Source organism: Polaribacter sp. WD7, assembly GCF_003335085.1.
GTDB lineage: Bacteria > Bacteroidota > Bacteroidia > Flavobacteriales > Flavobacteriaceae > Polaribacter.
Genome location: NZ_QPEJ01000013.1, coordinates 1 through 115,343 on the forward strand (window position 1 = coordinate 1; position 115,343 = coordinate 115,343).

Sequence of the window (115,343 nt, forward strand, 5' to 3'; positions counted from 1 at the left end):
ATTTTAGTTTCTAAGGTTACTTTTTGATAGGTTCTTTTTCGCCAGGGTTCTTTTTTTGTTTTCATAAGTGACTATAATTAATTGATTAATTTTTAGTCAACCTATTTCAGGAAAGTTCATTTTTCATAATTACAGGTAACGTTATTGTATAAGATTAGTTGCGTGTTTCAAGCAACTAATTTAGTAAATAATTACGGACAAAGAAAGTCCGCGAGGACTTTCGCAAGTAGGCAAGAAGCCAGCAATAAATTATATACGGTGTTAGCCACTGGCTTTTTTCAGTTCGGTGTTTATTATTTTTCCTTCTTTCCAAGTTTCGATTTTCGTTATTTCTCCTTTTTGGTTATAATATTGTTTGTCAATCGGTTTGTCGTCTTTAAAAATTCCTTCGTATTTTATGTTTCCATTTTCGTAAAATTCTCGATAAATTCCGTTTTTATCAAGGTCAATAATTTCAGATTCTATTTTTAAAAATCCGTTCGGATAATATTCTTTAAAACTCTCTTTTTCAATGTCATCTTTTAATTCTTGAATTATACGTTGAATATTCATTGAACCATCTTCGTAGTATTCAGATTCGACAGTTTTCATTAAATTGTGTCCATCGTGTTCATTATATTCATAAGAGAAAGTAGATATTTTTTCCAGAAGTCCGTTTTCATAAAATTCTTGAGTTCCCATTAATTTGTCGGCTGTGTAAAAGTCAATCCAATACAATTTTCCATTTTGTCTATAATTAAAGAAGTTGCCTTGTCTTAAATCACAGAAGTAGTTGTCTTTAGATTTAAGAATTCCATTTTCGTAAAAATATTTCCATTCTCCGTGTTTTTTTCCATTCCTTATACTTGAATTATTGCCAACTCCACAACCTGCAACATAAATCTTTGTATGATTAGTTTCGTACTCACAGTTTTTGAATTCTCCTTTTATTTTTACTTGTCCGTTTTCGTAATATTCTAAATATTTTCCAATAAAAACACTATCGATTATAAATCCTTTAATTTTGATTTGTCCACTATCATATTTTTCAACATATTCAGTTTGCGAGTAAATTAAACTCGAAACTAAGAATGTAAGAAGTAATGTTATTCGATATTTCACTATGTTGGTTTTAGCTTGTGGCTAACGTTGTTGTATATGGTTTGTTGCGTGTTTAAAGCAACTAATTTAGTAAATAATTACCGACCAAGAAAGTCCGCGAGGACTTTCGTAAGTAGCTAGGAACCAAGCAATAAATTATATACGGTGTTGTAATGCGTTTTATATTTTTCTCTTATTCGGATTTTGTCGGTTAAAAAAAAATGAAAGAATTTCAATATATTTACCTTTCTCTCTGTAATATAATGTGTTGAATTTCTTAACGACAACTCTTCTCACTCCTTTTAATTCAGAAATCGGAAATAAATATGGGTTTTGTAAAATTAAATTTAATGTTCTTTCAAGTTCAGTCGAAAGCTTTTTAAGTTCTCGTTCAGTAAAATGTAATTCTAAATATTCATAAGTATCAGACAATTCATTCAGAGCGTGATCAGTCCAAAGAATTTTATAACCACTTTTCATATATTTTTTTTGCTTCAGAGTGTGGTTTTAGATTTCCGTTATCAGCATCAGAAATTCCTAATTCTATTGATTTTTTTTCAATATCAGATATTTCATTCCACCAGTCTTTATTTTCAGTATTTCTTAATTCCATAATTTTTTGAATTACAGAGCTATCTTCTATGGTTGTCAACCACTGAATTAAGTCAATTTTAGCTTTTTGAATATTTACTTCCATATTTCAAATTTAGCTTATTTTTATTTCGTACGCAAATGCATTACAACGTGTTTGTATATGGTTTGTTGCGTGGTTAAGCAACTAAGTTAACAAATAAAAACCGAATAGAAAATCCGCGAGGATTTTCGTAAGTAGGCTAGAACCTAGCAATAAATTATATACGGTGTTGTAAACTGGCTTTATTTTAATGGTTTAATATTTTTCTCAAATCTTTTTATTGCTGTTTCTCTATTAAGATGACTAGGAAATTCATTTAATATTTTTTCATAATTATCTATTCCAATTGCTTTTGCAATGTAAGCTTCGTGAACAAAATTTAGATAGTAAATTAATTTTCCTAAACTTTTATGAAAACTTTTAAAATCTATATCTGCATTTATAAAACTCTCAATGTCACGATAATTGGCTTTAATTCTTAATCTATACAATAAGTTGAAAACTGATGTGGTTGGAATAGATTTATAAATTATATCCCAATGTTCTTTTTTAAAAGTTTTTCTAAACTGTCCTTTATCAGTTCTAAAATCTTTATGGTTTTGCTTTTCTAGTCGTTTTCTTTTGTCCTCTGCATTTTTCTTTCTTGTAGTTTTTAAGAATGTAGCTAATTGTAATTCAGCATCTTCTAAACACTCAATTTTGCTTAAAACACTATTTTCTTTAGGAAAGCCTTTAAATTTTGGAAGTCCAAAATATTCAAATTCATCTTTAAGTCCAGAAACATAAAAACTTATGGCTAAAGGATAATGTTTGTCTTTTACTGAATTTCCAAAAAGTTTAATTGATTTTTCGTGTTGTTCGTTTGCAACTCCTTGAGTTTCGTGAAATGCTGTCATAGATAAGTAAACAGAATAATAAGCTTGAGGAAAGTTCCAATGAAGTGAAAATTTGTAATAATCGTTATTGTTTATTTTTTCACCAATTCGATAAGCGTATTCTGTACTCCAAGAGTTCCAAAGCAATTTTTTTACTTCCTTAATATCAAATTGTTTGTTTTTAATTTTTATACTATTGTAATAAGGATTTTTTTTGAGTTCAAATTTTTCTTCGTTACATACTATACAATAAATAATTGAAAAGAAATGATTGAAAAAAACTTTTGAAGGTATTGATTTCGTTTGGTCACTTGTCCAATTTAAAGTTCTTCTCGATTCTCTCATTTTGTTGGTTTGGTAGCTTGTTTACAACGGTTTTGTGTATGTTTCAGTTGCGTGTTTTAAGCACTAAATTTAGTAAATAATTACTGAATGGAAAATCCGCGAGGATTTTCCTAAGTAGGCAGGAAGCAAGCAATTGAATATACACGTTGTTGTGTTTAGTTGTTTTTATTCAATTTCATTTATTAATACAGCTGTTCCAGAAGCAACCATAAAAAGCATAGATTTTCCTCCTCCAGTAAATTCACTATAATCCAAGTCTATTCCAATAACTGCATTTGCTCCAATTTCATAAGCTTCTTTTTTTAGTTCAGCTAAAACTGTTTCTTTCGATTCTTTCAATGTTTTTTGTAGTGTTTCACTCCTTCCTCCAACAATATCTCTAACACCAGTAAATAAGTCCTTGAATATATTCATTCCAAATGCACATTCAGCTGAAACAATATTAATTCGTTTTTCGATTTTCAAATTCAGATGTGTTTCTGTAGTTAGCATTATGTTTTGTATATCCAACTTCTTTTTTTCTTCGGCTTTTTTCAAAGCTATTTTCTCCTGTTTCTTTTTTTCTATAAGTTCTAATTCCTGTCTCTCAAGTTCTTTTTTTTTCTCTATTGTCTCTCTTCTTTCTTCGTAACAATCTGCACAATAACCTTCAGTAAATTGGCCTGGTTTGAAACTATTTTTACAACCTGGACAAGTTGGATTTTCTTTTTCAATACAGCTTTTACATATTCCATTTTTTAATTCAAATATTCCAAAGCTATTTTCACATTTTTTACATTTTGCCATAAGTATTTCTTTTCTCTGAATTTATTTTTATTTGCGAGGTTTCTCACCAATTAAACACAACGGTCTCGGCTATGAGTAGTTGCGTGGTTTAGCACGTAACTTTGCACGTACACACCAAACTGAAAATCTGCAAGGATTTTCAGAAGTAGGCGAGAACAAGCAATTACTTATAGCCATTGTTGTGTGGCGTTATTTTTTTAATCCAAATTTTTCAAATATCTTATAAATTTCAGCTACACTCCTTGCTGAATTATTAAAATCAAAATCACCAATTTTCTCAGCATTTTCAATTGCTGTATCTCTCTTATCAGCCAAAAGTTTATAAATATCGTTGTCTCTTTTTTTATAGAACTTTTCGCTTTTTTCGTAATTCTTGATATGTTTTGTTCGTAATATTTTTTCTGCCCCACCACAATCGGGAAAAATTTTGCCAATAGGCTCAAAATGCAACAGTAACCATATTTCAAGGCAAGGTGTGTTTACTAAAATTTGTACATTAGGATGATTTTTATCAATTTCCTTTTTGTATTCTTTAAACTCTTGTAAAGCTGTTTTCGTTCCTGGTTTATTTTCTCTTGTCTCTTTAATTATTGTGTCAAAATCAATAATCCAAATAACTTCATCATAAATGTTAGAGTTGTCAATTACACTTTTAAATTGTTCAGAAAGCTTTTTTTTCTTTGGTAGCTCAGGTTTAATATCAATCCTTGGAAGGGTTTCATTTTTTTTGAGCATTTGTAAATACCACACTTCTGTTTTGCCATCGACAATTACAGAGTAGGTTTTTTTACCTTTTCTACTAAAATTTCGTTTACTTCTAGTTCGAGCCATTTTCCAATTCAATATAATAATCACTTAAACTTGGAACTGCCCCTAGTTTTCCTGTTTTATATGCATTAAAGATAGACCCAGTATCTTTTCTTATAACTGATGAATCAAAGTCATCAAGAGAAAATAATTCAGTACATCCATTATCATTTTTTTCAGTAAACCAAATAGCATCACTACGTAGTATGTCTTTTTCAATTAAAAGTTCTCTATGATGGGTTGTTGCTATCAATTGAGATGTTTTAGAATTTGCCAAGAATGACAGAATAAAATGTTTTAATAAATCTGGATGTAATGATGATTCAATTTCATCAATTGGTACTATAAGTTCATTATTAATCATTAAACTTAACAATCCACTAAATTGATAATATCTTTGAGTTCCTTGCGATTCATCATTATAAGACAATAAGAAATTGTCATTATTAAGGGAATGTTTAAAAAATATTTCCTTTTTTTCAATCTTACCAGTTTCTCTAATTTTCTCTAACTTATCGTTAGAGACCAAAGTCTTTTTGTTTATAAATTCTAAAATTTCATCGTCAATTTCAGTTTCTTCACTTTTAATTAAAACATCTGAGATATTAAAATCTGCTTTTTTTAGAAATTCAACAATATCATTTTTACTGATTTTGTCATTTTCTATTCTACTTGAAATAAAACCTAATAAGCTTGTCTTTGAAGAAATCATTGGTTTTAACTTATTGTCAAACCAATCAATAGAGTCTTGAAGTTCTTTAGATTCAAAGTTTGTTTTGATGTATCCACCAAAGACTGTATTGTTCCATAATGTATTGGCTTCTAAAATTGATTTATGAGATTTGTTGATTTTAATTTTACTACCAAATTCAATTTTTGTCAATTGTTTAGAAGACTCAGTATTTCTTCTAAAAACAAGAGCTTTATTTGGGTTGTGAAAATAAAGTTCTTCAAATATAATTGAGTTTTGATTTAACTCGAGATTGTAAATGTATTTTACATTGTTCTGAAAAAACTCAATTGAGAAGTTTGAATTTTTATTCTTTGATTCTTGGTCAAATAGAAATGGACTGAATTCAATTGCTTCAGTTTTTTTCTCAACAGGTTCAAGAATTAATTCTTGCAAAAAATCTAAACTATCTAATAAAGTAGTTTTTCCTGAAGCATTTGCTCCGTAAATTAGTCCTAACTTTAATAATCTTAAATCTTTGCCTGCATTTATAATGAAATAATCTTCCAATTCATTTGAGTTAGAAGCTTCAAATGTCAAAGAAACTTTATTCTTAATCGAACGATAATTTTCTACTGAAAAATTGATTAACATTGTTTTTTTTATCTTAAATATGTAATTGTTTTACAAATATAAGGTAAAAAACATCAAAAATGTTAATAACTTGTTTAAATGTTTCTTAAAAAATGCTTTTCTCTAATGACACACAACGTGCTTGTACAAGGTTAGTTGCGTTGGTTTAGTGTAAATTTACTAAATAATTACTGACAAAGAAAATCCGCGGGGACTTTCGTAAGTAGGCTCTTAGCAAGCAATTAATTTTGTACGGTGTTGCCTAACGTTTTATAAATTTCACTGTTTTTATAACTTCAATTAATTTCATAGTTTTCTCATTATTCAAGTTTCTGCCATAAATAGTCAGTTTATTATTGTTTTCAATATTTTCAAAATGAATTCCTCCTATTCCTATTTCTCCTTTTTTCGGTAATACAATTTTTGCTTTTTTCCCATTTATAGTTTCAAACAATTCAACTCTGTTTTTATAAAATTCTCGGTCTTTTTCAGTTATTGAATCTTTGTCTAAAAATATAACTTCAGATTCTTTTAAACCAAAATTAAGAATCATTTCTTTCTTTTTTAGTGGAGCAATAGTTGGTGGATAATATTTTAAACTATTCGAATACATTCCATAATCAAGATGTATGGAGTCGTTTTTTTCAGTTGTTATTAATCTTACATAAGAATCAGTTCCTTTTAATTTGTAAACATTCCAATTTTTAGGAATTTCTAAACTAAAATTTAAAAAGTTCTCTGTTTTTGATTCAGAACACGAAAAGAAAGAATATGTCAGTAATAATATTATTAGTTTTCTATTCATTTGTATTATACTGAAATNAATTTTTAGTTCAGGTAAATTTAGTTTATTTTTCCGATATGATTTGTATTTGATATTCGGATTTAGATGCACTTCGGCTGGTTTTCTTAAATCTAAGCTAAAATGTGTTCTTAGATTGTTATAAATATAGACTGCCTGTTGTGTTAATTGTTGCGCTGTTTTGGTATTTTTTATTGTTTTTTTGAGTCCATATTCATATTTTAAAGTTCTATTAATACGTTCTGCAACAGCATTTTCGTAAGGGTCGTATTGCTCAGTCATACTCATGGTCATGTTATTGCTTTCAGCGAATTCGGTGTATTTAGGGTTGCAGTACTGGAATCCTCTGTCAGAATGATGGATAAGTTTTTGATTCGGGTATTTTCTGTTTTTAATGGCCATAGCAAGTGCCTCTGAGCAAAGTGATGTTCTCATATGGTTATCAAGTTTATAGCCCATGATTTGCTTAGAATAGGCATCAGTTACTAAAGCTAAGTAATTGTGTCCATTTTCAGTTTTAATGTATGTGATGTCGCTTACCCAGAGCTGTTCAGGTCTGTTAGGAACTTGGTCTTTTACAAGGTTTTTGTATTTTCTATACATGTGGTTAGAGTTGGTAGTTGTGATGTAGTTTTTATACTTAGGAATCAAAAGATTATTGAGTCTTAGGAATCGGTAGAACTTATCTCGACCTATCTTAATATCCGCCTTTAAAAACTCATTTTTAAGCTCGTTATGTAGTTTAATTCCTCCAGTTTTAGAGCCTACTTTTTTACGATAGTCCTTTACCATTACAATTAGTTTTTGATGATCTACTTGTTGTTTTTGTTGTTTTTTGAGTCTTTTGTAGAAGGCTTGTTTACTAATCCCAAAACAACCATAGAGCCATTTTCTTTGATACGGTCTTTCTTTTTTCGCTCTATCTCTTTTGCTAATGTTTTGGGTAACGACTTTTTTGACATATCCACTCCTGTGATTAGTTCCATGTCAGCAATAATGTCTTGTTGGAAGTCTTTGACAAACTCAAGTTCCTCAATTTTTTCCTTTAGTTTTTTAATTTCATCGTTTTTACTCATACCCATATTTTGTTGGGCTAAGGTACTATAAATTCTAATCCAGTATGAGATTGTTGTTCTGGGAACCTCGTATTTTTTAGAAGCATTACTTCTGGATATTTGCCCATTTAAGATTTGGTCAACGACTAAAATTTTAGTTTCGAGTGTTACTTTTTGATAGGTTCTTTTTCGCCAGGGTTCTTTTTTGGTTTTCATAAGTGACTATAATTAAATGATTAATTTTTAGTCAACCTATTTCAGGAAAGTTCACTTCAACAGTTTTTACCAACGTGTTTGTGTATGCTTTGTTGCGTTGGTTTAGCGTAAATTTAGCAAATAAAAACTGAATAGAAAATCCGCGAGGATTTTCGTAAGTTGGCTAAAAGAAAGCAATAAAATATACACGGTGTTGTAACACGTTTATTATTTTTTTCATAATTCATTTCCTTTTTTACAGTTCATTTCTACAAATAAGCAATTAAAAATGATATTAAAAGAAATAAAAAAATAGCTCCAATTATCTTATTATTTAATGTGTGTCCAATTTCGTCATAAGAGCCATTTGACTTTATTGGTCCAAATAGATATTCATTATATGTGAATTTTTCTTTATCAAATATTTTTCTCCATATTGTTCCAAATATCCAGCGAATATTTCCGCCAATAAAATTCAAAAATATTCTCCCTAAAACTATTCCTATAAAGTCCAATTTTTTATAAATTTTAGTCTCCTTCGATTATTATTCCACATTTTTTTTCAATTGCTCTTTTAAAAATAATATTCCATTCATTTTGCCCAGAAATTAATGTATTCAATAATTTTATATGCTCAAAATATAGGTTAGTTTTTCCATATTCGTCTATAGTAATTCCTGTTCTATTTTTAAATTCAATTAATGGTTTTTCAATAGAGCTCAAATTCTCAATAGTAGTTATTAAAACACTTTTCTCATTTGAATAATAAATATCCATTCCCATATTGATTCTGTTTTATTTTCAACGCTAATGTGTTACAACGTGTTTGTATAAGCTTTGTTGCGTTGTTTAAGCACTGAATTTAGTAAATAAAACACGAACGGCGAAATTCCGGAGGAATTTCCCAAGTGAGCTAAAACCAGCAATAAAGTTTATACGGTGTTGGCAACTGTAATTTATTCAAAAACTTCAAATATCTCATTTTTAAGATAAAGTATTTTTTCAGGAGTATTGTATAGTTTTGATATTTCAATAATTGAATTCAAGTAGCTTTCATCTGAACAACAGACAAACTTTTCAGCTTGTAAATACAATAAAATATCAATTGAAATATTATTCATTGGAGGGATTTCTTTCAATCTATTTCCTTTCGTATGATATACTGTTTTACTTTTTGATAAATTAAAAATTAATTCAGATTCTAAAACATTTTCACTTTCATTTCTCGTTATTATTGGATTGTCGCATAAAATTTTTAATTGTGGAGCTTCTTTCGGTCTGTAATAAATTAACCAATTCTCCACTTTAATATTTTTTGAGTTTTTAATATAATCTTGTATTGATTGTATATGTTTCAAACTTTCAATAAAAGCAGGTTCTTCTGTCAACTCTTTTAATTGACTAAATGGTGTTTTCTTTCCTGTTTTTTTATCTATAACTTTAAAAGGAGCATTTTCAAAATCATAGTTTTTTATGTTTTCATTAAATATTTTGTCACGAATTGGTATTCTCCAATGTATTTCACTTATAAATAGAGTTAGATGAAGAATATCGTAAGTAGTTATTTCTATGGGTTCAAATTTTTCAGTTAACTTTTTATAAATGTCGGCAAATTTAGTTTCACCAAATTGATATACATTTTCTAAAAAGTCAGTTTCATAACCATTAATATTAAAACTATTTCGATTCCATTCAAAAAAGATTTGTTTCGGGCTTTTTCTTATTTTGTCAATAGTTCCTTTGGTTTTGTCAAGTACTGAAAGTTTTCCATCTTCACCTGTAAATCCATTTATAAAAAATTTTGGTATATAATGGTGTCTTTTAGATTTATTCAATTTTGGATTGCTTCAGGTTTATTGTTGCCAACGTATTTGTATATGGTTTGTTGCGTGTTTTAAGCACCTAATTTAGCAAATACAAACCAAATAGAAAATCCGCGAGGATTTTCGTAAGTAGGCTAGAACTAGCAATAAATTATATACGTTGTTGTAGTATGTTTTACTTTTTAAATTTAGAATTAAACCAAGCGTCTAACATTTCTTTTTTATCAGATTCATTATTGTAATTTATACTTACACCAAAGTCTAGTCCATTTATAAGTCTACTGTATAATATTTGGTTTAAAATAACTTCTCCTTTGGAGTTATAAACTATAAATTTATATGATTGAAACACTAGCCCATCTATTTCAATATTTTTGGTTTCGGTTGAATCTGCCTTTATTCCGTTCTGTTGAAAAGTTTTATAAATCAACTTCTTCAGTCCTGCATTATTTTCTTCCCATTGTTTACTATATCCGAGTGCAAAAGGTTCAGAAGTTGATTGGAATATATTAAAATTATCTTTTTGAAAATTTAAAAGTTGTTTCAATTCATTAGCTGTATATTCAACACCAGCAGTTTCATTAATAGCATCCATTCCTTTTTTGTTTCTCTCTTCCATAATATCCTTACTAGTAAAGTTCCAACCTTTTGGAATTTCCATAGTCCAACCAATTTCTTTACTATGGTATTTATTTCCAGTTATTTTCCCTTCATCTATTTGTTTATTTGGATCTGTTTTACAAGAAAATAAAACGATAAGTAATAATAAAGTTAATTTAATTTTCATAAAGTTCCTCAAAAAATATACTACAACGTATGGGTGCATGGTTTGATGCGAAAATTAAGAAAAAAATGAATAGAATAAAAACAAAATTAAAAGTGAACGAGGTTTTTCCAATATTGAAAAAAGTAAGCATTAAATTATGCACGGTGTTGGCACAAGTATTTATTTTTTCACCTTCGAAAGTTTCAGAATTTTTTGATTCAATTGTGCGTTTTCTTGTTCCAAAGTCCGCACTTGGTTTTGAAGGTCGAATAAATTCAATGACATATGTGATATTGTTTCAGATTGTTTTGATTGCGTGTCAATTATTTTTATTAGGTTATTCTGTTTTGAGTTCGATTCAAAATTAGTCCAAACAGCATAACCAATTTGTAAAATCATTATAACTATGGTTGCGATAATTAAATTTCTTGAAGTTTTAAATTGCCTTTCAGCTGTTTCGCTTTGTGAGGTCAAAAATTTTAATATCCTCTTTGTAAATTTATCAGGGTTTCTAAATTCTAAATTTCCTATATTAGAACCTTTAAATTCAGGAATACTTCCTACGTTTGTACTTATATTCATGATTCAGTTTTTCAGAGGGTGATTGGTTATTTGTGCCAACGGTTTTGTGTATAATTTCGTTGCGTGTTTAAGCACTAAAGTTAGCAAATAAATCACAGATAGAAAGTCCGCTAGGACTTTCGTAAGTAGGCTCTAGCTAGCAATGAATTATACACGTTGTTGTGTGTAGTTTTAATTCCTTCTCCTTTTTGTTTTATTCGAAAATATTGTTTTTTCAAAAATCTCATAAATAATCTCTGTTGTTCCATACCCACTATAATCAAATTCTAAATTCTCGTGTTCATTAAAATATTTCATATAAAGTGTTGGAGTTCCTTTATAAAAATCTATAAATAAATAGGATGTAAAATCATAAATTCCTAAATCTGAAAATTCATTTACAATACTTAAATTATGAAGTGTGCAATCGCCTATATTACTTTCATATCCAGACATTTCAAATCTTCTATGCTCTTTATTCATTTTTTCATTATCAATATGTCTCAATTGGCTAACTAGTTTTTCATTAAATGACAGTCTGTTTCTTATGTAATTGTAAACATCTTTTTTAGATTTTTTCTTTAGCATTTCAGCCGTTTCTGATTCACTTTTTGTTGTTTCATAAATCACTATTGCTAATTTCAACCATCTAGGTAATTCTTTATTAGGTTGAGTTGATGACTTTATACTATCAGAAGTGTTTCCAGTAATACGTGAAATGTCAGAATTAGTGTATCCCAATCCTTCTTTCATTTCTTTAAATCTTTGATGCCAATTCATATTGTGTATTTTAATTCACAACAAAAGTAACAATATATTCACTATTTTAAAAATAAAAGTAACAATATATTTACCTAATTCGGTTTCAGAAATTACACACAACGTTGTTGTATATGGTTTGTTGCGTGGTTAAGCAACTAATTTAGTAAATAATAACTGAATAGAAAATCCGCGAGGATTTTCGTAAGTAGGCGAGAACAAGCAATAAATTATATACGGTGTTGTACACAGTTTTTTTTTATTCTTTTAATGGAATTCCATATGCTCCACTTTTCGAAATTCCTTTAGCATAGGACATTTTGGTATCCAAATCCATTTTTAAATATTCAATTCCTTTTATTAAAATTCGGACAATGTTGTCTTTCCAGTCAATTTTTATATCGTTTTCAATAAGGTCATTTATAATCGAATACTCATTTTTATATTCACTTAATAATGGTGGTGCATAACCTTGGTCGTGATTTATGTAAGCCTCAATTTCGTTACTATTATCAATTAAAGTTCCACGAGAACATATAAATCCGTCAAATTCTATTTCGTCTCTATTGTCAGTTATGTCTATAACATAAGCCCAAACTGAATGAATGTCTCCTTGGACGAGAACACATTTATTCATTTCGTAATTATATTCCGATTGCAATAATGCTTCATCCATAACTATATGATTTGAAAGATTATAATAGCAATTAAGATTAAGAAAAAGTAGAACAAAACTCCAGCAATTTGTGCAGTTTCAGCTTGTTCCATTTTCTTTTTAAATCCAAACTTTTTGAATCGGTCGTATTCAATTTGATTCGCACTTTTTGAATTCAACCGTGAATTTGGATTTACAGGAAAAATGAAAAAATTAAACCATTCCTCTTTCGTAAGTGGTATGGTTTTTCTCTTTTCTTTATTTAATTCTTCTGTGTTCAGACGTTTTCTTAAATTGTGTACAACGTTGTTGTGTATGGTTAGTTGCGTGGTTTAATCACTAAAGTTAGCAAATAAAACACAGATAGAAAGTCCGCGAGGACTTTCGTAAATTGTCTAGAACCAAGCAATTAATTATACACGGTGTTGGCATTAGTTATTTTTCAATTCAATTGTTAATTCAGTTAAATCTTTTGTCTGAATTATTTCTGCATAATCTTTCAAACTACCAATTCGTATTTTAATCGGCTCAAGTTTATTATTGTGAACATAGAATCTAAATTCTTTTTGATATTCAAATTCCATTGGTTTGTCAAATAAAGTCAGTTCTTTGTTGGTGACATTATCTTTGTCATAATAGTTTACAAATCCGTGTCGAAAGTCAAATCCTTTGTTTTTTAATTCAGATTGTATTTTATCGAAAAAATATTGACTGTTTTTAATTAATAAACAATGCGTACCAAATCTTAAATTCTTTTCGTCTATCCGAAAATCTAATGGATTTGGAAAACCCTTTGAAGATATGCAGTAAAGTGAATAAATATTTCCTAAAACTTGGTCAAATGATTTTTTTAAATGAACTTTTTCATATTTAAAATCACGGTCAATTCCAGGTATTCTAAAAGTTCCAGGAAGAGAATTTATAATTTCAGATGCTCCTTCGTAATTGTCTCCACGTAAATCATTATCCTCAATTTTTTTAAAATACTCTATAGTATTTATATAAATCGTTCCATTTTCATAAAGGTCAGTTATGTTTTCTAAACTTCCTAACTTTAAAAACATCTTAATTGTATGAGTCATTTTCAGATTTTCTAATTATTCTTTAGCGCAATAGCGCCTGCAATGGATGTCCCAATAGCCCAAACTGTCTCAATCGTAGATTTTATTCCATTCTTAATATTTGTTCTGACTTTATTGTTTCTGATTATTTGCTCCATATTCGTATTTTTTTTAAAGGTTATTTGGTTCAATATGAACCTTAAGGTTACTAAAAAAGCTACTGGAACAAAACCATTGCAGAGCATATTGTCTACCCCTGTTTCCAAGGATTTCTTAATGTCTTCTATTTTCGTTTTTAATTAATGCCAACGTTTTTGTATATGGTTTGTTGCGTGTTTCAAGCAACTAATTTAGTAAATAATTACCGACAAAGAAAGTCCGCGAGGACTTTCGAAAGTAGGCAAGAAGCCAGCAATAAATTATATACGGTGTTAGGCACTTTGTTTTTTCAGTTTTTTCTTATAATATCATCTTCATTCAAATATATTCCGTCTTTTCCAGCAGAAATTAATTTATAATTTAAAGAATCAATTAATTCGTATTTATATGGATTGTTCCAACTATCAGTTTTCCAACTTCCCCAAATAGGTTTTCGACTAATAAATGATTCATAATTTTTCGGATAAGTTCCATAATGATTTTTATAAATATTTAATTCAGTCGAAATTTTATTTATTTCAGTTTTCGTTCTGTCTTCGTTAAAATATTCATTCGTAACAAATTCTGCTCCTTTAAAAATTCCAGTTGTTAAAAGTGTAAGAGTTATTGGAAATAAAACAATTACAATAAGTAAACTAAATGCAAGATATCTTGTTGCAGATTTTTTTCCATCTCGTTCCTCAATAATGTCATAAACACCAAAAATTGCCCAAATCATAATTATTATATGTGGAAACCAAAAAGGAATTAAATTCAAGAAATCTAAATTTAAGATTAGATAAGTAGAAATTATATATGAGAATAAAATAATTCCTCCTTTTCTAAAATCTTTCAGAATAAACTGTCCAATTCCAGGTAAAAAGAAAGAAATTATAAATGGAAGAAGGTTTTTCATTTTTCGTGATTTCGTTTACATTGTGCCTAACGTTGATGTGTATGATTAGTGGCGTGTTTAAACAACTAATTTAGCAAATAAAAACCGAATAGAAAATCCGCGAGGATTTTCGTAAGTAGGCGAGAACTAGCCATTAATTATACACGGTGTTGTACACAGTATTTTATTTATTTATCACTTCTTTCCATTTGTCAGATTCCGCAAACTCTTTTACAATGCGGTTTCTTTCAGTTAGTAATTCAGTCATATATTTTTTTAGAAAGAGCTTGTCCGCTAATTTTCCTAAAATTCCAAAAGGCGATTTATAATCAAAAAAGTCGGTCATCAAAGTTCCACCATTCGATTCCGCAAAGTGATGTTCGTGTTTAAATTCCGCAAACGCTCCTTTGACCATTTCGTCCGCAAAGTAATTCGGTCTATCGTATTCCGTTATTTTGGAAGTCAGTTTTTGATAGATTCCAAAGTGTTTTGCTCGCCAAGTAACGCTTTCATTCATTCCGATTAAACCGCTTGTTTTTCCCGCAATTGCTTCTTCATTAGTTTGCTCGGTTGATATTTTGTGCAAATCGATACTTCGCGACAAGTCAAACACGATGTTTCTGTCGGCTTTTATTTCAGTCTTAAGTTCGATTCTCGGCATTTTTGGGGTATTGTGTACAACGGTTTTGTGTATAGCTCGTTGCGGAAAATCAGCTATGATTTTCCGCCGTAACCGAAAGATAGTAAATTGCAATGAATTCCGATTAGGAATTCAGCCGCAATGAGCTATACACGTTGTTGTGCTTTCGTTATTTTTATTTTTCCAGTTCCGAATTAATTAAGCTTTTTATTGTTTCGAGTTCTTTTAGTACTTCTTTTAAGAATTCACGTGTTTTATATTCTGTAAAAAATTTAACTCCAAAAGCACTTTCTGCTGCCAGAATTGCTTCAATTGGCTTAATTTCATTTCTTATTGCCTTTTTTATTTCAGGTTGTTCCCGCAAACTTGCTGTTAATCCACCAATTCCCTTTTCGCTGTATTTCATCAGACCGTTTAGATAAATCTCTAAATTTCCATTATTTACAATAGTCCAACTGTCAAGATTACTTTTATGTGTTATAAGTTTATTTCTTAAATCTTCTGGAATAATCTTTATATCTCCTGTTGATTGTAACGTTTCCATGGTGTTAAAACGAAAAGAGAGATATGGTGAAATCAATTCTAACTTATTGAGTTCATCGATAATAATATCAATTGTTAAGTTCTTTGTCTCAAAGATATTTTTGTAATTTTCATAAGATGTAATATTTGAATCTAATGCCGTAATAATTCGTCTTGAATATTCTTTTTGTTCATCAAAATCTGCAATTATTTGTTTGTAGTAAGTTTGTAATTGGTTTTGCTCTTTTCTGCTCTCATTCCAATTATTTAGCTGTAGTGCAATCAATATTCCAATGACTACAAGAATAATTTCTCCCATAGCATATTTCAGATATTTTCCAGTTTTATTTTTTTCCATAAGGTCGTAGCGAATTTTACGAAAGAATTTTATCATATTCAATTTCCCGAGAAAGCGGGAATCTTATTGGTTTGTCATAATGAAGCACAACGGCTCCGTATATGAAAAGTAGCGCTGAAAATAAGCTATAACTTTTCGGATTAAACACAAGCCGAATTTTTAAATTTTACTATTTATCTTTTTTATTGGAAATCGTCAAATTTAAAAATTTGGCGACTTTCCAAAAATGCCCAAACCTTAGTGTTAGCAATGACTTGCGCTATTTTTTATATACAATGTTACCTGCTGGCTTTATTCCTTTAGTTGTTTCAATCTGTCAATTGCATTTTGATTTTTTGGATTTAATTCCAATGACTTTTTGTAATTCAAAATAGCGTTTGAGTAATCCTTATTATAAAAATATGCCTCGGCTAAACTATCATATAAATTTGCCGATTTTGGATATAAGTGCAAAGCTAAAAGAAGGACGTTATATCCTTGCTCTCTCTTTTCAGGGTTAAAGGACAATCGTAATCCAAAAATATTCAACATTCCTTCTTGAAGTTCAAGATTTGGATATTCAGCAATAGTGCTTTTATATAACGGGATTAAATCTTTATAATCCTGTTTATATGCTAAATCATTGAAATCTTTATATGTAAAGTCTTTTTTGATAGCGTTTTTCGTTTGTTTAGAAATCAAACTATCGGGAAATCCGTTTGCAATAGGCTTATTTTCAATGAAATAAATCGCCTCTTCCTCATTTTTTAGTGTCGCATTCAAAAACTGTAAGGTATGTTGGCATAGCAAATTATAGGAAGCCATAATTTTCTCATCACTTTTATCTTGCCTTTTGTCTCTGTTTGCGAATAGGACACCAAAAGAACTAAAATAAGAATGCGTAAGGTCGTGAAATCTATATCTGTGAATATTGCTATATTTTAAAGAATCATACAGTTGAAATTTGTAATTCAACTCTTCAGGGATTTTGTCCGTGGTAAGAACTTCCTTTGGAATCTCTTTTTGAGCAAAATGGATATAAGGAATTGAAAACTTATCTAAATTGAAATAAGGTGATTTTTCCAAAACAGGATAATTGTATCTTTCTGCTCCATCTAGACTTACAATTGCATTTATATTCTTGTTTTTCATAACAGTTATGGCGTTTGACAATCCACCAAAACTAAATCCCATTAATGCTACTTTTTCCGAATTGATATTTTCGTAGCTATGAATTTCTTTGAGAAGAAACTCCACATCTCTTGACTGCGTTTCCATATCTTTCGTGGTTGCTCCTTCTAACCAACGTGTTTTTGTTCCTCTTGAAGGACTTGATATCACTACGAAACCATTACTTGCTAAATATTCGAAAAGCGCAAAGTTCTCAATTGACGAGGCTTGATAGCTTGATGCATAAACTATAACTGGAAATTTTCCATCTAAAAATGTTGGATTGCGAAATGCATTTACTTTTTCAGAAAGATGAGCTTCGTTTTCTGGTGTATTCGGTAAATGTTGAAACCAATCCATTAAAAAATAGTCTGGTAAGTCCTTCCATTCTTCTTCTTCCTTAAAAATCTCTACATAATCCAAGACTGTTAATTGTTCAGAATTACTATTTTCTATTTTCGCAGGATACCAAATACTTATTGGAATTGGTCTCTTGATGAGTTGGTTGTTAAACTCATTATGAATTCGATAAGTTCTTGTACTATCACTAATTGTATAGTGTTTAAATCCGACTTTATGTTTTTCTGCTTTAAGTCCGATTTCTTTTAAGGATGTCTGTCCGTATGATACTGTTGATATTAATAAGCCTGTAATGAATATTATTAATCGCATTGTTTTTGAATTAGTGTCCATACTAAAGATGCCTTATTTTGATAATTGTTACAGGTCTTTTTTCAGCTTGCAGGTAACGTGTTTGTATAAGAGTAGTGGCGGTTTTAAGACAATAGCCTTTTTAGCCAAGACTTGTTTTTCTTGTTAGAAATAGGTTCCGATTTATTAAATCCACCGCCATTACTTTTATACGGTGTTGTACCCTGTGTTTGTTCGTTACTAATTAATTTTTCACATAACTCACCTATTGAATTTGTTAGAGATGTTTCAAATTCTCTTGTAACATCATCATAACCAGTTTTAGCGTGAATTAATTCGTGAATTAAAGTTCCAGAATAACTTTTTAGTGATTTCAATGTTTTTCTAGAAATAATTATTGATTTTAGTTCTCCATTCCATAGTCCTAGAGTTTCATTTTCGCTAAAAAAGTCTTTTCTCATAGTTGATGAAATTTTTATTGATTTTACTTTATTTGGTAATCCACCAAATAAATCAATTATTTTATGGGTAGATTCATAAATGTTTTTTTCAAATGAATTTAATTCATTCGGCTCTATAAAGTTAAATTCAAAGCTATCATTATAATCATCAACGAATTGTCCTAAATCATTAATGGGGTTTCCTGATAAATCTATAGAATCATTAATTTTATATTTTAAGTTTTCAGGAATAATTATAATGTTATTCCCGTTGTTTTTAGCTTGGTCAATCATATCTGGATATTGCATTGCTTCTAAGGAAGTTACAAATAGATATTTTCCTAATTGATTTAGAATCTTTACAGAATGCTCTTGGACATCTATCCACAATAATTCATCGTGAGCAGTTCCTAAGTTTATATTTGTTAAATCATCTGCTAGAATTTCAGCGACACCTTTTGATTTTGCATTTAATAAAATTTTCTTGACAGAATTAGTATATGCAGTTCGACCAACATTTGTTCGTTCTCTGTTTAATGATTTTTTTAGAGAAGAGCTTAATTTCGTGATATTATAACTGAATAAAAAATTCTCCTCTTCGGCTACTTTGACACCATTTACATAAATACTCCCTTTGTCGCTACTTTTAGAAACTATTTGTCCTTGTTCTGTAGTTTCTATTATATTATCTCCAGAGAATTTTAAAAATAATTTTTTTGCTTTTTCTATATCTAAATCATTAACGCCAAATAATTTAAATTCTGTACCGATAAAATTTGGTTTAGGCGAATCTTCTATAATTGCATGTAGAGTGAATAAGTCTTCAAAATCTTGTTTTTTTGATTTTGAGATAGTAATTCGATTATATTTTGATATTATTTCTACCTTAACTTTATTTCTTTCAAATGTAGCTAAAGCATCTTTTAATCCAATTCCAAACCTACCTATTACATTGTCATTTGATAGCTTTTCTTCATTTTCATTTTGTGTCAAATGATTATATTGAATTCCTCTACCGAAATCTCGTACAATCCACACATCTTTTTCTTTATTTATCTGAACTTCATTAGTGTCAGTTAATAATTTTTCATCTAGTGCATTGGATATTATTTCACGAATTGCGTGATATGTTTCCCAATTTTCTAGGATTTGTTCAATGTTTAAATCAAATTTCTTCATTTCTTTAGCATTGGGTACAACGTTGATGTATATGGTTTGTTGCGTGTTTCAAGCAACTAATTTAGTAAATAATTACCGACCAAGAAAGTCCGCGAGGACTTTCGCAAGTAGGTAAGAAGCCAGCAATAAATTATATACGGTGTTGGCAAATCGTTATTTTTTATATCAATGCTTTTCTTGTCAGTTCGGATTTATTTAAAATTAATTCAATTGAAAATAGGTCAATTATTATTTCTTCGATTTCATTTATATTCACAGTTCTTGAGTTTCTTCTAGACTTCAAATAATTTTCACGTTTCATTTTTTTTGCTAATTCTCCGACATTTTCCAAATTTAATTCTTTCCCCAACTTATTAGTTGCCCAAAGTCCAAAGAAAGCAATACTTATTCCAAATATTGCAATTCTATAATCATAGAAAAAACTCAAAATCGACATTCCAAGAACTAACAAAAGTAAATTAGTATAAATTCGTTTTGGTTCTGTTATATTTAATTTGAAGTTCAGTTTGTTTTCAACTTTTCTGATTAGTTTCAGTCTATTTCTTTTTGGGAATATTAATGAAAGTTCCGTTTTTGGGGTTATTTCATTAAATTCAAATTCAGATATTAGTATTTTTCTTAATTTATTAAACGCTTGTTGAGTTGTGCAATTTTCTTTATGTTCAAGTGTGATTTTATTTTTTATAGCATCACTTAATTCTCCGAAATTTTTAATGTTCATTAATTCGTTATTTTCAAAACGAAATTCAAAAGTATTTTCAACTTTCTGAAGAACTTGTTCAATATCTTCAATGTCAATATTTTCTAATTTGTAGTTCGTCATTTTTTAATGTTTGCCAACGGTCTTGTATATGAAAAGTAGCGGGTTGTAAGCACTAATTTTTCGGTTTATAGCTGACCTTTATTTTATTATTTATCTTTCTTTTAAGCACTTAAACCGCTATTTTTTATATACGTTGTTGTGCGTAGTTATTTTAGTACTTTTTCAATTTCTTTATGTAAAGAATTAATGGTTAAATCTATTCGTTCTACACATCTAACGAAATTTAGTTTATTATTGTTTTCAAGTTCAATATCCATAGCTATTCTAAAAGCTAAGTTATCATCTATATCTGGGTTACACATTTTAACAACATATTTCATAACGTACCATCTGTTGTGGTATCTACCTAGTTCCGAAGCAGAAATAGCACACCTCGATTTAACTTCAATATCATTTGAAAGATTAAATATCAAATAAATGTTATCAATAACAACGTCACAGTAACTAAAATCGAAAGATCTATTATATACCCATTGTAAATATTGTAATGAAAGGTCATAGAAAGAATCAACATCTAAAGAATATAAATAGTTTAAAATATCTTGATTTATATTGAAAAATACACTTTGTTGAATTGTGTCACTTTGTTTTAGATAAAAAATAAAGCTTTCAAAAGTATCATTATCCCATTCTAAAACATTTTTAAATTTTTCAATCCATTCTTCATCATATTGATTAGAATCTATTTTAGGTTTAGATATAAAACTTAATAATTTTGACCTAAGAAGTTTAATATCCTTAAATCTTTTATTTTTATCTTTTTTGGTACATCGTTCAATTATATATCCGATTTCCCCTTCAGCAGTTAGTTGTGAGTAAGGAATTCTATTTTCTTTTGAAAATATATCATGTAGAATTGCTCCAAATGAATAAATGTCTGCCTGAGGTGTAATTCTTTTAAACTCAACTGTTTGCTCTGGTGCACAATACATTACTGTTCCGTATGCATTATTGCTAGTCGTAATTGTTTGAGATAAAATATCTTTATCTTGAGAAATCAATCCAAAATCAGCTAATTTCCAAATTCCATTATGCTTGAGTATGTTCTGTGGTTTTAAATCTCTGTGAACCAATCCACTATTGTGCAGAAACTCCAAAGCATTTAATATGTCTCCTAAACCTTCTGGGTATTTATTTTCTTTTTTTGCGTTATCAATTTCATTAGAAAACACATCTTCCGCTATTGGCATTAAAAAATATGGCTCAGGACAATTTAAATCAGAAAACAGTATTGGTATAAAGTACTCAGAAGGAAGTAAAGTTTGTGTTTTTACTTCCCTAATAAACCTAGATTTTAATTTATTACATAATTCTTGGTTATCTTTAAACTGGTCAGATGGAGCAAAAGTCTTTCTAGCATATTGATGTCCATCTTCACATTCAACTTTATCGATAATACCAAACCCACCTCTGTTAATATTATTAATTACATTTTTAATTTTCATCTATAAATTGTATTTCTAATGAATTGAGTTCTAGAATCGATAATGAACCGTATCCATTTTTTTTGTTTAAATAATTTCCATTATCTATACCAATAATATTTTCATTTAATTGACTAATAATATCAGCTTTTTTTTGAGGAGTATGACCATGAATTATAATTCTACTACCTAGCCATTCTTCATTTAAGAGTTCTTTAGGTTTTCTTTCCCATAAAATTGTTTGAATATCTGAAAAAGGGTCTTGAATTTTCATATTAAGACCAGCATGTACTAAAATGAAATCATCTTTTAATAAATAATATTTGGAACTATTTATTAATTCAATATATCTTTTAGGAATGTTTTTTATTTTACTCGTCAGAAAGCTCATTAAAGTTCTATCTCCACCATTAATCATCCATTTGGTATGTTCTTCATCATTATTAAATGAGTCTAAAAACATTTTTTCATGATTACCTAAAACCAACTCAACTTTGAATCCATTATCTTTTAATAAAAAGATAGTATCTAGAACTCCTTTACTATCCTCTCCACGATCAATTAAATCACCTAATATTACAAGTGTATCTGTCTTTTTCAGTTTTACGCTTTTTAAAGCTTTTCTGAAAAGAGCATTTTTACCGTGTATGTCAGAGATTACAAATGTTCGCATATAATTTCCTTAGTATTTTTAATTTTAATTAAGCAAATTTACTGTTAATTTAATTAAATAATGATTAAGTCTATTGATTATGGTTAATTACGCACAACGTTTCTGTATAAGCTTTGTTGCGGGTTTGTCAAGCTAAAAGTAAGTAAATAATTACTGATTAGAAAGTCCGCGAGGACTTTCCCAAGTAGGCAACTAGCTAGCAATAAAGCTTATACCTTGTTGGGCTTTCGTACTTTTTATTTGATCTCTCTTTTTAACTCTTCAGGGTTCTGTCTAGTGTCAAAGACTGTAATTATTTCAATTTCTTCTTTCTCAAAATTTATTCTATAATAAAATGTCGTTTGTTTTGTTACAACACATTTATACAAATTTTCAAATTCAAAAGATTTCGGACAACTTTCAGGCTGAGCTGATATTTGCTCAATCTTGTCAGTCAATTTTGAAATAAATTTATCTTTTGTCTTTAAATTCCAATTTTCTAGTAGATATTCAGAAAGGTTTAAAAGCTTTTCTTCCGCAAGTTCCGATAAGAATACTTTCATTCACTACGAAATTTTCTTAAGAAAAGATTCATACGAAACTCTTTTACCTCTATCAAGTTCTTCAATTCCGTTTTTAATTTCCTTTTGTTCTGATACAGTTAATTCATTCCAAAAGTCTTTTTTCTCTTTATTTACAAAATCAGATACACGTTGAATAAATTCAGAATTTTCATTTTCTAATATAATTTTCAATAATTCTAACTTTGTTGCTTGTATATCCATTCTAAAAATTTTCAACAAATTTACGAAAAATATTCTTTCACTTTCGATTGTCCTTGGGTATGAAGCCCAACGGTTTTGTACATGAAAAAGTTGCGATTAAAGAGTACGGCAATTTTCCGCAGGAAAATTCCGTATTTAAAATGGCAACAATTTTGATGTAACCAAAAATAGCAATTTTTTATGTACGTTGTTAGCAAAAGCGGTTTTTCTTATAATTCCATATTTTTTTGAGTTTCCGAACTTCTTTATTTTTTAATTTTTTCCATTTTCAAACGTTTCAAATCCGCAAGAGGCTCAATTCCATTTACTTTAAGATAAAGATTTTTCAGGTTTTTACGATTTAATCAATACTATAACTTTAGTATTTCAAACGTTATAATTCCGCAAGAAACTCAATTTCAATTTCTTTAAACTAAGAATTTTTCAGATTTTGACGAATTTTCCAGAAACATAACTTTTGTTTTCAGCGTTGTAAAATTCCGCGTTTTAAAATAAGAGGAGAGTATTCAAGAGCTTTTTATGAAAAAATATTCCGCCACAACTAGAAAAATGAATTGATTGTAAAAACGATTTAATTTTTCAAAATTCACAATGTATTTTCAAATACAAAATTCAAGAGTTTCAGATTTAAAGAGAGAGATTTGAGCAATGTTTTTAGATATAAACCTATGCGTTTCTGGCTTCACTCAGCAGTTTTTGCTAACGTGTTTGTGTATGCTTTGTTGCGTTGGTTTAGCGTAAAATTAGCAAAAAAATACTGAATAGAAAATCCGCGAGGATTTTCGTAAGTTGGCTAAAAGAAAGCAATAAAATATACACGTTGTTGTGTGCAGGCTTTTTTTTATCCGCCTTTTGTCCATTCCTTTTTTGATGAATTATAAGTTTTAGATTCTCCAATACTTAATCCAAACCAAACTATATAAGTCGAGTCAGTTTTTTTCTCGTAGAAAGCTTTACTATTTTCAAGTTCAACTAATCCAATTTCAGAGACATTTTTCGGCAATCTATTTTTTTCCGTTTTAAATTGTTCTACTTTTTCAATTATTAATTCAGCGTATTTTTCTCGTTCATTTTCCACGCTACAACTAAAAACTGAAGATAATAATACACAAATAAATATTTTAAATTTCATTCTCACTTTTTTGTTTTAAAATCCGTTTTCTGTAAATCATAAGACCGATAATTGTCAGTCCACAAAGAATTGCTAAAATGTGAAAAGTTCTAATTGCGTTACATAAATCAATTCCAGAAACGATTGAAATACAATCCGTTAATTCACGTGTTTCATATTTTAAACTAACCATTGAATTTAAAGCCATAAATTCAAATAATAGAATTCCAATTATTAGTAAAATCAAGGTAATTATGTAAATTGCTTTTCTCAATTATTCTCGGTTTTTAGCTTGCACACAACGGTCTTGTATATGGCTCGTAGCGTGTAAATTAGCGATTAATTTTCGGTTGAACACGAGCCAGATTTTTTAATTTTCTTATTATCTTTTTTATCAATAAGCCAAATTAAAAAATTTGGCGGACTTGCAAATATGCCTTAACTTCTATTAATCAACTAATTAGCTATGAGCTATATACGTTGTTAGCAACTGGCTTTATTCCTAATCTTGGCTAACTATTTCTAATACGTTTCCATCAAAATCAACTCTGGCAGAAACTGAACCGATTGTCATTCCGCCAAATCCATTTTCCGCTCTATATTTTGTTATTACAAAAATGGAATTTCCGTCATCTCTAAACCTTGTTTCGATATGTTCGTAACTATCTGGGTTTCGACAATTTTCTTTTATCATTCTGGAAAGTTTTGGATGCGAACCATCCCAAGCACTAAATTGCTTTTCGATGTTTTCCTTGCGATTTTTATTTATTTCTTCTTGTTTTCTTCTTTCAGCTTCTAATTCTCTTGCAATTTTTTCTTGTTCTTTCTTCTGAGCTATCTCTTTAATTATTTTTTCTCTCTCTGGTGCTTGAGTTTTCATTAAAGCAATAAATTCTGTGTTTAATGAATTTTGAGTTAAATATTTTTTTGTTAGCTGGTCATTCGTTAATTGTTCAAATTCTTGTTCAGTCATTGCGACTAAAGTTTCTTTGGCAAAATCCTCTGATTTATACTTGTTTAGTTCATTTTCCAATTCGACTGCTTTGTTTTTTGTGGTCGAATATTGACTTTTCGCTTTTTCAATATAGACTTTGGCAGAGTCAATTTGCCCATTATTTATAAATTCAGATGCTTTTTCTACAACCAAATCCATTTCTGCATCTTTTTCGGCATTAGAATTGTCAATGGTAAAACTCGCAATTACAAAACCTACTATTACTGTTGTCCATTTTGCCCAAGAAGGTAAATTCAGCTTGGTTTTTTTTGCAAACAATTCGTAAGTTGGTGGAAGAATAAATAACCCTAACAGTAAAAAGATTATTCCTGTCAAGAATGATGTGAATAAACCGCCTAAACCTCCGATTAAGAATGTGATTCCAAAGAACCATTTTAAAATTGTAAGAAATGTTTTCATTTGTAATTCAATGTTTGTTTTTTGTTCTGTTGTTTGTTTAGCTTGTTGCTAACGGCTCTGTATAAAGTTTGTTGCGTGTTTTCAAGTTAAAAGTAAGTAAATAATCACTGATTAGAAAATTCGCTAGAATTTTCGCAAGTGAGCAAATAGCTAGCAATAAAATTTATACGTTGTTAGCACCAGTTTTTATTTTTTAAATTCAGCTATTTGTTGTTTAGCATATTGCTTTGCTCTTTCATCTCCAAATTCAAGTGTTTTTTCATAATATTCGATAGCTTTTTTCTTATTTCCTTTCAGTTTGAATCCTTGAGCAATATTTCCAAGAACGATGTAATCTTTTGGGTTTATTTTCTCTGCTCGTAACAAAGGTTCAATACCTTTATCGTATTCTCCTGTTAGAATATATGTAATTGATAAATTGGATAAACTTTCAATATGATTTGGGTAAAATTCTAAAACTTTATTTGCTATTTCTCTCATATTTTTTAAAAGTTCGTCATTACCTGTATTGTATAATTGTAACTGATAATTTTGAATATCTAGTAAAAACTCTTTTTCTCCACCATCATATTTTTCGTGATTTGTCCATGTCCATTCATTATTGTTTTTGGCTGAAAATTCAATTGTTTTTTTAATTTCCGTTGTAAACTCTGACCAATTTTCAAGTTCCCCAAAAACATAGATTTTACCAAATCTCATATCAAGTCGATTAGGATAAAGTTTAATTCCTTCATCAATTTTATCAAGTCCCTTTTTTACTTCAGTTGGGTTATAATAAATCTGACTACCTAAAAATCCAGAATTTTGATTTAAACTATCTTTTAAAACAAGACTTTCGCTATTTGGTTGGTCTGTAGTTAAAGCAAGAATTTCTTGACGAGACCTCATAAAATGATAATTGAAATAGCTTGTAAAAAGTTCAGCATCTTTAGGATTTTCAGATTTCCATCTTTTCAAAGTTTTCAATTGATTTATTGTGTCATTTGTCTCACAGTATTTTTTAAATTCTGATTGATAATCTTGACTAAATCCTATATGTGATATTAAAATCACAATTAAAGTTCCAAATATTCTTTTCATACGTTTTTTAGGGAAATTGGTGCTAACGTGTTATATAAAAATAAAATACACTTTTTATCTTCTCAGTTTTTAGGATAAACAAATGTTTTATTTACAAACACTAAAATAAGATTCTTTTTAGAATTACACATATTTCTAAGATTAATAATTGTTAGAAAAGGCTTTAGTCAACTTTTTTTCAGTGTTATTTTCTATAATTGATTTTACAGAAATATCTAACGGACTTTTAATTTGTAGTAAGTCCTTCTTACTTACATGAGTATAAATCATTGTAGTTTCTGGTTTAGAGTGGCCTAACAATTCTTGAATATAACGTAAATCAATTCCGTTTTCCAATAAATGAGTAGCATAACTATGACGCAGCGTATGGGGCGTTACTCGTTTTTTTATATTAGCAGCCTTAACAGATCGTTTTAAAAAACCTCTAATACTTTCGCTACTGTACTTCATATTTGGTTTTTGACCTTCAGCAAAATAAATTTTAGGATTGTATGTGCTCAGGTAATTTTGTAATAGAGGAATAATAGTTTCTGCTAAAACTACATTTCTATCTTTGCGTCCTTTTCCATTTTTTACAGCAATTTGTCGCCTGTCAAAGTCAATATTTTTGAGTTCTAATGCAAGCAATTCTCCTATGCGAAGTCCCGCTGAATAGATGATCGCTAAAATAGCTCTATGCTTTAGGTTTTTTGTGTAACGTAACAAATCAATTATCTCTTCTTTAGACAATACTGTTGGTAAAATTTTACTCTTTCGAGGACGTTGTAACGTTAATGCTTCAATTTTACAGTTAGGATAAAAAGCTTTAAATAATTTTAAAGCACTAATAAGTTGTCTTTGACTACTAATACTCATGTTTTTGGGTACAAAGACGTCTTCTATAAAAAGTTCAATATCTCTATTCGAAAATTCGCAAGCAGGTTTATCATTTAAATATTCAAAAAAATCTGCTATAAAAGTAAAATAAGTTTTAACAGTGCTTTCACTATAACGTTTGCCTTTTAAATATTTTATATAAGAGCGAATGATTTTCTTATGTTCTTCTGAAATAGTACGGTTTTTTTTGATGGATTTTTGAGCAATTGATGTTTCTAGACTTTTATCTAAAATAAAATTTACACTTGTACCTAAATGTTTTTTTAATACTTCAATAGCGTCTTCAGAAAATAAAACATACCAACCCCTATGGTTAACACTCCAAAGGTAACCTAGATCATGTTTTAATTTATTTTTGATAGTGTAATCGTAAGGAAAAGTAACTAAAAGTTGTGTTTTCTTTCGGTGTAAAACTTTATATAAAGTTAATGTGGAGGTTTGTAATTTGTTGTTATTCATAGCAATACAAAAATATAAAAAAACGTAACAATACTAGCAATTAATTTAAATAATTATGATAGTTTTTAGATAAATTATAATTGTACCTACTTTAAAACATAATACTATAAAATTAGTTTCCAAAAAACAAATAGACATCGTATTTAAAAACAATGTAAGGTGTTGTTTAATAGTGTTATAACAGTTATTTTAACAGTTAGGTATCATTAGAAAAAAGTTTGTAAAACGTACAAAACCTAAAATAAAGATTACTTTTGATAGCTGATACTTAATCATATCAATTAAAAATAAGAAAATGGCAAAAACATTATTTGACAAAGTATGGGATTCACACGTTGTTCGTCAGGTTAAAGACGGACCAGATGTGTTTTTTATAGATCGTCATTTTATCCATGAAGTTACAAGTCCTGTAGCTTTTTTAGGATTAGAAAGCAGAGGAAACAGTGTTGTATATCCAGAACGTACGTTTGCTACAGCAGATCATAATACACCAACAATAAACCAACATTTACCGGTAGAAGATCCGTTATCTGCTAACCAATTAAAAGCGTTAGAAGAAAATGCTGCAAAGCATGGTATTTCTCACTGGGGATTAGGAGATTTAAATAACGGTATTGTACACGTTGTGGGTCCAGAAAATGGAATTACTTTACCTGGTGCTACTATTGTTTGTGGAGATTCTCATACATCTACTCATGGAGCTTTTGGTGCTATTGCTTTTGGTATTGGTACTTCTGAAGTAGAAATGGTATTATCTACACAATGTATTATGCAACCAAAACCTAAAAAAATGCGTATTAACGTAAATGGGAAATTAGGTCTTGGTGTAACACCAAAAGATGTAGCTTTATACATTATTTCTAAACAAACAACATCAGGTGCAACAGGATTTTTTGTTGAGTATGCAGGTGATGTTTTTGAAGATATGACTATGGAAGGTCGTATGACTGTTTGTAACCTTTCTATAGAAATGGGTGCACGTGGTGGTATGATTGCTCCAGATGCTAAAACATTTGAATATATTAAAGGTCGTTCTCAAACTCCTAAAGGAGCAGATTGGGATAAGGCTATGGAATACTGGAAAACTTTAAGTACTGATGAAGGAGCAGAGTTTGATGTAGAGTTTAATTATAATGCAACAGATATTGAGCCAATGATTACTTACGGTACAAATCCGGGTATGGGTATTGGTGTAACACAAGATATTCCTAATGCAGAAAATGTAGAAGGTGGTGTAGAAACATACAAGAAATCTTTAGGTTATATGAATTTCAATGAAGGAGATTCTATGATTGGTAAAGAAATAGATTTTGTATTTTTAGGTTCTTGTACTAATGGACGTATTGAAGATTTTAGAGCTTTTTGTTCTATTGTTAAAGGAAGAAAAAAAGCAGACAATGTTACTGCTTGGTTAGTACCAGGTTCTCATAAAGTAGTAGATCAAATTAAAGCAGAAGGATTAGATAAAATTATAGATGAAGCAGGTTTTGTGTTAAGAGAACCAGGATGTTCTGCTTGTTTAGCTATGAATGATGATAAAATTCCTGCAGGAAAATTATCAGTATCTACATCTAACAGAAACTTTGAAGGAAGACAGGGTCCAGGTTCTAGAACTTTATTAGCAAGCCCATTAGTAGCAGCTGCTTCAGCTGTTAACGGTGTAGTTACAGATCCAAGAACTTTATTAACAGCATAAAAAAAACAAAATGGCTTACGATAAATTTGACGTACTAACAAGTACAGCATATCCATTACCTACAGAAAATGTAGATACAGATCAAATCATTCCTGCTCGTTTTTTAAAAGCAACAGAGCGTAAAGATTTTGACATTAACTTTTTCCGTGATTGGAGATATAATTCTGACGGAACACCAAAAGCAGATTTTCCTTTAAATAAAGAAATTTATGCAGGATCTAAAATTTTAGTTGGAGGTAGAAACTTTGGTTCTGGTTCTTCTAGAGAGCATGCAGCATGGTCTGTATACGATTTTGGATTAAGATGTGTAATATCATCAGCTTTTGCAGATATCTTTAAAAATAACTGTTTAAATGTAGGTGTTTTACCAGTACAGGTTTCTGCAGAATTTGCAGATACTTTGTTTGCTGCTATTATGGCAGACCCAAAAGCTGAAATTAAAGTAGATTTACCTAATCAAACAGTAACTTTAGTTGCTACAGGAGAGTCTGAATCTTTTGATATTAATTCTTATAAAAAAGATAATATGTTAAATGGTTTTGATGATATTGATTATTTAAAAAACATCGAAAACGAAATTTCTGCTTTTGCTGAAACAAGACCATTTTAAAAATACTTTTTAAAGTTGCATATGGCAAGTAGAAAGATAGAAATAATGGATACGACACTACGTGATGGAGAACAAACATCAGGAGTGTCGTTTTCAGTTTCTGAAAAATTAACTATTGCAAAATTATTATTACTAGAGCTAAATGTAGATCGTTTAGAAATAGCTTCTGCAAGAGTTTCTGATGGAGAATTAAAAGCTGTTAAACAGATTACAGCTTGGGCTACAGAAAATAATTTTTTAGAAAACATAGAGGTGTTAACTTTTGTTGATGGAGGGAAATCTATAGATTGGATGCTTACAGCTGGTGCTAGAGTTCAAAATTTATTAACTAAAGGTTCTTTAAATCATTTAACACATCAACTTAAAAAAACTCCAGCACAACATTTTAAAGATATTAAAGCCAATATAGAATTGGCTGCAAAGCATAACATTAAAACCAATGTATATTTAGAAGATTGGTCTAATGGTATGCGAAATTCTAAAGAATACGTTTTTGAGTATTTAGATTTTTTATCAACTCAAAAAATAGAACGTATTTTATTACCAGACACTTTAGGTATTTTAACTCATGATGAAACGTTTGCATTTGTTACAGAAGTTCGTCAAAAATATCCTAAAATGCATATAGATTTCCATGGTCATAATGATTATGATTTGGGAGTTGCAAATGTTATGGAAGCTGTAAAAGCAGGGGCAAATGGGCTACATTTAACTATTAACGGAATGGGAGAGCGTGCAGGAAATGCACCAATGGCAAGTGTTATTGCTGTAATAAACGACTTTTTAAAAGACGTTACCGTTGCTGTAAATGAAACTGCTTTAAACAAAGTTAGTAAACTTGTAGAAACATTTTCTGGCTTTAGAATTCCTGTAAATAAACCCGTTGTAGGTGCTAATGTATTTACACAAACAGCTGGTATACATGCAGATGGAGATAATAAAAACAATCTTTATTTTAATGATTTAATGCCAGAACGTTTTGGTAGAAAACGTAAATATGCGCTTGGTAAAACATCAGGAAAAGCAAACATCCAAAAAAATTTACAAGATTTAGGATTAAGTTTAAATGATGAAGATTTAAAGAAAGTTACACAACGAATCATAGAATTAGGAGATAAAAAAGAGGTGGTATCTCAAGAAGATTTACCGTATATTATTTCTGATGTTTTAGACAGTGACACTATAGAAAAACGTGTTATTGTAGAAAATTATGTTTTAGGACATGCTAAAGGAATGAAACCATCTACTACTTTAAAATTAAGAGTAGAAGGTGTTATGTATGAAGCACATTCGCAAGGGGATGGTCAGTTTGATGCTTTTATGAATGCATTAAGAAAATTATACAAAACACATAGTAAAAAAGAGTTACCAGATTTAATAGATTATGGAGTAAGAATTCCTCCAGGTAGTCATTCTGATGCTTTGTGTGAAACCATTATTACTTGGAAAAGAGAAGACAATGAATTTATTACGCGTGGTTTAGATTCAGATCAAACAGTATCTGCAATAAAAGCTACCGAAAAAATGCTAAATATAATATAAATAAATTATCGGTTATTAAATGATAGTTAATCATTAGAGGTAACCAAAAGCTTAAAAATATGAAACTAAATATCGCATTATTAGCAGGAGACGGAATTGGCCCAGAAGTAATAGATCAGGCCGTAAAAGTATCTGATGCAATTGCAAAAAAATTTAATCACGAAATTACTTGGAAACCAGCATTAACTGGTGCAGCAGCAATAGATGCTGTTGGAGAACCTTATCCAGATGAAACTCACGAAATTTGTGTAGCTTCTGATGCTGTTTTATTTGGTGCTATTGGTCACCCAAGATTTGATAATGATCCTTCAGCAAAGGTTCGTCCAGAGCAAGGTTTATTAAAAATGCGTAAAAAATTAGGTTTATTTGCAAACGTTAGGCCTACATTTACTTTTCCTTCTTTATTAGATAAATCTCCTTTAAAAAGAGAAAGAATAGAAGGAACAGATTTAGTTTTTTTACGTGAGTTAACTGGTGGTATTTACTTTGGAGAAAAGGGTAGAAGAGACGAAGGTGAGACTGCTTTTGATAACTGTGTTTATACAAGAGAAGAAGTACAACGTATTGCTAAAAAAGGTTTTGAATTAGCAATGACACGTAGTAAAAAATTATGTTGTGTAGATAAAGCAAATGTTTTAGAAACTTCTAGATTGTGGAGAGAGACTGTACAGGCTATGGAAAAAGATTATCCAGAAGTAGAAGTAGCTTATGAATTTGTAGATGCAGTTGCAATGCGTTTAGTACAATGGCCAAATAGTTATGATGTTTTAATTACTGAAAACTTATTTGGAGATATTTTAACTGATGAAGCGTCTGTAATATCTGGTTCTATGGGATTAATGCCAAGTGCTTCTTTAGGTGCTGAGATTGGTTTGTTTGAGCCAATTCACGGTTCTTACCCACAAGCAACAGGTTTAAATATTGCAAACCCTATGGCTACAGTGCTTTCTGCAGCAATGATGTTTGAAAACTTTGGTTTACAAGAAGAAGGAAAAGCAATTAGAGATGCTGTAAATAGTGCTTTAGACAAAGGTATTGTTACAGAAGATTTAGCTGATGGAGGTAAAGCTTATGGAACAAAAGAGGTAGGAGATTGGTTAGCAAATAACATCTAATTTTAGATAAATAATTAAAAAAAAGCTCTCGAATTTCGAGAGCTTTTTGGCATTTATGAATTTATCTAATTTTTAATAAAGGCTGAATAGAACCTCCAATATCTTTTTTAATCACTTCAAATTTGTCAATATTTTGAAAGAGTTTGGTTAGGTTTTTAAAGCCATAACTTCTAGGGTCAAAACTCGGATCTATTTTTCTGATATTTAATCCTAATGTAGAAATATATGCAACGTCATCTTCATTAGTAGAAATGTCAAAAGCTTTATGAATCGTTTTCCAATCATCTTTAGAAATCCATACTTTTTCTGGAGCTACTTTTTTACTAGGAGTCGTTTTTTGTTTTTTAGAAATGGTTTGTTCTTCTTCCTCCTCATCATTTTTTAAATTTTCAGTAAACGTGAATATTTCACACGACTTTACAAAAGCCTCTGGTGTTTTTTTTTCTCCAATACCCATAACATATAAGCCTTCTTCTCGAATCCGTTTTGCCAAACCTGTATAGTCACTATCGCTAGAAACGATACAAAAACCTTCTATATTTTTTCCGTGTAAAATATCCATAGCATCAATAATCATTGAGCTATCTGTAGAGTTTTTTCCAGTGGTATAAGCAAATTTTTGAATAGGACTGATGGAATGTTGATTGATGATAGTTTTCCAGCTATTCATTTGCTGCGAAGTCCAATCTCCATAAATTCTTCTAATGGTTGCTTTACCATATTTAGAAACTTCTTCGATAATTTCTTTTATTAGCTTGGGTTGAGCATTGTCTCCATCTATTAGCACTGCAATATTAAATTTACTTTCCATATTATTATATCTCCAACGAAGTTATTACTTTCCTTATAAAAAAACCTCTCTAATCAGAGAGGTTTTTATTTATTTTTATGCTTTATAGATTTTATCATATAAATCTTTATAAATTTCTTTAATTACAGCACGTTTCATTTTCATGGTGGGTGTTAAATGTCCGTCATCTATAGACCAAACATCAGGAGTCAATTCAAAACGTTTGATTTGCTCCCATTTTCCAAAGTTTTTATTACATTTGTCAACTTCTTTTTGAATTCTCTTGATAATTCTTTCTGAAGTAATAATCTCTTTATTAGAACTTCCAATTTGCAACTCTTTGTGTTTTATCCAATCTTTAATAAAATCGAAATTTGGTTGAATGATAGCTGCAGGCATTTTTTCGCCTTCACCTATCACCATAACTTGTTCTATAAATAAAGATTGTTTTAATTCTCCTTCTAAAAGAGGGGGTACAACGTATTTGCCTCCAGATGTTTTAAACATCTCTTTGGTTCTACCTGTAATTTTTAAAAAGCCTTCATCATCAATTTGACCTTTGTCTCCTGTATAGAAATATCCGTCTTTTATAACTTCATTAGTCCTTTCTTCGTCTTTAAAATACCCTAGCATCACATTAGGCCCTTTTACCAATATTTCTCCATTTTCAGCAATTTTTACTTCAACGTTGTTAATGACTTTTCCTACAGTTCCTACTTTAAATCCTTTGTTTCTTCTGTCGTTTACTGTAACAACTGGTGATGTTTCTGTTAAGCCATAACCTTCCATAATTGGCATTCCTGCCGCAGTAAAAACTCTTGTTAAACGTTGTTGTAAGGCAGCACTTCCAGAAACCATTAATTTTAATTCTCCACCTAATGCTTCTTGCCATTTCGAAAAAATAAGTTTTCTAGCTAAACCTAATTTTTTTTCATACCACCAACCGTTGGCACCATTTGGTTCATATTTTAAGCCTAAGTTAACTGCCCAAAAGAATAATGCTTTTTTAATACCCGATAACGTTTCTCCTTTTAAAATAATTTTATCATATATTTTTTCATATAAACGTGGGACAGCCGTCATTACATGAGGCTTAATCTCTTTTGCGTTGTCAGAAAGTTGTTCTATAGATTCTGCAAAGTAAATTGAAACACCACAAGATTGGTATAAATATAGAATCATCCTTTCAAAAATATGACAAACGGGTAAAAAGCTTAAGCCTCTAGAATTACCATAGTCTAAAGGAACTCTTTCCATAGAGCTCATTACATTAGAAACAATATTTCTATGAGATAACATGACCCCTTTTGGTTTTCCTGTGGTTCCAGAAGTATAAATTAATGTGGCCAAATCATCTGCCTGCACATTTTCTTTTCTTTTGTCAACTTCATGTTGATTACTATCGTCTTTTCCAAGTTCTAAAAGTTCTTTCCAATTTTTCTCACCTTCAATATCATCAAACGTAAAAATCTCTTTTAGCTTAGTGTTTTTTTTGATTTTATTAATTTTTTTTAAGACTTCTACATCTGATACAAAACAATAAATAGATTCTGAATGATTTAGAATATATTCATAATCTTCTTTAGAAATTGTAGGATAAATAGGAACATTTTGAGCGCCTGTTTGTAAAACTCCAATATCGCAAACATTCCATTCGGTTCTATTGGTAGATGAAATTACTGCAATTTTATCATTGGGTTGAATTCCTAATTTTATCAAGGCTCTACTAATTTGATTGGCTTGATCTATATATTCTTGTGTGGAAATAGATTCCCATTTACCACTTGTTTTAGAGATAAATGCTTTGTCTAAACTGTATGTATTTAATTGATAGTAAGGGAAATCGAATAACCTTGTAACTTCTACTGCCATAAACTTGTTTTGAAATACCAAATTAGGAATTTCCACTTGATTTAACAAATATCTATTATAATAGTTTTGTATTGAGAATACTATAAAATTTATAAGGAAATTTATTTAATATAATAAAGAGGGTTGCTATATCAAGCTACTATATGTTGTAGTAATTAGTTGAGATTATACTATAAAAAAGGCTAATTACTTAAAAAGTAATTAGCCAGTTCTGTTTCAGTTAGCCCCTAATCTAACCTATTCCATTAGTGATGCAAGTTATTACAAAAATAGTATGTATAAAATAGGTGTTTACACCTATTTTTTTTCAATGACATACTTGCTAAAACTTTTACCATTAATTTTTGTGTACTTAGAATCTATGTCATACTCTACGTTCATATTAGAAATGTCAAAATCTCCTGATACATTCATATATTTAATATTTAAATCTTCTTCAAAATTGGTGTTTTTAAAAGAAACTCCATCTGAAAATTGAGTGTATTTAAAAATTGCTGAATCTTTGAAAACAGCATTTGAAAAACTTACATATCTACTAAATTTTGCATATTTGAAAGTTGAGGTTTTGTCAAATGTAGTATTAGAAAAACTAATTTTTTTATCAAATTTTGCATATTTGAAAGTACTATCATCATCAAAAAAACTTCCAGAAAAATCTGCATCTCTTTCAAAACGAGAATATTTAAACATAGCTTTTCCTTTAAAATTACAACCTTTAAATATGGCCGTATCTTCAAAACTCGCTATAAAAGTATAACCAGAATCTTCATGAGGAATGTAGGCTAAAACATCATCTCTAAAAGTACAATTGATAAAAGATATCTTTACATCTATAAGTTTTTTTATAGTATTATCAGAATTTCCTCCATTCCACCAACTACTTTTCTTTTTAGTTGGTAATTTTTCTAAAGCATTATTCATATAGGTGAAATCTAAAACACCTAATATAGTTGCATCTTTTATAGAGATAGATTTACCTGCTTTTATGTCTTGCATTATTTTAGAAGCTTCTACTTTTTTTTGAGAAAAAGCTACTAAAGAAATTAGCAGAAAGCTAAGAGATATTAACGTAATTTTATTTTTCATGTGTCTAAAGTTTAAATGATTTCATCTAAAAGACAACATTTTTTTTAAGTTGTGACACTTTTTACCTTAGTTCTGTTCAATCCATTTTCTAGCGTTTACAAAAGCTTCTAACCAAGGAGAAACTTCGTCTTTTCTACCTTGTGGATAATTTGCCCAGTTCCATTGGAAAATAGAGCGTTCTATATGAGGCATTGTAGCTAAATGTCTACCAGTTGCATCACACAACATTGCTGTGTTAAAAGAAGATCCATTTGGGTTAGCAGGGTAACTTTCGTAACCGTATTTAGCCACAATATGATAAGCTTCTTCTTTAAGTGGTAAATTGAATTTTCCTTCTCCGTGAGAAATCCAAACACCTAATTTGCTTCCCGCTAAAGAAGAAAGCATTACAGAATTGTTTTCTTCAATAATAACAGAAGTAAAGGCACTTTCGTGCTTTTTGGAATCGTTGTAAGTCATTTTTCCATATTCTTCTGAGGTGCTTTCAGGTTTTAGTAAATCCAATTCCATCCAAAGTTGACAACCATTACAGATACCTACTGATAAAGTATCTTCTCTTTTAAAGAAATTCTTTAAAGCTGTGTTTGCTTTCTCATTGTATTTAAATGCACCAGCCCAACCTTTTGCAGAGCCTAATACATCAGAGTTAGAAAAACCACCAACTGCTCCAATAAACTGAATATCTTCTAAAGTTTCACGACCAGAAATTAAATCTGTCATATGAACATCTTTCACATCAAAACCCGCTAAATACATTGCATTTGCCATTTCACGTTCTGAGTTAGATCCTTTTTCACGAATTATTGCAGCTTTAGGTCTTTTTTTACCAGTTTCAGGCAATTTACCCGTAAAATTCTCTGGAAATGTATAATTTAAAGGTTGACTTTTATAATTATCAAATCTATCTTGAGCTAAATTATTAGCAGTTTGTTTTTGGTCTAATAAAAATGATGTTTTGTACCAAACATCTCTTAATTGAGCAACATCAAAAGAAAAGTTGTCTTCATTGTTTTTAATGTTTACTATTCCTGAATTATTTGCAGTTCCAATATTGAAAAATTCGATATTGTTTTCTGATAAAACAGTTTCTACAGAAGCGTCTGCTTGGAAAACTATTCCTGAATTTTCTGCAAATAACACTTTTATAGAATCTTCTTCATGTAAAGATAAAATGTTAAAATCTGCTCCTAAATTTACATCAGCAAAAGACATTTCTAGTAAAGTGGTAATTAATCCACCAGAGGCAACATCATGACCAGCAGTAATTTTATCTGCTTTAATTAAGTTTTGAACGGTATTAAAAACGGTTTTTACATAAGCCGTATTTTTTACATCCGGAGCCTCATTTCCAATAGTATTTAAAACCTGATTGAAAGAACTTCCTCCTAATTTAAAATCGTCTTGAGAGATATTTATATAATAAATATTTCCTCCATCAACTTGTAAAACAGGCTCTACAACTTTAGCAATATCATTACAGTTTGCGGCTGCAGAAATAATTACAGTCCCTGGAGAAATTACATCTCCATCAGGATATTTTTGCTTCATCGAAAGCGAGTCTTTACCTGTAGGAACGTTAATGCCTAAGTCAATTGCAAATTCAGAAACTGCTTTTACAGCTTTGTATAAACGTGCATCTTCACCTTCGTTTTTACAAGGCCACATCCAGTTTGCAGAAAGTGATACAGAAGCTAAATTGTCTTTTAAAGGAGCCCAAATAATATTGGTTAAAGACTCTGTAATAGAGTTTCTACTACCAGCTTCTGGGTGAATTAATCCAGAAATAGGAGAATGCCCTATTGAGGTAGCAATTCCTTCTTTTCCTTTATAATCTAACGCCATAACACCAACATTGTTTAATGGAATTTGTAACGAACCAACACACTGTTGTTTCGCAACTTTACCACCAACACATCTGTCTACTTTATTTGTTAACCAATCTTTACAAGCTACAGCTTCTAATTGTAAAACTTGCTCTAAATAGATTTGTAAATTCTTGGTTTTATAACGTGGGTTTTTGTAATTTCTTTTAACAGAGTTGTCTGTTAAGATGGTTTTAGGAGAAGAACCAAACATGTCTTCCATTGCCAAATCCATAGGTTTGTCACCTTTGGTTTCCGATTCGAAAGTAAAACGATCATCACCAGTAACATCACCAACCGTATACATTGGAGAACGCTCTCGTTCTGCAATTTTTTGTAACGTTGCTGTATGTTTTTCGGCAATTACCAATCCCATTCTTTCCTGAGATTCGTTTCCAATAATTTCTTTAGCAGATAATGTTGGATCACCAACAGGTAACTTGTCTAAATCTATTTTTCCACCTGTATCTTCTACCAATTCAGACAAACAATTTAAATGCCCACCTGCACCATGGTCGTGTATAGAAACAATAAAATTCTCATCACTTTCTACCATTCCACGAACCGCATTTGCTGCACGTTTTTGCATTTCTGGATTAGAACGTTGTACTGCGTTTAATTCGATTCCTGAAGCAAACTCTCCAGTATCTGCAGAAGAAACAGCAGCACCTCCCATACCAATTCTATAGTTTTCTCCACCAAGAATTACAATTTTATCACCAGCTGTAGGCGTATCTTTTAAAGCTTGCTCTGCTTTTCCATACCCAATTCCACCAGCTTGCATAATTACTTTATCAAAACCTAATTTTCTAGGAGCTGCATCACTTGAAGCTGCATTTTCTTCGTGTTCAAAAGTTAATACAGAACCTGTAATCAAAGGTTGCCCAAATTTGTTTCCAAAGTCAGAAGCTCCATTAGAAGCTTTTATTAAAATATCAATAGGTGTTTGGTATAACCACTTTCTAGCTTCAAACTTTTGTTCCCAAGGTCTGTTTTCTTCTAAACGAGAATATGAAGTCATGTATACCGCAGTTCCTGCCAAAGGTAAAGAACCTTTACCACCTGCAAGTCTATCTCTAATTTCTCCACCAGAACCAGTTGCAGCACCGTTAAACGGCTCTACAGTTGTAGGAAAATTATGCGTTTCTGCTTTTAAAGAAATTACAGAATTAAAATCTTTGGCTTCGTAAAAATCTGGTTTATCTGCTGTTTTAGGAGCAAATTGCTCCACTTTTGGTCCTTTTATAAAAGCAACATTGTCTTTATAAGCAGAAACAATATCATTAGGATTTTGTTGAGACGTTTCTTTTATCATCTTAAATAAAGAAGTTGGTTGTTCTTCTCCATCAATAACAAAAGTTCCGTTAAATATTTTATGACGACAGTGTTCTGAGTTTACTTGACTGAATCCAAAAACTTCAGAATCTGTTAATTTTCTTCCTATTTTATTAGCTACACCTTCTAAATAATCAACTTCTTCATCACTTAAAGACAAACCTTCTTGTTGGTTGTATGCTGCAATATCATCAATTTCTAAAATAGCTTCTGGTGTAATGTTTATGGTAAACATTTCTTGATGCAAGCTCGAAAATTTTTCAGAAATCATCGGATCAAAATCAGAAAAATCATTAGCTACTGCCTTAAATTCTTCAATTCTTATAATACCAGAAATACCCATATTCTGAGTAATTTCAACAGCATTTGTACTCCAAGGAGTAATCATTGCTGCTCTTGGTCCAATAAAAAAAGCGTCTAAAGACGCTGTATTTATTTTAGATAAATCTCCAAATAACCATGTTAATTTGCTCACGGTTTCTTGAGATAATTCTTTTGTTGTTTGTACGGCAAATACTTTGCTGTTTTCGTTTCCAAAGAAATGAATCATTATAAAATTGATTAAAATTTAAACGACAAATTTACTTTTTTTCTTTAGAACTTAAGGTATTTATAAGGATGAAAAAACAGAGTTATTCACCTTTTTTTAACAGATAAGTTTTTAAAGAAGAGGCGTATCAATTTAAACTACAGCAGATATACATCTTTATTATTTATAAGTTATTTATTTTAAGTACAACTTTTTATGTTCAAAGGCATCTAAAGATATAATCAACTCAAAAAAACTTAAAATGCATAGAAATTTATCCAAATTTGTTACTATTCTAGGATTGTCATTTGTAATTATTAATGGTATTTGAGATTTAGATAATTTATTTGATTATACGAATCAAAAAAACATATACATCACCAAAGACAGTAACACAGATAAAAATTACAAACACATTTGTTAAAAACTAAAACTATAGTTTTAAGAATTTTTGAGTAATAGAACCCGTAAGCTGAGATATTTTTAAGATATAGATTCCGTTTTTAAGAGAAGATATATCTATATTTTTCTTGTTTTTAACTTCTTTAGAAATAATTTTTTTGCCAATTACATTAAAAACTTCTAGTGTAAAATCTGCTTTTCTATTTAGAAATAAAAAATCTCTTTGCTTAGGGTTGGAGTAAATTTTTAACTTAAAAAAAGTAGTATTGTCAAGAGTTAGATTGCCCCACCTGTCTTCAGGTTTAGGAGTTCCAGAAGGAGGGTTTCCCCATATTTTTGTTGCTAAAAAAGGGTTGTCTATAAACGGATTTCTGTTTCCTTGTGCATAAGTATTATTGGTGTTTTCGTGATATGTATTTCTGTTATCTTCTAGTATAGAAACAGGATCTTCTGCATTCCATTTTAAAAATAAATCAATCATATCATCAGGGGTACTTGTAGCGCTACCAATGCCAACAACAGAAGGTAAACATTGGTTGTTGTATCTTAGATACATGTACATAATCATTCTAGCAACATCACCTTTCCACTCATCACCAGGAAACCAACCTTGGGCAACAGTACCAGAATTTCCTGTTCCGTCTGCAAATGGTTTATTGCCTCTTTGGCCATTATATCTAACGTCTGAAGGTCTAAGATGATGCGCATCTGCACCCGCACCAGAAGTGCCTAAATTGGGGTTTCCTAAAGATCTTGGGTAAGTGTGTTCTCTATTCCAATCTCCAACATTACCACCATTATCATTAACTCCTCTTGTTCTTGCAGTAGTACCAGCGTTACTAAAACCATAAATAAGCATGACTTGAGTTGCGTTTTTAGGGTTTACATCAGTTTGTTTTGAAGCATTCCAAACGCCAGGAGTATACGATAAAAAATTAGTATGCGTATTTATGATCAACGTAGCTAAGTCATTTTTTAAAGCCAGACCACTTTTAGAAAAATCGATTTTATTGTAGTATGATTGCTGAGATAAAACAGAAAAAGAGATTAGAAACAGGAGGAAAAATGTATATTTTTTACACATTAGTTTTTAATGAATTTTGTTGAAATTACTTGATTTCCAATTTGTATTTTAAGAATATACATTCCCTTAGGTAGTTTTTTAAGATTTATTTTTTTTATAGAATTTTGATGTTGATAGATTTTTTTACCTAAGGTAGTAAAGATTATTATACTTTTAATTTTATGAGGAGATTTATTTTTTATCTCTAAAATATCTTTTACAGGGTTAGGAGAAAAAGAAATAGCATCTAATTTAACGTTTTTGGTTGAAAGAGAACTAGTTTTATGTATTCCAAAATTATCAACACTATCTTTATCTAAAATATCCCATTCATTTGTTATATTAAAATTTGTATTCGGTTCAATTACATCTATTTTTCGTCGTAGGGTTTTGTCTTTGGCAAAATTATTATCACCTCCGTTAAATGTTCCAATAATGTCTATTAAAATGTCATTTTTAAATAAACCTACAGGGTCATTACCATTAAAATTAATAGGGGCACCAAAATTATTTTTATTATCATTTGGATGAATCATATCTGCTTCATCAATTAATTTTTGAATAGAAGATTTTCCATTAATAATAACAAAAACTTCATTTTTAGGTAAAATTCCAAAAAGTTTTAAAACGTTATTTTTATCCCAACCATTGCCATTTTTACCACCATTTTGTTGACGTTTTATACTATAAATACCTAAATCTAAATCATGAGCGGTGAAGTTGGCAATTTCTAAAGCTTTATTGTTAGAAGAACCTTCTAAATATTCAGAAAAAAACAATTCACTAGCAACGGTATTATTTCCGTTAGTAGTAGCAACTATAATAGTACTTAAGGCTGAGGTATTACCTACTTTATCTTTGGCAGAAACTTGTATGTTATAATTTGTTTTTGGCGTTAAATTAATAACCGTATATGTTGTTTCTGAAACAGTTGTTATACGATTGCTATTTACAAAAAGTTCATATGCAGTTACAGTTGTATTATCTGTAGCTGCAGACCAAGAAACTACAAAAGAAGTAGTAGTTTGGTTACTTATACTAATATTTTCGGGTATTGTAGGAGGATCAGAATCTAATAATGTAGTTGCTTTTATTGGTATACTTAGGAGGGATTTATTATCAACAATATCCTTTGCTAAAACTGTAAACGTATATACTGTATTAGAATTTAGTTCTTTAATTTTTATACTAGTATCTGTGGTGTTAGCATACAAGTTTCCGTTTACATACATATCATAACTGGTAACTTTTACATTATCAGTAGCTGCTGACCAAGTTACATCTATACTAAATGTTGTAATATTTGAAATTTTTAGGTTTGTTGGGGTAGAAGGAGCTTCTGTGTCATTACCAGAGTAAATTCCCCATAAATCTTCAGCTTTAGGACCTCCCCAAATTCTAGTTGCTAAAATAGGATTGTCTATAAAAGGATTTCTATTTCCTTGTGCATTTTCGTTCATTATGTTTTCATGATAGTTATTTCTTTGTTTTTCAACTTCAGAAACAGGATCTTGAGCGTTCCACTCTAAAAATAGATCAATCATTTCATCAGGCGTTTTAGCACTATTTCCAAAGCCAATATTAGTAGGTAAACACCTGTTTCCGTATCTAACATACATGTACATCATCATTCTTGCAACATCTCCTTTCCATTCATCCCCAGGATACCAACCACCATTATTTTGAATTCCTGAAGAACCAATACCAGCAGTAAATTTTCTATTGCTTCTTGTTGAATTCCAATCTTTATCTGCAGGCCTTAAATGATGTGCATCAGCACCAGGACCAGACTCATCTAAAGTTGGTGTACCCAAAGATTGAGAATAAACATGTTCTCTATTCCAATTTCCTGCAGTACCACCATTGTCATCTTTAGCGCGAGTTCTGTCATTTTTAAGGTTGTTGTCAGCTCCTTTTTCCCAACCATAAATTAATAAAACTCTAGTATTATCTTGAGGATCTGTATCTGTAACTTTACTGGCATTCCAAATTTGATCGTAAAATAGAAAATTGGTGTGAGTACTAATTATTTTAGAGGCTAGTTCTTCTTTTAAAGTTAACCCAGTTCTATTTAAATTAATATCGTGATAATAATTCTGTTGAGAAAAAACAAAGAAGTTTGCGCAACAGAAAAAGACAATAAAAGAGAACCTTTTCATGATAGCAATTTTGATTAAAAATAGTTTCTTTTTCTAATGACTTAAAACTTATAGAGCTTTAAGCCTTTTTTTCTAATAAAGCCATGTAAAATCCATCGAATCCAGATGTATGAGCCAAGACTTTTTTATCTGATATAAAGGTAAACTCTTTCCCTGATTCTGAGGTTAAGAATTTATCAACTTGTTGTTGGTTTTCTGATGGAAGTACAGAACAAGTTGCGTATACAAGTTTTCCTCCTGGTTTTACAATTTTAGCATATTGTTGCAATACATCTTGCTGTACTTTTTTTATATTTTCTATAAATTCAGGTTGTAGTTTCCATTTAGAATCTGGATTTCTACGAATTACGCCCAAACCAGAACACGGAGCATCAATTAAAACACGATCTGCTTTTCCGTGCAGTTTTTTGATTTGTTTGGTAGAGTCTATAACTCTAGTTTCAATATTATGTGCTTTGTTTCTTTTAGCTCTTGTTTTTAACTTTTTTAATTTACTTTCATAAATATCCATAGCAATAATTTGTCCTTTATTTTGCATTAAAGAAGCTAAATGTAACGTTTTACCGCCTGCACCTGCGCAAGTGTCTACCACTTTCATACCTGGGGCAACGTCTAAATAAGCAGCTACTAATTGAGAAGAGGCATCTTGAACTTCAAAAAAACCATTATGAAAAGCTTCTGTTTTAAAAACATTGGCTCTTTCCTCTAAGACTAAAGCATCAGGATGATGCGGTATTGTTTTTGTGATGATATTCTCTGAACGTAATTTTTTTTGAAGAAGTTCTTTAGAAATAGTTAGCGTATTGGTTCTTAAAATAACCTTAGCCTGTTCATTCTGAGCAGCAATTTCTTTGGTCCATTGTTCTTCACCCAATTCAGAAGCTCCTAGTTCATCTATCCAATCAGGAATAGATTCTCTAAACTTTCTAATTCTAGAAAGTTCGTCAAATTTTCCTTTTATTCTACGTACAGGAACATCTCCAATTTGATTCCAGTCTGGTAAAGAAATTCCGCGTAAGACACACCATACAGAAAATAATCTCCAAATATTATCTCTATCGTAAGGTAATTTTACCTCAGCTATTTCTGCATACAATCTATTCCAACGAACTATGTCATAAATAGTTTCTGCTACAAATTTTCTATCTCTAGCGCCCCAGCGTTTGTCTCTTTTTAACGCTTTTTCTACAGCTTTGTCTGCGTAGACTCCTTCGTTAAAAATATCTCTAATACTATCTATTACTGCAAATGTTAAATTTCTATGTAGTCTCATTCTATATTTATGAATAGGCTGCAAATTTACAATAAAAAAGTTACCTTAAAGTTGCTTAAGGCTTAAAAAATAGTGTGTTTGCAATACGCTTTTTTTAGAAGTACTTATTGATATTCTGAGGTAAGTTCGTCTACAATTAAACCATCTTCAAGGGTTTTAATAACTCCCATTGCTGCGCGTTCACCGCTAATCATTGCGGCATTTAAAGAACTATTTAACAGTTGGTCTCCTGCTAAAAAAATAGAAGTAGTTAACTGTGTTTCTGTACTTGAAATTTCATATTGTAAATTAGACAATTTTGGAAGTGCTTTTTTGATTTGATATCTTTTTATGAATTTTGCTTTAGAAATATTACAATACTGTTCTAGTTCTTCTTGTACTTTTTTAATGAGTTCATTTGCTGTTAATTGATGCTCTTTTACTACAGTTACAGACAATACATCTTTGTTTTGGTTTGGTGATTTTTGGATACTAGTAGTATAAAAAATATTATTTATCAAAGCAGATTTGTCTGCTATGAGCCCAATAATTGCAGATGTAAATGTTTTTTGAGAGATTTCAAAATATAGAGAATCACAACTTTTCCAGGTTGTTTCTTGATTTTTTAAGTTGCTAATTAGAGGACTAGCTTCTGTGGCTACTATTGTAAAATGACTTTTAATTTCTTTTTCGTTTTCAAGAATAATAGCGTTGTTTTTTACCCGTTTTACAGGAGAATTGAAATTGAAAATTGTTTGGTTTAATTTGTTTTTTAATTGATTTGAAATAGCTTGAATACCATTTTTAGGAATTACAGCATACCCTTTACCAAACATTTTATAAACAAACTCAAACATTCTAGAAGAAGTTTCTAGGTTGGGTTCTAAGAAAATTCCACTAAAAAAAGGTTTGAAAAAGTTGGCTATAATGTTGTCTGAAAAACCATAATTTTTTAGATATTGTAGAGTGGTTATTTCTTGAGCATCAAAAATATCTTGTAGTTTTTTATTTTTAAGTGTTGTATTTAATTTTAAGATTTTAAGTTTATCACCAATTGAACCAATGTTAGCAAAAATAGTAGGAAATAAAAGAGATAAATCTCTTAACGGATCTCCAATTTTTTGCTTTTTACCATCTTTAAAAATTAAAGCACCAGGAACCAATTTTTGTAAATCTAACGCTTTGAAATCTAAGTATTTTTGAGCAGCAGGATATTCTGAGAGAAGTACTTGAAAACCATGGTCTAATACATATCCATCAACAATATCAGATTTTACTCTACCACCAACAGTATTAGAAGCTTCTATAATTGTTGGGTGATATCCAAAATTTTCTAAAACCTGTGCAGCAACTAAACCGCTAACACCAGAACCAATAATATGAATTTTATAATCTGATTTTTGCATAAAAAAGATATTTTTACAAAGATACCACTACAATTTTTTAAGTAAGATTTAGCATACAATCTTTTAACACTATTTTATAAGAATACGTTATTCCTTTTTTTGTGTTTTAGCAGCTAAATTATTGTTTAAAATATTTTGTTTTTTCTTTAAGTAAGTAGCCAATATTTTTTGTACATCTCTGTTGTCTTTTTGAGGTTGTATGTAAAACTGATATTCGTCTGGTTTTTTTAATGATGCAGCTAAATCTTTATCAAGATATCCAAAACCTTGATAAAATCCATCTAAAATAAGTGCAAAACCAATTTCATTCTCAAATCTACCTTTTTCTTTTAAGACTAAATTTTTACCTGTCAAACTTATAGATTGTATGGCTTCTTTAACGCGAATATTATAATTAGTTACAGTTTCTTTACCACAACAAACGCCCTTACATTCTTTTAATTGATGATGAAAGCACTGTTTTACATTCGTTTGCAAATGACAATATTTAGGGCATAATGTGTATGTAGCACATAGCTTTTCTAGGAAATTTCTACATTCTGTTAAAGAATAAAATGTAGCTATGGGATTTGGAGTTAGCTTTATTTTATTAAAAGCCAAATGCACTACTCCTTTTTGATCTTCATAAGAAAACAAACCAATAGCACTGTTGTTATTTTTTTGAGAACGATTGTATTTTGGATATTTGTTTTTTATTTCTGATGATTCTAATAGCAACGCCAGTAACTCACTACCAGTTTCTGAATACGAAATATGGGCAGTTTCCATACATAGTTCTCTTTCTTTTTTCTTTTTGTCATAAAAATGACTGATAACCCTTTGTTTGATATTGTTAGCTTTACCAACGTAAATAATTTCTTTTGCTGTGTTTTTAAAATAGTACACACCAAAAGTTTCTGGCAAACTATCTACTTCTTTTTTGTCTAAAAGAGGAGGTAAGGTAGCTTGTCTAGAACGTGGATTTAAAAAGGAGTTGATAATAAAAGAATTGTCTCTTGCTAATAGTCTTCTAAATAATTCTGTAGTGGCTTCTGCATCACCTTTTGCTCTGTGTCTACCGTTAATAGTAATACCTTCATTTGTACAAATGTTACCTAAGCTATATGATTGTAGACCAGGAATTATTTTTCTTGATAACCGAACAGTACATAATTTTTTACGGTTAAAGTTAAAACCTAAACTTGCAAATTCGTCTTTTATAATATTGTAATCAAAATTTACATTATGAGCAACAAAAATGGTGTCTTTGGTAATTTCTTGCACTTTTTTTGCAATCTCAAAAAAACGAGGTGCGTTTCTAACCATAGCATTTGTAATGCCAGTAAGGTTGGTGATAAAAGGTGGAATATTTTGCTCTGGATTTACGAGAGAGGTAAATTCATTGACCACAATTGTTCCATCAAAAACAAAAATAGATATTTCTGTTATTTTTTGTCCCTTATGTCCATTTCCTGTGGTTTCTATGTCTACAATACTGTACAATTAAGCTACTATTGCCTTTAAATCAGAAATAGTTGCAGTTGGATTGTCGCTTTTAAAGACATAACTACCAGCTACCAAAACGTTAGCACCAGCCTCTATTAAAGCATTTGCATTTTTATCTGTTACACCACCATCAATTTCTATTTGGCAATTTGCTTTAGAAAATTCTATTAAATGGCGTAATTGACTCACTTTTTTATAGGTGTTTTCTATAAAAGATTGGCCTCCAAAACCAGGGTTTACACTCATAATACAAACTACATCTAAATCTACAATACAGTCTTCTAATACTGCTATGGGAGTGTGCGGATTTAGTGCAACCCCAGCTTTCATACCAGCTGCTTTAATGGCTTGAATAGTTCTATGCAAATGCGTGCAAGCTTCGTAATGTACTGTTAGAATATCTGCCCCCAAATCTGCAAAAATTTGAATATACCTGTCTGGATCTACAATCATTAAATGTACGTCTAGCGTTTTTTTTGCATGAGTTGCTATTGCTTTTACTACAGGCATTCCAAAAGAAATGTTGGGTACAAAAACACCGTCCATTATGTCTATATGAAACCAATCAGCTTCACTGTTATTTATCATTTCTACATCTCTTTGCAAATTTGCAAAGTCTGCTGCTAAAACTGAAGGTGCAATTAAATTACTCATTAAATAGTTCGTGTTTTTTTGCAAAGATAATTATTTTGTGGCTGCTAAAAGAGTGAAGTAATTTTTTAATATGAGAGGTTTACGTTTAGTATGGTAATAGGTTAGCAAACAGGTTTAGCCGTGATTGAAATGGCATCCTTTTTTTGCTGACATTTATGGAAAAAAAAGATAGAATGGAAAGCACGAATTGCTTCAAAAAAAAACTCTCAAAAAATAAATTTGAGAGTTTTTGGTATATTATACGGTTTGGAATTACCCAAGGTAAGTCATTAAAATTTTACTTCTAGACGTATGTTTTAGTCTACGAATTGCTTTTTCTTTAATTTGACGTACACGTTCACGAGTTAAATCAAACGTTTCTCCTATTTCTTCTAGTGTCATTGGTTGGTGTTCTCCTAAACCAAAGTATAGTTTTACAACGTCTGCTTCTCTTGGTGTTAAGGTTTCTAAAGCTCTGTTAATTTCTATTCTTAACGACTCGTGTAGTAAGGTTCTGTCTGGGTTTGGAGATTCTCCCGAATTTAAGACATCGTATAGGTTAGAGTCTTCACCTTCTATTAAAGGAGCATCCATAGATACATGGCGTCCAGAATTTTTCATAGACTCTTTAACGTCATTAACCGTCATGTCTAACTTCTTTGCAATCTCTTCTGCACTTGGAGGACGCTCATTTTCTTGTTCTAAGAACGCGTACATTTTGTTAATTTTATTGATAGAACCAATTTTATTTAACGGTAAACGTACAATACGAGATTGTTCTGCTAAAGCTTGTAAGATAGATTGACGAATCCACCATACGGCGTACGATATAAATTTAAACCCTCTAGTTTCATCAAAACGTTTTGCGGCTTTGATTAACCCTAAGTTTCCTTCATTAATTAAGTCTGGTAATGTTAATCCTTGGTTTTGGTATTGCTTCGCAACAGATACTACAAAACGTAAATTGGCTTTTGTTAATTTTTCTAATGCTCTTTGATCGCCTGCTTTTATAAGCTGTGCTAATTCTACTTCTTCATCAGCTGTAATTAAGTCTACTTTTCCAATTTCCTGTAAATACTTGTCTAACGATGCAGTTTCTCTGTTGGTAACCTGCTTTGTAATTTTAAGTTGTCTCATCTAATTCTTTATGACTTTTAAAAGGATTAATGTATTTGCTACATCTTATTATACGTTGGTATTTGAAATAATGTTACAAAAAGGTTGATTTTTTTTAAAAGAACTTTTTTTACCATTGGACGACATAAATTTACGCTTAAACTTTTTTTTCTGAGACATTGTGACTTATTAAGTTTTTTTGTGTCAAAATAATACTGAATTGAAAACTATTGACGTTAAAACTTTAAGTAATGAAGACTTGGTCTTTAAAATAGTAGAAACTAACAATACACAATTGTTTGCTGTTTTATATGATCGTTTTTCTAAAGTTGTTTATAATAAGTGTTACGGTTTCTCCAAAAGTAAGGAAGAAGCAGAAGACTTAACTCATGATGTTTTTATCAGATTATTTGTAAAGTTAAAAACCTTTAAAGGTAACTCTAAGTTTTCTACTTGGTTGTATTCTTTTACCTATAATTTTTGTGTAAATTATGTACAAAGAAATAGCCATAAAAAGAAAGAAAAAGTTACGGTTGTTACAGATAATATAAAAGATGATGATTTTTCTTTAGAAATTGATGATGCAACTCTATTTGAGTTGAAATCTGAAAAACTAGAGAAAGCATTAAGTTTAATTGAACCAGCAGACAAAATGATTTTACTAATGAAATATCAAGATGATATGAGCATTAAAGAAATTACAGAAGTTTTAAATGTTGGAGAAAGCGCTGTTAAAATGAGAATTAAGAGAGCGAAATTAAAAGTTGTAAGAACCTATGAAGAGTTATAGAAATGGACAACCCTTTTAAAAGAATTATACACCACCAGAGTGTGCCAGAAGTTCTAAAGAAAAAAGTATTAAGCGATATAGGGATGATTAAACTCACCTTAGATATTGCTGATTTATTTTTAGTCAAATACCCAAATACTGTTGGAGATTTATTAAGCAGCAACAATAATAATTTTAATAAAAAAGACTAAATATGAGCAGAACACTACAATTTATTGAACTTAAAACCGATTTTAGTTTTCTTCAAAATTTATGGACTAATTTTGCAACCTTTTTACCTCAGTTGTTAAAAGGAATAGCCTTTTTAGTTGTAGGTTGGCTATTGATAAAATTCATTTTATTTTTGGTAAAAAAAGCACTTGGATTTACCAATATAGATACGTTACCAGAGAAGCTAAAGGTTGATGAGATTTTGGGCGAATCTTCTGTGAAAATTCAACCTACAAAAATTATTATTACTACGCTAAAATGGATTTTAATTTTAGTATTTGTAATAATAGGAGCTGAGCTTTTGGGGCTAAGAATGGTTTCTGAACAACTTAGCAATTTAATAGCATATTTACCTAAATTAATTGCGGCGTTAATACTATTTGCAGTAGGAGTATATGTAGCCAATCTTGTTAAAAAGGCTCTAATAGGTACGTTTAAATCTTTAGAGTTAACTGGCGGTAATTTGGTTGGTAATATTGCTTTTTACATTATTTCTATTATTGTTACAGTTACAGCTTTAAATCAAGCAGGAGTAAATACAGATTTAATAACCAATAATTTATCTATTATTTTAGGAGCAATTTTAGCTTCTTTTACAATAGCTTTTGGTTTAGGTTCTAGAGATGTTATTAAGCGTTTATTATTTGGTTATTACTCAAGAAAAAACATACAACAAGGAGATAAAATTAAAATTAACAATTTTGAAGGCGTAGTAGAAAATATAGATAATATTTGTGTAACTTTGCAAAATGAAAAAGGCAAAATTATACTTCCGATTAAAGAAATTGTAAACAACAAAATTGAAATTATAAATTAATTAATAGCATTGATAAAGAGTTGGGGGACAATTTATCAATATAGCGTGATGTATATCACTAAAAGAAAGAGACCACAATTTGTGGTCTCTTTTGTTTTAATAGATGATGAGGTTTTTTAAAATAAACCGTTTATTTGAGAATCAATTCTATCTATAATATAGCCCAAATCTTCTTGATTGTCTACAAAATCAATATTATCAACATTAATAACGAGTAACTTACCTTTAGTGTACTTAGAAATCCAAGCTTCATAACGCTCATTTAACCTGCTTAAATAGTCAATACTAATAGAGTTTTCATATTCTCTACCACGTTTATGAATTTGCCCTACTAAAGTAGAGATATCTGCTCTTAAGTAGATTAACAAATCTGGGGGTGATATTAGATTTTCCATCAACTCAAACAAAGAACTATAATTGCTATAGTCTCTATTGGTCATTAGACCCATTGCATGTAGGTTAGGCGCAAAAATATGAGCATCTTCATATATTGTTCTATCTTGTATGATATTTTTGCCAGTTTCTCTTAATTCTAAAATTTGACGAAAACGACTATTTAAAAAATACACTTGTAAATTAAAAGACCAACGTTCCATCTCTGCATAAAAATCATCTAAATAAGGGTTTTCATCTACAGATTCAAAGTGAGGTTTCCATTTGTAATGTTTCGCTAAGAGTTTGGTTAGTGTAGTTTTACCAGCACCAATATTACCAGCAATTGCAATATGCATAATTTAGTTTTAAAAGGATATAATGGGATGATAAAGGTAATAAAAAATATAAAAGAAAGGTATGCTTAACAAATCAATTTATAACCATAACCTCTTATATTTATAATTTGTATAGAGGTGTCTTTTTTTAATTTTTTTCTAAGTTTGGTTATAAAAACGTCCATGCTTCTTGCATTAAAAAAATCATCATTTCCCCATAGTTTGTTCAAAATAAAACTGCGGTCTAATACTTGATTTTTTTTCTGATATAAGTAAAACAGTAGTTCAGATTCTCTGTGTGTTAGTTGAGTAATTTCTGATTGAAATTCTAATATTTGCTTGGTTTTATTAAAGGTAAAGTGTCCTATTTGTAAGTGTTGTAAATTGGCTTGTAAGGTAATTCTAGAAAGTAAGGCTTTTATTCTAATAATTAATTCTTCCATAGAAAATGGTTTTTTAAGATAATCGTTTCCTCCATGATTGAACCCCTCTACAACATCACTTGCTTGAGATTTAGCTGTTAAAAAAATAATAGGAATTAACGAGTTTTCTTCTCTAATCTCTTTGGCTAAAGTAAAACCATCTTTTAGAGGCATCATAACATCTAAGACAAGAATATCAATTTTTTCTGATTGATAAATTTCTAAAGCTTCTATTCCGTTTTTTGCATGAAAGACATTAAAATCTCTAGATTCTAGGCTTTCTTTTACAATTATACCCAAACTCTCTTCATCTTCTGCTAATAGTACCTTTATTTTACTCATTGGGTAAATTTATTTTAAATGTATTTGTGTTTTTAGTAGTTATTAGGGTAATAATTCCTTTATGTTTTTCAATAATTTTTTTACAATAGTAAAGTCCAATACCAAAACCCTTTACATCATGAGTATTCCCTTTTGGCACTCTATAAAATTTGTCAAAAATCTTTTCTTGCTCTTTCTTATCTATACCTTTTCCATTATCAGCTATGGCAATTTCTACAGAGTTTAAAACAGAATTTACATGTATTTGTATTTTGTTACCTCCGTACTTTATGGCATTGTCAATTAAGTTTGAGATGCAGTTTTCAAAATGAAAAACATCAACATTTATATGTATAGGTTGTAAATTAGTAGAAAAAATAAGCTCTTTTTTAGATAATAATTTATGTTTTATAACTAAACGTTCTATAATTTTTACTGTATCAATATTTTCTTTTTTTAAGATTAATTTTTCGCTATCTAATGTGGCTGTTTCCAGTAGTTTTTCTACCATTTGGTGCAATTTCTTTAGCTGTACAGAAGATAGAGCTAAATATTTTTTTGTTTTAGTCTCATCTTCCAAAACATTAAAATTTTCTATAGCCTCTATAGCTGTAGAAACTGTAGCTATGGGTGTTTTAAATTCGTGAGTAATGTTGCTAATTAAATCATTTTTTATGTTGGCTAAATCTTTTTGTTGCTTTATAATTCTTAATAAATAAAATAAAGAAGCTATAGTTGCTGTAGACAGTAATAAAGATAATAAAATACCAAAAAAACTCCTTTTTAAAGTTTCTACGTGTGGAGAATTGAAGTACAATTTAAAGGTTTCTCCATTTTTCACAAAGGTAGATTTAGCATTTATAAATAAGTCTTTAGAATCTAGAGAATTAGTTTGAGGCGCATAAAATAGGGTGTCTTGTTTTAGATGATGTAAGCTAGTTTCTAATATGAGGTCTTTAGTATTTAATTGATTTTTAATCAATGAATCCATCTTTTTATAATCTACATTATTGTTTAAAAAAGAAATAAATATGGGTTTAATATTTTTAATAAATCTAAGACTATCTGCTGCTTTTTTACCTTTAAAATAGGTTACAGCAGTCTTCTTTCCATTAGAATTTAGGGTAATACCTTCTTTATTATTTAGAAACTGAGTAAACAACTTTCGATTTAGTATTGGTAATACATTTGAGTCGTTACGATTAAATTTTGTAACAAAGTTTTTTGTAGAGTTCATGATAGAATCTATCTCTTTTTGAGACATATGCTCATCACTCGTAATTTTAATATTATTTAAGGTTACCTTCTTTTTATTTTTTGTTTGCGTTTTAAATGTATTCCATCTAGATAAAGAAGTTATATTTTTTAGAGAATCTTTATTTTTTTTAGAATTTACGATGGTTATGAAATCATTTTTAGCCAAAAAAGCGTAATATTCTTCAATAGCATTGTCTAGACTTAATTGTATTTCATTGGTTATAATTTGTTGGTTTGTTTTGTAATTTTTATAGTTCCAATAAAACTGAATACCAATAGTAATTAGAATAGTAATGGTTATTAAATAAAGAATCCATTGTTGTTTTTTAACATTCATACTTCAAAAGTACAGTCTTTTTCTAAGAATTTTAAGCTCTTAACACTCGTTAACGTTAGTTAACTTTCTACTATAGAATACTATTGCAATTTTGTAAGGTAATTTAAAACTAAAAATCATGACAAAAAAAATAGCACTCATTTTATTATGTGTTGTAGGTATTAGTAATGCTCAAAACTTTCAAGGAAAAGCAATTTATAAAACCAACAAAAAATCGAATATTACATTAGGAGAGGATCAAAGTTCTAAAATGACGGATGATATGAAAGCACAAATTCAGACACGTTTACAAAAAATGAATCAAAAAACATTTACTTTAGAATTTGATAAATCTACATCATTATATAAAGAGGATGTAACATTAAAAACTCCTAGTATTGCTAGTAGAGGAGGAGTAAGTGCATTTTCATTAGGTGTCAATGGTATAACAGATACCTACTACAAAAACATTAAAGAAAATAGGTTTGTCAACCAAACAGAAATACAAGGAAAACGTTTTTTAGTAAAGGACAAACTTAGAGATTTTGATTGGAAATTAACTTCACAAACAAAAAACATCGGAAACTATACCTGTTATAAAGCTACTTTTTCAGAAGAAGTTGTCAAAATAACTCAAGTTGTAGAAGCTGAAAAATTAATTAAGAAAGAAGAAAAAGAAACAAAAACCACGGTTGCATGGTATACTCTTCAAATACCTGTTAGTAATGGACCAGATAAATATCAAGGTTTACCAGGGTTAATACTAGAGTTAAATGATGGCACTACAACAATGGTGTGTACCGAGATTATTTTAGATAAAAGTAAAACAATTACAATTAATGAACCCAAAAAAGGCAAAGAAGTGTCTCTATCTGAATATATAAACATTAGAAAACAAAAACAAAAAGAAATGCTAGAACAATTTAGAAGTAAAAGAGGTGTAGATTTAGGTAACGGAACAATTATAAAAATAAAGAATTAAACCGTAAAAAGGCCTCTTCATAATTAAACTTTTAGGTTTTTTTTAAGTCTATAACAATATCAATACTAGTACTTTTGAGAAACCAAACTAATATTATGAAAAAAATAGCGACTACAATTTTATTCTTATTAATCGCTTTTACAGCATACTCGCAAGTAAAATTTCAAGGGCAAGCAACTTATATGTCTAAAAGAACTATAGATATGAGAAGGTTTGATAAAATGAGCGAACAGCAAAAAAAGCAAATGATGGCTCGCTTTAAAAGCTTTTTAGAAAAGACATATACTTTAAATTTTAACAGACAAGAATCAACATTTAAAGAAAACGTAAAGCTAGATGCACCAGGAACATCAACCTCTGGTTGGAGAGCAAGTGTTAGTAACGGCCAAAGTTCTGTTTACAAAAACACTAAAGAAAGAAAAATGATTGAAGCCACAGAGCAATTTAGCAAACGCTTTTTGATCAAAGAAAATATGGAACAACCCAAATGGCAACTGAGTGCAGAAACCAAAAAAATAGGTCAGTTTACATGTTATAAGGCTACTTACGAAAAAGAAGATACTAATATAGATTGGAGTAGTATTTTTAGACGAAGAGGTAATGATAAAAAGAAAGACTCTATAAAACCAAAAAAAGAAGACATACCTGTTAAAAAACTATTAGTTACAGCTTGGTATTCGCCAGAAATACCTGTTAGTGCAGGACCATCTGAATATTGGGGTTTACCTGGGTTAATACTAGAAGTAAATGCAGGAAGAACAACAATGTTATGTACAGAGGTTGTTTTAAATCCAGAAGATGATGTTGAAATTAAAATACCAACAAAAGGAAAAGAGGTTACTAGAGAAGAGTACAATGCTATTGTAAAAGAAAAAACAATAGAACTGAGAGAACAATTTAGAAATAGAAGAAGGGCTAGTGGAGGAAGAGGATTCTAATCAACAAAACCAAAATACAAATGAAAAAAATACTACTTATTGCTATCGTATTGATGGCGTATATAACCAATGCCCAAATACAATTTACTGGAGTTGTTAAAGATAGCCTTGGTAATAATTTAGAAATGGCAAATGTAATAGCTCTAGATACTGTTACAAAAACTATATCATCATTCGGATTTACAGATGTCAACGGAAGATTTAAATTAGATTTAAATAAAAATAAAGTATTTAACATAAAGATTAGTTATGTAGGTTTTAAAACCATTAGCGAAATTGTAAGGGTCATAGATAATGATATTATCAAAAATTATGTAATGGAAGAAGACATGCTTAATGAAATTAAAATTGTCTCTAAAATGCCAGTAACTGTAAAAGGTGATACCATTATTTACAATGCAGATTCTTTTACCAACGGTACAGAGCGTAAGTTAGAAGATGTGGTTAAGAAAATACCAGGAATGGAAATTAACGATGCAGGTGAAATTGAAGTTGATGGTAAAAAAGTTGAAAAAGTAATGATTGATGGAAAAGATTTTTTTGATGGAGATACCAAATTGGCCACAAAAAATATACCATCTAATGCTGTAGATAAGATTCAAGTACTTAGAAATTATGGAGATGTTAACCAATTAAAAGGAGTGCAGAATAATGAAGATAGGGTAGCATTAAACATAAAGCTCAAAGAAGGAAAGAAAAACTTTTGGTTTGGAGATGTTACTGCAGGAGCAGGAGCATCACCAAATGAAGGACTATATCTTTTTCAACCAAAACTCTTTTATTACACACCAAAATATACCTTAAATGTTCTTGGTGATTTAAATAATATTGGTGAGGTAGTCTTAAACAGAAGAGACGTTAGAAATTTTAGTGGAGGTTTTCAAAGTCAGAGTCCCTCAAACGGAACTAACTTAAGCATTGCAGATGCTGGTATTGGTTTTTTAAATGCAACCTCAAGAAATGCAAATAGAATAGAAACAAAACTATCTGCACTTAATTTTAGTTATTCACCTAATAAAAAATTAGATTTAAGCGGATTTCTAATTTGGTCTAGCAATCAAAACGGGCAGCGTAACATAAATATTTTAGATTATATAAATCCTGATATTCCAGATGATATTACAGACAATACTACAGATCAAACTAGCAATACAGGATTATTTAAGTTTAGTTCTATATACAAGAAAGACATCAATAATCAAATGAATTATGATGTCATAGGTCGTTTTTCTAATGAATTTAGAACAGATAACTCAAGTTCTCAGGTAATTGGTAACAACATTACAGAAAACGAAAATGCAACACCTTATCGCATCAATCAAAATTTAAGTTATTTCTACACGGTAAATGAAAACAATATTTTTGCACTAGAGGTGCAGCATTTATTGCAAGATGAAGATCCTTTTTATGTAGCTTCTTTAGAAAATGATCCTAATAGTGACGCAGATGGCTTTGATGATGCCGCAAGTATTTTGGGATTAGATACCACGGTAAATCAATATATTTTAGAGCAAGATAGACGCGTAAAATCTAACCAATTAGATGCTAAATTAGATTACTACTATATCATTAATCAAAAAAGTAATTTAAACTTTGTTGGTGGTACTATTTTGAGTAGACAAAATTTTGATTCTCGTTTTTTTCAGATTTTAGATCCTGATACAGGGAGTACATTAGACCCAGATTTAAACATTCCAAACCTTCCTGATGCAAGAACTACCAATGATACAGAATATAGTTTTACAGATCTTTATACAGGCTTGCGATATAGAGCAAAATCAGGGATTTTTACGTTTACTCCTGGGTTTACTATACACAACTATACCATAAATAACACACAAATAGGAATAACACCTTTTGAAGATACGTTTCAGAAATTTTTACCAGAACTTAATATTGTAGCGCAATTTAAAAGAAGCGAAAGCCTAACGCTTTCATATAGACAACAAGTTAATTTTACAGATGTAAACCAAATAGCAGAAGGAATAGTAGCTAGTAGTTTCAATTCTTTTTTCTTTGGGAATAATGATATTTTAAACGCTTATACGCATAATGTAAACTTAAATTATAGAAGTTTTAATTTATTTAATTATACCAATGTTTTTGGACGATTAAGTTATGTAAAAACCATAGATCAGGTAGCTTCTGTACCAAATTTTATACCAGGATCTGTAGTTTCTACAAGAACAAATTTAAATTTACCCTTTGATACAGAAAGATTTTCTGCATTTGGTGCGGTTAGTAAAACGTTTAAAAAAATTAGAACAAGATTATCTGGTAATTATACGTTTAATAAAAACTTTCAAATTTTTGGAGCAAATACTAACGAAATTAGAAGTAATGTATATTCTTTAAGACCAGGTATAAACACAAATTTTAATAAAGCGCCTAATGTAAGTGTACGATATAGTGTTTCTTTTGTAGACCAAAATAACCTTAATTTAACCACTAATAGTAACACGCAATTTTCTACTGTAACTCATGCGCCTTCAGTAAGTTTTGATGCTTACATATGGAACTCTTTAACCTTTAAAACAGATTTTACATACAATGAGGTTAGACAGGATGGCAAAAGTCAAAATATTTTTAAAATATGGGATGCAACTTTTGCCTATAGAAAAGATAGAGACGCTAAGTGGGAATATGAACTTGAAGCGAGTAACTTGTTAGGTACAGGTTCTAGGGCTAATGTATTTGCAGGGAATATTGTAAACTCAATCAACGAAATTTTTATATTACCAAGGTTAATCAGTTTTAGAGTGCGTTATCAATTGTAATTTAAAAAAGGGTGTAGGCTAAAATTCAAGACCTTTTTTAATTTTAAAAAAATACTTTTTAAGTAATATATTTGTAAAAAATAACTTAATGAAAGTATTTGAAGTAGCAATAATTGGAAGTGGTCCTGCAGGAGCATCTGCAGCAATTAAATTAGCGGAAAAAGGTATAGCTACAGTAATAATAGAAAAAGAAACATTACCAAGATATAAAACTTGTGGAGGTGGTTTTGCTTACAGAGGAAGAAGAGAAATGCCTTTTAGTGTAGAAGAAGCTGTAGAAACTGAATTTTTTAGGGTAGATGCTTTTTTTAAAAAAGCAGGAATACATGTTTTTTCTGAAAGGAAACAGCCTATTATTAGTATGGTTATGCGAGATGATTTTGATAATTTTTTGGTAAACAAAGCCAAGGAAAAAGGAATAACTCTTTTAGAAAATCATAAATTACAAAACATTACTTTTGATAATGATATTACTTTACATACCTCTAAAGGAGATATAAAAACCAAATTTGTAATTGCTGCAGATGGTGCTTTAAGCACTACAGCAAAATTAGCGGGTTGGAAAGAAACACGTTTATTAATTCCTGCTTTAGAGTATGAAGTTAAGGTGAGTTCAGAAGATTTTGAAAGGCTATCCAAAAGTGTTCGTTTAGATTTTGATGCCATTCCTATGGGATATGGTTGGAGTTTTCCCAAAAAAAATCATTTATCAATTGGGTTGGCTTCTTTTAGAAAAGTTAAAGTAGATTTTAAGCAACTTTACAGAGAATACCTCACAGAAACATTGGGTATCAAAAATGTATTATCAGAACAAATGCATGGATTTCAAATACCTGTTTCTCCTAGAACAAATGGTTTTGTTAAGAAAAATATTTTTTTGGTTGGAGACGCAGCTGGTTTTGCAGATCCATTAACGGCAGAGGGCATATCAAATGCCATTTTTTCTGGAATTATGGCCGCAGAATCCATTATAGAGGGTAATTTAGATGAAAAAGAATCAGCAAAAATTTACAATAACAAACTAGAAACTAGTTTGATTCCTGAATTAAAAACAGGACTAAAATTATCTAAGCTGTTTTATGAAAATGAAAAAATTAGAAACTTTTTAATTAAAAAATACGGAGATCGAATTTGTGAAGGAATGACACAGATTTTAATGGGAGAAAGAACATATCCTAAAGATGTTACCAAGCACATAAAAAGAAAATTAAGAAACATTATTTTTTCTTAAAATGAGTATAGTTACATCTAATACATTTTTATCCTCATTTTCAAAAACGTTAGGTATTTTATTTCTCTATATATTTTTAGGGTTATTAATAGATAGCGTTTATGTTACAGAAAACTACCAAGATTTGCAATGGTTGGCAAATATAATTATGTTAGTTATGTTTGGTATTACAATGTTTACGGTAACTCCTAGAATTAGAGAACAACTTTGGTATGCTGTCATTATTGGCTTTGTAGGCGAGTATTTATTTTCTGTAATTATGGGTATGTATACCTATAGGTTAGAAAATGTACCACATTATATACCAATGGGTCATGCGTTGGTATATGCAGGCGTATTGTATTTTACCAAAACATCATACGCTAAAAATAACGTAAAAAAAATAGAAAAAATAGCAACATTGCTAATTGTAATCTATGCTTCACTTTTTTTAATTTTTAAATTTGATGTTTTTGGTTTTTTGATGACTATAGTTACGTTGTTACTATTAAAAAACAAACCAAGAGAAAGGTTATTTTACCTAACAATGTACCTAGCAGTTGCTTATTTAGAAATTATTGGTACAACTTATAAATGTTGGTGGTGGCCATCAACAGCATGGGGCGTTTTTGATTTTTTGCCCAGTCATAATCCTCCAAGTGGTATAAGTTTATTCTATTTTTTACTAGATTTAGGTAGTTTATGGTTGTACAAGCAGCGTCATAAATTAGCATGGTCACGAATGAAAAATATTAGAAAAATAAGAATACAAAAACAGTTTGTATCAAACTAAAAATAGAAATTTTCCGTTTTTATATAATATTATTTAAAATTAATCAATGTCAATAAAAGTTTCATCAGTAATAAAAACCTATGCTTCGCAAAAAGCACTTCAAGATATTTCTTTTGAAGCAAGTAAAGGAGAGATTATTGGTTTTTTAGGACCAAATGGAGCAGGGAAATCTACGATGATGAAAATTTTAACTGGATTTATAAAGCCGAATTCGGGTAGTGTTTTTGTAAATGAGGTTAATGTGATACAAACTCCGCAAGAGGCTCAGAAAAATATCGGTTATTTACCAGAGCATAACCCGTTGTACGGAGATATGTATGTGCGCGAATATTTACAATTTAGAGCTTCAATTTTTAAAATTGATAAAAGTCAAATAGAAACATGTATTAAAAAAGTTGGTTTGCAAACAGAAGCGCATAAAAAAATAAACCAACTTTCTAAAGGGTATCAACAAAGAGTTGGTTTAGCTGCAGCAATTTTGCACAACCCATCCGTATTAATTTTAGATGAACCTACTACAGGACTAGACCCAAATCAATTAGTAGAAATTAGAGCACTTATTAAAGAATTAGGCAAAAACAAAACGGTGTTGTTTTCTACCCATATCATGCAAGAAGTAGAAGCTGTATGTGATAAGGTAATCATTATTAAAAAAGGAACGATTTTGATAGATGAAAACCTAGACACACTTCATGAAAATAATAAACAAACGATAGCCGTATCTTTTGATAGTGCAGTTTCTAAAGAAGTTTTATTCACATTGCCAAATCTTCGTGATATTGAAGTGAAAAATTCAGGATGGTTACTTCATTTTGAAACTGAAGATGATATGCGCACAGTGGTCTTTGATTTTGCCCGAGAGCATCACCTTAAAATAGTAAGTTTAAATGCTCAGACAAAAAACTTAGAAACTTTATTTAGGGAACTCACAACGGGTTAATTTACCAAATATTGATAAGCTTCCAGCACGGTTGGAAAAACCAATTGACTACCAGCATTTTTTAGTTCTTTCTCAGAATATTGCGTTAAAATACCTATAGGAATCATACCTGCGGCTTTAGCAGCAGTAGTACCTGTTAAACTATCTTCAAACACCCAAATGTCATTAAAATCCTTTTTTTCAAAACCTAAAGCTTTAGCAAGGGTAATGTAGGCCTCTGGCGCTGGTTTTGGTTTTTTGTAATCTTGCACCCCAAAATAGGTGGTAAAATTCAAGTTTAAGTGATGAATGCTATTTTTTAAAAACTGTCTTGTCGCGTTACTGGCAATTCCGAAAGGAATAGCTTCTTGGTCCAAAAATTGAGTGATTTCTTGAATACCAGGAAGCAATGTAGGTGTTTTAAAAAAAACATCTAAATGTGTATCTTTGAGTAGATATAAATCTTTGGTTTGATCTTCTTTCCCAATGGTACCGCAATAATATTGCGCAATCAACATTGGGGATTTACCTGCAAGCTCTTTAGGAAATACAGGTAAATCTTGACCAAATAAACTGTTAAAAGCGGAGTTCCATGCAGCATGATGGCTTGCAACGCTTTCTACAACAACACCATCAAAATCAAATAAGAATCCTTTAGGCAATAACTTTTTTGACATTTGCAGTTTCTTTTTCGTTAACCAATTGAGATAAATACGGATTCAAAAATTTATTTGTAGGATCTAATTCTCTTCTTAACTCTTTAAAGTATTTCCATTTAGGATAAATTTGTGTTAATTCTGCATCTTTTGCAGTAAAACGTTTACCCCAATGAGGTCTTCCTCCGTGTTTGATAAATATTTTTTCTACACTCTTAAAGGCCTCGTAAGTGTCTGCAGTGGCTGCATTTCTAGAAACGCATCCCATGGTTACCGTATCATGTCCGTAGGCATAACTTAACCAAGATTTGTCTTGATAAACAAAACGAACATCCATAGGAATATGTACAAAAGATTTATTACTCCAATTATTCAATTCTTCTTTTAATTCTGCAAAAACTTGCGGAAACTTATCTAATGCAATTGTCCATTCTGCCAGTTCTAAAGTAGAACCTCTAGATTTGGTAACAGTTGCTTGGTACAATGTTCCTTTATGCTCTTTTTTGGAGCTGAAAAAACCTTTATAAAGCAATTTATTTGCAATAGCCGTAAGCCAAGGGAATATATGAGTGTATTTGTATAATATTTTTGATGCTGTTCTACGATGCTTTAAATATTTAGGACCCAAATTTTCAACAACCTCAGTATCTGAGTTAATTTTATCACCAGTAATTACATACCCTTTATCTGTATGTGGTAACCATAAAATTCTTAAAAAGTCGTGCTTTTTTAAACGAGATTTTATTTTAGGAAGCCATACATCATCGCTTTCAGGCCCTTCTTTTATGTGAAGTGTGTAAGCGGGTTCACATTGAAATGTTGTGGTAGACATAACTCCTAACATACCCAATGATACTCTAACGGCATCTATTAAATCATCTTCTGCTGTAACTGTTTGTATAGTTCCATCAGCTAAAACTAAATTACAACCAATCATATATTCTGCTAATAATTTACCACTGGTACCATGCGTTCCTGTAGCTAAAGCACCTCCAATGGTAATGGTATTTATGTCTGGTAAGCACGGTATACACCAACCAACAGCTTCTATAGCTTCTAATAACTCACCTAATATAAGACCAGATTGCACAGTTATTGTTTTTTTATTGTAATCGTAAGAAACAATTTTATTGTAAGCGGTCATGTCTATTAACGCATCTGTACCTGCCGCAATATCTGCAGATGATTGTTTGCTACCAAAAAAACGTATTTTGTCATTTTTAGCAATTACCTCTTGCAATTCTTCTTCGGTTGTTATGGTATATTTTGTCTTGTAATTGTATTTAAGGTTTTCATTCCAGCTAACCCAAGTACTGTTGTTTTTTTGTTTCATGCTAATAGGTTTTTGTTAAACAAAATTAACGAATGATATTTACTGCAGAACCATTAAAAGTGTTAATAAAAACCAAATTTGACTTATGTTAAAAAAATGCACTTAATTTCAGTAATAATGTAAAATTAAAGCCATTAAAAACACTTTTTGATATTTTGGTTGATTAAATTATAGATTGCAATGGTTTTTAATTCAGTTTAAATTTTATTTGCTGATACGATAAGGTAGCAAGTAACTCATTAGAAACATTAATTTTCGTATTTCTACTTGGTAAGTCAACCTCAATTTTTTCTTGGGCATCCCAAATTGTAAATCGTAAAGACTGTTTACCTATGTTATTTTTTAAGATACCTTCTAGGTTAAGAATATTTTCTTCATTTACTTCTTCTACAGGAATTTTAATGGTCAATTTTTTACATAGCTCGTCCATAATGTCATGTAAAAGTTTAAAATCTGTAAACTTAATTCTCGGTTCTCCTGTAACTCCGTCTTTGTTTGTCCAACCGGGTTGAATAGTAGCTCTTATATATAAAAATGAATTAGGCACTAAAAAGTGTTTGTATTTTAAATACTCTTCACCAAAAACTCTAAATTCATGGCTGTCTCCATAATCTTCAATAGTAAAAGCCGCCCAACCTTTTCCAGCTTTAGAAACCCTGTGTTGAACATCTGTGATAATGCCAGCAAAAGCCAAGTTATTGCCTACAATTTTTTGTAAATCGCCTTTAAAATCTTTTAAAATAGCATTGCAGAAAATAAGTTCGTTTTTAAAATCATCTAATGGATGTGCAGATATATACATACCAATAACTTCTTTCTCTTGAGATAAGAGTTCCATAGTTCCCCAAGTTTCACAATCAGGAATATCTGGTTCAGGAAATTGTACAGTAGATGTTTCTCCAAACATAGATACTTGAGCAGAATTTTCATTTTCTTGAAATTTACTTCCAAATTTCATTGCACGTTCTAAAAACGTTAACCCTTTTTCATCCGTAGCAAAATATTGAGCTCTGTGAGTATCTGTAAAAGAATCAAAAGCACCTGCTTTTATTAAACTATCAAAAGATTTTTTATTAGCAGCTCGTAAATCTACGCGTTTAGACAAATCAAAAATAGAAGAATAATTTCCGTTTTCTGTTCTTTCTTTTATAATAGCTCTAACAGCTGCGGCACCAACACCTTTAACGGCAGCCATTCCAAAACGTACAGCACCGTCTTTGTTTACCGAGAATTTTAAAAAAGATTCGTTGATATCAGGTCCTAAAACAGCTAAACCCATTCGTTTACATTCTTCCATAAAAAATGAAACCGATTTGATATCGTTCATATTGTTAGAAAGTACTGATGCCATATATTCCGCAGGATAATGGGCTTTTAAGTAGGCAGTTTGGTAGGCTATCCAAGCATAACAAGTAGAGTGGCTTTTATTAAAAGCATAACTAGCAAATGCTTCCCAATCTTTCCATATTTTTTCTAGTTTGTCTGCATCATGACCGTTTGCTGCAGCTTGTTCTACAAATTTAGGTTTCATTTTATCTAAAACCGCAATTTGCTTTTTACCCATGGCTTTACGTAATACATCGGCTTCACCTTTAGTAAAATCTGCTAGTTTTTGAGAGAGTAACATTACTTGCTCTTGGTATACTGTAATACCGTAAGTTTCTGCCAAATACTCTTCCATTGCTGGCAAATCGTATTCAATATCTTCTGTACCATGTTTTCTGTTGATAAAACTAGGAATGTATTCCATTGGTCCAGGTCTGTATAAAGCATTCATTGCAATTAAATCTGCAAAAACCGTTGGTTTTAAAGATCGCATGTGTTTTTGCATTCCAGGAGATTCATATTGAAAAATACCCACTGTTTCTCCTCTTTGGAACAACTCATATGTCTTTACATCATCCAAAGGAAAACTTTCAGGGTCCAGTTCCACACCGTGTCTCGCTTTTACAATCTTAACCGTATCTTTAATTAAAGTTAAGGTCTTTAAACCTAAAAAGTCCATTTTTAACAAACCAGCAGACTCTACCACAGAGTTATCAAATTGGGTAACATACATGTCAGAATCTTTGGCCAAAGCTACGGGAACATAATTAGTAATGTCTCCAGGGGTAATGATGACTCCACAAGCATGAATACCTGTATTTCTAACAGAACCTTCTAAAATAGTTGCTTTGTTAATGGTTTCTGAAGTTAAATCTGAGCCTGTAGCCATGGTTTGCAGTTCTTCTACCATTACTTTTTCTTCTGCACGCAAACCAGCAATTTTACCTTTGCTTTTGGGGTCATCTCCAAAGATGTTTTTCAGTTTAACGCCCGGAATTAATTTTGCAATTCTATCTGCTTCAAATAAGGGTAAATCTAAAACTCTGGCGGTATCTCTGATTGACGATTTTGCAGCCATTGTTCCGTAAGTGATAATTTGTGCTACTTGGTTAGCACCATACTTATCAATTACATAATCCATTACACGTCCACGGCCTTCATCATCAAAATCAATATCAATATCTGGCATAGAAACCCTTTCAGGATTTAAAAAACGCTCAAAAAGTAAATCGTATTTAATTGGGTCTATATTGGTAATCCACAAGCAATAGGCAACTACAGATCCTGCTGCAGAACCACGTCCTGGACCAACAGCAACATCCATATTTCTGGCTTCTCTAATAAAATCTTCTACAATTAGGAAGTAACCAGGATACCCAGTTTTTTCAATAACTTCCAATTCAAAGTCTAGACGTTCTTTGATAGCTTCGGTAATTTCCCCGTAACGTTTTTTAGCACCTTCATAGGTTAAATGACGTAAAAAATTGTTTTCTCCTCTTTTGCCTCCATCTTCTTCATCTTTTGCATCTTTAAATTCATCAGGAATGTCGAAAGCAGGTAATAAAACGTCTCTTGCTAAAGTGAAAATTTCAATTTTATCTACAATTTCTTGAATATTGATAATGGCTTCAGGTAAATCTGCAAATAAGGTTTTCATTTCATCTGAAGATTTAAAATAATATTCCTCATTAGGCAAACCATATCTATAACCACGACCTTTTCCTTTTGGTGTGGCTTGTTTTTCACCATCTTTTACACAAAGTAAAATATCGTGTGCATTGGCATCTTTTTTCTCTAGATAAAACGTGTTATTGGTAGCCACAATTTTAATATCGTGTTTTTTAGAAAATTTTAATAAAGTTTCATTTACAATAGTTTCATCTTGTTGATTATGACGCATTAACTCGATGTAAAAGTCATCTTGAAATTCATTTTTCCACCATAACAAAGCTTCTTCGGCTTGTTTTTTACCAAGATTTAAAATTTTACTAGGTACCTCACCATACAAATTACCCGTTAAAACAATAATATCATCCTTGTATTTTTTGATAATTTCTCTATCTATTCTTGGTACATAATAAAAACCATCTACAAAAGCAATGGAAGACATTTTTGCTAAATTATGATACCCTCTCTTATTTTTTGCAAGTAAAACAACTTGATAACCATTGTCTTTTTGTGATTTATTGGTATGATCTTCGCAAACATTAAATTCGCAACCAATAATTGGTTTTATTGGCGTATCTGCATTTTTATTATGGTTTAAAACAGCACTCACAAAATGGAAAGCAGCCATCATATTTGCAGTATCTGTCATGGCTACTGCAGGCATATTGTTTTTTGCAGCTGCGTTAACAATATTACCAATTTGCATTGTGGATTGTAAGACAGAAAATTGCGTGTGGTTATGTAAATGAGCAAACCTAACATCTTTTAATTCAGCTAAACCTTCTGATGTAGATTTGGTTTCTTCAACATCTTTTAATTTTTCTAGACGTTTGCGAATTTGATCACTCTCTTTTTTAAGGTTGATGTGTTTTAGACCAATTACTTGAATTGGTTTTGGGTTTGCCTCAGAAAAGTTTTTAAAATAATCTGCATCAACATCTAATTCTTCTTTGGTAAATTCTCTTAAACGAATTAGTTCTAAAAAACAACGTGTTGTTGCTTCAACATCTGCGGTAGCATTGTGTGCTTCACCAAACCCCACTTCAAATAAATGATTGTGCAATTCTGTTAATGTTGGTAGTTTAAATTTTCCACCACGCCCCCCAGGTATTTGACACATTAGTGCTGTCTTTTCTGTACAAGTATCTAAAAGTGGAAGAGTAGCTAGGTTATTTTCTACACCTAATCTATGAAACTCGCAACCCATAATGTTAATATCAAAACCTACATTTTGACCTACAATAAATTTTGTTTTTTGTAAAGCTTTGTGAAATAACTGTAAACCTTCATCTAGATCAATACCTTGTTCGCTTGCTAATTCTGTAGAAATACCATGAATTCTTTCTGCATCATAAGGAATGTTAAATCCTTCTGGTTTGATTAAGAAATCATTATGTTCTATTAAATTTCCCATAGCATCGTGCAATTGCCATGCAATTTGAATACACCTTGGCCAATTGTCTGTGTCTGTTATTGGGGCATTCCAACTTTTGGGTAATCCAGTGGTTTCGGTATCAAAAATTAAATACATAAATGATTCTTGTTGAATAAATTCTAGAGAGTTAAAAGTACAAAATCATTCAATATTTATTAAGTATAACTTATATTGATTTATTAACAAAAAAAGAGTGTCAGTCTGTTTAGACTGACACTCTTTAAAGTGCGTTATACTAAAAAATTGGTATAGTTATTATGCCAATTCTTCTTCTAATTTTAAATTATTAATTGCAGATTGTATCTGTTGCTTTTGGCTTTCTAATAATTTTCTAGTTGACGGAACAAAATCATCTTCTTTCAATATGTCTCTATACTCATCATAACTAGCTTGCTCTCCTCTAATAGCTTCTTCTAAAATAGCTTCTTCATCATTAGAACTGAATAAAGATTTTAAAGACATCCAGTTTCTGTGCATTGTTCCTTTAAATGATCCGCTATCTTCAGGAATTTGCCCGTAAGCTAAAATTTCTGTTCTTAAGTTTTTGGCAAATTCACTTCTTTCTGAAGCTCTTGCCTTAAAAAAACGTTTTAATTTTGTGCTTTCTACATTATCTGCAGCATTTAAATATCCTTTTTCTGCGTCGTAATTTTTTTCTAACAATTCATTTAACTTGTTCGAAATTTTTTCTGTGTACTTCATAATATCATTTTCATTTTAAATTTCAATAATTTTTTTTAAGATGCCTATTGTTTCACATCTAGCTTTTGTTACCACAAAGTAACTAATTATAAGAGTTTATGTTTAATGCAAAAGATAAGATTCTTGACTCATATAGGTAATTTGATATGTATATGTTGCTCTTTTTTAAGACTGTATGAAATTATATTTTAATTAAGGAAGATTAAAAAGTATTTTGTATTTTTGTGCCCACTTGTCACGAGATGATAAGATTTTTAATAACCAAGGTCGAGAACCTTAAAAAATTAATAAATTATGTCTGTAAAAATTAGATTACAAAGACACGGTAAAAAAGGGAAACCATTCTATTGGATAGTTGCTGCTGATGCACGTGCAAAAAGAGATGGTCGTTACTTAGAAAAAATAGGTACGTATAATCCAAATGTAAATCCTGCAGAAATTAACTTAGATGTTGATGTTGCTGTAACTTGGTTACAAAACGGAGCACAGCCAACTGACACTGCAAAAGCAATTTTATCTTACAAAGGAGCTTTGTTAAAAAACCATTTAGCAGGTGGTGTTCGTAAAGGAGCTTTAACAGAAGAGCAAGCAGAAGAGAAATTTAAAGCTTGGTTAGAGGCTAAAGAAGGTAAAGTAGCTACAAAAGAAGAAAAATTAGCTAAAGCAGAAGCAGAAGCTAAAGCGAAAGCTTTAGAAGCTGAAAAAGCGGTTAATGAAGCAAGAATTGCCGCTGCTCAACCAGAAGAAGTTGTAGAAGAAGCTACAGAAGAAGTTGCCGCGGAAGCAACTGACGCTGCAGAAGGAGCTACAGAAGAAAAAGCAGCTGAGTAAAACGTTTATATACGATATATGCGTAAAGAAGATTGTTTTTACTTAGGCAAAATCGTTAGAAAACATAGTTTTAAGGGTGAAGTTGTTATCAAGTTAGATACAGATGAACCTGAGTTGTACAGAGAAATGGAATCAGTTTATGTCGAGTTTGGCAGTAATCTGGTTCCATTTTTTATTGAAAAAAGTTCACTCCATAAAGGAAACCAACTGCGTGTGCAATTTGAAGATGTTTACTCTGAAGAAGAGGCAGATGCAATTTTAAAATCTGAAATTTACTTACCTCTAGATTTATTGCCGAAATTAGAAGGAAACAAATTTTATTATCATGAAGTTATTGGTTTTAAAGTTCTAGATAAAATTTTTGGTGAAGTAGGTAAAATTAAAGCTATAAACGATAAGGCAGCACAACCCTTGTTTGAAATTGATAGAGATGGAAAGGAAATTTTTATTCCTTTAATTGATGATTTTATTAAGAAAGTAGACAGAAACAACAAGACTGTTGAGGTAGATACACCAGAAGGTTTAATAGAATTGTATTTATAATTTTTTTTAAAAAAGAGAGGTGGCCGAGTGGTCGAAGGCGCACGCCTGGAAAGTGTGTATACTCCAAAAGGGTATCGAGGGTTCGAATCCCTTCCTCTCTGCAAAAGAAAACTCCGTAAAAATTAATTTTTACGGAGTTTTCTTTTGATAATTAAATATTTTATTTAGTGCTCTTCAGTTTTTTTTACCTTTTCAACATATTCTTGAAATTGTTTTCCATAAGTAGATTTTTTAACACGCTCAGACAATGAATTGTTAATGGTATCTAACATTTTTATACTTGCATTATACATTTCTGTCAAACCTATATATGGTGCTATTTCGCTATCTGTATTAGAAACCGCAAAATTAGTAGTGTACAAAACTCTTCTTTTAGTTAGTTTTTGGTATTGCTTGTCTATTTCACTTGTTAGAGCATCATTATTTTCTTTTTTTGCATCAAAACTTTTCTTTATAAGTTCTAGTTTTTGATTTTGAAATCTGGTTTTAACCTTAAGAAATTGTTCTAGAAGTTCTTGATTTTTAGATCCAGATATCTCTGGCGATACTCCAAATTTATCAACCTTGTCATTTATAGTAATGGTACCTTGTTCTCCAAAAAAAGAAATACTTTTTTGAGTGTTGTTATCGCTCAACGTTAAGTAATAAATTATTGGTGAATCAACATCATCAAATAAAAGAAAGTTTTCTTTTCCTTTTAATTCTAAAGAATCTACAGTTAGCAAAAGAGTATCTTTTATTTTTTGAAGGTATAATTTTCCTTTTTTAAGTCCTTTAATTTGACCTTGTACAACCATATTACCTTCTTTTTCTGACGAACATGCATATAACGCTATAGCAAGTACGGAAAGTATTAAAAGTTTCTTCATTTTATGTAAATTTTGAGGTTGCAAATATGCTGATTTTATTTAGAGTGATGAAGCCAATTCCATTAAAATTGTACACGCAATAGCGCCAACTGTTCCTATAGCATACCCAAAAACAGCTAGTAAAACCCCTACAGTAGCTAATGAAGGATGAAAAGCCTGTGCAACAATAGGAGCAGAAGCTGCACCACCAACATTGGCTTGACTACCAACAGCTAAAAAGAAGTACGGAGCTTTTATAATTTTAGCAACCAAAATTAAGAGACCTGCATGTATAGACATCCAAACAACACCTATAGCAATTAGACCTAAGTTTTCAAAAATTAAAGCCAAATCCATTTTCATACCAATAGTTGCTACTAAAATGTAAATAAAAATACTTCCAATTTTACTAGCTCCTGCACCTTCGTAATTTTTTGCTTTTGTAAATGATAAAATAACGGCAATTATAGTAGAAGTACTAATAAGCCAAAAGAAGCCAGAACCTAAAAAAGTAAAAATGTTTTTCCAAGTAGGAGAGTTGATTGCAGATACAATATTACCAAAAAAAGTACTTAAATATTTAGAAACCAAATGTCCAAAACCTACAGTACCAAATGCAATGGCTAACATAATCATAAAGTCTGTTAGTGAAGGATTCTTTTTAACACTTTGGGTAAACTGTGATACTTTGGTTTTTAGTTTTTCTATGGCAGAATTATCTGCTTTTAGCCAATTGTCAATTTTTTCTTTTTTACCTATACCTATCAGTAAAATAGCCATCCAAATGTTTGCTATAACAATATCTACAAAGACCATTCCCCCGTATTTAGCAGGGTTAAATTTGTAAATTTCTAGCATTGCTGTTTGGTTTGCTCCACCACCAATCCAACTTCCGGCAAGTGTAGAAAGCCCTCTCCAAACTGCATCAAAATCTGCCCCTCCCACGGTTTCAGGAGAAAAAATAGAAATCAAGAGAATGGCTAAAGGTCCGCCTATAATAATACCTATAGTTCCTGTGAAAAACATAATTAAAGCTTTATTACCAAGGTTAAATATAGCTCTTAAATCTATGCTCAATGTCATTAAAACTAATGCTGCTGGGAGTAAAAAACGACTTGAAACATAATACAATTGAGATTTACCCTTTACAATCTCTCCAGCAGTATTTTCTATTTCCCACTCAGGAGCAATTACTCCAAAGGTGGTAAATAAAGCAGGTATAAAATAAGCCATAAATAAACCAGGAACTATTTTGTAAAATTTTACCCAAAAACCTGTTTTTAGATTTTCTGTAAAAAAAACAAAACCTAAAGAGAGCATTAAAATGCCAAAAACAATAGCGTCATTAGTAAAAATAGGAGCATTCATGTGTATTATGTTTTTGTGTGATTGGTAGTTACTATTAATCCAAGTTGCAATCTGTTTGATTGTGTTGAATTGAACTGGGTATACATATATCCAAATTTTAAGGTAATAAAGTCACTTGTTTTTTGCAATAAGCCAATACCTGTTCTATTTTGCCCAAGTGCTTTTGTGGCAAACTTTATAAATACTTCGTTAAAAGCGTATGTTGTTAATTTTTTAGAAATAGGATGTTTTAAAAACAATCCGTAACGAATTCTATGTGTGGTTTTGTTCTTAAAATTTTGTCTTCTAAAGCGTTGAGCTAACCTTACTCTATGGGTTACTTTAAAATTATACCATTTATCTTTTACATTTAGATCTTGATAAAAACGATACTCATACAAATTGGGTAAATTTTCTTTGTATGAGGTGTCAGTAATAGAATATACAGAGCCAAAAGTGGCATTTACAGTATTGTTAATTTTGTAATTTAACCCCAATCTGTAAATTTCTTGTTGATATTCTGATATAAGCTCAAAGTACCTAAAATGAATAGCAGATTTTAAGGTATATTTATCAGAAATTTTATGAGTGCCATTGTACATATACCATGCGCCTAATTTATTTTCTGAAGAATTTTGAGCTTGTGTTTTTTGTAAAAACAAAATCAAGCTCAACATTAGTAAAAATTCTTTCATATCATTAATTGGCGGGGTAAATTTGGGTCTCTTTAAAAGGAGAAATTTTAATACTATCTATCATAGCTTTATAAGCAAGCCAATCTTTATTAAAAAAAGTATTGGTTTTTGTAATTGCTTTGTTTAATGATTCTATGAACTGATTTGTCAACTGCTTTTCTGTTGTGGTTTGTTTTCCAAATCGAGAATTAACGTACCTACTAGCCAAACTTAATCTTTGCGATACCGTAACTTCTGGGTTTCTGGTAATACCTTGTCTTTTATCTATTTTACCAATGTATAACGCTATTAAATTATCTAGTTTTGTATCAATTTCTGACGAAGATTTTATAGCTTCTTTGTATTTGTTTTTGTCTTCTTTGGTAAGTTTTTCTTTTATTGTACCAACTGTATTTTTACTTTCTACCAATTGTTTTACAATTGCAGCCATTTTTTCTTGATGAGTTTCTAATGCCTTAGCTGCAATATATTTTTCATGTATTGCTACTTCAGAAATTTTTAACCTAGGATCAAATGCTACTTGTATAGCACTTTCACTAACTAAATCTCCAAGTGCCATTTTTAAAGTATACGTTCCTGGTTTTACGTAAACACCACTAGGTTCATTTTTAGGTTTTAGAATAATTCTTGATGCTCTTTGAGGTCCTTTTTCTCTAAGAAACCAAGTTGTTTTGTGAACACCATTTTCTTTAGGTGTTTTAAATTTTAAAGTTCTAATTTTTCGGTTGGCATCAAAAATCTCTAAGGTAATAGAGTCGTATTTACTTTTTTTAGATTCTTTAGCTTTAGCTACAACAGAACCTTCTACCTCTGTACTTGTTTCTTTTTGTTTCTTTTTGGGTAGGTTTATATAGTATGAAATATGAGCGCCTCTTTTTCTGTTTTCTCCTTGGTAAACAGCATCTGCACCAAACCTACTTCCTGTTGGTTGTTGGTATGTAGATTGATATGCAGTAGGGGGTGTAAATACTTTTAGTTTTTGAGAAATTGCATTCTTGTTTGCTAGATCTCGCAAAGGTCTAATATCATCTAATACCCATGCAGCTCTCCCAAAAGTTCCAATAATTAAATCGTGTTCTCTTGGATGAATAATCAAATCTTTTACAGAAACCGTAGGGAAACCGCTTGTCCATTTTGTCCATTTTTTTCCTGCGTTTATAGAAACATATAATCCGTCATCAGTTCCTAAAAATAGTAGGTTTTTATTAATTGGGTCTTCAATAATTGAAAGGGTATAACTCTCTACATCATTTTCATCTACAATACGGTTCCACGTTTTGCCATAATTTGTAGTTCTGTATGCATAAGGAGTGTAATTAAATCTTCTATAATCATTGGCAACTAATAAAGCTTCACCTTTATTTTTATTTGATGCTTTTATTTGTGTTATCCAAGAATTAGCTGGCAAGTCTTTAATGTTTTTTGCTACATTAGTCCAATTTTGCCCACCATTTCTTGTTATATGTACCTGCCCATCATCTGTAGCAGCCCATAAAACGTTTTTTTCTAGAGGTGTTGGCTCTACCACTAAAATTGTACAATGATTTTCTGCGCCAGTAGCATCCATCGTTAAACCACCACTTTCAGATTGCTTTAGTTTTTTAGGATCATTGGTGGTTAAATCTGGAGAAATTACAGACCAGGTAAGCCCTTTGTCTGTAGATTTGTGCACAAACTGGCTTCCAAAATACAATGTATTACTATCAAAAGGATCTATGTTAATAGCGGCATTCCAATTAAAACGAAGTTTAGTATTGGGGTCTTTATGTGTGGGTTTTACAGAGTAATTGTTACCAGTAAGGTAATCGTATCTTACAACAAAACCTTGTTGGCTCATAGACCATCCGTAGCGTGAATTATCTTTATCTGGTACCACGTCAAAACCATCTCCAAAACTGATTTCTTGCCAATAGCTATTTCTAATACCTTGATCTTTCCAAACATAAGCAGGACCCCTCCAAGAACCATTATCTTGCATTCCTCCATACACATTATAAGGAAACTCATTGTCTATATTTATATGATAAAACTGAGCAACAGGTATATTGCCTATAAAACGCCATGATCTCCCTCCGTCTTTGGTAATGTTTAACCCGCCATCATTTCCATCAATCATAAATTTACCATTATTTGGGTGAATCCACCATGCATGATGGTCTGGATGAACTCCATTGTTTGCTCTGTATGCAGGCATAAGTTGTGTAAAACTTTTTCCTCCGTCTTGAGAAACATTTACGTAAGTAAAAATAGTATATAGTCTATTTTCGTTTTGAGGATCTACATAGATTTCTGAATAATAGAAGGGTCTATTACCAATACCTGGTTTATCATTAATTTTTTTCCATTTAAATCCTCCATCTTCACTTTTGTACAAGGCATTTTTTTTGGCTTCTACCAAAGCATAAATAACTTCTGGATTGTTAGGTGCTATGGCAACTCCAATTCTTCCTAAATTTCCTTTAGGAAAACCCTCTTTTTTTGTAATTTTTTTCCAATGATCGCCTCCATCATGAGTAATATACAAACCACTTCCTTCTCCACCAGATTTAAAAAACCAAGGGTCGCGTTTGTGTTGCCACATAGCAGCGATTAACTTATTAGGGTTTTTAGGGTCTATAATTAAATCTGCAACCCCAGATTTTGTATTGGTAAATAAAATTTGTTTCCATGTTTTACCTCCATCACTCGTTTTGTAAACGCCTCTTTCTTGATGCTCTCCCCAAGGAGAACCAATAGCACCAACATAAACAACGTTTGGGTTTGTAGGGTGTATAATAATTCTATGAATATGACGTGTTTTTTCTAAGCCCATAGATTGCCATGTTTTACCGGCATCTAAAGATTTGTATACTCCATAACCGCCATTTAAACTATTTCTAGGATTTCCTTCTCCTGTTCCAACCCAAATTACGCTTGGGTTAGATTGCTGAATAGCAACGGCACCAATGGAAGCTGTAAGTTCTTTTTCAAAAATAGGTTGCCACTTAATGCCTCCAGAAGCAGATTTCCAAATTCCGCCAGAAGCAGTTCCTACATATATAATATCTGGGTTAGACTCTACAACATCTATGCTTGTTACACGCCCAGACATACCACCAGGACCAATGTTTCTAGGTTTCATGTTTTTTACTAAGTCCATAGAAAATTCTTGCGAAAAGATAAATGAAGCACAAGCTAGAAAAAGAATAGTAATGAGTTTTTTCATGATGAAAAGGTTAGATAGATTAAACGGATGGAAATATACAAAATAGAAAACGCTCAATAAAATTGAGCGTTGCATTTTAACAATAATCATATTGTGTTATTCTTCGTTTTTTTTTGGATTTCTGTTAGCATTTTTTAAAGCCTGCATTAACATCCACTCAATTTGTCCGTTTGTAGAACGAAATTCATCTGCAGCCCATTTTTCTATAGACTTTAACATTTCTTCATTAATTCTAAGAGCAAACGCTTTCTTTTTAGGCATCTTATTGGTTTACAAATTTTACAATATGTTGTATTAAGTTTGAAGACAAAGGAAAATCTGGTTTAGTATAAGAATTTTGATTCTCAGTAACAGAGTTTACTACTTTTAAAACATGATTCATTTTTGGAATGATAAGAAGTTCTGAGTTCTTATTGCTAGCGTGTAGTTTTTGAGCATCAGAAACTTTAACTTGAAGATCATTATCTCCATTTACAATAAGTACCGGAATGGCAATTTTTTGTATTTCTTTACTAGGATTGTACTTTATCCAAGAAGATAAAAAAGACTGATTCTCTTTTCTGAAAATTGATTGTAACATGAGATTTACATTTTGGATGCTTCCTGTATTCGCTAATTCTTTAAAATGCGCTTTTGTAATAGAATCTAAGTAAGGGGCTTTTTCTTGTATTTGAGTAATAATAGTTTTGTCTGCAGACATACTTGGGCCTGCAAGTGATACTATTTTACCAGCATTGGTATGATTTAACATGGCTATTAAAGAGCCTTGACTGTGCCCAATGAGCACTATTTTAGCAAACCTTGTGTCTTTCTTAAAATGTAGAATGGTTTCTTGCACATCAGCAATATAATCTTTAAAAAGAACCCCTTTTTTTAGGCTCTTTATGTTCTTTTTATTGGCGGTTCTTTTATCAAAACTATAAAATGAAACACCATATTTATTTACGCTATCTCTAAATTGTTTAATGTAGTTTGCTTTGATAAAAGGTTGCTGGTTTCCATTTCTATCTACATTTCCAGATCCATGAATCCAAATAATTAAAGGAGTGTTCTCTTTTGTAAAACTTAATGTTCCTGGAAGCTCTATGTTATTATTATAGATAACAATCTCTTCTGTTTTAATTTGAGCTATAGCTGTAGCAACTCCAATTACATGTATGATAATATAAAGAATTAACCTATTCATTTTTTAGATATTTTTGTAATATTTGTTGAGCTTGATTTTCTTTTTGAGTACCAATGAGTAATTTTTTTCCATTTTTTAAAAGTAATTGAATACCAATATCTCCTTTTACATTTATGGCTTTTCCTTTACCAGAATTCCAAAGTGCACCACCTTTTAATCCCCAACCACCAAATTCTCCTATTGGGTCATATGTTCTAACATATGCTTTTGTAATATCTTGCCAAAGAATAGTTTTGAGTGAAAAATGAAAGGGAAAAAATTGATAATGAATTCCTTTTTCATCGATTCTGGTTTTAAGTTTGAATATAAAAATAAATAAACCAGAAGCAGCTATAGCAATACTACTACTTAGTAGTTGTTGTAAAGACATGGTAGAATTAGGCTTAGTATATTGCTGTATAATAAGTGTAATAGGTACAATAAAACTAACACACATTAATACAATTAACCAAGATTGTGTAAAACGTTGTTCTTCTTTAAAAATTCTCATAAATTAAACTTTACCTATTTAATGATTTAAGGTCCCAGCGTTTACAACAGGAGAAGCCTCTTTGTCTCCACATAATATAACCATTAAATTACTAACCATAGCAGCTTTTCGTTCTTCATCAAGTACTACAATATCTTTTTTACTCAACTCTTCTAAAGCCATTTCTACCATACTTACTGCCCCTTCTACAATTTTATGTCTTGCAGCAACAATAGCTGTTGCTTGTTGCCTTTTTAACATTGCAGATGCAATTTCTTGGGCGTATGCTAAATATCCAATTCTAGCCTCTAAAACTTCTATACCAGCAATAGCCAAACGTTCTTCCAATTCTTTCTCTAAAGTTTCAGATACCTCGTTAACACTTGAACGAAGTGTAATATCTTCATCATGACCTTCATCAGCAAAATTATCATAAGGATACATACTTGCCAGTTTTCTTACAGCTGCATCAGTTTGAACTCTCACAAAATTCTCATAATTATCTACATCAAAAGCAGCCTTGTAAGTGTTGGTAACTCTCCAAACTAAAATAGTAGAAATCATTACAGGATTACCCAATTTGTCATTTACCTTTAAACGCTCACTATCAAAATTACTAGCTCTTAAAGAAATGGTTTTCTTTTTAAACAAAGGGTTAGCCCAATACAAGCCGTTTTCTTTAATGGTACCTACATATTTACCAAAAAGTAAGACCACTTTAGAAGTATTTGGATTAACCAATATAAAGCCAAAAAAACCAATAAAGCCTATAAATATGGGAAGTAAATATAATGAGTTTTTTTGTGCGAAGATTAAAAATAATCCTCCAAAAAATAAAAGAGATACTACTCCTAACATTAAATAACCGTTAGCGGGTTTTATAATTTTTTCTGATTTCATAAGTTGTGATTTATATTGATATTAAAATGATATTACAAATATATCAAAAAATTAATAACATATCCAAGTACTATCCTGTTATAATTTTTATCTTAGCAGAGTATAAATAATTAGGATAAAAATGAAAATAAAAATATTCTTAGTAGTTTCTGTGCTTTTCTTGTCAAGCTTTGCTGGAAAGAAAACTTTATTTTGGGGTAAAAATGGTCATAGAGCAACAGGTAAAATTGCAGAAGGGCATTTAACTAAAAAAGCTAGAAAAAAAATAGACAAAATCTTAAAGGGGCAAAGTTTAGCATTTGTATCTACGTTTGCAGATGAAATTAAATCTAATCGCAAATATGACGAATATTATTCTTGGCATTACATTAATATGGGGTTAGATGAAACTTATGCTTCGGCTACTAAAAACCCTAAAGGAGATTTAGTAACTGGTATTACAAAATGTATATCTGTCTTAAAAAACAAAAATAGCTCTGAAAAGGATAAGGCTTTTTTTCTAAAAATGTTGGTACACTTTGTGGGCGATTTACACCAACCTATGCACATAGGTAGAAGAGAAGATAAAGGAGGTAATACCATACAATTACAGTGGTTTGGAAAAGGAACAAACTTACATAGAGTATGGGACGAAAATATGATTGATGATTTTAAAATGAGTTATACAGATTTAGCTGCTAATACCAAAAAACTGAGTAAAGCGCAAATTGAGGCAATACAAAAGGGATCTATAATAGATTGGGTGGATGAAGTGCATCAGATTACAAAGAAGGTATATAACTCTGCAAAAATTGGTGAAAATTTACGATACAAATATTCTTATGATTACTTTGACTTGGTAAGAGATCAATTGCAGATAGGAGGAATTCGTCTAGCCAAAATATTAAATAATATTTTTGAGTAAACTAAAATAATGATAAGTAAAAAGCCTTGTAGACTTCTGTTTATGAGGTTTTTTTGTTAAGGATTAGTTAATTGTTTTTAAGATGTCATTGATATTTGTAGCTTTATTGGATGAAAAAACTACCTCTTTATTTTTTGTTAATTTTTTTGTGCTTACAGTCTTGTAAAAAAGAGAGTAAAAAAAGTGAAAATTTAGATATTACTAGTGTTAAGACTTATACTTATGCTGAGTTAAAACCCTTTTTAGAAAAAGAAAATGATAAAGTTTATGTTGTGAATTTTTGGGCAACTTGGTGCGCACCATGTGTAAAAGAATTGCCTGCCTTTGAAAAGTTAGGAAAACAATATGCTAATCAAAATGTAGAGGTATTGCTGGTAAGTTTAGATTTTCCTAAACAGTTAGATAAGAGATTGATACCTTTTTTAGAAAAAAACAAATTACAATCTAAAGTAGTTTTACTTGATGATGTTAATGAGGATTTTTGGATAAAAGCTATAGATAGTACATGGACAGGTGCTATACCAGCAACATTAATTTACAATGAAAACAAAAGAAAGTTTTACGAGCAATCTTTTGATTATGATTTATTAGAGAACGAACTCAAAACCTTTTTATAATTATGAAAACATTAAAATCAATACTATTATTTGCTGCCGTAGCCATTACATTTGCATTTGGTATAAAAACAGAAGGAGGATACAAAATAGGAGATACTATTGAAGATTTTTCATTAAAAAACATAGATGACAAAATGGTTTCTTTATCAGATTATAAAGAAGCAAAAGGGTTTATTATTGTTTTTACTTGTAACATGTGCCCGTATTCTATAGCTAATGAAGATAGAATCATCGCATTAGATAAAAAATATAAAAAACTTGGTTATCCTGTAATAGCTATCAATCCAAATGATCCAAAAGCGATGCCTGGTGATGGTTTTAAAGAGATGAAAAAGAGAGCAGAAGAAAAGGAATTTACATTTCCGTATTTATTTGATGATGGACAAAAAGTCTATCCTAAGTTTGGTGCTACCAAAACACCACATGTTTTTATTGTAAGCAAACCAAAAATGACAGTAGAGTATATTGGAGCTATAGATAATAGTTCTAGAAATTCTGATAATGTTACCGAAAAATATGTTGAGAATGCGGTAGATGCTTTGCTAAACGGTAATAAGCCTGCTAAAACAGAAACAAGAGCAATTGGATGTTCTATAAAGATATTATAAAGAAAACCATTTAGTGATTAATTGAACCTTATCTCTAATTGTAAAATCTCAAGTTTTAACTTGAGATTTTTTTATTTAAAAAGTTAGTCTGTTACTTTTAATCTTGCTTGAGCTGTTACAGAAATATCAGAATACCTATTTTCTAAATATTTTAAATAGCCTGTTATGGCTATCATAGCCGCATTGTCTGTGGTGTATTCAAATTTAGGAATATAAGTAGACCAACCAAAGTGTTTTTGAGCTAACTGTAATCTGTTTCGTATTTCAGAATTTGCAGAAACTCCACCAGCAATTGCAATATCTTTAATACCTGTTTTTTTTATAGCTTTTTTAAGTTTATCCATCAAAATTTCTACAATTGTGTATTGTATAGATGCACAAATATCATTCAAATTCTCCTCAATAAAATTAGGGTTTATTCTTTGTTGTTTTTGAATAAAATATAAGATTCCTGTTTTAAGACCACTAAAACTAAAATTTAAATCACTTACCTTAGGTTTAGTAAAAGCATACGCTTTTGGGTTGCCTAATTTTGCATATTTATCTATTAAAGGGCCTCCTGGATAAGGTAATCCTAAAATTTTTGCAGATTTATCAAAAGCTTCTCCAACAGCATCGTCTATAGTTTCACCCAAAATCTCCATTTCAAAATACTTAGAGACTTTTACAATTTGAGTATGTCCACCACTAATGGTTAAACATAAAAAAGGAAAAGGTGGTGTTTTATAGTTTGTATCTTTTATAAAATGAGCTAAAATATGTGCTTGCATATGATTAACATCAATTAAAGGAATTTGAAGTCCAAGTGCTAAAGACTTTGCAAAAGATGTACCCACTAGTAAAGACCCCATAAGACCAGGGCCTTTTGTAAATGCAATTGCACATAAGTCTTCTTTGGTTATATTTGCTTGTTCTATAGCCTGTTGTACAACAGGTACAATGTTTTGTTGATGTGCCCTAGATGCTAATTCTGGTACAACACCTCCATATTTAGAGTGTACTTCTTGATTAGCTATTACATTGCTTAACACTTTACCATTGCAAAGAATTGCAGCACTCGTATCATCACAAGAAGATTCAATCCCAAGAATATAAATAGGTGTATCCATTTTGTTTAATTTAAGGCAAAATTAAGGATAATTTTAAGTTGCATTCCTTTTTCTGATACAGAAATTTAATAGTTTGTTAAATTTGAGCGTTATTTGTAATAAATGGCAATATTATTGCTTATTGTTGATATAGAACCTTACTTTAAAAGAAATAGTCATCAAACAAATTGGAAAAAAAATACTAAAATGCTTAAAGTACATCGTGCTTTTTTTATTACTAGTTAGTATTTTGTTTTCTGTACCTATAGTTCAGACTTGGTTGGGTAATTACGCTACAAACAAGTTAAATAACCAATACAATACCAATATTTCTATTAAAAAAGTAGACTTGTCCTTTCTTGGAAATGTTCAGTTAAAAGGTGTAGAGATTAGAGATCATCATCAAGACACTCTAATTTTTGTAAACAAACTAAGCACTTCTCTAGTAAGTGCCAAAAGTATGTTAGAAAACAAAGTAAAATTGGGCAGCGTAAAATTAGACGAAGTTTTTTTTTATATGACTACCCATAAAGATGAAAATAAAGATAATTTGGGTGTTTTTATTTCTAGTTTTAGTAACAATAAACCAAAAGATTCTCTGGCTAAATCTTTTGTGCTGCAATCATCTAACGTTTATGTACATAATTTACATTATAGATTAAAAAACAATAATAGAAAGACTTCTGTATTGTTTTCTGCAGAAAAAGGAGGTGGAAACTTACAAGATTTACTAATAAACGGAGCAGATTTTTCTTCAAAAATTAGAGGTTTGTATTTCAAAGACAATAGAGGTTTAGAGGTTACTAATTTAACAACAGATTTTGCGTATACTAAAACTGCAATGCATTTTAAAAATACAACATTAGAAACCAAAAATTCTAAGATTAAAGCAAATATAGATTTTCTGTACAAAAGAAAAGATTTAGCAGATTTTAATACTAAAGTTAAGATAAGAGCAAAATTTGATAATAGTGAATTATTTATACCTGATTTAAAAAAGTATTACGGAGAATTAAATGGTAAAGATTTAGTTTCTTTTTCAGGAAATCTAAAAGGTCCTTTAAATAATTTTTCTTTAAGAAATCTTAAACTAGACTCTAAATATGGTATTAAAATATATGGAGACTTAGATTTTGTAAATGCAGTAAATACAGAGAGGGGGTTTACATTTAAGGGAGATTTAGACAACCTTACGGCAACTTACAATGAGTTGCGAAGAATTTTACCTAATGTTTTAGGTAAAACACTACCTACAGAATTTAGAAAATTCGGCAAATTTAGTTTAAAAGGAAAAGTAAAAGTTAATCCAGAAAATATTTCTGCTTCTATAAATTTAAAATCGCAAATTGGTAATTTGATTTCAGATTTAAAAATGGCTAATATTGACAATATAGATTATGCTTCTTACAACGGAAAAATAGAGTTAAATAACTTTAATGTAGGCGTTTTGTTTAATGACCCATTATTTGGTAACGTTTCTCTTAAAGGAGATGTTAATGGAAGCGGTTTTAAACTAGAAAATATTAGTACCTCCTTTATTGGAGAGGTTTTTAAGTTAAATTTTAAAGGTTACACCTATCAAAATATTAAAGCGAATGGTCAGTATCAAAATAATAAATTTGATGGAGACTTAGAAATAGATGACACAAATTTTAAGATGAAATTTAATGGACTTGCAGATTTATCATCTACTGTTCATAAATTTGATTTTAAATCTGATATAGACTATTTAAACCTAAAAGAAACCAACCTATTTGTAAGAGATAGCGTTTCGGTTTTAAAAGGAAATATAGAATTAGATATAGAAGGAAATACTTTTGACGATATTACAGGAAAAGCAACGTTTACCAATATTTTATATACCAATTTAAAAGAAGAGTACGATTTTAAAAAGTTTATTGTTACTTCTTCTATAAAAGACAGTGTTAAGACCATAGAGGTAAATTCTAAAGATATCGTAAATGGTTTTGTTACTGGTAAATTTACCTTTTCAGAAGTATTACCAGTAGCACAAAATGCACTCGGTAGTATTTATACAAATTATAACCCTTATAAGGTAGCTCCTCATCAATTTATAGATTTTAATTTTACTATATACAACCAAATCATATCTATTTTCTTTCCTCAAGTTTCTATTGACGATAAAACACGTATTCGTGGAAAAATAAAAGCAGATAAAAATCAACTAAAGCTAACAATTTCGTCTCCAAAAATGAATTTCTATGGAAATGAAATTAAAGATTTGTTGTTAAGAACAGATAATCAAAATCCTTTGTACAATTCTCATTTAACTGCAGCAGAAATAAATACAAACTATTATAATGTTTCTAAACTTAATTTATTGAGTTTAACGCAAAATGACACCTTGTATTTTAAATCTGTTTTTAACGGAGGTAAAAAAAACAATGAAGATTTTAATTTAGACTTTTTCTATACATTTAATAAAGAAGGGAAGTCTGTAGTTGGTTTCGAAAAATCTACTTTTAAGTTTAAAGATAATGTTTGGAATATTAATCCTGACGAAAAAAATACAGATAAAATTACTTTTGATTTAAAGACAAAAGAATACAACTTTAGTCAATTTAAATTGATATCAGATGAACAAAAGATAGCATTTACAGGGAGTTTAAAAGGAGACTCAGAAAAAATATTACTTGCCGATTTTACTAAAGTAAAATTACAAAGTTTTTTACCAGAAATAGATAGTTTAGCTTTAAAAGGTCAAGTTTCTGGTCATGTAGATTTTGTTCAGAAAAATGGTAATTATAGTCCAGAAGCACAATTAACTATAGAAGAATTTGAGGTAAATAGCTTTAAACAGGGAGATGTATCTTTAAATGTAAAAGGGAACAATTCTTACAAAAAATTTGACGTAGATTTATCAATCAAAAATGAAAAAGTAAAAAGTATAGCAGCTACAGGAATATTAGATTTTTCAGACAAAAGGCCTTTAATAGATTTAGAGGTGTTTTTAGAAGAGTTTGGACTAGATGCTTTTAGCCCTTTAGGGCAAGACGTTTTGTCTTCTATAAGAGGTACTGCTTCAGGAGATTTCGTATTGCGAGGTTTTTTAGGGAATCCCGAAATGGAAGGTTTATTAACATTAAAAAATGCAGGTCTACGCTTTCCGTATTTAAATGTAGATTATGATTTTGTTGGAGAATCTATTATTTCTATGCAAGAACAATCGTTTATTCTAGAAGAGGTTTCTTTATTAGACACTAAATATAAAACAGTAGGTAAATTAACAGGAGCCATTACGCATTTAAATTTTGAAAAATGGTTTTTAAACATTGATATAGAAAGTGACAATTTATTGGTTTTAGATACAGAAAATACTGATGAATCATTATATTATGGTTCTGCTTTTATAGATGCTAAAGCTAGTATTACAGGACTAACAGATCAATTAACCATAGATGTTAATGCTAAGACACAACCAGGTACCATATTTGTGGTTCCGTTAAAAGACGTAGAAACTGTAGATAGTTATCGTTTAATTTACTTTAAAACAGATGAAACTAGGGTAGACGATCAACAAAAAGAATTGGCTCTAGAAGAAATCAAAGGCTTGTCTTTAAACATAGATTTAGAGGTTACCAAAGATGCTGTTGCTCAGGTAGTAATAGATGAGGTTAACGGAAGCCAGCTAACAGGAAGTGGTTCTGGAAACTTAAGAATAGAAATAAATACAAGAGGTAAATTTAATATGTATGGAGATTATACCATAGATAATGGGGTGTATGATTTTAAATACGGAGGAATCATAAACAAGCCTTTTATCATTCAAAAAGGAGGTACAGTTTCTTGGAACGAAAGCCCTTATGATGCAAATTTAGATATTACCGCAGTTTACAAAGCCAAAGCAAATCCTGGTGTTCTGTTAGAAAATTTTAATTCTAATAGAAAAGAAGAAATAGATTTGGTTACCAGAATTACAGGAGGTCTTTTTAGTTCTAAACAAGAGTTAGACATACAGTTAACCAATGTAGACCCCACAATTGCAAATGAATTAGAATTTATTTTAAACGATAATAACGTTAATGAAAAAACAACTCAGTTTATATCACTCCTAGCATTTGGTACGTTTCGAAATCCAGATAGAGTTAATTTTGATTTAAATAATACCATTGCTGGTACAGCATCTAGTGCATTGGCGACTGCATTTTCTAGTTTGCTAAATAGCCCAGACAGTAAATTTCAGTTAGATTTTGATTATCAACAAGCAGATTTATCTAATGTAGATCGTTTAAATATAGACGATCAAGTAGATGTTTCTGTTAGTACGCAAGTAAGTGATAGAGTTGTTATAAACGGAAAAGTAGGGGTTCCTGTAGGGGCACAAACTCAAGCAAGTGTAGTTGGAGAAGTAAAGGTTGAAGTATTATTAAATAAAGAAGGTAATTTTAGAGGAGTTATTTTTAATCGACAAAATGAAATTCAATATTCACAACAGGAAGAAGGTTATACGCAAGGAGCAGGTTTATCATATCAAGTTAACTTTAACACGTTAAGTGATTTACTTCGAAAAATTGGCATAAAAAAAAGGAAAATAGAAAAAAAACGTAATATAAAGAAAGATACTTTCAGCAAAAAAAGAAGAGAACTTATTAATTTTGAAGGCAATTAGATTTTTCTCTTAATTATGATATAGGAGACGTTTATTTATATTTTACAATCAGAAATTAATTAACAAAAAAGTAACGTTTTAAGTCTTTTTTTTCAACTGAATTACTGTAGTTTAGACCGTAAAATAGTACGAAATAGCCTAAAACGATTTCGTAGTTTTATTATTTTTAATGAGTATAAAATAGTAATTTTACGATTACAAAATATGAAGAAAATTAAAACAATAGCAGTAATGACATCTGGAGGAGATGCTCCAGGAATGAATGCCGCAATAAGAGCAGTGGTTAGGGCTTGTGCATATTATAGTTTAAAATGCATGGGTATATATAGAGGTTATCAAGGACTTATAGAAGATGATTTAGTTGAGTTAACAGCAAGAAGCGTTCATAATATAATTAATAAAGGAGGAACTATTTTAAAATCTGCTAGATCTACAGATTTTAGAACAAAAGAAGGTAGAGAAAAGGCTTTTGAAAACTTGCAAGAAAGAGGAATAGATGCAATGGTAGTTATTGGTGGTGATGGTTCTTTTACAGGAGCAGTTGCTTTTAATGAAGAGTTTGATTTTCCGGTAATAGGGATTCCAGGAACTATAGATAACGATATTTTTGGAACTTCTCATACATTAGGATATGATACTGCCTTAAATACAGCTGTAGAAGCTATAGATAAAATTAGAGATACCGCCTCTTCACACAACAGATTATTTTTTGTAGAGGTTATGGGTCGTGACGCAGGTTTCATAGCTTTGAATGCTGGTGTTGGAGCTGGTGCAGAAGAAATTTTAGTTCCAGAAGAAGATTTAGGTTTAGAAAGAATGCTAGAATCTTTAGAAAGAAGTAGAAGATCAGGTAAATCATCAAGTATTGTAGTAGTTGCAGAAGGAGATAAGTCTGGTAAAAATGTGTATGAGCTTGCAGCATATGTAGAAGAAAACCTACCAATGTATGATGTAAGAGTTAGTATTTTAGGTCATATGCAAAGAGGAGGATCTCCTTCTTGTTTTGACAGAGTATTGGCAAGTAGACTTGGGGTAAAAGCAGTAGAGCTTTTACTAGACGGAAAAACAAACCTTATGGTAGGTTTAAAAAACAATAAAGTAATTAGTACAGATATTAAAGAAGCAATTTCTGGAGGTCATTCCATAAATACAGAATTGTTAAGAATATCAGACATTATAACAACATAAATTTAATAAATAAAGATTAGTAAAATGATTAAAATAGGAATTAACGGATTTGGAAGAATTGGAAGATTAGCTTTTAGATCTACAGTAAAAAGAGCAAACGTTCAAGTAGTTGCTATTAACGACTTGTTAGATGTAGACTATTTAGCTTATATGTTAAAATACGATTCTGTTCATGGTGCATTTGATGGTGAAGTTGAAGTTAAAGACGGTAAATTAGTTGTTAACGGAAATGAAATTAGAATTACTGCAGAAAGAGACCCATCAAATTTAAAATGGGACGAAGTTGGTGCAGAATATGTAATAGAATCTACAGGGTTTTTCTTAACTGAAGAATTAGCAAGTAAGCACTTAGAAGCTGGGGCTAAAAAAGTAGTTTTATCTGCACCATCTAAAGATCATACACCAATGTTTGTAATGGGTGTAAACAATACAGAATTAAAAGCAGACCAAAAGATTTTTTCTAACGCATCTTGTACTACAAACTGTTTAGCGCCTATTACTAAAGTTTTAAACGATAACTTTGGTATTGTAGAAGGTTTAATGACAACCGTACATGCTGCAACTGCAACTCAAAAAACTGTTGACGGTCCTTCTATGAAAGATTGGAGAGGTGGACGTTCTGCTATCGGTAACGTAATTCCTTCTTCCACTGGAGCTGCTAAAGCTGTAGGGAAAGTAATTCCTGCAATGGATGGTAAATTAACAGGTATGGCTTTTAGAATTCCTACAATGGATGTTTCTGTGGTAGACTTAACTGTAAAATTAGATAAAGCTGCATCTTATGATGAAATTTGTGCTGCAATGAAATCTGCTTCTGAAAGTGGACCAATGAAAGGTATTTTAGGCTATACAGAAGACTTAGTAGTTTCTCAAGATTTCGTAGGAGACACAAGAACTTCTATCTTTGATGCTAAAGCAGGTATTGCTTTAAATGATAACTTTGTAAAAGTTGTTTCTTGGTACGATAATGAAATAGGATATTCTACTAAGATTGTAGACTTGATTGAATATGCTGACTCTATTCAATAAGAAATAGAAACTCAAAATAAAAAACCTGATAACTTTTAAGTTATCAGGTTTTTTTATGTGTTTTAAAATCAAATTACTTTACTGCAATTGCACTAATTTCAACATTTACAAATTTAGGTAAGTTTGCAACTTCAACCGTTTCTCTTGCAGGGGCTGTATCTTCATTAAAATACTCACCATATACAGTGTTTATTTCAGAAAAATTATGCATATCTGAAATAAAAATTGATGTTTTTACAATGTTTTCAAAAGTCATATCTGCAGCAGCCAATACCTCTTTTAAATTTTCCATTACTTGAGTTGTTTCTTCTTTAATTGAGTCCAATACAAGTTCGCCATTTTTAGGGTTGATAGCTATTTGTCCGGATGTATATAATGTATTTCCGCTTAAAACAGCCTGATTGTAAGGGCCAATAGGGGCAGGTGCTTTTATTGTAGTAATTATTTTTTTCATTCGAATACGTTTTTAAAAAAAGCTATTATAATATCAATTTGTCCATTGTAATTATATGAAATAAAACCTAGAAAAAAAAGTCCAATTATTAATAAAAAAAGACCATCTAAAATGATTTTTCTACTATTTTCAAATGTAATATCTATATTTTTATTTTCATCAATGTAATATAAAATACCAATTAAAAAAGGTGGATTTCTTTTGTTTTTTTATTGAGTCCAAATTTTATTTCTTTTTCAATTTCACGACCATTTTTATCTTTAAAATTTACCGTATAATAGTAGGTAACAGAACTCCCATAGCCATCATCGTCTATTTGCGAACTTCTTTCTTCTCTTATTTTGATAACTTTAGCTTGTTTTTTTACACCATTTTTTTTTATTCTGATAATTTCATCAAGAACTTTAATAGCTTTATAAATTAGGTAAAAACCAAAAAAAACAGGAAAAATAAATTGGATGATAAGCATTTTAAAACAACCTTCTATCTGGAGGTCTTACTTTGTCCCACTTTAAATCAGATAAAACAGAAGATTTTATTCCAATAAAAAAAGTGTAAGAAGACTGTGCCCCGAAAGGAACCCAATTAAAATTGAACTGCCAACTGTCTAAATCTCTAGAAAAATTAAATCTAGAAAAAGTAAACCCACCATTTTTAATATCATAACCAGATGAATAGCCTAATTTCCATTTAGGAGACAATTCTAAATTTCCACTAAACATTAAGCTGTGTACACCAATTTCTCCGGGATCTACACCGTTGTTGGTATAATTTGCAGAATAGGCTAGGTTTATAGTCCAAGGTACTTTTGCTCTATAAAGTTGCGCTTCTTTATTTTGATCTTCTGGTGCTGTATTGATGTTCTTACGTTGACCAAATTGATCTGTTGGGTTAATATCTGCACCAATAATATCACCAACATCTTGATTTCCATTACTGTTCTTATCTTCTTTTTTGTCTTTTTTATTCTTTTCTAAATCTTTACTAGTAATAGAATAATTAGCTGTTAAATTTGCTCTAGTTAATCTTAAGATATTTGGGTTGAATTTGTTAATTCTAATTCCTCTTTCATTTACCTGATAAGGATCTAATGAACCGTTAAAATTTATGGCAAGTTTATCTTTTAAGAGTCGTGTACCTGCAGACATAGTTACTGGAGACCACCGTAAACTATCTGCAGCAAAATTATAAGAACTGTTAAAATTAAGATTGTTTAAAAGTGTAATTTTTTCATCTTCTTCATCACTATCAGGGTCTTTAGGAGCTAACTTGGCTTCTAAGACATTGTTTAAAGTAATACCAACAGAGTTGCTTAATCCTGCAGATGGACCTCCAAAAATACCCTGATCAAAAATAGTATATTCTCTAAGATCACTAGCATCTGCACTTTGCTGTACTTGTCTTACATAACGCTCTCTAAAATCTGGTCTGTAATTATAGGATACTGTTGGTCTAAAAGTATGGCGTATTGCCTTTAAACGACCTTTTTTAAATTCAAATCTACCATATACTGTTGTAGATAAACTTACACTTGCGTTATACTCTCTATAGGTTTTAAAGCCTCTTAAAGTATCTGTGACAACTACATTTTCTGCAGGATCATAGTTTTGATCTATAAAGTCAAAATGCCAAATTTCTTCGTAATTGGCACTTGGAGATAATGTAAAGTATTTAAAGGCTTTTATATTAGTACTTGTACTTGTACTGTGTTGTATTCCTGATCTAGCGGTCTCAAACATTCTACTAGTAAAAAAATCATCATCAGTAGTATTAATCAAATATTGCCCTTGCATGTTATAATTAAATCCCATTTTTTGGATGGGTGTTTTTTGAATTCCACCTTTTCCAGCAAAAGGGAAAAGTCTATCCATTGTTAGGTTTAAGGAAGGTAAAGTCATTGTAATTACACCAGTATTGGTATTTTGTTGATGCGTTGCTGCAACGTTCATGTTAAACGGTGTGCCTACAAATTTTTTGCTATAATTTACAGAAGAATTGAATGTGTTGGTTTGTGATTGAGAAATATTAAATTGGTTTAAAGATTCCCTAAAAAAACGACTACTTCCAAGGTTAACTGATGCAGAAAATCGTGAATTCGGACTCGCTTTTGAGTCTTGACTGTGAGACCATCTGATGTTAAAGTTATTAGCTCTACTAAAATCGTCAAACCCTCTTATACCATTAATAATGTTTTCAAAATTTAAACTAAAACTACCACTAAAACGATATCTTTTTTTATAATTAGAATTCATTCTAGCTCCCCAACTACCATTAGACCAAGCATCACCTTGAATGGCTAAATCAACATAATCATTAATAGCAAAATAATACCCTCCGTTTTGTAAACCAATACCTCTTGGGCTGCTCCCAGTATCAAAAGTAGGAAACAAAAAGCCAGAAACACTTGTTTCTGTAATAGGAAAATAAGCAAAAGGTATAACTAGAGGTGTAGGTACATCTGCCAAAACCAAATTACTAAATCCAACTATTATTTTTTTTCCAGGGACCAATTTGGCTTTATCTGTTCCTATGTAATAATCGGGTATTTTTTTTTCGGACGTGGTAAATCGTATTTTTCGAACGTAAACAGTAGAATCGTTAACGCGTTTGGTTTTAGTACCGTAAGTAAACATTTCTCCTTGTTTGGTTTTTAAACCATATATTATGGCACGTTTACTTTTAAAATTGTAAATCATAGAATCTTGTTCAGATTCTTGATTTCCTTGTTTAAAAACCGGACGCTGAACATAACCTGTACTATCTATGATTCCTTTAGCAAATAAGGTGTTTTTTTTATAATCTACTATGATTATTCCTGCTTTTAAATCGATGTCTGTGTAGGTAATATTAGCCTCATTATATAAAGTAACAGTCCTTTCTTTTGCGTTTTGTATAGTATAATCTTTAGCAATGTGCGTAATAATATCTTCAACGGTTTCTTTGGGTTTTATAGAATCTGTAGTAGTCGTATCTTTTTCCTTTAGAAATAAAGAGTTGTTTTTAGCATTTAAGATGGTATCCTTTTTAGAAAAAACACTATCTATTTCTTTTTCTGAAGAGATAACATCTTTACTGGTTTTTTTTTCTTGCGAAAAACCAGTTCTAGCAAAAAAAATGCAACAAAATAAAAGTATGTAAGATAGGTTTGTTTGCAATGCTATAAATACTATTTTTGTAAGGAAGTAAAAGTATGGTTCAATATTTGAAGCACCAAATTTACCAAGCCAAAATTAATTAAATTTTATTGATGGAGTTTAAAGAAAATATCAAAATTAATATGCGTTCCAGAATTCTCTTATTCTTAGTATGTTCATTTTTTTTATTTTTAAATTCTATATCAATTTCTGCACAAAAAAAATATGTTGTGGTCTTAGATGCAGGTCATGGAGGAAAAGATCCTGGTAATTTAGGAAACGGATACAAAGAGAAACATATTGCATTAAAAGTAGCTTTAGTTGTAGGCAAAAAGCTATCTAACTTTAAAGATGTAAAAGTTGTTTACACACGAAAGAATGACACATATCCTCCATTATGGAAAAGAGGTGAAATTGCAAACAACGCTAAAGCAGATTTGTTTGTATCCATACATTGCGACTCTCATACATCTAATGCTTATGGTGCAGGTACTTTTGTTTTAGGGCTAAGAGGAAATAAAAAAAACTTAGAAATTGCAAAAAGAGAGAACGCTTCTATTCTTTTAGAAGAAAACTATACAGAAAGATATAAAGGATTTGACTCTAACTCTGTAGAATCTGTTATTGGTCTATCTTTATTACAAGAAGAGAATCTAGATAAGAGTTTGGCAATAGCTAGTTTAATTCAAAATAATTTTGCGCAAAAACTAAAAAGAAATGACAGAAAGGTAAAACAAGATAACTTTCAGGTCTTAAGAGAAACCATTATGCCTAGTGTTTTGGTAGAACTAGGTTTTTTAACCAATAAAAATGAAGGGAGATATTTAAACTCTCTAAAAGGGCAATCTCAAATGGGAACCGCAATTGCAGACGCTATTTTAAAATATATCAATAATTTAAAATTAAATACAGTTGTAGACACAGGTATAGATACAACTATTAAAAAAGCGAATACTATAGCGTATAAAGTACAAATAGCATCTAGTAAAAATAAAATACCAACAAAGTCATATAACTTTAAAGGATTACAAAACATACAAAGAGTTCAAGTAGGTAAATATTATAAATATTATTATGGTATTTCGTCTGATTTTAAAGAAATTAAAAAATCACTTAAATTAGCTAAGAAGAAAGGGTATGTTTCTGCTTTTATTGTTGCATTTAAAAATGGAGAGAAAATATCTGTAAATGAAGCTCTCAAAATGTAATAATTTAAACAGCTTCTACGAAAAATTATTAGTAATATTGTTATCAAATAGTAATCTATGTCTAAAGAGTTAAAAACAGGAATTGTTGTTCTTGTAATTGTTGTTGGTTTTATATGGGGATTCAATTTCTTAAAAGGTCAAAATTTATTTGATGGAAATAAAAGATATTTTCAAGTAGAATATAGTAAGATTGGAGATTTAACAAGAGCTAGTTTTGTAACCATAAATGGACTAAAAGTTGGTAAGGTAGAGGATATTAAATTTAATACAAGTCAAGATCAAAGAGGGCATTTAATAGTTCGTTTTTCTGTAGATAACGACTTTGAATTTTCTAAAAATAGTATTGTTAGAATTTACTCACCAAACCCTATAGCATCATCAAATTTGGCAATTATACCAAGTTATGAAGGAGAAACAGCTGTTACTGGAGATACTTTACAAGGAGAAATGGAAGAGAGTTTATTTACCTCTATAGGAGAACGCTTAGACCCATTACAAACTAAAGTAGAAAGTGTTATTATAAAAGCAGACACTTTGTTTAGTGGTATAAACAAAGTATTAAATGAACAAGCGGTAGAAAACATAAACGTTTCTATTTCTAATATGGCTGCCATAGTTAAAGATTTAAGATTAACGGTTCAAAATGTTAATAGTTTAGTTGCTGACAATCAAGAAAATTTAAAAATAACAATAGCAAAAACAAAAGAGATTACAACTAACCTTAGCAGTATTTCAGATAGTTTAACCACTGTAAATATTAATAACATCGTTAAAAAAGCAGAAAATGCAGTTGATAATTTTAATACATTATCAAAACAAATTACATCTACAGAGGGTACAATAGGTAAGTTTATAAATGATAAACAAGTCTACGATAACTTAGAAGCAGCCACAAAAGAACTAGAAGAATTACTAAGAGATTTAAAACTGCACCCAAAAAGATATGTACATTTCTCTTTATTTGGCAAAAAGGCTAAACCATACAAACCAGCAGAAGAAGAAGGTAAAAAAGAAAAAGATTAACACATGTTACACTAATTTAATTTACTAGAAATGCAATACATACCAAATATATTATTTGCCATAGCTCTAGCTGCAGGTATCGGTTTTTTTGCGATGAACATTCGTAAACTTTCAAGAAATATCAATTTAGGTAAAGATGTAGATAGAAAAGATAGAAAATCTGAACGTTTCAAAAATATGATGATGATTGCCCTTGGGCAGTCTAAAATGGTAAAAAGGCCTCTTTCAGGTTTTCTTCATGTTGTTGTATATGTAGGTTTTATAATTATCAACTTAGAAGTCTTAGAAATTATTATAGATGGATTATTTGGAACTCATAGAATTTTTCAAGGTGTTTTAGGTGATACTTTTTATGGCTTTTTAATTGCAACTTTTGAAATACTAGCTGTTCTAGTATTAGTTGCCGTAATTTTATTTTGGACAAGAAGAAACGTTGCTGATATTAAGCGTTTTTTGAGTAATGAAATGAAAGGTTGGCCAAAAAAAGATGGAAATTTAATACTGTATTTTGAGATTGTTTTAATGAGTTTGTTTCTTACTATGAATGCAACAGACGTTCCTTTTCAACAAGCAGGAATAGGAAATCCAATTAGTCAGTTTATAGCACCTCTTTTTGATAGTTTTTCACCAGAAGCATTACACACTATAGAAAGAACAGCTTGGTGGATTCATATTTTAGGAATCCTTGTTTTCTTAAACTATCTATATTATTCTAAACATTTGCATATTTTATTAGCATTTCCTAACACTTATTTTGCCAATTTAAACCCTAAAGGACAATTCAATAACCTAGACTCAGTTACTCAAGAGGTAAAATTGATGATGGATCCAAGTGCAGACCCTTACGCTGCACCAGTTGAAGGTGCAGAAAATGAAGTGCCAGAAAAATTTGGGGCGAGTGATGTAACCGATTTAAATTGGGTGCAATTACTCAATGCATATACATGTACAGAATGCGGACGTTGTACATCTTCTTGTCCTGCAAATTTGACAGGAAAAAAACTATCACCTCGAAAAATTATGATGGACACACGTGATCGTTTAGAGGAAGTTGGTAGAAATATAGATACTAATAAAGGTGAATTTAAAGACGATGGCAAACAATTGTTAAACGATTATATCACGCCAGAGGAATTATGGGCGTGTACAAGTTGTAATGCTTGTGTAGAAGAGTGTCCTGTTAACATAGATCCATTGTCTATCATTATGGATATGAGAAGATATTTAGTTATGGAGCAAAGTGCTGCACCTCAAGAATTAAATATGATGATGACTAACATAGAAAATAACGGTGCTCCATGGCAATATAATCAACAAGATAGATTGAATTGGGTAAATGAAGACTAGTTGATTTTATGATAAATAAAGAGCAATAAAAGATTTTTGAATAGGCATAAACGAACACTTAAAACAAAATATAATGAACGTACCAGTAATGGCAGACATGATGGCTCAAGGGAAGCAGCCAGAAATATTATTTTGGGTAGGAGCAGCAGGAAGTTATGATGATAAAGCAAAGAAAATATCCAGAGCTTTTGTAAAAATTTTACATCAAGCCAAAGTTGATTTTGCTGTTTTAGGTACAGAAGAATCTTCTACAGGAGATGCTGCAAAACGAGCAGGAAACGAATTTTTGTTTCAAATGCAGGCAATGATGAACATAGAAGTTTTAAATGCTTATGAGGTAAAAAAGATTGTAACTTGTGACCCTCATTCATTCAATACTCTAAAAAATGAATATCCTTCTTTAGGGGGAAAATACGAAGTTTACCATCATACACAATTTATTCAAAATTTAATAGCAGAAGGACGTTTAGAAATTAATAATACCACCTTTAAAGGAAAAAGATTAACTTTTCATGACCCATGTTATTTAGGAAGAGCCAATGATGTATACGAATCTCCAAGAGATTTAATCAAAAGGTTAGGTGTTAATTTAACCGAAATGAAACGTCATAAATCAACAGCATTGTGTTGTGGTGCAGGAGGAGCTCAAATGTTTAAAGATGCAGAAGCAGGAGATAAAGAAGTAAATGTATTAAGAACAGAAGATGCAATAGAGACTAAACCACAAATTATTGCAACAGGTTGTCCTTATTGTAAAACAATGATGACAGATGGTGTTACTTTTAAAGAAAAAAACGATCAAATAGTGGTAAAAGATATAGTAGAATTAATAGCAGAAGCTAATCAACTATAATATGAAAACACACTATTCTTTACTTTTATTATTATGTATGGCTTTGTCTTGTACAAAAAAGAAACCAGCAATAGAAAATATCTCAGAAATAGAGAAAGACTCTATCATTAAAGAAGATAAAGAAAAAGTTGTAGTCGTAGAAGATAAACTTATTTTTACAGTACAAATAGCTGCTCTAAGAAATGAAAATAGCGAATTAGAAAATTTTGAAGATGTAAAGATTTACCAAGAAGATGGTTTTATAAAATATCGTATTGGATCTTTTCTAACATATGAAGATGCTGTAAAACATAAAGAAATGTCAAAAACATTCTTTGCAGATGCATTTGTACAAGCATTACAAAATAATAACCCTATTCACATAAAAGAAGCTTTATCTATAAAGTAATTCTACGATGATAAAAAGTTATATAAAAGCAGCTCGTTTGCGAACATTACCTTTATCTGTTTCAGGAATTATTGTGGGTAGTCTATTAGGTTTTAAAGAGGTAATGCATACAGAAGACAACCTAATCTCTATATTTTTAACACCTATTTTTTGGTTAGCTATTTTAACAACTATTGGCTTTCAAGTATTGTCAAATTTTGCCAATGATTATGGAGATGGAATAAAAGGTTCAGATAAAGATAGAGAAGGAGAAGAGAGAATGGTGGCTTCAGGGGCTATAACTCCCAATCAAATGAAAACAGCAATGATTATCACTACAATAATTACGCTTACCATTGCGTTTTTATTGATCTTTGTTGCTTTTGGTAAAGAAAATTTTACTTATTCTATACTTTTCCTTGGTTTAGGTATAGCTTCTATAGTAGCAGCTATAAAATATACAGTAGGCAATACTGCTTACGGATATAGTGGTTTTGGAGATATTTTTGTTTTTCTGTTTTTTGGATTGTTAAGTGTTGTTGGTAGTTATTTTTTGCACACTAAATCTATAAGCGTAACAATATTTTTACCTGCAATATCAATAGGTTTATTAAGTACTGCAGTTTTAAATTTAAACAATTTAAGAGATAGAAATCATGACAAAAAGAATAATAAAAACACCTTGGTGGTAAAACTAGGAGTTACAAAAGCGAAAAAATATCATTTTTTTTTAATTTTAGGAGCTTTATGTTCTGCTCTAATGCATGTATTTGTAGATTTTACTAGTTTTTTACAACTTTTATTTTTGATAGCATTTATACCTCTATTTCTAAATTTAGTAACCGTAGCTAAAAACTCAATTCCTTCAGAATTAGATAGTGAACTTAAAAAAGTAGCATTAAGTACATTTTTATTTGCTATTCTTTTTGGAATAGGAAATATTATATTTTAGTCAATTTCATGAAAAAAATAAAAATCATTTTAACCATCATTACTTCTTTAGTAATTGTATTTTTTTTAACAGGATTGGTCGTAAAAGAAACCAATTATTCTGTTAAAGTTTCTATAGCAAAACCGATTAATCAAGTGTTTGATGTATTTAACGCTTCAGGAAATCTAAAAAAATGGATTCCAGAAATTAAATCTATAGATACGATTACCTTAAATCACGGTAAAATAGGAAGTCAATTTAAAATGGTAGTAGAAAATAATGGTGAAGAAATTACAATGACAGAAAAAATTTTAGCTTATGTTCCAAATCAAAAAGTAACTTTATTTTTTGATGCAGAGAACATGTTAAAAACAGACGATTATATTTTTACAGAACACAATGGTATGACTACAGTTACCTTAAATGCTTCATGTAGAAGTGATTCTTATATAATGGGCTGTGTGTTTCCCTATTTTAAAAACGTTTTTAAAGATCAAGACCAAATGTATTTGAATAACTTTAAAGCATATACAATCAAACAATAAGTAGAAATTGATAACAGCAACGTATAAAAAATACATACTCAATTTTAAAAACCCTAGTGGAACATCTCGCGGTGTTTTAAAAACCAAAGAAACTTGGTTTATCATTTTAAAAGAAAATGAAAAAATAGGTGTTGGAGAAACAGGTTTATTTAGAGGATTGAGTATTGATGATGTTACAGGTTATGAAGAAAAACTTAAATGGGTTTGCTTAAACATACATTTAGGTCTCAAAAAACTATTAGAAGAATTACTTCAGTTTCCTTCTATTCAATTTGGTTTAGAGCAAGCATTTTTATCTGTAAAGGGTAAAACTCCTTTTGATTTGTTTCCTTCAAAATTTACAGAAGGTAAGTCACCAATTCCCATCAATGGTTTGGTTTGGATGGGAAATACATCTTTTATGAAAAAACAGATAAAAGAGAAGTTAGCAACTGGTTTTTCATGTATAAAAATGAAAATTGGAGCTATTGATTTTGAAGCAGAAATTAATTTATTGCAAGCTATTAGAAAAGAATTTTCGTCTAAAGAAATAGAATTAAGAGTAGATGCAAATGGTGCTTTTCATCCAGATGAAGCGCTAGAAAAATTAAAAAGGCTATCAGCTTTAGAAATTCATTCTATAGAGCAGCCTATTCAACAAGGTCAAATTCATAAAATGGCAGCGTTATGTTCACAAACTCCTATACCAATTGCATTGGATGAAGAGTTGATAGGAGTATTTACATCCATAGAAAAGAAAAACGCTATAGATACGATTAATCCACAGTATATTATTTTAAAACCTAGTTTAGTTGGGGGTTTTGCAGGTAGTAAAGAATGGATTACATTAGCAGAAGAAAATAACGTTGGTTGGTGGATGACGTCTGCATTAGAAAGTAATGTAGGTTTAAATGCAATTGCTCAATTTACATATACTTTACAAAGTAATTTACCACAAGGTTTAGGAACAGGAAGCTTATTTACCAATAATTTTACAAGTCCGTTAGAAGTAAAAAACGGTACGCTAAGATACAACCCAAAAGTAGATTGGAATTTTAATATACTATAATGAATTTTATACAGCAAGCATATAAAGGAAATAGAGATTGGTATTTGTGGTTATTAACGCTGTTTTTGGTATTTATAGGTTGGCAATTTATAGGTGTAATTCCTTTAGCTTTAGTTGCTTTTAAACATTCTAGTGGTTTTGCAGAATTTATAAAAGCAGGGGAGGATAATTTTATGTCTTTAGGTATTAACAGTAGTTTATTTCTTTTATTAATCATTATATCTTTTGCTTGCGGTTTATTAATGCTATTAATTGGTGTTAAGTATATTCATAAAAGAAGTTTAACATCATTAATAACAAGTAGAGATAAAATTGATTGGAACAGGTTTGTGTCTGGTTTTATTTCTTGGGGTGTTGTAGCTATTATTAGTATTATTGTAGGTATATTTTTAGTTCCAGAAAATTACGTATGGAATTTTAGATTGGTTCCTTTTGCTACATTGATTGTAGTATCATTCTTATTTTTACCCTTGCAAACTAGCTTTGAAGAGGTTTTATTTAGAGGATATTTAATGCAAGGTATTGGTGCTTTGGTTAAAAATAGATGGTTTCCGTTAATTGTTACTTCTGCGGTATTTGGGCTTTTACATGGAGCTAATCCAGAAGTAGAAAAGTTAGGTTATATTTCTATGGTATTTTACATTGGTACAGGCTTATTTTACGGAATTACAACGTTAATGGATGAAGGAACAGAGTTGGCATTGGGCTTGCATGCAGTTAACAATATTATAGCTGCTTTTTTTGTAACTACAGATTGGACTGTTTTTCAAACAGATGCTTTATATATAGATACTTCTGAACCTTCTGTAGGTTGGGAAATGTTTTTTCCTGTTTTAGTGTTATACCCTCTCATGTTAGCGTACTTTTCTAAAAAATATGGTTGGAAAAATTGGATAGAAAAGTTAACAGGACGTGTACAAAAACCTATTAAGGAGTATAGTGAAATAGGCAAAAAATAGATAAAGTATTGACTAACACATCTTTTCATAAAGATTTTAAACTTCAAGGGAAATCGTTTTCTACGGTTTATGAATTGTTGAGTTTTACTAAAAAATCTTTTGATGATGATGTTTACGAATTTCTAAGCGTTTGGTTTTCTCCTGAAGATAGTATAGTTGTGCAGACATCAGGCTCTACAGGATTGCCAAAACCTATTCTGTTAAAAAAAGAGTACGTTAGAAATTCTGCCATAGCAACAGGCAAGTTTTTCAAAATATATGCAAAAACAAAAGCGTTATTATGTTTGTCTCCAGTTTATATTGCAGGAAAATTGATGTTGGTCAGAGCCCTAACTTTAGGTTGGCATTTAGATATAATTCAACCAATATCAAATCCGTTAGAGAAGCTTAAAAAGAACTATGACTTTTGTGCAATGGTGCCTTTACAGTTGGAAAATTCACTTCCTTTTTTGTCTCAAATAAAACAACTTATTGTTGGTGGAGGAGTAGTAACTGAAGTTTTAAAACAAAAACTTCAATCAAGTAGCTGTTCTATTTTTGCCACATATGGTATGACAGAAACCATTACACATATTGCTGTAAAAAAGTTGAATAATTACGCATTACAACCACAGTTTTTTAAGGTGTTAGCTAATGTTAAAATTTATAAAGATACTAGAAATTGCCTAGTCATAGATGCTGTTAAAGTTTCTAATAATATTTTTGCAACAAATGATGTTGTAGAGCTAATCTCAGACAAAGAATTTAGATGGTTAGGTAGGTATGATAATGTAATTAATTCTGGTGCCATTAAATTGTATCCAGAGAAAATTGAAGAAAAATTAGCACAGGTAATTAATGAACGTTTTTTTGTTGCAGGAAAACCTGATGCATACTTAGGAGAAAAACTAATATTAATAATAGAAGGAAAACAAAGAAAAATAGATTTTAATGATATTCTTTTGACAAAATATGAGGTGCCCAAAACTATTTTTTTTATTGATAAATTTGTAGAGACCCCTACTCAAAAAATACAAAGAAAGAAAACTTTAAATTTGATATTTAAAGCGGTATAGTTTTTGGATTATGTTCTAGATTTGTATTGATTTAATTTTATTATTTTAGAAAAAAAATTTTTGATGAAAAATACGATTGTAAGTTTATGTGTTTTTTTGTTTGCTTTTGGAAGTTATTCGGCCCAAGAGGCTATGCCCCCGCATAATGAAGAAGGCGCTTCTGTCTGGGTAGATTCCTTTAAAAAAGCTCTAGAAAAATCTAAGAGGGAAAAGAAACCAGTATTAATTTATTTTACGGGTTCAGATTGGTGTGGTCCTTGCAAAGTTTTAGATAAAAAACTATTTCATTCAGCAAAATTTATAAAAATAGCCAACAAAGACTTAATATTGTACAAAGCTAACAATCCTAGAAATAGAGATTTAGTTGAAGCAGAAAGATTAAAAGAAAATTACAAACTAATAGATAAATACAAGGTAAATTCTTACCCGACTTTAGTGTTTGTAAATCATAGAGGCAAAATGATTGGTTATAAAAAAGGATTAGTTTTGACAGAATATTACTATCCTTTTATTAGTTCTGTAATTGAAAATTATTAACTAAAAAAACCGAAGCAATTTGCTTCGGTTTTTTTAGTTCTACAATAGTAAGTACTTTTTACTTTTGATTGATTACTCTAAAAGTAGTTCTTCTATTTGCTCTGTGTTCTGCCTCAGTACAAGAAACACCATCTGCACATCTGTTAGTCAATTTTGTTTCACCGTAACCGTTTCCAGTCAATTGGCTAGGGTTAACACCTTTAGAAATTAAATAATTTGTAACAGCTTGAGCTCTTCTTTCAGACAAATCTTGGTTGCTAGCTTTAGTTCCTCTAGAATCTGTATGAGATTCAATTGCAACAGCTACACCGTCTTTTAATATCGGTAATAATCTAGCATCAATAATTCTTTTAGCACCAGAAGTTAAGGTTGCACTACCTAAGTTCCAGTTAATAGGTAATGGAGTATTATTTACCAATTCACATTCAACTTCTTTCCAAGTAGTTAAACCACCTTTGTTTACCAATACTTCCTTAGTAACAGTTTTGTATTTAGCAGCTACAGTAACTTCTTCTTTCCAAGCGTCTTTAACCAAAACAGTTTTTTTAATTGTTCCGTAAACAGCAGGAATTTCTACTTCTTTTGTTGTAGGAGGTGTTACCATTACTCTTTTAGTATATGTTTTTTTGTAACCAGGAACTTCATTAGAAACGGTTGAAGCGTCTTTGTCTAACTTAGTTAAAGGTACTGTTACAAATTGAGCAGGAATTGGTTTATAACACCAGTATCTACAGTCATTAGGGTCACTAGATTCACAATCAGGAGCTTTTTCACTCATTTCCCATTTTGCTGATGCAGCTTTTGTTTCGATAACTTGGGCGTCACTCATAAATGTAGCATTTACAACACTAAGTTTATTAGCATCTTCTTTTGCTATATAAGATATCTCTCTATTTTCCCAAACACCAGGAACAACAACTAAACGTTTACCAGCTTCTTTTACCAATACTTCTTCTGTAACTGTTTTGTATTGAGCAGGATAGGTTACTATTTTTTTGTAAGCAGGAGCAACTTCTATAGTTACATCTTCATTTTTCCACACTTCTGGAGTCTTACATCTTACGTAACATTTACCTGGTTCTGGATTTTCAGGCAAATCTTGTCCAAAAGAAATTGATGCTACCATTACAAATGCAGCACTGAGTAATAATTTTTTCATAATTAAATCTGTTTTTGATTTTAGTTCATTAATTGAGACACTCAAATATTAAGAAAGTCACGAACAAATATAAAAAAAACTTAAAAAAATGTTAACAAAAAGCGAATCAAGTTACAGTTTGTCGTAAAATAAACTTTTTATAATTCCGTCTGATAACCCTATCTTAGGAACATAAATTTTTCTAGCTCCGCTCCATTTCATGGCAGAAAGGTAGATTTTAGTTGCAGGAATAATTACGTCGGCTCTATCTGGATTCAAGCTTAATTCAGAAATACGTTGCTCATAGGTCATTTGTTTTAAAAATTGATATTGAGCACTCAAATAGATATAAGAAATAGGTTTTCCTTCTGTTCTTCCAGACATTTTAAATAACTTGTTGATGTTTCCACCAGAACCAATTAAAGAAATTTTCTTGAAGCTTTTGGTATTCTTTTTAATCCACTTTTCTACTTCTGCAAAAACTTCTTTATTTATTGATTTTTTATTCTTTAACAAACGAACAGTACCCATTTTAAAGGATTTTGAAGCTACAATTTTACCTTTTGAAAAAATTGTAAATTCTGTGCTACCACCACCAACATCTACGTATAAATACGTTTTATGACCGCTAATTAACTCGTTTAAATCAGTAGAAGAAATTATAGCAGCTTCTTCTTTTCCACCTATAATATCAACAATAATGCCTGTTTCAGTACTAATCATCTCAACTACATCCTTTCCATTTTTAGCTTCTCTCATTGCAGATGTAGCACAAGCTTTATAGCGTTCTACTCCATGTACATCCATTAATAGTTTAAATGCTTTCATAGCATTAACCATACGTAGCATGTTATGCTCACTAATATCTCCGCCAACAAATGCGTCTGCTCCTAGACGAATAGGTACACGAACTAAAGCAGATTTTTTAAACTTAGGTTCTTGATCATCAGAAACGATAACGTTAGCAACTAATAATCTAATAGCATTAGAACCTATATCTATGGCTCCGTATTTTTTAATTTCTAACAAAGTAATTATTTATGATTCTTTGGAAACTCTACCATAAAGGTTTTTCCTTTTTTGATGTTTTTCCAGTGTTTTTCTTCAAATTGAATTCCAACAATACCACAAGTAGTAACATGCGGAATTGGTTTGTTTCCAAATTTATTAACAAAAGTGTTAATACCGTGGTCGTGGCTAAAAATGATGGCAGAGTTGAATGCATCATCTAAGGCACAAACCGTCTTTACCAAATAGCCATCACTAAAACTATACAACTGTCTATTTATTTGCAAATTGGCTAGTGGATATCCTAAATTTTCACAGAAAATTACTCCAGTATGTAAAGCTCTATTGGCACTACTTGAGATAAAAACATCTGGTCTTTTAATTTTTTTGTTTAAAAATTTAGACATTAAGTGTGCGTCTTTTATTCCTCTTTTTTTTAGAGGTCTGTCAATATCCTCAATACCAGAATATTCCCAAGACGATTTTGCATGCCTAACTATATATAAGGTTTTCATTTAGGGTTGATTGTTAAAATGTAAATATAGAAATTTATGGAGCTAATCGTTCTAATTTCCAAGAAAAATCTTCTTGTAAACGATACCGAATTCTATCATGCATTCTATTGGGTCTCCCTTGCCAAAACTCTATAGATTTAGGTTTTACCAAATAACCACCCCAGTGCGGAGGTCTTTGTATTTCTTTACCATCAAAGCTTCGCTCAAACATTTTTAGATTTTTATCTAGCTCCTCACGAGAAGAAACTACTGTACTTTGGTTAGATGCCCAAGCACCTAGTTTACTTCCATCAGGTCTAGAATCAAAATAACCATCAGAAAGATTTTCTGCTAATTTCTCAGCTTTACCTTTAATAATGATTTGTTGTTCTAATGCAGGCCAAAAAAAAGACAGGCAGATGTTGTTGTTATTTTCTATAGCTTTTCCTTTTTCTGAAGTATAGTTGGTATAAAAAATAAATCCTTCCCAAGTAAATTTCTTTAATAAAACGACTCTGCTTTTAGGAAAACCGTCTATACCTATTGTAGAGATAGTCATTGCATTAGTTTCTTCTACAGTATCAGAATCGTCTGCATTTCTAAACCATGTTTGGAACAATTCCATAGGATTTCCTGGACAATTACTTTCTAAAAGTTCTTGTTTTTCGTATGATTTACGATAATTAGAGAGGTCTTTAGCCATTTACTTTTTTTTATACAAAGATAATCCAATAAAGGTTAAAAATCCATTTAAAATTAAGACGAAAAAGCCAAAATCAAAACCAAACGAGTTCAAACTATAATAACTGATTACAAAAGTTAATATTGGTGCAAGTAAGCAAATGATGGGTACCATTTTATCTTTTACGTTATACTTTGTAAATAAACCAAAAGCATACAAACCTAACAAAGGCCCATAGGTATATCCTGCAGCTTTAAAAATATTAGCAATTACACTTTCATTAGCAATAAAATATTTAAAAATTAAGATAATAAGGATTAAAAGAATAGAAAAGCCAACATGAATACGTTTTCTAGTTTTTTCTTGCACATTTTTATCTTTCTTTTTATCAATTTCTAAGATATCTATACTAAAAGATGTGGTTAAAGAGGTTAATGCAGAGTCTGCACTAGAGTATGCTGCAGCAATTAATCCTAATAAGAAAAACAGTGCTGTAGCTATACCCAAATTACCCTGCGTAGCTATAATAGGAAAAAGTTGATCTTTTTGAGCCTCTAATCCATTTTTTAAAGCATAATCTGTAAGTAAAACGCCCAAGGCTAAAAAGAAAAAGTTTACTATTACTAGTACTATAGTAAACCAAAACATATTTTTTTGAGCATCTTTTAAGTTCCTACAAGTAAGATTTTTTTGCATCATGTCTTGGTCTAATCCTGTCATTACAACTGCTATAAAAGCTCCTGATAAAAATTGTTTCCAAAAGTAATTTCCAGCACTAATATCTTCAAAAAAGAAAATTTTAGCGTGTTTATTATTAGAAATATAGGTTACTAAATTTTCAATATTCATTTCATTAGAAATCGTATAAATACAAACACCAACGGCTATTAACATAAATAAAGTTTGCAAAGTATCTGTCCAAACTATAGTTTTTATGCCGCCTTTAAAGGTATACAACCAAATCAGTAAAATTGTTATAGAAACAGTTACCCAAAACGGAATACCATAGTTATCAAATAAAATGACTTGCAAAACATTAGCAACTAAAAACAATCTAAAAGCGGCTCCAATAGTTCTAGAAAGTAAGAAAAAACTAGCTCCAGTTTTATAAGAATAGTATCCAAACCTCTCTTCTAAATAGGTATAAATTGATGTTAAGTGCAAACGATAATAAAGCGGTAGTAAAAGTAAACCAATAATAGCATAGCCTACTACATAGCCTAAAACCATCTGAAAATAGCTCATGCTTTGTGCTTCTACCCAACCAGGAACAGAAATAAATGTAACGCCAGATAAAGAAGCTCCAATCATTCCAAAAGCTACTAAATACCAAGGAGATGAATTATTGGCCTTAAAAAAAGTAGTGTTATTTGCAGATTTTCCTGTGAGGTAAGAAATGAAAATTAATACAGAAAAGTATGTAACAATTAATAGGATAATATGAAGTGGTTGCATTGTAAATTACAAATGTTTAATTGTGAATTACGAATATATGTTTTTCTAGCATCTTTTTAGGATTTGACAATTCATAATTCGTAATTTTGTGGTCTATGGATTTTTCATCAAAACTTTTAGAAAATGCAGTTAATGAGGTGTCTCGTTTACCCGGAATAGGAAAACGAACTGCGCTACGTTTGGTGTTACATTTGTTAAAACAACCTTCAGAACATACTCAATATTTATCACAGGCATTGTTACATTTACGAAATGACGTAAAAACTTGCGAAAAGTGTCATAATATTTCAGACACTGTTTTGTGTGATATTTGTAAAAACCCCAAAAGGAAACCAGAAGTTGTTTGTGTTGTGGAAGATATTAGAGATGTTATGGCAATAGAAAGTACTTCTCAGTTTAATGGGTTATACCATGTTTTAGGAGGAAAAATATCTCCCATAGAAGGTATTGGTCCTCAAGATTTAAAAATAGAACCTTTGATTCAAAAGGTAGAAAACGGAGAGATAAAAGAACTTATTTTTGCTTTAAGTTCTACCATGGAAGGCGATACAACCAATTTTTATATTTATAAACAAATTGAAAAATTTAGAATTATGACATCTACCATTGCTAGAGGAATTTCTGTAGGCGATGAGTTGGAATATGCAGATGAAGTTACCTTAGGAAGATCTATTGTTAATAGAATTCCTTTTGAGCAGAGTATAAGGGGTTAGATTTTAGAGTAAGTAATAATCGTCGTTACTTCCTCATTAGTTATAATATCGATAATTTCAGTAGTTATTTTGTGAGTTTGATTATTGTTTGAAAATTCGATTTTAAATTCTTCATTTCCAAATTGATAAATAGACTTTCCTAAATTTATCCAGTTATACTTTTTTTCAAAATTAACACATTCTCCTTTTATGTCTTTATGGAAATTACTTTCAAAAATAGAATTGTCATTTAAAAATGTTATTGAACTTTTGATGTTACATTCGTCAGTTAAATAAATTTCTTTATTACCATATAAAATCGATTTTATCTTCCAAGAGCCAACAATTGGATCTAAATCGATATCATTTTCAGAATTACATGAAATTAAACCCGAAATTATAATTAATAATAAGATAAACTTTTTCATAAATATTTAAAATATAATGAGGAATAAATAGAATCTAATCCTTCTCTATAACTATAGTTTTACTCATTTTAACTTTATGCTTTTTTAAAGAGTAAAAAGCCATAAAAGCACTAATTACCATTAAAATTGCTGCCAATAAAAAAGGAGCGCCTGCAAATTTAAAAGGGGTATCATCTTTTGTAAAATAGTAGAACATACCTGTCATTAAAGGAGGGCCAACAATAGCAGAAGCACTCATTAAACTGGTAAGCGTTCCTTGAATTTCTCCTTGTTCTGTTTCTGGTACTTGAATTGATATGACAGCTTGTAAAGCAGGACCAGCTATACCCCCTAAACAATAGGGAATTAAAAAGACAAACATCATCCAACTGTCTGTAGCAAAAGCAAATAAAAGCATTCCTAAACTGTATAAAAAGAAGCCTACGTAAATACTTTTTTCGTTTCCAAGCTTTGGATTTATCCATCGTATTAGGACACCCTGAACTATGGCAACGCAAAGGCCAATCATTCCTAGTGAAAGACCCACCATTCTTTCGTCCCAATTAAATTTGTACATAGAAAAGTAGCTCCAATTGCTTTGTATTGCATGAGAGGCCACATATAAGATAAACATAGACAAAACCAAACCAAGAAGCTTGGGATATTTTTTTAAACTCAAAAAACTACCAACAGGGTTTGCTCTTTTAATATCAAAACTCCTTCTTTTTTCTTCGGATAAGGATTCAGGAAGGATAAAATAACCGTACAAGAAATTTACAAAACATAAAATTGCAGTTGCATAAAACGGAACTCTAGCTCCGTATTGTCCTAATAAACCTCCAATAACAGGACCAATGATAAAACCTAAACCAAATGCGGCACCTATCATTCCAAAGTTTTTAGCTCTGTTTTCAGGGGTGCTAATGTCTGCAATATAGGCAGATGCAGTAGTTATGCTTGCACCTGTGATTCCTGCAATTACTCTTCCAATAAACAACCAAGTAATGGTTGGTGCTAATGCTAGTAAAATGTAATCTAAAGTAAAACCTAATAGAGAGATTAAAATTACAGGTCTTCGTCCAAATTGGTCACTTAGATTCCCTATAAGAGGTGCGAAAATAAATTGAGTAATAGCGTAAGCAAATGTTAACCAACCACCAACTTTAGCCGCTTCACTTATATCACCTTGAATTAGTTCTTCAATTAATCCTGGAATTACAGGAATAATAATTCCCCATCCAATCACATCAATAAGCATTGTGATAAAGATGAATCCTAAAGCAGCTTGCTTTCTATTTTTTTTCATAGGTTAGTTTGCAAAGCCAAAGAAAAGAATAATTATGCAATTATTGGTTTTCTGTAATAGATTTGTCAGAATTTTCTAGAACTTCTTTTTCAGCTTTTTCCCAAGACTTTTTTTCTCTAATCTTTTTGTATAAACGAATTCCTAACATTAATAAAATACCAAAAAGAATGATGCCTACAACTCCCCAAATCCAATTGATAGCACTTTTTAGCGTTACTAAAAATACGGCTGCAAATAAAATAATAGTAGAAATTTCATTCCAAATTCTTAGTTGTAAAGGAGAATATTTAATAATATCATTTTGCAATTGTTTGTAAATTCTTTGACAAGAGTAGTGATAAAAATAGAGTGCCAAAACAAATGCTAGTTTAACATGCATCCAAGGTTCAGAGAGGTAATAGGGGTTTTTATAAAGCATCCAAAAAGCAAAAAAACTAGCCAATATAGCAGAAGGCCATGTAATGATATACCACAATCGTTTACTCATTAATTTAAACTGCGTTTGTAATATTTTTTTATCTGGTTGAGGTTTTTTTTCTGCCTCTATGTGATAAATAAACAAACGAACAATATAAAATAAACCTGCAAACCAAGTAACAACAAAAATAATGTGTAGTGCTTTTACGTATAAAAAATCCATAGCTTAAAGTTACAAAAACAATATTAAATTATGTGATTTTGCCAATTTTTAATCCAAGTAGTCATAACGTCTACCCAATCATCATTGTCATTTATACAAGGCACTGCATAAAAAGATTTACCCCCAGCTTCTATAAACTCTTCTTTTCCTTCCATACCTATTTCTTCTAATGTTTCTAAACAATCAGAAACAAAAGCCGGAGTTACTACAGCTAAATTTTCAACACCTTCTACTGCAAATTTTTCTATAGTTTTATCTGTATAGGGTTGCAACCATGGGTCGCTACCAAGTCTAGATTGAAATGTAGTAAAATATTGTTCTGGTTTTAAATTTAAATATTCTACTACTTGCCTTGTTGTTTCATAACACTGGTGTTTGTAGCAAAATTGATGTGCTGGAGAAGTGTTTTGACAACATTGAAAAGTTTGATCTGAAGGATTACAGTGGCTTTTTGTAATGTCTGATTTTCTTATATGACGTTCTGGAACACCATGATAAGAAAACATAATTTTATCCCATTTTTTATCTGATAAATAACGCTGAATACTATCTCCTAAAACTTTGATGTATTCTTTTTTATTATAAAATGAAGGAATGTAAGTGTATTTCATTTCAGGAAAAAACTCTTTTCTAAGTTCTTCTGCCAATACTAAAATAGTTTCAGTAGTAGCCATTGCGTACTGAGGATAAAGAGGAGCTAGCAATACTTCTGTTACACCTTTGCCTTTAAGTTCTTCTAAACCGTCTTTTATAGAAGGATTACCATAACGCATTGCCAGAGCAATAGGAATATCTGTTTTTTGTTGAATTTTTTCTTGTAATTTTTCTGAAAGTACAATCAATGGAGAACCTTCATCCCACCAAATTTTTTGATACGCTTTTGCAGATTTTTTTGGTCTTGTGTTTAATATAATTCCTTTTACTAAAAAAGACCTAAGTAAATATGGGACGTCAATTACACGTTCATCCATTAAAAATTCACCTAAATAATTTTTTACGTCTTTTGTAGCGGTACTATCTGGTGATCCTAAATTTATCAATAAAACTCCTTTCATGTTGTCAATTCTTAGCTTCTATAAAGAAGGTTTTTTACAGTTGTTATTTATGTTATTACTGATGTTTTTAATACTATTTTTATCTTCTAAGTTGGTTTGTAGCTTCGTAAAGCGTTATAGCTAAACTATGAATCACATTCATAGATGAATTTCTACCATACATGGGTATCGCAATAGTATTGTCTAATAGTTCTATGTTTTCTATTCCATCTCTTTCACTACCCAAAAGTAAGACGATTTTTTCATGATTTTTGAAATTAAAATCTTGAATTTCGATGCTTTTATCAGTAATTTCTATACCAATAATAGTATTTCCTTCAGCTTTTAATTGCTTTATCAATTGTTCAAAATTGCTATAAAAATCATGAGTTATTTGGGCAATTGTATTTCTAGCGGTTTTTACAACTTTTCTATTTTCTAAAGAAGGAGAGTTTTTATGAAAATAAATTTTTTCTACACCAAAACTCTCAGAAATTCTAAAACACATGCCAATATTTTCTGGTGTCCTTATCGCATCACAAACAATTGTAATAGGAAATTGTTTTTGTTGATTTTTAATATCGTAGTGAGTAAGTTGTTTCAAAATGTATAGTGACTTAACTATCGTTTAATGCTATTTTTATTTAACCAACGTTGGTACTGGGTTGCATTTTTATTATGCTGCGTTAACGTTTTTGCAAACTTATGATAACCAATCTTATCTGCGTCTGCACACATATAATAATAGTTATGTTTTGCAGGGTTTAAAACAGCATCTATAGCAGAAATATCTGGCATAGCTATTAGTGTAGGGGGTAAGCCTCTTTTTTTATAGGTGTTGTAAGGAGAGTTGATTTCTAAATCTATGAGTAAAACTCTTTTTACCTCGTAATCTTGACCTTTTACTTGTTTTACGCAATAAATTACTGTAGGATCTGCTTGCAGGGGAATCCCTTTTTTTAAACGGTTTAAATACAAACCCGCAACAATTGGTCTTTCTGTTTTTTTTGTTGTTTCTTTGTGTACTATAGATGCTAGCGTAATAACTTCATCTTTAGTCATATTTAAATTTTTAGCTTTTTGAAGTCTATCTGCATTCCAAAATCGATGATATTCTGATAGCATTTTAGCTCTAAATTTTTCAGCAGAAACAGTCCAGTATAATTCATATGTATTCGGAATAAAAATTTGCAGTACAGATTTTTCGGTAAGTTTATTTTTAGATAAAAATTCTTGATCAGTAAATGCAGTCATTAAAGAAATAGAATCTACAGCAAGTTGTTGCGCAATTCTGCCCGCAAATTTTTCTAACGTATCTTGATTATTAAATGATAGTTTTAAAGGAGTTTGCCAACCACTTCTAAGCATATTAATTAAGTCATTGTTAGACATTCCTTTTTTTAAAACATATCTGCCTGCTTTTGGTTTAGAGACATTTTTTTTGGCAGCAACCCAAAGAAATGTATTGGGTTTATTTGAAAAAGGAGTGATTTTATTTTGTACATCAACCAAACTATCTGAAGTAGTAACATATAAAATAGTTGTTTCTGTAATGGCCGAACCAAAAATTTTTTGATAATAATTGTAACCAAGAATAGTTGCAAGAATAATAAAAAAGCCTAAAATGTAAATTGTTTTTTTACCCAATGAAATCAGTTTTAAAGAATAACAAAATTAAGGTTTTATCAATTGATATAAAATTTCATCTTTAAATTTACCTTTAGATAAAATCCAATCTTTTTTAATGCCTATTTTTTGAAAGTTGTGTTTTGTAAAAAGAGAAATACTACTAAGGTTATCTGTGGTAATATTAGCATACAATTGATGTAAATTTAATTGATAAAAACAGTAATTAATCAAAACAGATAGAACTTCTGAAGCAAAACCTTTTTGTTGAAAATTGGGGTGAATTAGAATTCCTATTCCTGCTCTTAAATGTTGTGGATTATAATCAAAAAGATCTATCATTCCAATTTTTTCTGAAGTATCTTTTTTCTCAATCATCAAGCGCAATTGTTTGGCTTCATAAATATCTAGATGAGAATGCTCTATATATTGCTTTAAAATGAATTTAGAAAAAGGAGTTTGTGTATGACTAACTTCCCAAAACGATTCGTTATTTTCTATATCATATAAAAAACCTAAATCTTCGGGTTCAAGTGCACGCAAACTAATTTTTTCTCCGCTTAATTTCATCAATTATTTTTAAACAATCTTAAGTATCTTTTTACAAAAGATACAAAGTGCTGTAACCTTACGGTTAAATTTCAATTCGTCCTTCAAAAACAAATTTTGCAGGTCCTTTTAAAAAGACATTTGTATATTTTCCATCATTTTCAGTAAAAGAAACGGCTAAATGACCACCTTCTACTGGTAAAGATATAGAATTGCTTTTGGTTTTTAGTGTTTTATGCATTGCAATGGCAACAGCGGTAACACCTGTACCGCAAGCTAACGTTTCGTTTTCAACACCTTTTTCATAAGTACGTACTCTAAACGTTTCTTCATCTATTTGTTGCACAAAATTGACATTACTACCTGGATCGTCATAAGAGTACCTAATTTGTTTTCCAGTTTCAAATACAGGAAAGGTATCTAAATTGTCAACCAATTCTACATGATGTTGTGTTCCAGTATAAGCAAAAACTGCATCTTTTTTCATGGTAATTTCTTCAACATCAATCATTTTTAGACTAACAATACCCTTGTTAATTTCTGCATAATGAGAACCATCAACAGCTAAAAAGTCAGTTTTATCAACTATAATATCCAATTTTTTTGCAAAAGCAACAGCACAACGTCCGCCATTTCCGCAGAATGTTTGACTGCCGTCGGCATTAAAATAAATCATTTCAAAATCATATTCGTGATGATTTTCTATAAGTATTACGCCATCTGCACCAACACCAAAATGTCTGTCACACAAATGTGAAATTATGTCAGTATTCTGTTTTGGAAAGGTTTTTGTTCTGTTGTCTATCATCACAAAATCGTTTCCAGTTCCTTGGTATTTGTAAAAAACTAAATTCATGAAACAAAGGTAACGATTTTTGATCTCACAAAAGGCTTGTTAATACTCGGTTAAAATCCGTTAAAACAAGTTAAACATATTTTTTTAAAATGTTAAAATTATATATTTGGTAATATTAAAAATTTAAAATTATGAAGAAATTTTTTGGTTTTTTAGGGATGGCAATTTTAGGAGGAGCCTTAACTTTAGGAGGCTATAAAATGCTATTTAACGATCAGGTAATAGTGGAAAGAACAGTGCCAGAAACAGCAAAAACGTTTCAAACAAGT

Annotated in this window: 110 protein-coding genes and 1 tRNA gene (1 of these 111 running past the window's edge); 35 read left to right on the forward strand and 76 right to left on the reverse strand. The window is 30.4% G+C overall.

Annotated elements, in window-relative coordinates; translation table 11 throughout:
- Positions 1 to 261 precede the first annotated feature (261 nt).
- From DUT90_RS01120 to xerA, 33 genes are all read right to left on the reverse strand, one after another.
- Complete coding sequence (locus DUT90_RS01120; RefSeq protein ID WP_114424879.1) at positions 262 to 1,101, reverse strand: toxin-antitoxin system YwqK family antitoxin; 840 nt, start codon at positions 1,099 to 1,101, stop codon at positions 262 to 264.
- 159 nt (positions 1,102 to 1,260) lie between these two features.
- Positions 1,261 to 1,560: a type II toxin-antitoxin system RelE/ParE family toxin gene (locus DUT90_RS01125; RefSeq protein WP_114424880.1), complete on the reverse strand. Its 300-nt coding sequence runs from the start codon at positions 1,558 to 1,560 to the stop codon at positions 1,261 to 1,263.
- Entirely contained in the window at positions 1,544 to 1,777 is a 234-nt protein-coding gene (locus DUT90_RS01130) for a hypothetical protein (protein ID WP_114424881.1), read from the reverse strand. The genes DUT90_RS01125 and DUT90_RS01130 overlap by 17 nt, the downstream gene beginning before the upstream one ends.
- A 179-nt stretch (positions 1,778 to 1,956) precedes the next feature.
- Positions 1,957 to 2,934, reverse strand: coding sequence for a hypothetical protein (locus DUT90_RS01135; RefSeq protein ID WP_114424882.1), 978 nt, complete (start codon positions 2,932 to 2,934; stop codon positions 1,957 to 1,959).
- Between the two features lie 165 nt (positions 2,935 to 3,099).
- Positions 3,100 to 3,720, reverse strand: coding sequence for a YbjQ family protein (locus tag DUT90_RS13435; RefSeq protein ID WP_220222559.1), 621 nt, complete (start codon positions 3,718 to 3,720; stop codon positions 3,100 to 3,102).
- A 189-nt stretch (positions 3,721 to 3,909) separates the two neighbouring features.
- On the reverse strand, positions 3,910 to 4,551 hold the full coding sequence (locus DUT90_RS01145) for an RloB family protein (protein WP_114424883.1): 642 nt from the start codon (positions 4,549 to 4,551) through the stop codon (positions 3,910 to 3,912).
- Positions 4,538 to 5,851, reverse strand: coding sequence for an ATP/GTP-binding protein (locus DUT90_RS01150; protein ID WP_114424884.1), 1,314 nt, complete (start codon positions 5,849 to 5,851; stop codon positions 4,538 to 4,540). The genes DUT90_RS01145 and DUT90_RS01150 overlap by 14 nt, the downstream gene beginning before the upstream one ends.
- 241 nt (positions 5,852 to 6,092) lie before the next feature.
- Complete coding sequence (locus tag DUT90_RS01155; protein WP_258848479.1) at positions 6,093 to 7,499, reverse strand: IS3 family transposase; 1,407 nt, start codon at positions 7,497 to 7,499, stop codon at positions 6,093 to 6,095.
- Positions 7,445 to 7,903, reverse strand: coding sequence for a helix-turn-helix domain-containing protein (locus DUT90_RS01160; protein WP_258848476.1), 459 nt, complete (start codon positions 7,901 to 7,903; stop codon positions 7,445 to 7,447). The genes DUT90_RS01155 and DUT90_RS01160 overlap by 55 nt, the downstream gene beginning before the upstream one ends.
- Positions 7,904 to 8,151: 248 nt before the next feature.
- Positions 8,152 to 8,397, reverse strand: coding sequence for a hypothetical protein (locus DUT90_RS01165; protein WP_114424886.1), 246 nt, complete (start codon positions 8,395 to 8,397; stop codon positions 8,152 to 8,154).
- A gap of 13 nt (positions 8,398 to 8,410) precedes the next feature.
- Complete coding sequence (locus DUT90_RS01170; protein WP_114424887.1) at positions 8,411 to 8,665, reverse strand: hypothetical protein; 255 nt, start codon at positions 8,663 to 8,665, stop codon at positions 8,411 to 8,413.
- Between the two features lie 173 nt (positions 8,666 to 8,838).
- The gene (locus DUT90_RS01175) at positions 8,839 to 9,717 is read right to left on the reverse strand and encodes a DUF4238 domain-containing protein (RefSeq protein ID WP_114424888.1); all 879 of its coding nucleotides are present in this window, start codon (positions 9,715 to 9,717) and stop codon (positions 8,839 to 8,841) included.
- A 163-nt stretch (positions 9,718 to 9,880) separates the two neighbouring features.
- Positions 9,881 to 10,492 (reverse strand): hypothetical protein, encoded by a 612-nt coding sequence (locus DUT90_RS01180; RefSeq protein ID WP_114424889.1) that lies wholly within the window; start codon positions 10,490 to 10,492, stop codon positions 9,881 to 9,883.
- A gap of 159 nt (positions 10,493 to 10,651) precedes the next feature.
- Positions 10,652 to 11,053: a hypothetical protein gene (locus DUT90_RS01185; RefSeq protein WP_114424890.1), complete on the reverse strand. Its 402-nt coding sequence runs from the start codon at positions 11,051 to 11,053 to the stop codon at positions 10,652 to 10,654.
- Between the two features lie 171 nt (positions 11,054 to 11,224).
- Complete coding sequence (locus DUT90_RS01190) at positions 11,225 to 11,812, reverse strand: hypothetical protein (protein ID WP_258848477.1); 588 nt, start codon at positions 11,810 to 11,812, stop codon at positions 11,225 to 11,227.
- 238 nt (positions 11,813 to 12,050) lie between these two features.
- Positions 12,051 to 12,467, reverse strand: a complete 417-nt coding sequence (locus tag DUT90_RS01195; protein WP_114424891.1) for a hypothetical protein — start codon at positions 12,465 to 12,467, stop codon at positions 12,051 to 12,053.
- 410 nt (positions 12,468 to 12,877) lie between these two features.
- Positions 12,878 to 13,528 carry a hypothetical protein gene (locus DUT90_RS01200; protein WP_147266189.1) on the reverse strand — a complete coding sequence of 217 codons (651 nt, stop codon included), beginning with the start codon at positions 13,526 to 13,528 and terminating at the stop codon, positions 12,878 to 12,880.
- A gap of 11 nt (positions 13,529 to 13,539) precedes the next feature.
- Positions 13,540 to 13,665, reverse strand: coding sequence for a hypothetical protein (locus DUT90_RS13465; protein ID WP_258848478.1), 126 nt, complete (start codon positions 13,663 to 13,665; stop codon positions 13,540 to 13,542).
- A 290-nt stretch (positions 13,666 to 13,955) separates the two neighbouring features.
- Complete coding sequence (locus tag DUT90_RS01205) at positions 13,956 to 14,561, reverse strand: type II secretion system protein GspG (RefSeq protein ID WP_114424893.1); 606 nt, start codon at positions 14,559 to 14,561, stop codon at positions 13,956 to 13,958.
- Between the two features lie 163 nt (positions 14,562 to 14,724).
- Positions 14,725 to 15,201 carry an SRPBCC family protein gene (locus tag DUT90_RS01210; protein ID WP_114424894.1) on the reverse strand — a complete coding sequence of 159 codons (477 nt, stop codon included), beginning with the start codon at positions 15,199 to 15,201 and terminating at the stop codon, positions 14,725 to 14,727.
- Between the two features lie 154 nt (positions 15,202 to 15,355).
- The gene (locus DUT90_RS01215; RefSeq protein WP_181858120.1) at positions 15,356 to 16,060 is read right to left on the reverse strand and encodes a hypothetical protein; all 705 of its coding nucleotides are present in this window, start codon (positions 16,058 to 16,060) and stop codon (positions 15,356 to 15,358) included.
- A gap of 291 nt (positions 16,061 to 16,351) precedes the next feature.
- The gene (locus DUT90_RS01220; RefSeq protein WP_114424896.1) at positions 16,352 to 17,902 is read right to left on the reverse strand and encodes a tetratricopeptide repeat protein; all 1,551 of its coding nucleotides are present in this window, start codon (positions 17,900 to 17,902) and stop codon (positions 16,352 to 16,354) included.
- 83 nt (positions 17,903 to 17,985) lie between these two features.
- Positions 17,986 to 19,479 carry an ATP-binding protein gene (locus DUT90_RS01225; RefSeq protein ID WP_114424897.1) on the reverse strand — a complete coding sequence of 498 codons (1,494 nt, stop codon included), beginning with the start codon at positions 19,477 to 19,479 and terminating at the stop codon, positions 17,986 to 17,988.
- Positions 19,480 to 19,639: 160 nt separating this feature from the next.
- Positions 19,640 to 20,302 carry a hypothetical protein gene (locus DUT90_RS01230; protein ID WP_114424898.1) on the reverse strand — a complete coding sequence of 221 codons (663 nt, stop codon included), beginning with the start codon at positions 20,300 to 20,302 and terminating at the stop codon, positions 19,640 to 19,642.
- Between the two features lie 146 nt (positions 20,303 to 20,448).
- Positions 20,449 to 21,747 carry a protein kinase domain-containing protein gene (locus tag DUT90_RS01235; RefSeq protein ID WP_114424899.1) on the reverse strand — a complete coding sequence of 433 codons (1,299 nt, stop codon included), beginning with the start codon at positions 21,745 to 21,747 and terminating at the stop codon, positions 20,449 to 20,451.
- A complete protein-coding gene (locus DUT90_RS01240) occupies positions 21,737 to 22,399 on the reverse strand; it encodes a metallophosphoesterase family protein (protein ID WP_114424900.1) in 663 nt (220 codons plus the stop codon). The genes DUT90_RS01235 and DUT90_RS01240 overlap by 11 nt, the downstream gene beginning before the upstream one ends.
- A 236-nt stretch (positions 22,400 to 22,635) precedes the next feature.
- Positions 22,636 to 22,941 carry a type II toxin-antitoxin system RelE/ParE family toxin gene (locus DUT90_RS01245; RefSeq protein WP_114424901.1) on the reverse strand — a complete coding sequence of 102 codons (306 nt, stop codon included), beginning with the start codon at positions 22,939 to 22,941 and terminating at the stop codon, positions 22,636 to 22,638.
- Positions 22,942 to 22,944: 3 nt separating this feature from the next.
- A complete protein-coding gene (locus DUT90_RS01250) occupies positions 22,945 to 23,163 on the reverse strand; it encodes a hypothetical protein (protein ID WP_114424902.1) in 219 nt (72 codons plus the stop codon).
- Between the two features lie 841 nt (positions 23,164 to 24,004).
- Entirely contained in the window at positions 24,005 to 24,295 is a 291-nt protein-coding gene (locus DUT90_RS01255; RefSeq protein ID WP_114424903.1) for a hypothetical protein, read from the reverse strand.
- Positions 24,285 to 24,548 (reverse strand): hypothetical protein, encoded by a 264-nt coding sequence (locus DUT90_RS01260; protein WP_147266190.1) that lies wholly within the window; start codon positions 24,546 to 24,548, stop codon positions 24,285 to 24,287. Before DUT90_RS01260 ends, DUT90_RS01255 begins: the two co-directional genes overlap by 11 nt.
- A 228-nt stretch (positions 24,549 to 24,776) precedes the next feature.
- Positions 24,777 to 25,688, reverse strand: a complete 912-nt coding sequence (locus DUT90_RS01265) for a hypothetical protein (protein WP_114424905.1) — start codon at positions 25,686 to 25,688, stop codon at positions 24,777 to 24,779.
- Between the two features lie 186 nt (positions 25,689 to 25,874).
- Positions 25,875 to 26,768, reverse strand: coding sequence for a tetratricopeptide repeat protein (locus DUT90_RS01270; protein WP_114424906.1), 894 nt, complete (start codon positions 26,766 to 26,768; stop codon positions 25,875 to 25,877).
- 141 nt (positions 26,769 to 26,909) lie between these two features.
- Positions 26,910 to 28,103, reverse strand: a complete 1,194-nt coding sequence (gene xerA, locus DUT90_RS01275) for a site-specific tyrosine recombinase/integron integrase (RefSeq protein ID WP_114424907.1) — start codon at positions 28,101 to 28,103, stop codon at positions 26,910 to 26,912.
- A 295-nt stretch (positions 28,104 to 28,398) separates the two neighbouring features.
- Here xerA and leuC point away from each other — a divergent pair, with 295 nt between their 5' ends.
- Genes leuC through leuB form a run of 4 tightly spaced genes read left to right on the forward strand, consistent with a single transcriptional unit; the run spans position 28,399 to position 33,066 of the window.
- Positions 28,399 to 29,799: a 3-isopropylmalate dehydratase large subunit gene (gene leuC / locus DUT90_RS01280; RefSeq protein ID WP_114424908.1), complete on the forward strand. Its 1,401-nt coding sequence runs from the start codon at positions 28,399 to 28,401 to the stop codon at positions 29,797 to 29,799.
- A gap of 10 nt (positions 29,800 to 29,809) precedes the next feature.
- Positions 29,810 to 30,409, forward strand: coding sequence for a 3-isopropylmalate dehydratase small subunit (gene leuD, locus DUT90_RS01285; protein ID WP_114424909.1), 600 nt, complete (start codon positions 29,810 to 29,812; stop codon positions 30,407 to 30,409).
- A 21-nt stretch (positions 30,410 to 30,430) separates the two neighbouring features.
- The gene (locus DUT90_RS01290; RefSeq protein WP_114424910.1) at positions 30,431 to 31,951 is read left to right on the forward strand and encodes an alpha-isopropylmalate synthase regulatory domain-containing protein; all 1,521 of its coding nucleotides are present in this window, start codon (positions 30,431 to 30,433) and stop codon (positions 31,949 to 31,951) included.
- 59 nt (positions 31,952 to 32,010) lie between these two features.
- Positions 32,011 to 33,066: a 3-isopropylmalate dehydrogenase gene (gene leuB, locus DUT90_RS01295; protein ID WP_114424911.1), complete on the forward strand. Its 1,056-nt coding sequence runs from the start codon at positions 32,011 to 32,013 to the stop codon at positions 33,064 to 33,066.
- Positions 33,067 to 33,127: 61 nt separating this feature from the next.
- On the opposite strand, the gene DUT90_RS01300 is transcribed toward leuB, so the two are convergent.
- From DUT90_RS01300 to DUT90_RS01350, 11 genes are all read right to left on the reverse strand, one after another.
- Positions 33,128 to 33,877 carry an NYN domain-containing protein gene (locus tag DUT90_RS01300; protein ID WP_114424912.1) on the reverse strand — a complete coding sequence of 250 codons (750 nt, stop codon included), beginning with the start codon at positions 33,875 to 33,877 and terminating at the stop codon, positions 33,128 to 33,130.
- 75 nt (positions 33,878 to 33,952) lie between these two features.
- Positions 33,953 to 35,728 (reverse strand): long-chain fatty acid--CoA ligase, encoded by a 1,776-nt coding sequence (locus tag DUT90_RS01305; protein WP_114424989.1) that lies wholly within the window; start codon positions 35,726 to 35,728, stop codon positions 33,953 to 33,955.
- 297 nt (positions 35,729 to 36,025) lie between these two features.
- Positions 36,026 to 36,814 (reverse strand): pentapeptide repeat-containing protein, encoded by a 789-nt coding sequence (locus tag DUT90_RS01310; protein ID WP_114424913.1) that lies wholly within the window; start codon positions 36,812 to 36,814, stop codon positions 36,026 to 36,028.
- 66 nt (positions 36,815 to 36,880) lie between these two features.
- Entirely contained in the window at positions 36,881 to 40,561 is a 3,681-nt protein-coding gene (gene purL / locus DUT90_RS01315) for a phosphoribosylformylglycinamidine synthase (protein WP_114424914.1), read from the reverse strand.
- A gap of 412 nt (positions 40,562 to 40,973) precedes the next feature.
- Positions 40,974 to 42,026, reverse strand: coding sequence for an endonuclease (locus DUT90_RS01320; protein WP_114424915.1), 1,053 nt, complete (start codon positions 42,024 to 42,026; stop codon positions 40,974 to 40,976).
- Entirely contained in the window at positions 42,026 to 44,164 is a 2,139-nt protein-coding gene (locus DUT90_RS01325) for an endonuclease (protein ID WP_114424916.1), read from the reverse strand. The genes DUT90_RS01320 and DUT90_RS01325 overlap by 1 nt, the downstream gene beginning before the upstream one ends.
- Positions 44,165 to 44,222: 58 nt before the next feature.
- A complete protein-coding gene (locus tag DUT90_RS01330; protein ID WP_114424917.1) occupies positions 44,223 to 45,437 on the reverse strand; it encodes an RsmB/NOP family class I SAM-dependent RNA methyltransferase in 1,215 nt (404 codons plus the stop codon).
- 104 nt (positions 45,438 to 45,541) lie between these two features.
- Complete coding sequence (locus tag DUT90_RS01335; protein ID WP_114424918.1) at positions 45,542 to 46,822, reverse strand: FAD-dependent oxidoreductase; 1,281 nt, start codon at positions 46,820 to 46,822, stop codon at positions 45,542 to 45,544.
- Positions 46,823 to 46,909: 87 nt separating this feature from the next.
- Entirely contained in the window at positions 46,910 to 48,304 is a 1,395-nt protein-coding gene (locus DUT90_RS01340) for a 3'-5' exonuclease family protein (RefSeq protein ID WP_114424919.1), read from the reverse strand.
- Entirely contained in the window at positions 48,305 to 48,961 is a 657-nt protein-coding gene (rpe, locus tag DUT90_RS01345) for a ribulose-phosphate 3-epimerase (RefSeq protein WP_114424920.1), read from the reverse strand.
- A 252-nt stretch (positions 48,962 to 49,213) separates the two neighbouring features.
- Positions 49,214 to 50,077 carry an RNA polymerase sigma factor RpoD/SigA gene (locus DUT90_RS01350; protein ID WP_114424921.1) on the reverse strand — a complete coding sequence of 288 codons (864 nt, stop codon included), beginning with the start codon at positions 50,075 to 50,077 and terminating at the stop codon, positions 49,214 to 49,216.
- Positions 50,078 to 50,276: 199 nt separating this feature from the next.
- Between DUT90_RS01350 and DUT90_RS01355 the strand changes: the two genes are divergently transcribed.
- From DUT90_RS01355 to DUT90_RS01365, 3 genes are read left to right on the forward strand one after another with little or no spacing between them, the layout of a single operon-like run.
- Positions 50,277 to 50,846, forward strand: coding sequence for an RNA polymerase sigma factor (locus DUT90_RS01355; protein WP_114424922.1), 570 nt, complete (start codon positions 50,277 to 50,279; stop codon positions 50,844 to 50,846).
- Positions 50,847 to 50,848: 2 nt separating this feature from the next.
- On the forward strand, positions 50,849 to 51,037 hold the full coding sequence (locus tag DUT90_RS01360; protein ID WP_114424923.1) for a hypothetical protein: 189 nt from the start codon (positions 50,849 to 50,851) through the stop codon (positions 51,035 to 51,037).
- A gap of 2 nt (positions 51,038 to 51,039) precedes the next feature.
- A complete protein-coding gene (locus DUT90_RS01365; RefSeq protein WP_114424924.1) occupies positions 51,040 to 51,873 on the forward strand; it encodes a mechanosensitive ion channel family protein in 834 nt (277 codons plus the stop codon).
- Positions 51,874 to 51,989: 116 nt separating this feature from the next.
- Here DUT90_RS01365 and DUT90_RS01370 read toward each other — a convergent pair whose 3' ends face one another.
- From DUT90_RS01370 to DUT90_RS01380, 3 genes are all read right to left on the reverse strand, one after another.
- The gene (locus DUT90_RS01370; RefSeq protein ID WP_114424925.1) at positions 51,990 to 52,604 is read right to left on the reverse strand and encodes a deoxynucleoside kinase; all 615 of its coding nucleotides are present in this window, start codon (positions 52,602 to 52,604) and stop codon (positions 51,990 to 51,992) included.
- A 65-nt stretch (positions 52,605 to 52,669) separates the two neighbouring features.
- Positions 52,670 to 53,347: a response regulator transcription factor gene (locus DUT90_RS01375; RefSeq protein ID WP_114424926.1), complete on the reverse strand. Its 678-nt coding sequence runs from the start codon at positions 53,345 to 53,347 to the stop codon at positions 52,670 to 52,672.
- Positions 53,340 to 54,920 carry a sensor histidine kinase KdpD gene (locus tag DUT90_RS01380; RefSeq protein ID WP_114424927.1) on the reverse strand — a complete coding sequence of 527 codons (1,581 nt, stop codon included), beginning with the start codon at positions 54,918 to 54,920 and terminating at the stop codon, positions 53,340 to 53,342. The genes DUT90_RS01375 and DUT90_RS01380 overlap by 8 nt, the downstream gene beginning before the upstream one ends.
- A gap of 118 nt (positions 54,921 to 55,038) precedes the next feature.
- Between DUT90_RS01380 and DUT90_RS01385 the strand changes: the two genes are divergently transcribed.
- The 6 genes from DUT90_RS01385 (at position 55,039) to gldA (ending at position 62,539) form a co-directional block, all read left to right on the forward strand.
- The gene (locus tag DUT90_RS01385) at positions 55,039 to 55,881 is read left to right on the forward strand and encodes a GLPGLI family protein (protein WP_114424928.1); all 843 of its coding nucleotides are present in this window, start codon (positions 55,039 to 55,041) and stop codon (positions 55,879 to 55,881) included.
- Positions 55,882 to 55,976: 95 nt separating this feature from the next.
- Positions 55,977 to 56,819, forward strand: coding sequence for a GLPGLI family protein (locus tag DUT90_RS01390; RefSeq protein WP_114424929.1), 843 nt, complete (start codon positions 55,977 to 55,979; stop codon positions 56,817 to 56,819).
- Positions 56,820 to 56,839: 20 nt separating this feature from the next.
- Positions 56,840 to 59,596 carry a carboxypeptidase-like regulatory domain-containing protein gene (locus DUT90_RS01395; RefSeq protein ID WP_114424930.1) on the forward strand — a complete coding sequence of 919 codons (2,757 nt, stop codon included), beginning with the start codon at positions 56,840 to 56,842 and terminating at the stop codon, positions 59,594 to 59,596.
- Between the two features lie 88 nt (positions 59,597 to 59,684).
- Positions 59,685 to 60,827, forward strand: coding sequence for a geranylgeranyl reductase family protein (locus tag DUT90_RS01400; RefSeq protein ID WP_114424931.1), 1,143 nt, complete (start codon positions 59,685 to 59,687; stop codon positions 60,825 to 60,827).
- A gap of 1 nt (position 60,828) precedes the next feature.
- Positions 60,829 to 61,599, forward strand: coding sequence for a hypothetical protein (locus DUT90_RS01405; RefSeq protein WP_114424932.1), 771 nt, complete (start codon positions 60,829 to 60,831; stop codon positions 61,597 to 61,599).
- Positions 61,600 to 61,645: 46 nt separating this feature from the next.
- Complete coding sequence (gene gldA, locus DUT90_RS01410; RefSeq protein WP_114424933.1) at positions 61,646 to 62,539, forward strand: gliding motility-associated ABC transporter ATP-binding subunit GldA; 894 nt, start codon at positions 61,646 to 61,648, stop codon at positions 62,537 to 62,539.
- Here gldA and DUT90_RS01415 read toward each other — a convergent pair.
- The 4 genes from DUT90_RS01415 to DUT90_RS01430 form a co-directional block, all read right to left on the reverse strand.
- On the reverse strand, positions 62,536 to 63,195 hold the full coding sequence (locus tag DUT90_RS01415) for an HAD family phosphatase (RefSeq protein ID WP_114424934.1): 660 nt from the start codon (positions 63,193 to 63,195) through the stop codon (positions 62,536 to 62,538). The two genes, gldA and DUT90_RS01415, sit on opposite strands and share 4 nt — an antisense overlap.
- Positions 63,173 to 64,507, reverse strand: coding sequence for a D-arabinono-1,4-lactone oxidase (locus DUT90_RS01420; RefSeq protein ID WP_114424935.1), 1,335 nt, complete (start codon positions 64,505 to 64,507; stop codon positions 63,173 to 63,175). Before DUT90_RS01420 ends, DUT90_RS01415 begins: the two co-directional genes overlap by 23 nt.
- Before the next feature lie 187 nt (positions 64,508 to 64,694).
- Complete coding sequence (gene dnaE / locus DUT90_RS01425; RefSeq protein WP_114424936.1) at positions 64,695 to 69,032, reverse strand: DNA polymerase III subunit alpha; 4,338 nt, start codon at positions 69,030 to 69,032, stop codon at positions 64,695 to 64,697.
- A 159-nt stretch (positions 69,033 to 69,191) separates the two neighbouring features.
- The gene (locus tag DUT90_RS01430) at positions 69,192 to 69,638 is read right to left on the reverse strand and encodes a PA2169 family four-helix-bundle protein (protein ID WP_114424937.1); all 447 of its coding nucleotides are present in this window, start codon (positions 69,636 to 69,638) and stop codon (positions 69,192 to 69,194) included.
- 294 nt (positions 69,639 to 69,932) lie between these two features.
- On the opposite strand from DUT90_RS01430, the gene DUT90_RS01435 reads away from it, so the two are divergent.
- The 3 genes from DUT90_RS01435 to DUT90_RS01445 all read left to right on the forward strand — a co-directional run bounded on the left by DUT90_RS01435 (position 69,933) and on the right by DUT90_RS01445 (position 71,113).
- Complete coding sequence (locus tag DUT90_RS01435; RefSeq protein ID WP_114424938.1) at positions 69,933 to 70,469, forward strand: 30S ribosomal protein S16; 537 nt, start codon at positions 69,933 to 69,935, stop codon at positions 70,467 to 70,469.
- Between the two features lie 18 nt (positions 70,470 to 70,487).
- The gene (gene rimM / locus DUT90_RS01440; protein ID WP_114424939.1) at positions 70,488 to 71,012 is read left to right on the forward strand and encodes a ribosome maturation factor RimM; all 525 of its coding nucleotides are present in this window, start codon (positions 70,488 to 70,490) and stop codon (positions 71,010 to 71,012) included.
- Positions 71,013 to 71,025: 13 nt separating this feature from the next.
- Positions 71,026 to 71,113, forward strand: a tRNA-Ser gene (locus tag DUT90_RS01445).
- Positions 71,114 to 71,176: 63 nt separating this feature from the next.
- Here the strand turns inward: DUT90_RS01445 and DUT90_RS01450 are convergent.
- From DUT90_RS01450 to DUT90_RS01485, 8 genes are all read right to left on the reverse strand, one after another.
- Positions 71,177 to 71,881 (reverse strand): DUF4369 domain-containing protein, encoded by a 705-nt coding sequence (locus DUT90_RS01450; protein ID WP_114424940.1) that lies wholly within the window; start codon positions 71,879 to 71,881, stop codon positions 71,177 to 71,179.
- A 39-nt stretch (positions 71,882 to 71,920) separates the two neighbouring features.
- Entirely contained in the window at positions 71,921 to 73,228 is a 1,308-nt protein-coding gene (locus DUT90_RS01455; RefSeq protein ID WP_114424941.1) for a DUF819 domain-containing protein, read from the reverse strand.
- Between the two features lie 5 nt (positions 73,229 to 73,233).
- Positions 73,234 to 73,902: a DUF2490 domain-containing protein gene (locus tag DUT90_RS01460; RefSeq protein WP_114424942.1), complete on the reverse strand. Its 669-nt coding sequence runs from the start codon at positions 73,900 to 73,902 to the stop codon at positions 73,234 to 73,236.
- Positions 73,903 to 73,906: 4 nt separating this feature from the next.
- The gene (locus DUT90_RS01465) at positions 73,907 to 77,107 is read right to left on the reverse strand and encodes a VPS10 domain-containing protein (protein WP_114424943.1); all 3,201 of its coding nucleotides are present in this window, start codon (positions 77,105 to 77,107) and stop codon (positions 73,907 to 73,909) included.
- Positions 77,108 to 77,203: 96 nt separating this feature from the next.
- Positions 77,204 to 77,368 (reverse strand): Arc family DNA-binding protein, encoded by a 165-nt coding sequence (locus DUT90_RS01470; protein WP_114424944.1) that lies wholly within the window; start codon positions 77,366 to 77,368, stop codon positions 77,204 to 77,206.
- 1 nt (position 77,369) lies between these two features.
- Positions 77,370 to 78,293: an alpha/beta hydrolase gene (locus DUT90_RS01475; RefSeq protein ID WP_114424945.1), complete on the reverse strand. Its 924-nt coding sequence runs from the start codon at positions 78,291 to 78,293 to the stop codon at positions 77,370 to 77,372.
- Positions 78,286 to 78,783: a hypothetical protein gene (locus DUT90_RS13305; protein WP_181858118.1), complete on the reverse strand. Its 498-nt coding sequence runs from the start codon at positions 78,781 to 78,783 to the stop codon at positions 78,286 to 78,288. The genes DUT90_RS01475 and DUT90_RS13305 overlap by 8 nt, the downstream gene beginning before the upstream one ends.
- A gap of 18 nt (positions 78,784 to 78,801) precedes the next feature.
- Complete coding sequence (locus tag DUT90_RS01485) at positions 78,802 to 79,662, reverse strand: SPFH domain-containing protein (RefSeq protein ID WP_114424946.1); 861 nt, start codon at positions 79,660 to 79,662, stop codon at positions 78,802 to 78,804.
- Between the two features lie 121 nt (positions 79,663 to 79,783).
- Here DUT90_RS01485 and DUT90_RS01490 point away from each other — a divergent pair, with 121 nt between their 5' ends.
- From DUT90_RS01490 to DUT90_RS01500, 3 genes are all read left to right on the forward strand, one after another.
- On the forward strand, positions 79,784 to 80,566 hold the full coding sequence (locus DUT90_RS01490) for a S1/P1 nuclease (protein ID WP_114424947.1): 783 nt from the start codon (positions 79,784 to 79,786) through the stop codon (positions 80,564 to 80,566).
- 110 nt (positions 80,567 to 80,676) lie between these two features.
- On the forward strand, positions 80,677 to 81,183 hold the full coding sequence (locus DUT90_RS01495) for a TlpA disulfide reductase family protein (protein ID WP_114424948.1): 507 nt from the start codon (positions 80,677 to 80,679) through the stop codon (positions 81,181 to 81,183).
- A gap of 2 nt (positions 81,184 to 81,185) precedes the next feature.
- Complete coding sequence (locus DUT90_RS01500; protein ID WP_114424949.1) at positions 81,186 to 81,791, forward strand: thioredoxin family protein; 606 nt, start codon at positions 81,186 to 81,188, stop codon at positions 81,789 to 81,791.
- An 83-nt stretch (positions 81,792 to 81,874) separates the two neighbouring features.
- On the opposite strand, the gene tsaD is transcribed toward DUT90_RS01500, so the two are convergent.
- Positions 81,875 to 82,900, reverse strand: coding sequence for a tRNA (adenosine(37)-N6)-threonylcarbamoyltransferase complex transferase subunit TsaD (gene tsaD, locus DUT90_RS01505; RefSeq protein WP_114424950.1), 1,026 nt, complete (start codon positions 82,898 to 82,900; stop codon positions 81,875 to 81,877).
- A gap of 202 nt (positions 82,901 to 83,102) precedes the next feature.
- Here tsaD and DUT90_RS01510 point away from each other — a divergent pair, with 202 nt between their 5' ends.
- The 3 genes from DUT90_RS01510 to gap all read left to right on the forward strand — a co-directional run bounded on the left by DUT90_RS01510 (position 83,103) and on the right by gap (position 89,726).
- The gene (locus DUT90_RS01510; protein ID WP_114424951.1) at positions 83,103 to 87,509 is read left to right on the forward strand and encodes a translocation/assembly module TamB; all 4,407 of its coding nucleotides are present in this window, start codon (positions 83,103 to 83,105) and stop codon (positions 87,507 to 87,509) included.
- A 204-nt stretch (positions 87,510 to 87,713) separates the two neighbouring features.
- The gene (gene pfkA, locus DUT90_RS01515; RefSeq protein WP_114424952.1) at positions 87,714 to 88,697 is read left to right on the forward strand and encodes a 6-phosphofructokinase; all 984 of its coding nucleotides are present in this window, start codon (positions 87,714 to 87,716) and stop codon (positions 88,695 to 88,697) included.
- A 24-nt stretch (positions 88,698 to 88,721) separates the two neighbouring features.
- The gene (gap, locus tag DUT90_RS01520) at positions 88,722 to 89,726 is read left to right on the forward strand and encodes a type I glyceraldehyde-3-phosphate dehydrogenase (RefSeq protein WP_114424953.1); all 1,005 of its coding nucleotides are present in this window, start codon (positions 88,722 to 88,724) and stop codon (positions 89,724 to 89,726) included.
- Positions 89,727 to 89,799: 73 nt separating this feature from the next.
- Here the strand turns inward: gap and DUT90_RS01525 are convergent, their stop codons facing one another.
- From DUT90_RS01525 to DUT90_RS01535, 3 genes are all read right to left on the reverse strand, one after another.
- Positions 89,800 to 90,180 carry a RidA family protein gene (locus tag DUT90_RS01525; protein ID WP_114424954.1) on the reverse strand — a complete coding sequence of 127 codons (381 nt, stop codon included), beginning with the start codon at positions 90,178 to 90,180 and terminating at the stop codon, positions 89,800 to 89,802.
- Positions 90,181 to 90,361: 181 nt separating this feature from the next.
- Positions 90,362 to 90,649: a hypothetical protein gene (locus tag DUT90_RS01530; RefSeq protein ID WP_114424955.1), complete on the reverse strand. Its 288-nt coding sequence runs from the start codon at positions 90,647 to 90,649 to the stop codon at positions 90,362 to 90,364.
- Between the two features lies 1 nt (position 90,650).
- Positions 90,651 to 93,335, reverse strand: coding sequence for a putative LPS assembly protein LptD (locus DUT90_RS01535; protein WP_181858119.1), 2,685 nt, complete (start codon positions 93,333 to 93,335; stop codon positions 90,651 to 90,653).
- A 92-nt stretch (positions 93,336 to 93,427) separates the two neighbouring features.
- On the opposite strand from DUT90_RS01535, the gene DUT90_RS01540 reads away from it, so the two are divergent.
- From DUT90_RS01540 to DUT90_RS01590, 11 genes are all read left to right on the forward strand, one after another.
- Positions 93,428 to 94,522, forward strand: a complete 1,095-nt coding sequence (locus DUT90_RS01540; RefSeq protein WP_114424956.1) for an N-acetylmuramoyl-L-alanine amidase — start codon at positions 93,428 to 93,430, stop codon at positions 94,520 to 94,522.
- 57 nt (positions 94,523 to 94,579) lie between these two features.
- Positions 94,580 to 95,545, forward strand: a complete 966-nt coding sequence (locus DUT90_RS01545) for an MlaD family protein (protein WP_114424957.1) — start codon at positions 94,580 to 94,582, stop codon at positions 95,543 to 95,545.
- A gap of 30 nt (positions 95,546 to 95,575) precedes the next feature.
- Positions 95,576 to 96,892 carry a (Fe-S)-binding protein gene (locus DUT90_RS01550; RefSeq protein ID WP_114424958.1) on the forward strand — a complete coding sequence of 439 codons (1,317 nt, stop codon included), beginning with the start codon at positions 95,576 to 95,578 and terminating at the stop codon, positions 96,890 to 96,892.
- Positions 96,893 to 96,965: 73 nt separating this feature from the next.
- Positions 96,966 to 97,745: a (Fe-S)-binding protein gene (locus DUT90_RS01555; protein WP_114424959.1), complete on the forward strand. Its 780-nt coding sequence runs from the start codon at positions 96,966 to 96,968 to the stop codon at positions 97,743 to 97,745.
- A gap of 1 nt (position 97,746) precedes the next feature.
- Positions 97,747 to 98,133, forward strand: coding sequence for an SPOR domain-containing protein (locus tag DUT90_RS01560; RefSeq protein WP_147266191.1), 387 nt, complete (start codon positions 97,747 to 97,749; stop codon positions 98,131 to 98,133).
- A gap of 7 nt (positions 98,134 to 98,140) precedes the next feature.
- A complete protein-coding gene (gene menA, locus DUT90_RS01565) occupies positions 98,141 to 99,064 on the forward strand; it encodes a 1,4-dihydroxy-2-naphthoate octaprenyltransferase (protein ID WP_114424961.1) in 924 nt (307 codons plus the stop codon).
- An 8-nt stretch (positions 99,065 to 99,072) separates the two neighbouring features.
- Complete coding sequence (locus DUT90_RS01570) at positions 99,073 to 99,588, forward strand: SRPBCC family protein (protein ID WP_114424962.1); 516 nt, start codon at positions 99,073 to 99,075, stop codon at positions 99,586 to 99,588.
- A gap of 7 nt (positions 99,589 to 99,595) precedes the next feature.
- On the forward strand, positions 99,596 to 100,636 hold the full coding sequence (locus tag DUT90_RS01575) for an o-succinylbenzoate synthase (protein ID WP_114424963.1): 1,041 nt from the start codon (positions 99,596 to 99,598) through the stop codon (positions 100,634 to 100,636).
- Positions 100,636 to 101,595: a CPBP family intramembrane glutamic endopeptidase gene (locus tag DUT90_RS01580; RefSeq protein ID WP_114424964.1), complete on the forward strand. Its 960-nt coding sequence runs from the start codon at positions 100,636 to 100,638 to the stop codon at positions 101,593 to 101,595. The genes DUT90_RS01575 and DUT90_RS01580 overlap by 1 nt, the downstream gene beginning before the upstream one ends.
- Positions 101,596 to 101,603: 8 nt before the next feature.
- On the forward strand, positions 101,604 to 102,650 hold the full coding sequence (locus tag DUT90_RS01585; protein ID WP_114424965.1) for an AMP-binding protein: 1,047 nt from the start codon (positions 101,604 to 101,606) through the stop codon (positions 102,648 to 102,650).
- A 63-nt stretch (positions 102,651 to 102,713) separates the two neighbouring features.
- On the forward strand, positions 102,714 to 103,187 hold the full coding sequence (locus tag DUT90_RS01590; RefSeq protein ID WP_114424966.1) for a thioredoxin family protein: 474 nt from the start codon (positions 102,714 to 102,716) through the stop codon (positions 103,185 to 103,187).
- A 58-nt stretch (positions 103,188 to 103,245) separates the two neighbouring features.
- Here the strand turns inward: DUT90_RS01590 and DUT90_RS01595 are convergent, their stop codons facing one another.
- The 5 genes from DUT90_RS01595 to DUT90_RS01615 form a co-directional block, all read right to left on the reverse strand.
- Positions 103,246 to 104,346: an OmpA family protein gene (locus DUT90_RS01595; protein WP_114424992.1), complete on the reverse strand. Its 1,101-nt coding sequence runs from the start codon at positions 104,344 to 104,346 to the stop codon at positions 103,246 to 103,248.
- A gap of 111 nt (positions 104,347 to 104,457) precedes the next feature.
- Complete coding sequence (locus DUT90_RS01600) at positions 104,458 to 105,354, reverse strand: Ppx/GppA phosphatase family protein (protein WP_114424967.1); 897 nt, start codon at positions 105,352 to 105,354, stop codon at positions 104,458 to 104,460.
- A 5-nt stretch (positions 105,355 to 105,359) separates the two neighbouring features.
- Positions 105,360 to 105,848, reverse strand: coding sequence for a histidine phosphatase family protein (locus DUT90_RS01605; RefSeq protein ID WP_114424968.1), 489 nt, complete (start codon positions 105,846 to 105,848; stop codon positions 105,360 to 105,362).
- 34 nt (positions 105,849 to 105,882) lie between these two features.
- Entirely contained in the window at positions 105,883 to 106,530 is a 648-nt protein-coding gene (gene pdxH / locus DUT90_RS01610; protein ID WP_114424969.1) for a pyridoxamine 5'-phosphate oxidase, read from the reverse strand.
- Positions 106,531 to 107,964 (reverse strand): sodium:solute symporter, encoded by a 1,434-nt coding sequence (locus DUT90_RS01615; RefSeq protein WP_114424970.1) that lies wholly within the window; start codon positions 107,962 to 107,964, stop codon positions 106,531 to 106,533.
- A gap of 95 nt (positions 107,965 to 108,059) precedes the next feature.
- Here DUT90_RS01615 and recR point away from each other — a divergent pair, with 95 nt between their 5' ends.
- A complete protein-coding gene (recR, locus tag DUT90_RS01620) occupies positions 108,060 to 108,677 on the forward strand; it encodes a recombination mediator RecR (RefSeq protein WP_114424971.1) in 618 nt (205 codons plus the stop codon).
- On the opposite strand, the gene DUT90_RS01625 is transcribed toward recR, so the two are convergent.
- The 8 genes from DUT90_RS01625 to dapF all read right to left on the reverse strand — a co-directional run bounded on the left by DUT90_RS01625 (position 108,674) and on the right by dapF (position 115,074).
- Positions 108,674 to 109,084 carry a hypothetical protein gene (locus tag DUT90_RS01625; RefSeq protein WP_114424972.1) on the reverse strand — a complete coding sequence of 137 codons (411 nt, stop codon included), beginning with the start codon at positions 109,082 to 109,084 and terminating at the stop codon, positions 108,674 to 108,676. The two genes, recR and DUT90_RS01625, sit on opposite strands and share 4 nt — an antisense overlap.
- Positions 109,085 to 109,118: 34 nt before the next feature.
- A complete protein-coding gene (locus DUT90_RS01630) occupies positions 109,119 to 110,369 on the reverse strand; it encodes a TCR/Tet family MFS transporter (RefSeq protein WP_114424973.1) in 1,251 nt (416 codons plus the stop codon).
- 40 nt (positions 110,370 to 110,409) lie between these two features.
- A complete protein-coding gene (locus DUT90_RS01635; RefSeq protein ID WP_114424974.1) occupies positions 110,410 to 111,009 on the reverse strand; it encodes a CopD family protein in 600 nt (199 codons plus the stop codon).
- 23 nt (positions 111,010 to 111,032) lie between these two features.
- Complete coding sequence (hemH, locus tag DUT90_RS01640; RefSeq protein WP_114424975.1) at positions 111,033 to 112,064, reverse strand: ferrochelatase; 1,032 nt, start codon at positions 112,062 to 112,064, stop codon at positions 111,033 to 111,035.
- Positions 112,065 to 112,143: 79 nt separating this feature from the next.
- Positions 112,144 to 112,647, reverse strand: coding sequence for a TrmH family RNA methyltransferase (locus tag DUT90_RS01645; protein WP_114424976.1), 504 nt, complete (start codon positions 112,645 to 112,647; stop codon positions 112,144 to 112,146).
- Between the two features lie 17 nt (positions 112,648 to 112,664).
- Positions 112,665 to 113,690: an endolytic transglycosylase MltG gene (mltG, locus tag DUT90_RS01650; RefSeq protein WP_114424977.1), complete on the reverse strand. Its 1,026-nt coding sequence runs from the start codon at positions 113,688 to 113,690 to the stop codon at positions 112,665 to 112,667.
- 27 nt (positions 113,691 to 113,717) lie between these two features.
- Positions 113,718 to 114,239: a GNAT family N-acetyltransferase gene (locus DUT90_RS01655; protein ID WP_408962301.1), complete on the reverse strand. Its 522-nt coding sequence runs from the start codon at positions 114,237 to 114,239 to the stop codon at positions 113,718 to 113,720.
- A 64-nt stretch (positions 114,240 to 114,303) separates the two neighbouring features.
- Entirely contained in the window at positions 114,304 to 115,074 is a 771-nt protein-coding gene (gene dapF, locus DUT90_RS01660) for a diaminopimelate epimerase (RefSeq protein WP_114424979.1), read from the reverse strand.
- 131 nt (positions 115,075 to 115,205) lie between these two features.
- On the opposite strand from dapF, the gene DUT90_RS01665 reads away from it, so the two are divergent.
- Positions 115,206 to 115,343, forward strand: the 5' end (the start) of a protein-coding gene (locus DUT90_RS01665; protein ID WP_114424980.1) for a trypsin-like peptidase domain-containing protein. Its footprint extends 1,251 nt past the window's final position; only the first 138 of its 1,389 coding nucleotides appear in the window; it begins with the start codon at positions 115,206 to 115,208; its stop codon lies off the right edge, out of view.

Coding starts and splice junctions, on each gene's coding strand:
- DUT90_RS01170 (WP_114424887.1), bottom strand. CDS start 8,665: ATGGGAATGGATATTTATTATTCAAATGAGAAAAGTGTTTTAATAACT.
- DUT90_RS01545 (WP_114424957.1), top strand. CDS start 94,580: ATGTCTAAAGAGTTAAAAACAGGAATTGTTGTTCTTGTAATTGTTGTT.
- DUT90_RS01485 (WP_114424946.1), bottom strand. CDS start 79,662: ATGAAATCAGAAAAAATTATAAAACCCGCTAACGGTTATTTAATGTTA.
- DUT90_RS01555 (WP_114424959.1), top strand. CDS start 96,966: ATGAACGTACCAGTAATGGCAGACATGATGGCTCAAGGGAAGCAGCCA.
- DUT90_RS01225 (WP_114424897.1), bottom strand. CDS start 19,479: ATGAAGAAATTTGATTTAAACATTGAACAAATCCTAGAAAATTGGGAA.
- DUT90_RS01475 (WP_114424945.1), bottom strand. CDS start 78,293: ATGAATAGGTTAATTCTTTATATTATCATACATGTAATTGGAGTTGCT.
- DUT90_RS01200 (WP_147266189.1), bottom strand. CDS start 13,528: ATGACTCATACAATTAAGATGTTTTTAAAGTTAGGAAGTTTAGAAAAC.
- DUT90_RS01300 (WP_114424912.1), bottom strand. CDS start 33,877: ATGGAAAGTAAATTTAATATTGCAGTGCTAATAGATGGAGACAATGCT.
- rimM (WP_114424939.1), top strand. CDS start 70,488: ATGCGTAAAGAAGATTGTTTTTACTTAGGCAAAATCGTTAGAAAACAT.
- DUT90_RS01310 (WP_114424913.1), bottom strand. CDS start 36,814: ATGAAAAATAAAATTACGTTAATATCTCTTAGCTTTCTGCTAATTTCT.
- DUT90_RS01390 (WP_114424929.1), top strand. CDS start 55,977: ATGAAAAAAATAGCGACTACAATTTTATTCTTATTAATCGCTTTTACA.
- DUT90_RS01150 (WP_114424884.1), bottom strand. CDS start 5,851: ATGTTAATCAATTTTTCAGTAGAAAATTATCGTTCGATTAAGAATAAA.
- DUT90_RS01160 (WP_258848476.1), bottom strand. CDS start 7,903: ATGAAAACCAAAAAAGAACCCTGGCGAAAAAGAACCTATCAAAAAGTA.
- DUT90_RS13305 (WP_181858118.1), bottom strand. CDS start 78,783: ATGAGAATTTTTAAAGAAGAACAACGTTTTACACAATCTTGGTTAATT.
- DUT90_RS01255 (WP_114424903.1), bottom strand. CDS start 24,295: ATGAAATTTAAAATATTTATTTGTGTATTATTATCTTCAGTTTTTAGT.
- DUT90_RS01125 (WP_114424880.1), bottom strand. CDS start 1,560: ATGAAAAGTGGTTATAAAATTCTTTGGACTGATCACGCTCTGAATGAA.
- DUT90_RS01250 (WP_114424902.1), bottom strand. CDS start 23,163: ATGGATATACAAGCAACAAAGTTAGAATTATTGAAAATTATATTAGAA.
- DUT90_RS01325 (WP_114424916.1), bottom strand. CDS start 44,164: ATGAAAAGGTTCTCTTTTATTGTCTTTTTCTGTTGCGCAAACTTCTTT.
- leuC (WP_114424908.1), top strand. CDS start 28,399: ATGGCAAAAACATTATTTGACAAAGTATGGGATTCACACGTTGTTCGT.
- DUT90_RS01465 (WP_114424943.1), bottom strand. CDS start 77,107: ATGAAAAAACTCATTACTATTCTTTTTCTAGCTTGTGCTTCATTTATC.
- DUT90_RS01215 (WP_181858120.1), bottom strand. CDS start 16,060: ATGGAAAAAAATAAAACTGGAAAATATCTGAAATATGCTATGGGAGAA.
- DUT90_RS01375 (WP_114424926.1), bottom strand. CDS start 53,347: ATGAGTAAAATAAAGGTACTATTAGCAGAAGATGAAGAGAGTTTGGGT.
- DUT90_RS01655 (WP_408962301.1), bottom strand. CDS start 114,239: ATGAAATTAAGCGGAGAAAAAATTAGTTTGCGTGCACTTGAACCCGAA.
- DUT90_RS01550 (WP_114424958.1), top strand. CDS start 95,576: ATGCAATACATACCAAATATATTATTTGCCATAGCTCTAGCTGCAGGT.
- DUT90_RS01230 (WP_114424898.1), bottom strand. CDS start 20,302: ATGACGAACTACAAATTAGAAAATATTGACATTGAAGATATTGAACAA.
- DUT90_RS13465 (WP_258848478.1), bottom strand. CDS start 13,665: ATGGAGCAAATAATCAGAAACAATAAAGTCAGAACAAATATTAAGAAT.
- DUT90_RS01220 (WP_114424896.1), bottom strand. CDS start 17,902: ATGGACACTAATTCAAAAACAATGCGATTAATAATATTCATTACAGGC.
- DUT90_RS01450 (WP_114424940.1), bottom strand. CDS start 71,881: ATGAAGAAACTTTTAATACTTTCCGTACTTGCTATAGCGTTATATGCA.
- rpe (WP_114424920.1), bottom strand. CDS start 48,961: ATGAGTAATTTAATTGCACCTTCAGTTTTAGCAGCAGACTTTGCAAAT.
- hemH (WP_114424975.1), bottom strand. CDS start 112,064: ATGAAAGGAGTTTTATTGATAAATTTAGGATCACCAGATAGTACCGCT.
- DUT90_RS01290 (WP_114424910.1), top strand. CDS start 30,431: ATGGCAAGTAGAAAGATAGAAATAATGGATACGACACTACGTGATGGA.
- DUT90_RS01395 (WP_114424930.1), top strand. CDS start 56,840: ATGAAAAAAATACTACTTATTGCTATCGTATTGATGGCGTATATAACC.
- DUT90_RS01370 (WP_114424925.1), bottom strand. CDS start 52,604: ATGCATATTGCAATTGCTGGTAATATTGGTGCTGGTAAAACTACACTA.
- DUT90_RS01595 (WP_114424992.1), bottom strand. CDS start 104,346: ATGAAAAAATTATTACTCAGTGCTGCATTTGTAATGGTAGCATCAATT.
- DUT90_RS01435 (WP_114424938.1), top strand. CDS start 69,933: ATGTCTGTAAAAATTAGATTACAAAGACACGGTAAAAAAGGGAAACCA.
- DUT90_RS01625 (WP_114424972.1), bottom strand. CDS start 109,084: ATGAAAAAGTTTATCTTATTATTAATTATAATTTCGGGTTTAATTTCA.
- DUT90_RS01525 (WP_114424954.1), bottom strand. CDS start 90,180: ATGAAAAAAATAATTACTACAATAAAAGCACCTGCCCCTATTGGCCCT.
- DUT90_RS01365 (WP_114424924.1), top strand. CDS start 51,040: ATGAGCAGAACACTACAATTTATTGAACTTAAAACCGATTTTAGTTTT.
- DUT90_RS01380 (WP_114424927.1), bottom strand. CDS start 54,920: ATGAATGTTAAAAAACAACAATGGATTCTTTATTTAATAACCATTACT.
- recR (WP_114424971.1), top strand. CDS start 108,060: ATGGATTTTTCATCAAAACTTTTAGAAAATGCAGTTAATGAGGTGTCT.
- dnaE (WP_114424936.1), bottom strand. CDS start 69,032: ATGTATTTAATTTTTGATACCGAAACCACTGGATTACCCAAAAGTTGG.
- pfkA (WP_114424952.1), top strand. CDS start 87,714: ATGAAGAAAATTAAAACAATAGCAGTAATGACATCTGGAGGAGATGCT.
- DUT90_RS01195 (WP_114424891.1), bottom strand. CDS start 12,467: ATGGATGAAGCATTATTGCAATCGGAATATAATTACGAAATGAATAAA.
- DUT90_RS01460 (WP_114424942.1), bottom strand. CDS start 73,902: ATGAAAGAATTTTTACTAATGTTGAGCTTGATTTTGTTTTTACAAAAA.
- DUT90_RS01455 (WP_114424941.1), bottom strand. CDS start 73,228: ATGAATGCTCCTATTTTTACTAATGACGCTATTGTTTTTGGCATTTTA.
- DUT90_RS01500 (WP_114424949.1), top strand. CDS start 81,186: ATGAAAACATTAAAATCAATACTATTATTTGCTGCCGTAGCCATTACA.
- DUT90_RS01405 (WP_114424932.1), top strand. CDS start 60,829: ATGAGTATAGTTACATCTAATACATTTTTATCCTCATTTTCAAAAACG.
- DUT90_RS01320 (WP_114424915.1), bottom strand. CDS start 42,026: ATGTGTAAAAAATATACATTTTTCCTCCTGTTTCTAATCTCTTTTTCT.
- DUT90_RS01205 (WP_114424893.1), bottom strand. CDS start 14,561: ATGAAAAACCTTCTTCCATTTATAATTTCTTTCTTTTTACCTGGAATT.
- DUT90_RS01495 (WP_114424948.1), top strand. CDS start 80,677: ATGAAAAAACTACCTCTTTATTTTTTGTTAATTTTTTTGTGCTTACAG.
- DUT90_RS01415 (WP_114424934.1), bottom strand. CDS start 63,195: ATGTCAAAAAAGTTATTGCCTAAAGGATTCTTATTTGATTTTGATGGT.
- DUT90_RS01265 (WP_114424905.1), bottom strand. CDS start 25,688: ATGAAAACATTTCTTACAATTTTAAAATGGTTCTTTGGAATCACATTC.
- DUT90_RS01570 (WP_114424962.1), top strand. CDS start 99,073: ATGAAAAAAATAAAAATCATTTTAACCATCATTACTTCTTTAGTAATT.
- DUT90_RS01360 (WP_114424923.1), top strand. CDS start 50,849: ATGGACAACCCTTTTAAAAGAATTATACACCACCAGAGTGTGCCAGAA.
- DUT90_RS01530 (WP_114424955.1), bottom strand. CDS start 90,649: ATGCTTATCATCCAATTTATTTTTCCTGTTTTTTTTGGTTTTTACCTA.
- gap (WP_114424953.1), top strand. CDS start 88,722: ATGATTAAAATAGGAATTAACGGATTTGGAAGAATTGGAAGATTAGCT.
- DUT90_RS01235 (WP_114424899.1), bottom strand. CDS start 21,747: ATGAAAATTAAAAATGTAATTAATAATATTAACAGAGGTGGGTTTGGT.
- DUT90_RS01430 (WP_114424937.1), bottom strand. CDS start 69,638: ATGAAGTACACAGAAAAAATTTCGAACAAGTTAAATGAATTGTTAGAA.
- xerA (WP_114424907.1), bottom strand. CDS start 28,103: ATGAATAACAACAAATTACAAACCTCCACATTAACTTTATATAAAGTT.
- pdxH (WP_114424969.1), bottom strand. CDS start 106,530: ATGGCTAAAGACCTCTCTAATTATCGTAAATCATACGAAAAACAAGAA.
- gldA (WP_114424933.1), top strand. CDS start 61,646: ATGTCAATAAAAGTTTCATCAGTAATAAAAACCTATGCTTCGCAAAAA.
- DUT90_RS01185 (WP_114424890.1), bottom strand. CDS start 11,053: ATGAATATAAGTACAAACGTAGGAAGTATTCCTGAATTTAAAGGTTCT.
- DUT90_RS01580 (WP_114424964.1), top strand. CDS start 100,636: ATGAATTTTATACAGCAAGCATATAAAGGAAATAGAGATTGGTATTTG.
- DUT90_RS01240 (WP_114424900.1), bottom strand. CDS start 22,399: ATGCGAACATTTGTAATCTCTGACATACACGGTAAAAATGCTCTTTTC.
- leuD (WP_114424909.1), top strand. CDS start 29,810: ATGGCTTACGATAAATTTGACGTACTAACAAGTACAGCATATCCATTA.
- DUT90_RS01270 (WP_114424906.1), bottom strand. CDS start 26,768: ATGAAAAGAATATTTGGAACTTTAATTGTGATTTTAATATCACATATA.
- DUT90_RS01180 (WP_114424889.1), bottom strand. CDS start 10,492: ATGAAAATTAAATTAACTTTATTATTACTTATCGTTTTATTTTCTTGT.
- DUT90_RS01210 (WP_114424894.1), bottom strand. CDS start 15,201: ATGCCGAGAATCGAACTTAAGACTGAAATAAAAGCCGACAGAAACATC.
- DUT90_RS01420 (WP_114424935.1), bottom strand. CDS start 64,507: ATGAAACAAAAAAACAACAGTACTTGGGTTAGCTGGAATGAAAACCTT.
- DUT90_RS01490 (WP_114424947.1), top strand. CDS start 79,784: ATGAAAATAAAAATATTCTTAGTAGTTTCTGTGCTTTTCTTGTCAAGC.
- DUT90_RS01130 (WP_114424881.1), bottom strand. CDS start 1,777: ATGGAAGTAAATATTCAAAAAGCTAAAATTGACTTAATTCAGTGGTTG.
- DUT90_RS01470 (WP_114424944.1), bottom strand. CDS start 77,368: ATGCCTAAAAAGAAAGCGTTTGCTCTTAGAATTAATGAAGAAATGTTA.
- leuB (WP_114424911.1), top strand. CDS start 32,011: ATGAAACTAAATATCGCATTATTAGCAGGAGACGGAATTGGCCCAGAA.
- menA (WP_114424961.1), top strand. CDS start 98,141: ATGATAAAAAGTTATATAAAAGCAGCTCGTTTGCGAACATTACCTTTA.
- DUT90_RS01630 (WP_114424973.1), bottom strand. CDS start 110,369: ATGAAAAAAAATAGAAAGCAAGCTGCTTTAGGATTCATCTTTATCACA.
- purL (WP_114424914.1), bottom strand. CDS start 40,561: ATGATTCATTTCTTTGGAAACGAAAACAGCAAAGTATTTGCCGTACAA.
- DUT90_RS01560 (WP_147266191.1), top strand. CDS start 97,747: ATGAAAACACACTATTCTTTACTTTTATTATTATGTATGGCTTTGTCT.
- DUT90_RS13435 (WP_220222559.1), bottom strand. CDS start 3,720: ATGGCAAAATGTAAAAAATGTGAAAATAGCTTTGGAATATTTGAATTA.
- DUT90_RS01350 (WP_114424921.1), bottom strand. CDS start 50,077: ATGAGACAACTTAAAATTACAAAGCAGGTTACCAACAGAGAAACTGCA.
- DUT90_RS01615 (WP_114424970.1), bottom strand. CDS start 107,964: ATGCAACCACTTCATATTATCCTATTAATTGTTACATACTTTTCTGTA.
- DUT90_RS01635 (WP_114424974.1), bottom strand. CDS start 111,009: ATGGATTTTTTATACGTAAAAGCACTACACATTATTTTTGTTGTTACT.
- DUT90_RS01400 (WP_114424931.1), top strand. CDS start 59,685: ATGAAAGTATTTGAAGTAGCAATAATTGGAAGTGGTCCTGCAGGAGCA.
- DUT90_RS01145 (WP_114424883.1), bottom strand. CDS start 4,551: ATGGCTCGAACTAGAAGTAAACGAAATTTTAGTAGAAAAGGTAAAAAA.
- tsaD (WP_114424950.1), bottom strand. CDS start 82,900: ATGGATACACCTATTTATATTCTTGGGATTGAATCTTCTTGTGATGAT.
- dapF (WP_114424979.1), bottom strand. CDS start 115,074: ATGAATTTAGTTTTTTACAAATACCAAGGAACTGGAAACGATTTTGTG.
- DUT90_RS01335 (WP_114424918.1), bottom strand. CDS start 46,822: ATGCAAAAATCAGATTATAAAATTCATATTATTGGTTCTGGTGTTAGC.
- DUT90_RS01190 (WP_258848477.1), bottom strand. CDS start 11,812: ATGAATTGGCATCAAAGATTTAAAGAAATGAAAGAAGGATTGGGATAC.
- DUT90_RS01135 (WP_114424882.1), bottom strand. CDS start 2,934: ATGAGAGAATCGAGAAGAACTTTAAATTGGACAAGTGACCAAACGAAA.
- DUT90_RS01540 (WP_114424956.1), top strand. CDS start 93,428: ATGGAGTTTAAAGAAAATATCAAAATTAATATGCGTTCCAGAATTCTC.
- DUT90_RS01385 (WP_114424928.1), top strand. CDS start 55,039: ATGACAAAAAAAATAGCACTCATTTTATTATGTGTTGTAGGTATTAGT.
- DUT90_RS01305 (WP_114424989.1), bottom strand. CDS start 35,728: ATGGCAGTAGAAGTTACAAGGTTATTCGATTTCCCTTACTATCAATTA.
- DUT90_RS01245 (WP_114424901.1), bottom strand. CDS start 22,941: ATGAAAGTATTCTTATCGGAACTTGCGGAAGAAAAGCTTTTAAACCTT.
- DUT90_RS01590 (WP_114424966.1), top strand. CDS start 102,714: ATGAAAAATACGATTGTAAGTTTATGTGTTTTTTTGTTTGCTTTTGGA.
- DUT90_RS01330 (WP_114424917.1), bottom strand. CDS start 45,437: ATGAGACTACATAGAAATTTAACATTTGCAGTAATAGATAGTATTAGA.
- DUT90_RS01605 (WP_114424968.1), bottom strand. CDS start 105,848: ATGAAAACCTTATATATAGTTAGGCATGCAAAATCGTCTTGGGAATAT.